The following is a 114,739-nucleotide window of genomic DNA, read 5'->3' as shown; positions in this document are numbered from 1 at the left end:
CCGAGCCTCCAGCGCCTCGACCAGCGCACGGAGGTCATTGGCATGACGCGCGTCCCGCTCCGATTGCCGCTGGGCCAGAGACTCGATCTCGATCGCCATGGCCTGCTGGAGGCGCTTCGTCATGCGGGCCTCGTCAAGATCCGGCGCAGAGGAAGGCACCCCCTCCCGCACCGTCAATGCCTTGCGCAGCGACTCTTCATGCTCCTGCAGGCGCCCAATCAACTCGCGCCGAAGGCGCTGCATGAGAATCCTCGCGCAGACCGCGCCGAACAGTCCCCTGCCGATGCATCCCAGCAGGATACCGGCGACCAGATAGATGAGCGGCGGCGTCATACCGGCGCTCCCAGCGATGCGCCCTCCCCTTCCTCCAACTCCCACTTGCGCAGCAGGTCCAGAGGGATCGAATCCGCCACCTGCGAGAAGCGCTTGCCCACCATGCGCTCGGCCTGCTTGAGCAGCACAGCCACGGGGCTGCTCGGCTCATGGGTCTCGAACCATTCGCGTGCGGCTCGGATGGTTGCCAGAACATCCTCTCGCGCGCTTCCGCCGGCGACGGGACGAAAAGCATGCACCTCTTCAGGCGTGACTGGAGATTGTTCGTTCGTCATCTGGACTACCGGTTCGATCTGCGAGGCCTCGCGCGCCACAAAGAGATTCAGCAAGCGCAGAAGTCCTTCCAGCGCAGGCGCATCGCCAGCGAGCTGACGCCTCGCCCATTCATCGATCGCACGCGCATGACCGGCGGCATGCGCGAGCAGATGCACCGGCGCCTCGGCGTCGGTGGCCGCGCGCAGCGCCTCGATCTGCCGGTGCACGGATTCGGGGCTCAGTGCGTCGACAGGGCGAGGCACGGCAAGGGCCCGCTCCACGTCGCGCACGGTCAAACGCATGGCGGTGCTCGAAGCCACCAATATCTCGCGCACGTCACCGAGCAGTCCCTCCGGGTCCGCAAGGCCTGCGAGCGCATTCGCCCTCACTTCGGGCTCGAACTGGCCTTCGATGACCAACTGCGGATGAACGGCGTCGGGCCAGGTCTGCAGCACGGTCGCCAGCATCGAGAGAGACTGCGCGAGCCCCGCTGCCTGCGCGAGCCGCGTGCGGGCGCGGCAGAGCCAGACCAGGAGATGGATGTCCTTCGTGCGCAACAGCAACCGGCGGCAATCGCGCTCGATCTCCGCCCAGCTGGGTGCTTCGGCCGTGCCGACGAAATCGCCGTACTGCGCCTCGCCGCGCGGCGTCATGCGCGACAAAAGGACGGCGTACTCGGCGTCGTATTCGAGGCTGGCGCCGCACGGCGCCTCGTCGCTGATCGGCATGAGCCAGTCAGGCTTCTGTGAACGAGTGGAAGGTGTGCTCTGGGACATGAAATGGAACGAAGCTGCTCAATGGGCTGCTGCGCGGTCGCGCACGCCGATGTACTGCTCGGGCTCGAATACAAGGCCGACCGCATAGTTCTTGGCCGCCGCGGTCCGCTGGCTGCCGGCCGCGAAGCGCGCCCCGGTTCCTTCGGAGCCGCCGAGCCATGTCGACCAGCCGAGCTTCTCCTTGTCTTCGAGACGCGCAGGCGGCGTGCTGTCGTTTCGGACCCGCAATTCGACTTCCCACACGAACTCGTGGCCGATGAAGCCGCGCACCCACTCCATGAGCAACGGCAGATCCTTGCCTTGCGGGGTGAAGCGCAGGTATTGCTCCAGGCTCAGTGGGCCGAGCACGAGTCGAAACTTGTTCTGCCGGTCGGCCACCACCTCGCCCGCGATCGCGCCCATGCCCATCACGCTCGATGTGCGCGGCTCGCCAAGGTGCGTCTGGTCCTCTTCGTCGATGCGAATCCAGTGCATCACGAACTCCTGAAGCTGCACCGGCACCGCAAAGAAGCGCGCCAGCGTGCAGGCCAGGCCATCGGGATTGCGTGCCTCGCGGGTCAGGTGGGTCGAGGCGGCCAGTCGTGCATGCGAAGGCAGCACCGAATCGCGGATCTCCAACGGATCGTGCCCCGTGAGGCGCGCGACGTAGCGGCTGAAGGTCTCGTCATCCGGCCGGTCGAGGCCTGCTGCTGATTGGCTCTGTGCCCACGCACGGTACATGTGCGTGAGGTAGCGGTGATGAAAGATGTCGAGAAAGTCGGCGAGCGTGCCGTCGTTGTAGTTTTCGGCACGGTCGCGGACCCATTCCGTGTAATGCAGCGGCAGCGGACCATTGGGGCCGAGCAAACCGAGGCCGTAGAGCCGCACCGTCGGCACCGCCGGGTTGTTGCCCTTGCGCGCATTTGGAGTGCCCACGCCGGACGACACCTCGTCATCGAGGGGCAATGCCACTTCGGCGATCTCGCGCGGCGCAAAGGTCAGCGCGGCCGTCTGCGCGAGCCGGAAAGGCTCCTGCTGCGGCCGGCTCGCCAGCCCGATGCGCGGCTGGTTCGAATGAACGGCGCCGAATCGGCGCATGAGCGTGGTGAAGCCGAACCTCCACGGCTCGCGGCGCAAGCGCGCCAGCAGCTCCTGCAGGCCGAGGGCCAGAGGATCTCGATCCCGACGCATCAGACGATCCCCCTTCCGCCCATGCGCACCGGCCAGCTCGCGACGGCGCCGCGCTGCATGGATTCGAGCACGGTCTGCGTGAACACGTTGATGCTCACGTGGCGCGCGAGGTAGTGCTCCAGCACCAGCCCGAACAGATAGGGGCTCGTCCCCGAGAAGCCTTCCTCGTCCACGCTCAGGGTGCAGCGCACGCCGCGCCCGTAGATCAAAGGCCCCGCACCCGGCAAACGACGCGTCACCGGCTCGATGCGCGAACCCACGAGGCTTTCGATCTGCCGGCGCTGCACTTCGTTGTCGGTCGTCACGAACAGCCGCAGCATGTCGCGCAGCGCCTGCGCGCCCTCGCGGTGCGGCATGTCCGCGAGCGGCAGATGGTTGAAGCCCAGCTGGCGAATCAGTCGCCATGCCATCGCGCGCTGCGCGAAGGGCGACTTGGGCGTGCTCGGCGGGCGGATGAGGCCGACGCCCCTCACCGGAATCGAGTCGGCCAGGACCAGGTCGTTCTCGCCGTTGCGCGGAACCAGACACGGCAGGTCGCGATTGGTCAGCAGCGCGGTGACCGACAGATGGCGGATCGACTCCGGATAAGGCGCCTCGTTCTGGTCCACCAGCGAAATGAAGACCTCCGTGCCGATGTAGGGCGTGCGCGTGCCGTACTTGCGCGAGGTGTCGGACGCCAGACGCGGCTCGCGCCGTACCGAGAAGTAGCGTCCGTGGTTGCCCTCGTCCTCGTTGAGCGTCTGGTACATCGGCCGGAAATCCATCGCCGCCGTCGTCTGCGCCTGTTGACCGCGGATGTGCCTGACCGAATACACCTCGAAGTCCATCGGTCGGGACCGGTCGGGCACCAGATGGAACTCGGGCTGCGCCGGATCGATCTCGATGCGGTCGGTGCGGCGCTCGAACAGGTTGACGACCGGCGTGCAGAACAGCGCGAACTGCCCCGCATCGACCAGGCCATCGAGCCAACCCGGCGGCCGCGTCAGCAGCACCAGGATCTCGGCCTCCTTCCCTGTCACGCGCGAAAGACCCGGCGCCAGTTGCGTGAGCGTGAAGAAATAGAAGCGCTCCGGGCAAGCGAAATACTCGTGCAGCAGGTTGTGGCCGTGGAAGGTGTTCCACTCCAGCGGCAGCAATCCCTGCCCCGGCTCCAGCCCTTCGTGCACGAGCGCGCCTTCGGTCACCACGTGCGGACGCTGCATCAGCTTGCCCGGCTCGCCCGTGAAAGTCGCCACCGCCGAGGTGTGAAGCAGCTCGAACAGGTGCGAGGCCACCTGCTCGTTGCCGCTCAGGTACACCGGCAGCCGGTCGAGCCCCACCAGTTCATCGAAATCGAGTTCACCCAGCACGCGCAGCCGCAGGCGCAACGCACCCGTCACCTGCACATGCGGCGGCACGTAGCGCTCCAGCGCCGGAATGTCGGGCGGCGCGCCGGTCAGCTTCACGTCCACGATCTCGATCGGCCACAGCGTGACATCCTGGCTCGAGCGGAACTCGCACGGCGTCTGCTCGCCGGACGGCACCCGTGCATGGAAGGCCGTGTCGCGCGGCACCACGAAGCCGCGCGTGAAATCGCCTTCTTTCACGCTCGGCGCGAGCCGCGCCACCGCCATCGACGGCGTCGGGCTCAGGTAGTCGGGGTAGAGCACCTCCAGCAGCCGCTGCGTGAAACGCGGAAATTCCGCATCGAGCTTGATCTGCATGCGCGCCGACAGAAAGCTGAACGACTCGATGAGCCGCTCCACGTACGGGTCGTGCACCTCCACGCCATGCATGCCCAGCCGGCGCGCGATCTTCGGGTGCGAGGCGGCGAACTCGCCCGCCATCTCGCGCATGTAGATCAGTTCCTTGTTGTAGTAGTCGAGAAGTTGGGGGTCCATCAGATACCTCGAGGAAGAAATGGCATGCGCCTCACAGCAACGCCCGCTTCGGACTACGCGATGCGCTCGTCATGCTCATGCGATTGGTTTCGAGGTCCACCGAACTCTGGACCGAGAGTTCGAGCGGATAGGGCTTGAGATTGATCATGGCCCGGATCTCGAACAGCAGCACGTTGTACTGGTCGCGCATGCCCTCTTTCATCAAGGGCAGCACCGTCACCGTTTCAGGCAACAGCCGCGGCTCATAGTCCTGGATGGCGCGGCGGATGATGCGTTCGATGTCCTCCCACTTGCGCTCCGACAGATAGCTGCCGGCGAGCGGCGGCACGCCGAAGTTCACGGCGGACGACGCGGCTTCCGGATAGCGCTCGCGATCGATCAGGTCCTCGGCATTCGTGGCGTTGAGCAGCAAGGCGAGATCGCGCTGCACGATCTCGCGCATGCGGCTGGGCGACACGGCGTACTCCGAAGCCGATTCCACGGCGCGGCTGGGTGCCTCGTCCCGGAGCCGGTCGAACAGCGTGGGCATCAGCTGGGCATTGGCGCGCGCGACGCGTTCGTCGGCCGGCCGAGGCGAGCGCACACCCGGATGGAACGGATGCACGGGATTCAGACCGCTCACGGGCTCGCGGCGCCGGGCCGTCAGCACGTCTTCCGGTAGGGCTTCATCCAGCGGCATGGCTGCCCCCTTCCGCGGCCTCTCCGGGCGACGGCTGTTCGTTGTTGGCGAACCTGCAGTCCCGCAAGTCCAGCAGCGCCACGTCGCCCGCATCGGTTGCCCACATCTTCTGCCCGCGCGCGACGACGCCGGTCCGGCCGACGTCGGTCCACACCGTTTCGCGCGCCATCAGCAGCGCGTCACGGTCGCCCGCATGCACCGGGTAGCGCATCGGCATATAGCCCTTGAGCGCGGTGCCGTCGCGCAGCACCAGATCGACCTGCGCCCAGACCAGATCGAGCAGATGCGCCGGCGCCGCCTTGCTGATCGAAGCAAGGTCGGAAAAGGCCAGCCAGCGGTAGGCACCGGCCAGGAGGACCTCGCACACCGGTCCCAGCCGCGTATCGGTATCGGTCACCCACGCGAAGGACATCAGATTGCTCCCACCGGCCGTCTCCGGCGCCTGCGCCAATGCGGCCTCGCGCGCAAGATCGGCTGCCTCCAGTGCGGCAGCGCCGCCCGCGGCGGCCTGCGTGAGCGCTTCACCCAGGCCGGCCATCCACGCGGCCGCCGATGTGCCGCTGGCCGTCAGCGTGGCGGGTTCGGCACGGCCCCCGAACAGTTCCGCACGCCGATGCTCGGCACGGATGAGACCGCGCATCACATGCGCGGTGCTCTCGTTGTCGCGAGACGAGCCGGCCCACGCCTGCAACTGCTTGAGCGCGCGCTCCCACTGACCCAGCACGCAAAGCAGCTCGAACAGCAGCCAGCGGGCACGCGCCTCCTGCGGCTTGGCACGCACGCCGGCTTCCGCTCGCGAAAGGGCTTCGGACAAGGGCCTGGCGTGCAACCACTCCCGGAATGATTGGGATGGGTTGGCGACTCCGCCTGCCGGATTGGATGTCGTCATCGAATACTCGGGTGAAATATGAAAGGAACCACCTCGGCGTGCCGGTCTACGCGGACTGCTTGCCGCCCTGCCCCACCCGCTCGATGGGCATCGGACTGTCGGGCGACAGCGCGTGGTGCTCGCGACGCGTGAGGCTGGGAATCGAGGCCTGGATGCCGTGCGCGACCTCGGGCGCAAACAGCCGCAGCACCTCGTCGGGCTCATCGGCATCGAACACCAACGATCGGCCCATCGTGTCGAAGCCCGTGAGGGTTTGGTCGATGGTGAATGGCTTCTCCAGCACGTCGCGCACCAGCGGATACGCCTCCACCGCGTCGCGCGTCATCTCTTCCAGCGTCTGCAGCGCAGCCTCGCCGGTGAGCGCATCGCCGCTCTCCCAGATCGCGTTCCCGGCCGCCCGGGCCGGGTCGCGCACCGTGCGGACGAATTCCGCGTGCAGGTCGTCGAACAGGGCATCGGCCGGGTCGGCGTGCGATCGACCGGCGTGCGAAGCCATCTCCGCCACGGGCTGCATCGCAGGCGGCACTGGCTGCCGGTGCGCGGTCGGCAACTCGCCGAGCAACTCGGCCAGCGGATCAGACGCGGCCTGCGGCCTCGCTCCGTCGATGTCGAGCGCACCGAACAGGTCATCGAAGGCTTGCGCCGGCGTCGAGCGCGAGCCGTGCGCAGGCATCGCAAGGTCGCGCAGATCGAAGGCCGCCGCCTCTGCATCATCCGCTGCCAACTCCACGACGAAGCGAAGCAATCCGATCTCGAGCGCGTCGCCGTGGGCGACGGGCCTCTCCGATCCTGCCGGCACCCGCTCTCCGTTCAGGGAGCATGCAAGCGAATGGCTGTCGTTCGCCATGCGCCAGGACCGGCCTTGCAGATCGATCCGGCACAGATCGGCCTCCCTGCGTTGCGCGTCGTCCAGCCTCTGTCCATCCAGTTCGAGCGCATCGGCAAGGCCCACGCCCCATGCCGGCACGGACAGCACCGCGTCCATGGGATTGCCATGGCTGCGCACGAGGCGCAATCGCAGAGAGGACCGGCCCGCGCTCACCGTCCGGTCTGAGGGTGTGTTGTCGTTCATGACTCGGTTCTCCAAATATCCGCCAGGCGGGTCCCCGCATTGACGAAACCACCGGCCGCGTCCTGCTGCCAGAAGACACTCTGCGCGTGCGCGCCATGCAAGCGCGCAGGCCAGCCGGCCCACGGCAGGTGGCGCACACCGCTGAGATCGCCGGCCGCATCGTCAACAGTCGCAAGCCCGGCAAGGCGGTCCAGCAGCACCTGCGAGCGCGCGTCCTTGGTGCCCGCCGTTTCGGCGGCAGGCGCCGCGCGGCCGAGCCGGCTCAAAGCGGGCCTATGCAATTGCCACAAGGCATGCACCGTCCGCTCCAGTACCTGAAGCTCCCCCGTTGCACCTGCGGCGCCGTGCCGCCCCACTGCTCGCGCCAGCCAGAACAGCCAGTCGCGCGGATGATCGGCCTGGGCCTCGAAGTGCCGCCGGACCCAACGCGCATGCGCCCGCTGATAGACCAGCAGCGCGTGACGGCGCCCCGTCCGGTCCGCAGAGGGCACGACGACCCCCAGCACGAAGTACCCGGGCGCGAACGCGAGCGACCCGGGCGGCAGCACGAGGGCGGCAGGCAGCAACGCGGCACCTTTCACCGCGTCGAGGGCCGCATGCGCCGCGAGCCAGGACTGCCACCCTTCGCCTTCGCCATGCCGCACGCCGCTGCGTACGAAGTCGGCATGGCCCGATAGCTTGCCCCAGATGGCAGGCGGCGAAATCAGGCGATGCGAGATCAAGGCTTGCAGCATGAATCCGACTCAGGCAAATCGACCCGGACAACGAAAGCCCCTGAGCACGTCGCTGTTGAGCGGGTTCGGCTGGCTGCCGGTGTTGATGTCGATCAGGGCCTTGCGCCCATCGAACTGGAACTCCACGCTCACGCGCCCCGGCGTGGCGGTGTTGACGATGCGCCCCTTGTCGATCAAGCGGAACAGCGCCCACGGGCCGTTGGTCAGAGCCGTCGATGTCGGCCCCGAAATACGCGGATTGGCCGTCAGTTCCGCCGTCGATCCGCCACGCGGCCCCGGCCAGGCCACTGGGAAGGGCTGCACCGGGCCGTGAGCATAGCGCATCCCCTGCCCATCGACGTCGATGATGAGGTCCGTGATGCTCGGCTCCAGCTCCATCACCTTGAGCTCCAGCTTCCAGCCGAACTTCTTTCCCGCTGCATCGCGGAAGAAGACGTTACGGATCTGGCGCGCGCGATAGAACGCATCCAGATTCGGTCCGCTCTGCGGCAGCAGCTTCAGCAGTTCGCCCACCAGCGTCGGCCCCGTGGTGGCGGGCTGCGGCGCAATATCGCTGGCCACCCCTTCGGCCCCGACCATGGCGTTCGCTATATCGGGACTCTTGTAGCGCCACGGCCGCACGCTCGTGTCCACGAAAGGCGCGAGGTACTTCGTGAAGAACTCGTCCGCGGCACCGCCCGCGGCAAAGACCTGCGTGAAGTCCTCGATCGATGCATCCTCCGCCACGGCGGCGAGCGGATAACGACCCTCCACGCCTCGCCGGCAAGGCTCGCTCACCTGCATGGCCATCAGGCCCATGATCCGGTCGAGCTGGGCTTGGGCCTGCTTGCGCAGGATGTCGGACGATCCCTGCGCCACCTTCTCGCCGCCGCTGTCGGCCAGCGCGGTCAGCACTTCGCGAAAGGGCGCCGGCAACTTGCCGGCCTCCAGCTTCAAACGCGCACCCACTTCCGCGCCGCCCGGCGGCAGGCTCCCCGAGGCGAGCGCCGTGTCGGCCACCACGAGGAGGGTGTAGAACTCATTGATCAGGCCCGAGATGTTCTCCAGGCCCGGCTTGGCCGTGCTGGCGCCACTGTTCGAACTCAACGCGATGTCGGGCTGCCCCGTGACCACCTCGCGCAGGGCCGCGAAGCGGTTGTCGACGATCTCCTTTTCCATCCGCTCCTCGGGACGGATGCCGAGGTTCTTCCCGATCTCCCGGGTCTGCTTGTTCAGCTCGTCGGTGGCCTTGTCGAAGAAGCTGCGATCTTCCTGCGCGCGCGTGACCAAGGGCCGCGACAGCGTGGTTTCGCGCGCTGCCTCACGCGCCAGCCGCGATAGCGGCGAATCCGGCGCCGCCAACTGGCGCAACACGCTCAGGTCGAAGCCCAGGCTCGTGCTCATCGCGTCGCCCGCCCCCACTGTGCGGATCGAGTCGAGGAACTCTTCCCAATGCGCGGCGTACTCCGTCAGGTATTGACGGCGGATATCGTCCAGCAGCGGGTTGCTCTTCAGTGCATCTTCCGCATCGCCCCAAGCGCTCTTCTTCGAAGCACCGGCGCCGCCGCGCCCCATGACCCAGGCATCGTCCTCCAGCGCGCGCCCCACGAACTCGGGCAGGCGCTTGCTGAAAAGGTCGTGGTAGCCGTCGTACGTGAACAGCCCCGGCACGCCCTTTTCCAGCGGCAGACCCTCCACCCGCGAGAACACCGTGCCCGCCTGCGGCCCGACGGCGCGGATCAGCGTGAACTCCTGTGGTGCCTGCGGCGCCATCACCGCCTTGGCCCGCTCGTACACGCGCTGCGTCGAGGTGTTGGCATTCAGGAACTCCTGCACCCGATGCACCAGCGCTTCGTTCGGCAGCGAGGCCGACTGCACCGGCCGCTTGCCCGAGAACAGCGCTTGCACATGCCCCACCATCGACGCGCGTCCACCGAAGTCCGCAGCGCTGCCGGTGTTCTCCCAATCCCGCAGCACCCAGTCGCGCACATCGCGCGCGCCGCCGCTCGTGTAGCGCTCGCGATCGTGCAGGAGCTTGTAGACCCGCAGCGTCTCGTAGGCGAGCTTCGGGTCGTCGTCCCTCACGCTCTGGGCGAGCACCGCTTCCATGCGCCGCAGGATCGCCGGCAGCAGCGTGTGGTCCTGCAACTGTGCATAGGTGTCCGACGCAGCGTCCAGCACCGGCGGCGCGCTGTAGAGCCCATAGAGAAAGCTCCCCGGCGGGTCGTACACGTCCAGCCCCGAATAGCCCGGCAACTCGCGCGCCGCATTGAGCACGTCCGGCACGCCGGCCGGCTTGAATGCAGCGAACAGCGTGCGCACCTGCGTTCCCAATGCCTCCACGCGCCGATGGACCGTCTCCAGGTACTTGCGGTTGTTGCCGAAGCTCAGCACCAGCGCACCCGCCAGCCACAGGAAGACCACCACCGCCAACGCGTGCCCCATCAGGCGCAGCAGACGGAAGCGGAACTCCCAACGTAGATTGGGCCGCACCAGGTGCGCCTCGGGAATGATCACCTTGGTCAGCACGTCCTGCAGGAAGAACCCGAGCCTGCCGCGCTCGGCATCGGTGACGAGCCGTGCGTCCAGTGGCGCCTTGGCGGGCGGCTTGGGTGTAGCAGGCGCACTCGCCGGCGCATCGGATTTCGCATCGGCCGTCTGCTTGTCAGCGGACTTAGCCTCGGACCTTCCATCGGACTTGTCATCGACGTCGCCGCCAGTGGGCCCGACCTTCAGGTCTTCCTTGGGCTCGGCTGGGGGCGCCTTCGGCTCCACCTGCACGACAACAGGCTTGGGCGCTGGAGCCAGGCTGCGCCACAGGCGCTGCATCAGCGTGCCCGAATCGGCCGGTACCGGCACCATCGCCTGCGCACCGCTCGTGAAGTACACGCCCCGCAGCGCGTTGTGATATTGGGTGTTGTCGAAGCGCGAATCCAGGAAGATCTCGTCGAGCACCTGCACCAGCGGCTCGATCAGCGCCTGCATTTCCTGCGGCAATCCGAGCAGCCGATGACGGCGCTCGAGGTCGTACTCCTCGTTCAGCCGTGTCCGCAGCCCCATGTCCAGGCGGCTCTTGAGCAGCCCGAACTCCGTGCGCAGCCGGGTGCGCAGCACCTCCTGCCGTTCGGCGATGGCCGCCGCCGAAGTCCGCGGCTTGCTGTTCAGCCCCTCGTAGGGCAGCGTGAAACCCCAGGGCTGCGCACGCCCCTCGCTCGTGAGCGACTGGAAATACTCCGAGAAGCCACCCAGCAAGTCCGCCTTCGTCACGATCACATACACCGGGAAACGGATGCCCAGTTCCTGCCGCAACTCCGCCAGCCGGTCGCGCACCATGCCCGCGTGGCGCATGCGCTCACTGCCGTCCAGGCGAAGCAGCTCGGCCGTGTTCAGCGCCACGAACGCGCCGTTGATCGGCGCACGCGGCCGATGCTTGCGCAGCAGGCCCAGAAAGCCGTGCCACTCCGTCGCATCGTTGCCCGCGTGACTGTCGCGCGTGGTGTAGCGGCCGGCCGTATCGATCAGCACGGCTTCGTTGCTCAGCCACCAGTTGCAGTGCACGGTCCCGCCGTCGGCGCCGAACGCCGCACTCCCCGAAGGACCGCCCATCCTTCGCGCCAGCGGAAACTGCAGGCCCGAATTCAGCAGCGCGGTGGTCTTGCCCGCCGAGGGACTGCCCACGATCATGAACCACGGCAGGTCGTACAGATAGCGCTTGCCCTCGAAGATCCGACGCAGGCCACCCGTGCCCCGCAGGCTCTTGAGCTGCGCCACCGCCTGTTGCACGATGCCCGTCACGCTCTTGATCTTTTCCTTCGCTTCATCGCGCGCCTTCTCGCTTTCGGACCGGGCAGTGAAGTACTTCGTGATCGCCTCCGGGTCTTCCCGCAGCAGACGCCAGAGCTTGAACAGCCACCAGGCGGCGCAGATCAGCACGATGAGGCCGATCGCCGTCGCACGCACCCACTCCGGCTGTAACGGCCGCGCCGCGCCCAGCGACAGCAGCGGCCCCGCATGCCATATCAGCAGGCACAACGCCGCCACGCCGGCAAGGCTCACCGGCCCGAAAGCGAGCCACAGGATCGCAAAGGCCAGGAACAGCACGATCAGGCTGATCCGCACGCCGACCGAAGCCAGCGGACGCAATCCGTCCACCGCGAGCAGCGGGCCCACGAACCAGATCACCAGCGCCAGCACCACCAGCCCGATGAAGGCCAGCGTCGCGCGGGAGAAGACGAGATCTCGAATTGACTTGAGGAATTGCATGAAAACTTTCCTGGCGCGCGTCAACCCGCCGTCTTGCCGATCGAGCCGATCAGCACCGAGCCGCACTCCGTGCGATGTCCTTCGAGCGCCACCGGTCTGCCGCCGATGTCGTAGCTCGCTTCGCCCTCGATGATCTTGTTGACCCCGTGCAGCGGGCAGTCCACTTCATCAAGCAGTCGCGCAATGGGTCTGTCGTGCACTGTGTTGTTGGCGGCGCCGGAGATCACCTTGCCGCCATGGGTGGTGGTGTCGCCCACCAGAATCACTCGTCTGCTCATGCGTTCCTCATCAATCGATATGGGTTGCCGTGGGGCGGTTCGCTGGCGCGGGCGGCGCGTCGCCCTGCGTCACCACGATGTCCACGCGCCGGTTGCGCGCACGCCCCGGCGGCGTGGCGTTGTCGGCCACCGGCTGCGCGTCGCCCTTGCCCTCCACCACCAGACGCTCCGGCGCGACCCCGCTGCTCTTGAGCACCTCCGCCACGGCGGCGGCGCGCTTCTCGCTCAAGGCCTGGTTGTCGGGGAACTGCCGCGTCCTGATCGGCCGGTTGTCCGAGTGCCCGGTGACCCGCACCGTACCCGAGACCTCGTTGATCTCGCTCGCCACCTTGGCGATGGTCGGCAGCAGCTTCGCGTTCACCTGTGCCCGCCCGGCCACGAACATGTCGTCGCCCTTGAAGCTCACGGCGCTGTGCTCGTCGTCCTCTTCCACACTCACCGTGCCGCGCGCGATCTCGGGCGCGAGCAGCTCCTTAAGGCGCAGCGACTTGCGCACCGGCGCCGGCGGCGGTCGCAGCGCGCCGATGGCGCGGATGTCTGCTTCCACCCCGGCGCTCTTCTGCACTAGCTGGTACTTGTACCAAGCGTATTGACCCAGCAAGGCCAGGGACAAAAGCGACGCCGTCACCCACACCGGGACCGTGCGCAGAAAGCGCAGCTTGGCCGCGCCCTCGCCCCGCCAGTGAGGCGACAGCTCGCGCGGCACCTCGCCGCGCACCCGCAAGACCATGTCATGGAGCCGGTGCCGGATCATCTCCAGCTGGCGACGGCCCTGGGGCTTCGAGCGGTACTCGCCTTCGAAACCCAGCGCCAAGATGAAGAACAGCAGATCGATCAGATCGACGTGCTCCTGCGGCGATGCGGCCAGGCGGCCGATCAGCAGAAAGACCTTGTGGCCGCCTTTGGTGTCCTCGTGGAACTCATGAGCCAATGACTTGGCAGCCCAGACACCCGTTTCCCCCCCCTCGCCTCCACCCCAGCGCTTGCGCTGAACCGCCTCGTCGATCGCGGTGCACAGCGCATAGCTTGCCGCGACCATGCGCTCGTGGCGGATCTGTGCACTGGTGCAGATCGCGCGGAAATTGCTCACCTCCCGCAACAGCAGGCGTCGGAGCACATCGACCTGCACCGGTTCCAAATCCTTCGGCATGTCGCACAACGCACGCAGCAAAGGTTGCGCGGCTTCGAGCAAGGGATTCACCGCCGCCTTGACGGCAGCGAGGCGGGCTTCTTGCGAGGGCTCAGCTACGAAGGAAATCGTCTTGGCCTGCTCGCCCTGCGTTTCACCACGCCACGGCTCTTTGCGCTCGCCCGCAGGCGTTTGGGTTCTGTTTGCGTCTGCGCCTTGAGGGGACGTAGCGGAGGTATTTGATTTGGTCTGATCAGGCATGGGAATGGCAATCGCATCGGCAGAGAAAAGCCGTCAGTTCATCGTGTGGCGGTGGCTCGGGAGTCGTCGTCTTTGCAAACTCAGTTGATAAGCGCATTGGTGAGCTGCATGGCTTCAAATTGGCTCCCAGTGAAGTCGACGTATTTGCCTTGCAAGTCGCCGCCCGTGATCTGCTGGCCTCTGCACTCCAGCAAGCTCACTCTCGACCAGTGGCTCGCGTCGAAATTCAGGCCCATCCAGTCGCACTTTTCGAAAGTGCAATCGCGAAATGTGCTTGCCTTGAACTGCGATTGCGAGAAAGTGCAATTGATGAAGGTGCACTCCGTGATCTTTATGCTCATCATGTCGCACTGGCTGAAGGAGCACCCGCTGAAGCGGCACGAGGTCCAGGCCGCATCCAGGAACGTGGTCGAAGTGAAGCTGCTGCCGCTGAAGGTGCAGGAATCGAAGGTAATCAGGTTGAGGTCCAAACCGGCGTAGGCGTTGCCATCGCTTTCGCCAGCGGGGCCGGCCCGGGCGCCGCCAGTGCCTTTACGCCATTTGTCATGGTCAAGAATGGTTTCTTGTGCGCTCATGGCGTTCCTTTATTGGCATCTCACTGGCGATCGATTCACTCATTCCAGCCTCTACGGTCGGTGTTGAGGCGATCTGGTCAAGCATGAGATAGATAAACATTCGAAGGAGGACATGAAAGTCGGAACGAGGGGCAACTCCCGCCAGTCGGCCTAAAAGCCAATAGAGAGGTGGTTAATGAACCAGATGAGCCCGCCGATCGGGGCCAGCACCACTGCGAATGCCAGAAGACCTGCGATGAGCCTCCCTGGGGTTCCCGGCTGGTGCGTGATAGCTGCCGACAGAAGGAGCCCGAACGCGAAGATCTGTGTAAAAGCCAACACCAGAAGCCCAAACTCAACGTCGGGGGGTCGACCAAAAAGACGAAAGCCCAACCAAGAAGCGCGAGCAGCAGCCCGCCCCACATTGCGGCTTGCGCAGGGTAGTCCTCCGAAGGTTCGTCATGCTTCCCTTCGAAGGCTTGGGCTTCTTTCATTGGATACCGATCAATTTTTGGTTATTACTTCTTCGGCCGCGCCTAGCGCTTGCGCACCGAGGCGACCATTTCGTCCCACAGCTTCAGCACCTGTTCGTCGGAAAGGCTGGAGTTGTCCTGTGGGTGCCGCTCGCCCTTGGCGTCGTCGTATTCGTTGCCTGTGTCGAAGGCGATGCCGAAGAACGGGCGGTCCAGCGAGCGCGGCTGGTTGTCTCGGCGTTCGATGGAGAACAGATGTTGTGTGACCGGCCGCGTTGTCTTGACCAAGGATTCTTCCGCAGCCTCGCCGCCCAGTTGGGTCTTGCCTTCGCGAACCGTCGCAACCATCGTGCGAAACAGCGGCTGCGCCTTGTAGGAGTCTTGCACTCTCTCCAACAGGCCCTGACTCGGCTGGCCCGTCACGGCGTGGTAACTCACGCGCAGGTGGGTATCCGGCAAGTCGTCGGCATAGAAGTCAAAAAGCGCCGTCTCATCATCCTGCCCCACATCGAACAGCACGCCCTGCACGCAGAAGCCCGGCTTGGCGCGCTCCGCGTTCTCGTAGGGCAAGAGCTTGGAGGCAATCATCTTCAGGCGGGCCTCGGCGGGGGCTGGATCGGCGTTCTTGTGACTAACGTTGTTGTCATCGTTGCTGTATGACTCTTGCTCCAACATGACGTGACGCGGTCCCACCAGCACATGCACTTCGGTCTTGATCGACAGGCCGTAGTGCTCATCTCCCAAACGTCGCAACAGGGCTGAAGAATTGTTCAGTTGTTCGCCGTGCAACAGCATGGATGTCTTGGTTGCAGCGTTCGTTTTGCCGTCCAATTCAAAGCGCCGCTTGTTCACCTCTTTCCAGAACTCTTCATTCGTGTAGCGCCCCGGCTTGACCGTGGCGTAGACGCGCTCGAAGTTCTTGTCCAGGCCGTAGTACAGCTCGACGTCCCCCCAGCCTCCGGTAATGAGTTCAAAGTTGGACGGCAGCGTGATGAGGTAGCGGCCGATGCAGTGGGTGGTACGTTGTGTTGTAACAGTGGTCATGGTCTTGGGGGTGTAGCCAGGGGCGTAGATGAATGGGAGCCAGCCGCGCATCGACGCGGCGGCGACAAGCACGAGCAGGAACGCCAATGCAATCAACGCCCAGCGGCTGTAGGGGCGGCGCCGCTGGCCTGTGGGAGGATGATTCGTCATGCTCAGCTCTTGGCCTTGACCGCTCCACCCTGCGGCACCCTGGCCTCCAGCGCGATCTTGCTGATGGCGTAAAGCGTCACCTGCCGCGCGATGGGACTCTTGTTGCCATAGGCCGGCTCATGCTCCACGCCGCTCAGGCGGAACACCTGACGCACCTTGGCGCAGTCGACCGGGCTGCGGCCGGACTGCGCGGGCACGGTGCCGTCGCCTGTGCCGTCCGCCAGATCGGCACGCAGTTCCCAATGGCTTGATGCTTCGGTGCTGAATTCAACGCCGCCGTCCGGCTGGGGGGCGGCCTTGACGCTTAGTTTCCACCCCACGTACTCAGGGTTGGCGCCATCCATCTGCACCTGCTGCGCCGTCATGCCGTAAACATCGTTGGGCGTGGGTGCTTTGTCATCGGCCCTTTTCCCGCGCTTCATTTGCCAGACGATGCTCTCGAAGCTTTTGGTCTTTTCCTTACTGTCGGCTCCGTAGAAGGCGTAGGTGTTGGGGTGATAGGAGTTGGCGGCAAGAACTTGTTTATGGAACGCTTCCGCCATGCTGATGAACTTCACGTAGTCGTTCCATTTAATTGGTGCCCCATCTTTGGGGGCCAGCCATTCCTCCTTCACCAGCGCCCACCAACGGTCCCGCCGCTTGTAGATTTCGAAGTAGGGGTCGGACACCGGCAGAGGCTGCTGCACGGGCGTCTTCCCATCAGGCCCGCGCACTTCCAGCCAGCCTCCTTTGTAGCGCTGGGTGGGCAACAGTTCGAGTGCGCCAGGGGCCTGCGCAAAGACCGCGGTCACTTCCTGCCCCGTCTTGCCGATCACGACGCCGGTAGCGTAGTCCTCTTCCACCACGCCCAACTTGCAGCGGCGGTAAGCGACAGGTGCGCCATCTACTGGCATGACGCCGTGCACGATGCCGGCAATACTCGACTTCATGTCGTCCAGCTGTTGGCAGGCACGCGCGACCAGTCCGCCCATGCTGTGCGTGACGACAATGACTTGCTCGCAGCGCGAAGCGGCGTTGTTGTTTTCCGCAATCACCTTCTTGATGCGCTGCTGCAGGAACTTGGCGGCCACGGCGTTGTCCTGCAGCCAGTTGTAGCCGAACGCGTAGACCGGAAAGAACCACTTGCGCAGCTTGTGGAAGTCGTCCGGCGCACTCGCCACAAAGTCTTTCTGCGGGCGCCAGACCTGATCCGCAGGATCTGCGGCACGCGAAGCCATCAGCGCAGCGATCTTGGCTTCGACCTCGGTCGCCGGTTTACCCGCGCGATGCCCATTGAGGGTGTCTTCGAGCATGAGCAGAAAATCTCGGTAGCTGCTCTCTCCGACCTCGCCCCAGCGACGCGCACGATAGATGGCTTCAAGCTGCTTGGCGTTGTTCGAAAAGATCGACCCTGCCGGTTTGGTCGGTACGTTGCCGCCCGGATCGACTTCGGTGCGGTCGGGGTGCAAGAGCTTTTGGCGGTCGCCGGCGCCTTCCCGGAATTTCCCCAGCGCCAGCTTGGCCGGCACCTCGCCCACCGTGGGGATATAGAACGAGTTCAGTCGCCAAACCGGCGGCCCCTTCTTCTCGATGGATTTCAGGTTGCTGCCCATCACACCAGGCACGAAAACGATGGGCAGTGCGTTCACGATGTCCACGCGAAGTTGAACCAGATCGGTCCGGTCCTTCGAAGTGAGATTGTGTCGGTAGCACATGGTGCCGTCGGGCTGCGGCATGGGAAACAGGACGCGCGCGGCACGGGATGGGGAGATGTCGTCAGTCATGTCGGTCATGGTTGGTGTGGCCGGTGAAGCCGAGGCAGGTTCAATGGGCCGGGCATGTAGCACCGCGCTGGATGCCCCCTTTTCCACGAGCGGCCTCGTTCTCAAGGGCCGGCTCTTGTGGCAGCAGCTTCACATAGCATCCCCCGGTCCGCTTTGTCATGACTGCTGGGATCTCGCCCTTGGCATTGGTACAGCCATGGAACGTGCGCTCGCCCGCGCTGACTTCATAGGGCACGTAGGATGTGTGCATCGAATCATCGGCCCCCTTCAGAATAAAGGGGCCGCACTTGCATAGATCACCAATCAGCGATTTGCAGTCCGTACCGGCCGGTGCACTATCCAGCTTGAGCGCGGCCTGATCGACGTCGCCGAATGCGAATGCGAAATGGGGGGGGCGGTATTTGTCGACCTGCAACGTCCATTGGTACGAGGAGCGGCCTGGCCCTATCCGGCGTTTAGATGTCGCGTCGGTGTAACCAACCATGTCGTCGTCGATTTCGATCGTCACGGTCGCCTTGAAGGCCCTGACCAGCTTCGCCAGTTCCTTGCCGCCTTGGGTCTCGTCATGGAGCTTCTCTTGGAGAGCTTTCAAGGTACTCTTCAAAGAGTCCTGGTCTACTTGGAACCCGTTCGAGATCCCGGACATCTCAGTAAAGCGCAGTGGCGCCACGCTCCAATTCGTGCTTGAGCCTTGGTCGCGGATGAGCCAGGGCAATTCGTGCTCATTCAGATGGGTCTTCAGATGCCGCCGCACGAAATAGACATGCGGTTTGACCTCACGCACTTCAGCCACGTCGGGCGATACCGACAGCGCGTGCAGCGCGGCCCTTGAAACTTTTGCCGCGTCTGCTTTTTCGGGCTCATACACGGCTAGCCAGTCGGCGAGGTCGTGGAATGTCCCGCTGTATGTGATCGCGATGCTCCCATCGCGCTCGATGACGATATGCTCTTCGACGCTCTGCGGAACGACCTCATCGCAGCCTTGCAGCGAGAGCAGGAATGGCACGAAATAGACGACGCTCCGGCGTAGAAAGCCCAACGATGATGCGACCCCGCCGACGGCGTTCAGGGCCCATTTTCCGATCCTTTTTAACTTCATATTGTTTCTCGCTTTGAAATTCGGTTGATGGATTCGACGCCATGAACGCAGACGCCCGCGCCCCGCCAAGTTCCAGTCGACGGTTAGGGCTGGAGACCCAGCAGTTCGAGCGCCACGCTGTCGGGGCCGACGCCCTTTTGCAGCGCAATCTGTGCGTCGGGACCGGTGACGCCTTCCACCACGCCGCCATCCATGTGCGTCAGGCGGTATTTCATGTTGGCGACCGGTTCGCCGGCCTGGTCCGTGATGACGAAGCCATCGTTGAAGCTGGTCTGCGGGAAACGCGGCAGGTCCGTCGACAAGGTGCTCGGGCCTTGCAGGACCCAACTGGAGGTCTTCGCGATGAACTGGCCCTTCATGCCAACGACCACCTGCCCGTCGCCGATGCGCAGGTAGGTTCCGTCTTCCACCAAGAGCAAGATGCTTTTCTTGCCCCGCACGACGACGCCTTCTTCCGTGGAGGTGATCGTGACGTCTTTCTCGCCGGTGATCTCGACGCTGTTGTGTTGCGCCTGCTGGATGAGCTTGCCCTTGTTGGCGATGCTGCGGATGTCGCCGGCAACGGCGAATTGCTCGATGTCCTTGCCGGCGCTTTGCAGGATGGAGCGGCCTGCGTAGTGCTGCTGGTTTCGGCTGGCGACGGTGTCGATGTTCTGGCCCGCGTACTGGGTGTGGTCCCTGGGCGTGGCGCTGGCAATGCCGGCGGCGCCGCTGATCGCAAGCACCGGCTGCCCTCCCGGTGCCTTTCCCTTCGCGTCGGCCTCTGGGCCGGTTCCGTGACCCAGCGCATCGACGGCATCGCTGAGGTCTTGCTGCGGGGTGATCTCGCGGGCCGCGCCCTGGCAGTCCGCGGCCGTCTTGCCGAGGTCTTCGGCCAGTGCCAGCGCCTGCCGGAGACAACTCACCAGTTCGTCCCGGCTCAGGACGCCGCCGACCGCGTTGGAACGGCCATCGGTGGTGAGAAGCAAACCCTTGGCGGCGCGCATGGCACCGTGGCCATCGCTTCGTACCTCGACGCCTTCGCCTCTGGAATCCTTGCGTCCGGCGTTGTCCTCGATGCGGGTGATGTGACCCGCGCTGAAGGAACTGCTCAGGTGATCACTCTTGACCTGGACCTGGATCTTCTCGGCGGTGTCGTCGAGGACCAGGTGATTGGACCGACCTGCTGCCGAGTTGCCGCCTTCCTTGGTGAGTTCTCTACTTCGGAAACCACTCAATGCCGACTGGCCCGGCAAGCTCCACGGTGGCAGGTTGCTCTGGTTGTACACGCGCCCGGTGCAGATGGGCAGGTCGGGGTCGCCGTTCTCGAAGTCGACGATGACTTCCTGGCCGATGCGGGGAAGATGGGTGGCACCCAGCTGGTTGCCCGCCCACGCGGCGGAGACCCGGACCCAGCATGAACTGCTCTGGTTCTTCTGGCCGATGCGGTCCCAGGGGAACTGCACCTTTATGCGACCGAACTCGTCGGTCCAGAGGTTCTGGCCTTCGGGGCCGACGACCAGCGCGGTTTGCGGGCCGTGGGTGTGGGGCTTCTGCCGGGTCAGTGCGGGGCGAAGCGGCTCCTTGACGGGATGGGCAATGAAGTCGACCTCGACGCTCCATTGCTGCCCGCGTCCGGGCGCTGCATCGGCGATCTGGCTGTCCTGGGCCACGTCCTCGACCAGGAAGACGGTGTCCAGGATCAGGTACTCGGCGTTGGCTTGCTTGCGCGGGTGCTTGGCAAGCCAGAAGGTGCAGCCGGGCACCATGCCCCGCAGGTTGCCACTGGCCTTGGCGCGCGCGCCGTGGGTGCGCAGGGCCTGCATGCGCACCAGGCCAAGGAAGCGGCCTTCCTCATGCGGGTCGTTGGCGCCTGCGGTGCCGGCCTTGGGCTGGGCGTAGTGGCTGCCTCCTATGCCGGCGTGCCACTGGTAGACCTCGCCGTCGGCGTGCCCGGTCGATCTCGGGTCGCTTCGGGTCTGGGTGAGATCGGCGCGGGGGCGCGTGTAGTCGTAGTCGCGGGTGGTGTAGCGCCCGCTGGTGAGGTGATTGCGGGGGACGAAGCTGTGGATGTACTCGGCGTCCGGTTTCCAGCCCGGCGTGTGGTATTCAATCTTGCGGTACGCCTCGCTCGCGTTCTCCTTGAACGCCCCCATGTTGTCGATGAGCACCAGGCGATGCTTGCCTTCGGCGTGCTCGAAGAAGTAGCTGATGCCCCATTCCTGGCACAGGCGCTCGAAGAATTCGAAGTCGCTCTCGTTGTACTGGGTCTGGTAGTCGCGCTGGGGGGAGGTCTCGATGAGTCGCTTGTCGACGGCGAAGGGGTATTTCTCCAGAAGGCCGTCCAGGATGTCGACCACTGTCTTGTTCTGGAAGACCCTGCAGTCGGTGGTTTCGGTCGCCAGGTACAGCCAGGGGCGCAGCGTCAGGGTGTACAGGATGTGGCGGCCTTCTTCGCCCAGACAGGCGGCGTCGCTGATCAGGGCGTTGATCTGGCGCACGCCCGCGCCGATGTGGTCGACGCTCGGGCCCACCGCGCCGGGGAGGAATTGGCCGGAGCCGTCGAGCTGGATCGAGCAACTGATCTCGCGGCCGATGAAGTCGTCGAGGTTGAAGTCGGCCGCTTGGCTGGCGCCGAGGTTCAACGCATCGGGGGTCTTGAGCAGGAGCTCGTATTCGAACAGGCTGTTGAGGCCTTCGCGGCCCGAGAGCCGCACCGGCTCCAGCGCGGGTGCGCCAAGGTGCTGCGGAATCGCCGGCGATTCGACGGACAGGGTGCGCTTGCTTTGCATCTGATGACCTCCTTCACTTCGACCTGACTTATTTCTCTCTCACGCCCCACAGCTCCATGCGCAGGCCAGGGATCTCGCCGGCGATGTGCAGTGCAAGGCCGCCGTACTCGACGAGGTGCTCCCACAGCGGCCCGCGCGAATCGACCTGGAAGTAGACGAAGCCGGCGTTGAAGGGGATCTGTCTTGGCGGCACGGGCAGCGTCTGCAAGGGGATGCCAGGCAAGTGCGAGCGGATGAGTTCGGGCAGCCGGTCGCTGGGACCGACCTTGCAGCGCGCGGGGAACTGGCTGGCGAGCACGTCCGCTGGGGCGTGCGCCGCGACGGCGAAGACGAGGCTGGAGAAGCCTTGCAGTTCGCCGGGATCAACGTTGGCCACGCGCACGCCGTTGGCGCGATCGGTGAGCGGGATGCTCTGCGCGCTGCGCACCAGCACGTCGTTGAGCAGCGACTGCACATCGCCGACCAGTTCCTTGAAGGACAGGTACGGGTCGACGTGTTGATACGCCGGATGCTCCTCGGGTCTTCGTGTGCGGGCGCGCACGAAGGTGGCGAGTTCACCGCTCAGGGTGCGCAATGCGGTGTAGATCTCTTCGGGCGAGGTCTCGCGCACGCGCAGCCAGTGTTCGAGCAATGGTTCGTAGCGGTTGAGGATTTGCAGCAGCAGGAAGTCCGAGACTTCGGCCGCTTCGCTGGACTTGCCGTCGTTGCCGCTGAGGCGCGACGCCAGGGATTGCGCGCGCAGGCGGCACAGGCCATGGGTGTTGGCGATCCAGTCGGTCAGCAAGGCACTGGCGCCGTAGCCCGCGACGGGGGGGATGAGGTGCGTGTCGATCGCGATGCTGCCGTCCGAGCGCAAGGTGGCCACGCGGGTGAGCGGCAGGCCGATCCATGCGTCGGTCATCTCGCGCTGCGGCAGCAGGCGAAGACGCAGGCGCGAGAGTTGAACGGTCTTGGGGCCTTGGCCGATGGAGTTGGCGTCTCGGAGTTCGGTGTCGAACACGGAGAAGCGCGCCAGCGATCCGGTCGATCCGGCTGCGTCGTCGAAGGTGGTCTCTTCGCCGTTGGGGGTGCGGATGGGCACCGCCAGATAGATGATCTGCTCCAGATGCTCGGGCAGGATGGTGAGCGGCGCCGGAGGCGGCGTCTGGCCCGGCGTGTCGAAGGGGGTTCCATCCGAAAAGATGCCCGCCGCGCTGGCGAGCACGACCTTGCCCAGCGAGAGCGACTCGACGTCGATGGCGTAGTGGCTGAAGCCCCAGTAGAACGGGCTGAGCGCTGCCGCACGCTTGTGCGCGAGGTGTTCGAGGTAGCGCTCCTGCTGCTGGAAGAGTTGCGGACGCAAGAAGAGCCCCTCGCTCCAGGCGACCTTGTTGTACCAGTTCATGGTGTCGTTGTTTCCTTGGGTAGCGCTGTGGCTACTCGATGGTCGTGAGCCGGATGCCCTGGGACTCCAGCTGAATCTGCAGCTTGGCCTTGTTGGCGGGAATCACGGAGCGATACCACGACGCTTCGGGCGCGGGCGGGAGCGTGTGCACGACGCGCCAGGTGGCATTGGGCAGATCGCGATAGCCCGCAAGCACGCCGATGGCGGTGATGTCGGGATGGGACTTGCGGCGGATGCTCTTGACGTCGCCGGGCCGCAGGATGAATTCGTCGCGCGCGAGCAGGTCTGCGGCGAGCAAGGTCTTGTCGTTGTTGTGCAGAGAGAAGTAGTCGGCGGCTTCGAATGTGTTCTCGGACTTCAGCTCATAGAAGCGCACCATGATCGGCGCCGCTCTTTCCTTGTCGTCCGGATTGACGTCGTCGGCGGCGGTGATGGTGATGTCGAGTTGGGTCTGCTCCTTGGGGGCGTAGGGGGTCGGCGTGCTGCATGCAGCCAGCGCACATGCCAAGGTCAAAGACAGAACGAATGCGAGAACCGGACGCATCGCCTGGGCGGGCCACACGCAGCGCAGGACATCGAATCGGCGCGACTCGGAAGGAAGGAAGGCCATATTGAAATGCGGTCGACGAAGGGGCGGGCGCAAGAGGCCGGACCCCAGGGCATTGGCACGCGCAGTTGCGCACGCCTCTGACCCGGGGTCGCGTTTCTCGGAGGGCCTGGAAACCAGGCCCGCGAACATCAGGACTCCTTGTTGCCCTTGATGTCGTAGCCGGCCGTGATGGTGCCGGCGCTGCCGCCTTGCGCGTTCTGCACGGCGTACTCCTGCTTCACCCTGGAGAAGGCGAGACTCACCTGTTCATGAATGACTTCATCCGCGGCTTGCCCGCTCGGCTGCACCATGCTGACGATCACGTCGGACATGGTGATGGTCAGGTACTCCAGCGGGTTGCCGCCGGCCTTGCGGACCGTCAGCTTGGCCTCGGGGATGTGCTTGCCGGTGAGGCAGTACTTCATCAGATTGGGGCTGGACTTGTCGATGCGATGGGTGAAGGTGAGGTCTTCGACCGTCGCCTTGCCAGCGCCGCCACCGCTACCCGAGTGCATGGAGGAGTTCTGCGTGATCTTCCACGCCCAATCGAGAACTTCGATTTCGCTCTTGTGCTTCGCATCCTGGCTCTCGCCATCGATGCCATCGAGCTTCAGAAAAATATCCTGTGCCATTTTTTCTTCCCTTTTTGAATGATTGTTTGAAAAACGCCAACGACGATCGTCGGCCTACTCAGTCTTGCAACTGATCCCTTCGAAGGCGAAACCGCCTTTTGTCTTTCTGTACCGATCGACGCACTGAGTCACGTTGTCGGGCACTCTGGTCGCCATCGATACGGCCTGTTGGCCATAGTCGCACCGCATCCACACCCCGTCTTTGGAAGAAGCATCCGCCCCGAAGTCCCAGCGGCTTTGAATCACGCCCTTCTCCCTTGAAGCGACAGGCTCTGGCTTCAGTTCGGCTCGCTGACTTGGAGGCCCGGAGTAGAAGCGAACACCGAAAAGCTTCAGTTTTCCGTCCGAGGGCACAACGACCCAATGTTCCGGCACGCCAGTTAGTGTTGCCGATGCGATCCGCGTTGAAGGCGGGCAAATGAGCTGTTCTGCGCCACACGAAATACCCAACGCGCTCAGCAGGCCGCCGACGCAAAATTGCCTGATTCCCTTGTTCATCAGCGAGTCCTATTCGATGATTGACAAAGCATCGGCGTTGTTACTGGGATCGACGAAGGTCCCGTCCTTGTTCTTCCCTAGCGACTTGAGATAGCGCCTCTGCACCTTCAGCTTGGTCGTGTGTTTCCATTGATCCACAACCCAAATGCCGCCAGCGTTCTGACTGAGGTAGAAAGCAGCATGGTCACCCGTGCTTCTGTTGGGATACTTTCCATTGACGAAGGTCGCGATTGCGGTTCCCTTCGCGATACTGGCATTGCCATGCACCTTGCGCCCTTCGGTCCAACTGCTGGTGTGCGGTACTTTGGCGTAGTGCTGTAGTAGCACCACGCATTGGTGTGTGCCAACCAAGTCGGTATCGTCCAGGTCTTCAGCCTTTGAATGGACGTACGGCATGCTCAGGCCGCTTCCTTGAGCGAAGGCAGCTTGGCGACCAGCCGCAACGAGACGGTCAAACCTTCGAGCTGGAAGTGCGGGCGCAGGAAGAACTTGGCGCCGTAGTAGCCCGGATTGCCTTCGACGTCTTCCACCACGACTTCCGCCGCAGCCAGCGGGCGCCCGGCCTTGGTCTCCTGCGAGGAGTTGACGGGGTCGGCGTCGACGTAATTCATGATCCACTCGTTGAGCCAGCGCTGCATCTCGTCGCGCTCCTTGAAGGTGCCGATCTTGTCGCGCACGATGCACTTGAGGTAGTGCGCGAAGCGCGTGCTCGCGAAGAGGTACGGCAGGCGGGCCGAGAGGTTGGCATTGGCCGTTGCGTCCGGGTCCATGTACTCCTGCGGGCGCTGCAGCGACTGCGCGCCAATGAAGGCGGCATGGTCGGTGTTCTTGCGGTGCACCAGTGGGATGAGGCCGGCCTTGGCGAGTTCGGCTTCGCGGCGGTCGGAGATGGCGATCTCGGTCGGGCACTTCATGTCGAAGCCGCCGTCGTCGGTCGGGAAGGTGTGGCAAGGCAGGTTCTCGACAGTGCCGCCCGATTCGACGCCGCGGATCATGGTGCACCAGCCGTAGAGCTTGAAGCTGCGGTTGACGTTGACGGCCATGGCGTAGGCCGCGTTGTTCCACACGTACTTGCGGTGGTCGGCGCCTTCGGTTTCTTCCTCGAAGTCGAATTCGTCGACCGGGTTGGTCTTGGCGCCGTAAGGCAGACGCGCCAGGAAGCGCGGCATGGCGAGGCCGACGTAGCGCGAGTCCTCGGTGTCGCGCAGCGAGTTCCACGGCGCGTGTTCGAGGTTCGACGTGATCTTGGCGAGGTCGCGCGGGTTGGCGAGCTCTTGCCACGATTCCATGCCGAGCAGCGACGGCGCCGCGCCGGCGATGAAGGGCGCGTGCGACGCGGCCGAGATCTTGGCGAAGGCGCCGAGCATTTCGACGTCGGGCGGGGTGTGGTCGAAGTGGTAGTCGGCGACGAGGCAGCCGTAGGGCTCGCCACCGAGCTGGCCGTACTCTTCTTCGTAAATGCGCTTGAAGATGGGGCTTTGGTCCCAGGCAACGCCCTTGTGGCGGCGCATGGTGCGGCGCAGCTCGTCCTTGGACAGATCCATGAAGCGGATCTTGAGTTTCTCGTCGGTTTCGGTGTTGGAGACGAGGTGGTGCATGCCGCGCCATGCAGATTCGAGCTTCTGGAACTCTTCCTTGTGCAGCACGAGGTTGATCTGCTCGGATAGCTTGCGATCGATCTCGGCAATGATGGCTTCGATGCTCCCGTAGGCGTCGTCGCTGATGGTGGCGGCGTTGACGAGGGCCTGCTCGGCGAGCGTGCGAACGGCATCTTCGACGGCGTCGCGCGCTTCTTCGGTCTTGGGCTTGAATTCCTTGTCGAGCAAGGAGGAGAAGTCCGAGGCGTCAGCGAGCTTCGTGTGGGTGATGGCCTGATTGTTGTTTGGCTTCATTGTTCTTCCCTGATGTGAGACGAGTTGCGATCAGTGCAACGTTCAGACGATCTCTGCGGCTTCGGCGCCGCTTTCGTCACCGGCAGCCCTGGGCTTGGGCGCTGCAGCCAGCGACTTCATGAGCGCGGGGTCCTGCATGAGCTTGTTGATGAGGCTTTCGGCGCCGGCCTTGCCGTCCATGTAGGTCTGGAGGTTGGACAGCTGCGTGCGCGCATCGAGCAGCGCCTTGAGCGGCTCGACCTTGCGCGCGATGGCGGCCGGCGAGAAGTCGTCGATGCTCTCGAAGGTGATGTCGACCATGAGCTGGCCTTCACCCGACAGCGTGTTGGGCACGGCGAACGCGACGCGCGGCTGGATGGCCTTCATGCGCTCGTCGAAGTTGTCGATGTCGATGTCGAGGAACTTGCGCTCGCCGACGGGCGGCAGCGTCTCGACGGGCTTGCCCGAAAGGTCGGCGAGCACGCCCATGACGAAAGGCAGCTCGATCTTCTTTTCGGAGCCGTAGATTTCCACGTCGTACTCGATCTGCACGCGCGGCGCCCGGTTGCGGGCGATGAATTTCTGACTGTTGCTATTGGCCATGAAGGTCCTGACTGGTTGACATGAGATGGAATGACTCGTCGGCCGGCGAAGCCGGCGCACGGTACGGGGGGATCACGCAAACTCGATCTGGCAAGCGATGGCTTCTCCTCCTTTCGCCTCATGTTCGGATGACGGATCGGACGCGACGTCCACGGACATGCGGGCGATGGTCTGCCGGTCGTGCAAGGCGCAGAGCCAGTGGCGCGACAGCACGGGCAGCAGGTTCTGCTCGATGTAGCCGATAAGGCGGCGCGCGCCCGTCTCATGCGTGCCGCACTGCTCGATGATGTGTTTGACCAGCGCCGGCGAGTAACTCAACGCGATGTCGTGCCGTTCCTGCATGCGGGCGACCACGCGATCGAGGTGCAACGACACGATGTCGCCCAGCGCGCTCTCACCGAGCGGCAGATACGGCACGACGGAAAGCCGTCCGATGAACGCGGCCGGGAACACCTTTCGCAACTCGGGCAGCAGCGCTTCGCGCAACGCGGGCGCATCGGGGATGAGCGCGGGGTCTTCGCACAGGCTCGCGATGAGGTCTGAGCCGGTGTTGCTGGTGAGCAGGATGGTGCAGTTGCGGAAGTCGATGCGCCGCCCTTCCCCGTCTTCCATCCAGCCCTTGTCGAAGACCTGGAAGAAGATCTCGTGCACGTCGGGGTGCGCCTTCTCGACCTCGTCGAGCAGGATCACGCTGTACGGCTTGCGGCGCACGGCCTCGGTGAGCACGCCCCCTTCGCCGAAGCCCACATAACCCGGCGGCGCACCCTTGAGCGTGGAGACGGTGTGCGACTCCTGGAACTCGCTCATGTTGATGGTGATGAGGTTCTGCTCGCCACCATACATGGCCTCGGCCAGCGCCAGCGCGGTTTCGGTCTTGCCGACGCCGGACGGGCCGACGAGAAGGAAGACGCCCACGGGCTTGTTCGGATCGGTGAGCCGTCCGCGGGCGGTCTGCACGCGTTCGGTGATGACCCTGAGCGCCTCGCCCTGTCCGATGACGCGGCGGTCGAGCGTGGATTGGAGCTGGAACACGGCGGCCACGTCGTCGCGGATCATGCGGCCCACAGGGATGCCGGTCCAGTCGGCGACGATCGCGGCGACCACGTCCTCGCCGACCTGCGGGAAGATGAGCGGCGTATCTTGCTGGCGCTCGGCCAGCTCGGCTTCGAGCCTCGCGAGGTCGGCAGATGGCGCGCCGATGGCATCCGCGGCGTGCTCGGCACGCAGGGTCTGGATGTTGCGGACCATCGCGAGTTCGTGCTGCCAGCGCTTCTCCTGCGCGGACAGTTCTTCGGCCGTCGATGTCAGTTCTGTCTTGACGGCGGTCACGCGGCTTGACCGCGCTTCATGTCCGTGCGCGATCACGCCTTCTTTTTCGAGCAGATCGAGCTCGGTTTGCAAGGCGACGATGCGCTGGCGCAGATGATCGACCGCCGCCGGCGGCGTCTGCAATGACATCGCGACGCGTGCACAGGCGGTGTCGAGCAGGCTGATGGCCTTGTCGGGCAACTGGCGCGCGGGGATGTAGCGGTGCGACAGCATCACCGCCGCACGCACCGCCTCGTCGAGGATGGTGACGCCGTGATGGGCGACGAAGGTCGCGACGAGGCCGCGCACCATCTCGATGGCCGAGGCTTCATCGGGCTCGGCGACCTGGAGCACCTGGAAACGCCTCGTGAGCGCCGGGTCCTTCTCGATGTGGCGCTTGTATTCGCTCCACGTCGTCGCGCCGATAGTGCGCAGGGTGCCACGCGCCAGTGCGGGCTTGAGCAGGTTGGCTGCATCGCTGGTGCCGGCCTGTCCCCCTGCGCCAACGAGCGTGTGCACTTCGTCGACGAACAGGATGACGGGCTGCTGCGAGCGGCTCGCCTCTTCGAGCAAGCCCTTGAGTCGGGATTCGAATTCGCCGCGCATGCTCGCGCCGGCCAGCAATGCGCCGACGTCGAGGCTCAGCAGGCGCACTTCACACAGTGCGGCGGGCACTTCGGCACGCGCAATGGCGAGAGCCAGTCCCTCGACCACGGCGGTCTTGCCGACGCCGGCCTCGCCGGTCAGCAGCGGGTTGTTCTGGCGACGCCGCAGCAGGACGTCGACCATCGTGCGGATTTCATGCTCGCGGCCGATGACGGGATCGATCTCGCCCGCGCGTGCGCGCTGCGTCAGGTCGACGCAGTACTTCGCGAGCGCGGACTTTCCCTCCGCCACTTCCGCGACCGCGCCGCTGGCTTCGCCGGGCATCGCGGACGCGAGGCCCGAACCGTCGTGCGGGCCTTCGCGCTCCTCAGGCGAACCGGCGACGATGGATGTCGCCGACTCCATCAATGCGTCGACGGGAATCTTGCGGAATGCCGTCGAGATGCCGAGCAGCACGCTGCGAAGCTCCGGCGTTTGCAGCAGCGCGATGAGCAGCCACGCGCTGCGGATGCAACGATCGCCGTATTCGAGGCTGGAAACGATCCAGGCGCGCTCGACGGCGGCCCCGAGGTGATGCGAGAAATCGCTCAGCGACGAGGCGCCCGAGGGCAGCAACGCGAGTGCCGATGCGAGATCACGTTCGACGCCTTGCGGCTCGATCTGGTAGCGGCGACAGATCCGGTGAAGGTCGCTGTCGTTGAGTTGCCAGAGCTGATGCAGCCAGTGCGTCAGCTCAACGTAGGGATTACCGCGAAGCTTGGCGAACGCCGTGGCCGATTCGATGGCCCGGAACAGCGTCAGATCGAGCTTGCCAAACAGCGCTCGTCGTGAAACAGCCATCGCGAAGTTCAGCTCGCAATGGCATCGAAGAGGGAAATCCGTTGAGGGTCAAGGCTCGTCGCGTCTCGACGACAAGCACAAGGAGCGCTGCGCCAGCGCGTGAATGCCCACCAGGGCATGGCGATGTCTTGAGGCATATGTTCTTGTCCGGCTTCCTCTGCCGTCCTCTATTTATGTGCCGGCGAGCATACACCGATCAAGCGTAAATGAATGTCCTCAGAAGGATGGAGGCGCCGAATCCTGGATTGCTGCCGCATCGTTGCTCCTCGGCACGCCAGTTGAACCGAGCGCCCGCCCCATCGCCTGCAGCAACTGCGCCCCATCCACCGGCTTGTAGAGCACGGTGATCCCCGCCTCGCGCGCGGCCGCGATGCGGCGCGGTTCCGTTTCGCCCGTGATCATCAATCCAGGCGCAGCGCAGCCGCGCCGCTTCAGCGCCTTCCACGCGTCGAGTCCCGATGCGTTGTCGCGCAGCCGGAAGTCGATCAGCAGCACGTCGGGCGCAAAGCCCGCCTCGTGGATTTCCTCGGCTTCCTGCTGGTCACTGGCGGACCGTACCTCCCAGCCGAGGGTGGACAGCAATGCGGTCAACGATTCCCGGATCTCGGGCTCGTCGTCGATGAAGAGCACCCGCCTGCGCGCGCTGCCGGGCGCCGTTTCGCTGCCATCGGGAAGCAGTTCAGCGCCCGCGCCGCGCGGTGCCGGAATGCGCGGCATGCGCAGCTCGAACACCGCGCCCTGGCCGGGCTGGCTGGTGAGCGCGACGCTGATCTTCAAGAGGCCCGCGATGCGCCGGACGATCGCAAGCCCCAGGCCCAGGCCGCGGCTGCGATTGCGCTCGGGATTGCCGACCTGATAGAACTCCTCGAACACATGCTCCTGCAGTTCATGCGGGATGCCCGGTCCGGTGTCCGACACGCGGATGCACACGCAGTCCTTGCCGGTGCGGTCGTCGGCGAAAGCTTCGATCGACACATGGCCGTCGTGCGTGAACTTGATCGCGTTGCCCAGCAGGTTCTGGATGATCCGGCGCAGCAAGGCGAGGTCGGTGCGCACCCACAGGCCCTTGTGATGGCCGCCGAGGCAGCGCAGCTCCAGCCCCGCCGCGTTCGCGATCGGCGTGAATGATTCGGCGATGCGGCCCAGCAGCTTCATCACATCGACATCGCGCTCCTCCGCGCGCACCGCGCCGGCATCGAGCTTGGAGACTTCGAGCAGGCTGTCGAGCAGCGAGCTGCTTTCCGACAAGGCGCGTCGGATGCCCTGACCCACACGGTCGAGCATCTCGTCGCCGCTCAGGCGCGCGAGCTCCTGCACCGTCGCGGCGTTGTACGACAGCGCTGTGAGCGGCTGGCGCAGGTCATGGCTCGCGGCGGCGAAGAAGCGCGTCTTGGCCTCGCTCGCCTTCTCCGCGCGGTCGCGTTCGCGCCGTAGCGATTCGGACAGCGACACGAGCTGCACCAGCGTGCGCCCCTGGTCGCGCACATAGAAAGTGAGCACCACGAAGAGCATCAGCAGCAGCGTCGCGATGGCCGCGCCTTCGAGCGTGCCGCGCGCGATCCAGCCGACGCACAGTGCGCCGCCGACGATCGAGCTCCACCCCACGTAGCTGCGCAGATGGCCCGCGACCGGCGAGATCGCGCCGACCGCGCTACCGAAGGAGATCATCGTGAGCACGTAGTGGTATTCGCTGATCGGCCGTGTGAAGATCATCAGCACCATCGCGGAGCGCAGCACCGCAAGAACGGCCAGCGCGGCGGCCGATCGCGACAGCCATGTCGCCGGCGCCACGCGACCCGGCTCGCCGATGCGCAGGAGGTAGACCCAGCGCGCGGTGTGTGCGACGACCATGGCCGCGAACCAGACCGGCGCGATCGTCTGCAGCCCGACTTGCCAGGCCACCCAGGTGACGAAGGCATCGGCGAGGATCAGCGGCAACAGTAGCCGGCGCAGCTGCTGGACCGACAGCTGCACCTGCTCGGCCTCGACCAGGGGCCGCAGCTCCCGGGCGGACAGGCCGATGCTCGCGTCAGAGATCACCCGCACCCCTGACGCGAGCTTCGTGCGCTGCTTCTCCTCGCTTGTGCACACCGACGATCTGCAGGATGGCGCGGACATGGGTCTTCACCGTGGTGTCGGAGATGTCGAGTTCGCGCGCGATCTGCTTGTCCGAGCTGCCGCGCATCAGCGCCCGGAAGACTTCGGCCTGACGCGGGGTCAGGTCCGGGTAGAGGGTCTCGACGTCGACCGGCTGGGCGACGCCGCCCAAGGCACCTTCGCCGGGCTTGCCGTTCTGGCGCGGCGGCCGGCTCACCCCGCCGCGCAGTGCGACGCGCACCGCTTCGAGCAGCGCACCGGGGTCGGCGCTCTTGGGCACGTAGCCCGCGGCGCCAAGGGCGAGCGCACGGTCCATCACGACGTCGCGGTCGTCGCCCGAGACCACGATGATCGGCGTGTCCCGGCTCGCGTCGCGCAGCACCTTGATGGAGCGCTCGCCGTCATGCGTGCCCAGCCACCAGTCGAGCAGGACGAGCTCGTAGGGGAAGGTCTCCATGAGCCGCCGTGCGCTGTCGAGATCGCGGGCCTTGTCGAGCGAAGCATCGGGCATGATCAATTGAAGAAGAAGCTCGAAGGAGTCCCCCACGAGTTGGTGATCCTCGATCCATAGCGCGCGCATTTGCTGTTGGCTCTCCCGGGCTGCTCTTCAGGTCATGCACATGTTCCGGAGGTTGCGGCAGCCGGCGCGCAACACGGAATCTGGGTCGGGCGCAGCCTATCACTTCGCCAGCGCGAGCGATCTCCTTCTTTTGGATGACGCAGCCGGTGCCGGCCACGTGGATTCGGCTGCCGAGGGCGTCGGCTTGGCTACAGGCGCCCGCGTCCGCTCAGCGGCGCTTCCGGCGCAGTCGGCGCATCGGCATGGGCGGCAGGCCGCGGGATGTTGACCAAGAGCCCGTGCATCGTGAGCATGCGCAGCGCCTCGATGTGGGTGAATTCCTGGTCGGTCGCGACGAAGCGCATCTCGTAGGTGCCCAGGCGGATCGCGTCGCCGTCGACGAGCACCTGGGTCTCGATCTGGACGTCGTTGACGAAGGTGCCGTTGCGGCTGCCGAGGTCGGTGATGGTGACGAAGGCCTGTTCGACGTCGATCAGCGCATGGTCGCGGCTGGCCTGCGCGGAATCGACGATCACGTCGTTGGTCGGGCCGCGACCCACTCTGTTGCCCTGCGGGGCGAGTTGTACCTGCCGGGTGTCGCCGGTCGCGGTCATCATGAGGAGGGTTGGCATGGTTGGTGGTCCTGGCGCGCGGTCACGAGGCCTCCCGCGCACCCATCGTATATCGGCCTTGTCCCGCGATTGTGTAGGGCCCGTCTTCGGCAGGCAGGCGGGCGGCAGGCACGGCCTCTTCATGGCCAGCGCGCGGCCGATGGAATGCATCGGGGAGCATTGTGTGCGCAGGTGAAACCCTGCCCCGAAGTGTCGTAAGAATTGCGTAAGATTCTCGCCCGCGCCCCAAACAGTTCATTCATGCTCGATGTCGATTTGCCCACGCCCGCAGCAGCGGTTCGCAACCTTCTGGCCAGCGGCGGGATCGTCCCTGCGCTGGCCATGCTCAACGACCGGACGTCTTTCCGGTTCACGGCGATCTACAAGCTGAACGGCGACGTGATGCATGCGGCGCACGCCTTCGATCGCGCGTCCGAATACCGCACGTGGCTCAAGGTGGTGCCGCTCGGAAAGAGCTTCTGCCAGCACGCCGTCGAACACGGCGAATTCGTCACCAGCCATGCCTCCCAGGACCAGCGCCTGACCAACCGGCCCTACACCGGCATGGTCGAGTCGTACTACGGCCGCCTGCTCACCAAGGAATGCGGAAAGCCCTACGGGACCTTCATCCATTTCGACCTCGAGCCGCGCAGCATTCCCGCCGAGGAGATCCACTTCCTGCGGGAAGTGATTCCGCATTTCGTCGATTTCCTCGAGTAAGGGGCCCGGCGTCCGCCCGCCAAATCACGAAGCGGGCCGCAGCAGCGCCACGAACGCCGCCGCCGCGGGCGACAGGCTGTGGGCGCTGCGCGTGATGAGATAGATCGGCGGCACGCGGATCGGCAGCTTCACCGGCAAGGTGCGCAGCAGGCCGAGCCGCGCATAGTGTGCCGCCTGCGAGGCCGGCATCACCGCGCACATGTCCGAGTGCTCCAGCAGCGCGGTCATCGCGATCGGAGAGGCCGTCTCCGTGATACGCAGCCGCTCCTGGATGCCCGCCTCGTGCAAGGCCGCTTCGAATCGCCCGCGCTGCGGCGAGCCTGGCGGCTGCAAGAGCCACGGCCATTCGACCAACTCGCGCAGCGACACCGACCTTCGCCGCAGGAGCGGATGCGTCTTGCGCACCACCACCACCTGCGGCTCGCCGAGGAGCGGCACGCAATCGAAGGCCTCGGCGCTGTGGTCCTCGGTGAGACGGCCGAGCATCAGGTCGACCTCGCCGCGCGCGAGCAGGCGCAGCATCACGTCGCTGGTGTCGACTACGACGCTGACGGCCACGCGCTCGTGCTTCTGCTGATAGGCCACCAGCGTCGGCGCGAGCAGCTCCGGCACGGCGCCGGGCACGCTGCCCACGCGCAGCGAGCCGCTGAGGCCCGAGCGCAGCGCCTCGACCTCTTCGCACACCGCGCCGAAATCGGTGAGGACCCATCGTGCATGGCGCACCAGCGCCTCGCCATAGGGCGTGGGCGTCATGCCGCGCGCGATGCGGGTGAACAGCGGCACCGCGAAGGTTTCTTCGAGTTGCTGCAGCAGCTTCGTCGCCGCCGGCTGGCTGACGTTCATCGCCGCCGCGGCACGGCCGAGGTTGCGGTGCTGGTCGAGCAGCGCGAGCAGCACCCACTGCCGCGTGCGAAGTCGCAGCAGCAGGCGCCATGGCGGGATTTCGGAGGACGGACGACTCATATACGCGCGTATATGAATTCTTCAGAAATCGCGATTGGATTGGAATGGCGAACATCCCTAAGCTGCATGCGTCGGATTTCAAGAAAACTCGGAGACACGCCCCATGCCATTCCAGCCCCTGCTGCGCGGCGCCGCTGTCCGCGGACTCGCCGCCCTGCTGCTGATCGCCGCGCCGCTCGCGGCCGCCGCGCAGAGCGCCTACCCCGACAAGCCCGTGCGGATCATGGTCGGCGCCTCGGCGGGCGGCGGCACCGACATCCTCGCGCGCCTGCTCGCGGACAAGTTCGCGGTCGCCCTGAAGCAGCCGGTCGTCGTCGAGAACAGGCCCGGCGCCTCGAACACCATCGCGGCCGAGCTCACGGCACGCGCCGCGAATGACGGCAGCACGCTGCTGCTCGCGACCAACACCGGCCAGGCCGTTGCGCCGCATTTGCTGAAGCTCAAGTACGACCCGCTCAAGGACCTGCAGCCCGTGGGCCTGGTGGCGGTGATGCCCAACGTGCTGGTGGTGCCGCAGGCCTCGCCTTACCAGAGCGTGGGCGAACTGGTGGCCGCGATGCGCGCGAAGCCCGGCGCCTTCAGGTACGCCTCATCGGGCATCGGCAGCACGCAGCACGTGGGCGGCGAGGCCTTCGCGCTGGCCACCGGGACGAAGGCCATCCACGTGCCCTACCGGGGCAGCTCGCAGGCGCATATCGACATCATCGGCGGGCAGGTCGAGATGATGTTCGACAGCACCTCCTCGGCCATGCAGCAGATCAAGGCGGGCAAGCTGCGGCCGCTCGCGGTCGCGGCGGCGAAGCGCACGCCCGAGCTGCCCGACGTGCCGACGCTCGCGGAATCCGGCGTCACTGGCGCGGACGTCAACACCTGGTACGGCCTCTTCGTGACCGCCGGCACGCCGCGCGCCGCCGTCGAGCGCCTCAACGTCGAGCTCACGCAGAGCCTGCGCATGGCCGACGTGCAGGAACGCATCAAGGCGCTCGGCGGCGAGATCACGCCGATGGACATCGCCACCTTCGCGGAGATGAACCGCAGCGAGTTCGAGCGCTACGGCAAGCTGGTCCGGGACACCGGCATGCGCGCCGAGTGACACACCACCTGAGGAAAGAATGTCGATGAAACCCAGAATCGCAGTGCTGCCCGGCGACCCGAGCGGCATCGGCCCCGAGATGACGGCCAGGCTGCTCGCGCGCGCACGCAACATCGAGGCGGCGGACCTGCTGCTCATCGCCGATCCGCTGGTGCTCGAAAGCGGCTGGCGCATCGCAGGCGTCGCCACGCCCGAACCATTGCGGCTGCGTGACCTCGACGCGCTGCGCTTCGAAGCGGGCCGCCCCAGCCTGCTCGTGCAGGACACGATGGGCGGACGCGCGCCGGTGCTCGGCGAGTCGAATGCGCATTCCGGCAAGGCCTCCTTCGAGGCGATGCAGCTCGCCACCGAGGCCGTGCGCCGAGGCCTGGTCGACGGCATCGTCTTCGCACCGCTCAACAAGCATTCGTTGCGCCTGGGCGGACTGCAGCACGAGGACGAGTTGCGCTACATGCAGGAACGCTTCGACGTGCCGGGCTTCGTCTGCGAGTTCAACATCACCGGCGAGCTGTGGACCTCGCGCGTGACATCGCACGTACCGCTCAAGGATGTCGCGGCCCTCATCACCGGCGACGCGGTGCAGGACGCGGTGCGGATCATCCACGGCACCCTCGTGCGCGCTGGTGTCGAGGCGCCGCGCATCGCGGTCTCGGGCCTCAATCCGCATGCGGGCGACGGCGGTTCCATCGGCTCCGAGGAGATCGAGGTCATTGCGCCGGCCGTGCGTACGCTGCAGGCGCAAGGCATCGATGCGCGCGGGCCCTACTCGCCCGATACGGTCTTCATCGGCGCGCGGCGCGGCGACTTCGACGCGGTCGTGTCGATGTACCACGACCAGGGCCAGATCGCGATGAAGCTCATGGGCTTCGAGCAGGGCGTGACGCTGCACGGCGGCCTGCCGGTGCCGGTGGCGACCTCGGCGAGCGGCAGCGCCTTCGACATCGCTGGCCAGGGCGTTGCGAAGATCGAGGGCCTTCAGCATGCCTTCGACCTGTGCGTGCGCATGGCGCGCGAAACAGCAGGGGCACGAGCGGCGCAGGCAGCCGGCTGAGCGCGCGCCGGCCGGCCCTACTTCTTCACCACGACGACGCGGCCAGCGTCCCGGTAGATGACGCGCATCGGCAGCCCGCGCTGCTGCAGCTCGGTCCAGATCACCGGATTGATGTAAGCCGCCGCCTGTGGGAGCGCCTGCCAGCGCGTGACGAACTCGTCGACGGTCTTGAGCCACTTGTCGGGCTCCTGGACTTCGCCGAGAGCGAATTCGTCCATGTAGGCCACCAAGGTCACGTCGCGGCCGAGATAGAAAGGCAATGTCTGGTCGTACGCGGCGACGGCGAACACCGGCGTGCCCGGATGCAGTTCCGCGCGCAGCGCCGCGGCAAAAGGCGCCGCACTCTTGAGCTGTCCATACGCGTCGTGCGATCGAAGGACCACCGTGGTCGCGATCAGATGGCCGAATGCCACGCACAGGATCGCGACCGTCACGTTCCGGCGGGCGAGGCTGAACCAGCCGAGACCGGCACAGACCAGGAAGACGACCGCGCCGACACGCAGGGCCTGCGCCATCGGCGCGAACACCTCGGCAGGCGCCGCAGCCGATGCGAACCGGGCCGCATTCGTCGAGATGACGAAAGCCGCCGCCCAGACCAGCGTCGGCAGCAGCAGATGCCAGCGCAAGGTGCCTGGTTGCATGTCGCGCAGCGCCCGCGCGGCCAGCAGCGCGAGCGCGGGGAACATCGGCAGGATGTAGGACGGCAGCTTGGAGCCCGAGGCGCTGAAGAACAGGAACACGAAGGCGCACCAGACGACGAGCAGGTCGCGCGCCTGGCCATCGCGGCGTCCGACCTCCTGCGCGCCCGACCGTCCCAGCCAGGGCAAGGCGCTGGTCCACGGCAGCATGCCGCCCAGCAGCAGCGGCACGTAATACCACCACGCGCCCTGCCGCTGGTGCACGGTGGTCAGGTAGCGCGCGAAGTGCTCGTGCACGAAGAAGAACTGGGCGAAGATGGGATTACGCATCGACACCAGGACAAACCATGGCGTCGCGAGCGCGAAGAGGACCAGCAGCCCGGACCACCAGTGCATGCCGCGGATCAGCGAAGCATCGCGGCGCCACAGGCTGGCGACGAACAGCACGCCGGCCGGGATGGCCACGCCCACCAGTCCCTTGCTCAGCACCGCGCCAGCCATTGCCGCCCAGGCGAGCCAGATCCAGCGGCGCCGCATCACCGCGTCCGACGCAGCGCCTTCGGCCAGGAGGACTGCGCAGAGCACGACGGTCAGGAAGAAGGTCAGCCCTGCATCGAGCGTGAGGAAGTGGCTGTTGCCGACCACCCACGTCATGGAGGCCGCGATCGCCAGCGCACGGATGCCGCTCTCGCGCCCCCAAAGCCGGGCGGCGGTGTAGCCCACCATCAGCAGCGTGAGGAAGCCCGAAAGCGCGGGCCACAGGCGTGCCGAGAATTCGGAGACGCCGAAGCCGAGGAAGGCGAGCGCGCCTATCCAGTACTGCATGACCGGCTTCTCGAAATAGATCAGCCCGTTCAGGCGCGGCGTGATCCAGTCGCCGCTGCGTGCCATCTCGAGCGCGATCGAGGCATAGCGGCCCTCGTCCGGACTGATCAGCGACCGCGAGCCGAGATCGGCGAACCACAGCACGCCCAGCAGCACGAGCATCAGAACGAGAACGAGCGGCCCGATCGCCACAGGCTTGCCGATGCTTCCCGCGCCGGAAGGGGTCAGCCAGCTGTCAGCGTCGGCGGGCGCGGCGCCGCTGCCGGGAAGATCGCTCTTCTTGGGTGTGCGTAGTCGGATTGCAGGAAACACGAGAGGTAGGGGGTCGCCAGATTGAACCGGCCGAGGTTGCTACGCGGGAATGAATCTCAGGTTAATGCACCTGAACGGCGTCTGAATGCGATGCAGGATACCGGGCGGCCGGAGGGCCGTAACCAATCGGCCTCATCGCGCGAACTATCGACCGAGGGCGCCCGCATGCAGCACGACGATGTTCAAAGGAGCAACACCATGCAGATCGATGAAGACAAGCTCGATGCCCTCCTCGGCAGATTGGTCGAAGAATTCGGCGCGCTGGCCAGCGCGCCGCTCGCGATTCTGGGCGACCGGCTCGGCTTGTACAAGGCGATGGCAGGCGCCGGTCCGATGACCGCCGAACAACTCGGCGAGAAGACCCATCTGCGATTGCGCTATGCGATCGAATGGCTCAATGCACAGGCCGCGAGCGGCTTCGTCGAGTACGACCCGCGAGCGCAGACCTACATGCTGTCGCCCGAGGCGCGCTGGTGCTGGCCGACGACGACAGCCCCGCCTTCATGGGCGGCGGGTTCGAGTGCCTGATGTCGATGTTCCTCGACCTCGACAAGGTGCAGAAAGCCTTCCGCGACGGTACGGGCCTTGCCTGGCACGAGCACCATCCGAGCCTGTTCTCGGGCACCGAGCGCTTCTTCCGCGCGGGCTACAACGCGAACCTGGAGCCGAGCTGGATCCCCGCGCTCGACGGCATGCGCGAGAGGCTGCATGACGGCGCGCGCGTTGCCGACGTGGGCTGCGGCTTCGGCGCTTCGACGATCGTGCTGGCCTAGGCCTACCCTGCGTCGACCTTCGTCGGCTACGACTATCACGAACCTTCGATCGCTGCCGCGCGCGAACGCGCGAAGGCCGCGGGCGTTGCCGATCGCGTGAGCTTCGAGCTCGCAGGCGCCAAGACCTATCCGGGCCGCGGCTTCGACCTGGTCGCATTCTTCGACTGCCTGCACGACATGGGCGATCCGGTCGGCGCGGCGCGGCACGTGCGCGAGACGCTCGCGCCCGACGGCCTCTGGATGATCGTCGAGCCCTTCGCGAACGACCGGCTCGAGGACAACCTCAATCCGGTCGGTCGCATCTACTACTCGGCCTCGACCATGATCTGCACGCCCTGTTCGCTGTCGCAGGAGATCGGTTTCGGGCTGGGCGCGCAGGCCGGCGAACAGCGACTGCGCGACGTCGCAAGCCAAGGTGGCTTCGGCCGCTTCCGGCGTGCCGCGCAGACGCCGTTCAACCTCGTGTTCGAAGCACGGCCCTGAGGTGCCGTGGGCGGACTTCACATCGCCGGGCGGAACCCCCGCATGTCCTTGATCCTTCGCCGCAGCGCATCGATGAAGGCGGTCACGCGCGCCGGCCGGTGCAGGCCCGGCGGCAGCGCCACGTGGATGCCCACCGGTTCGAGCCACAGGCGCGGCAGCACGCGCTTGAGGCGGCCCGATTCCAGGTCGGCCTGGCACATCCAGGGCGCGGCGGCGCCGATGCCGTCGCCGTTGAGGATCGCGCGATAGCTCGACAGCAGGCTGTCGGTGCGCAGGGGCGTGTCGATCGACACCGTCTGCGAGCGCCCGGCCTTGTCGAGCAGTCGGACCGCGTCGACGAAGTACGGCACGAGGCCCACGCACGGCAGCGTCGACAGGTTGCCCGGCGTGACGCTGCCGATGCGGCGCAGCAGCGCCGGGTGGGCGACCAGGATGCGCTCCATGTCGCCCAGGTGCCGGCTCACCAGGCCCGGGTCGCGCACCTCGCCGACGCAGACCCAGCACTCGGCGCCGGTCGCGACGAGGTCGACCACGCGATCGGTCAGCGTGAGCTCCACGCGCAGTTGCGGCCAGGCGGCGCGCAGGTCCGTCACTGCATCCGTCAGGAAACCCGTGCCGTATCCCGACGGGCCGATGACCCGCAAGGTGCCCTCGGGCCGGCTGCGGCCGCCGGAGATCCGCTCGGACAGGCTCGCCCAGCGATCGGACAGCGCCCGCGCCTCGACCATCAGCAGCCGCCCCTCGTCGGTCAGCGAGAAGCTGGCGGTGGTCCGCAGCGCGAGCCTGCAGCCGAGCAGCCGCTCCAGTTCGAGCAGGCGCCGGCTGGCGGTCGGCTGGGTGATGCCCAGCAGGCGCGCGGCCTTGCTGAGCGATCCGGTCTCGGCGATGCGCAGGAAAGTCGCCAGCAGGTCGATGCGGTCATGTACGAGCCTCATGCGCCTAGCGTATAGGACTTCATCCTTCCATGCTGCTTCTTCCGGAGGCCCGATCTCCGTATCGTTGCGACATGAATCAACCTGCTGCCCGTCCTTCCGCGCCCTCCACCCCGCCGCGCCTCTTGGGCGACACGCCGCATGGCGGCTCGGTCCTCGCCTTCTACAGCCCCAAGGGCTCGCCGCGCCCCCCGCGCGTGGGACGCGGCGAAGGCGTCTACCTGTGGGATGCGGACGGGCAGCGCTACCTGGATGCAACCGCCGGCGCCGTGGTGGCCAACATAGGGCACGGCAATCCGCACGTGCTGGCGGCCATGCAGGAACAGGCCTCGCGGGTGAGCTTCGCGTACCCCCGGTTCTTCGAGAGCGAGCACAACATCGCGCTGGCCGACCGCGTCTGCTCGCTGGCTGGCGAGGGCTTCGACCGCGCCTTCTTCGTCTCCGGCGGATCGGAGGCGAACGAGTCCGCGATCAAGCTCGCGCGCCACTACGCGGTGGTGAGCGGCCAGGGCAGCCGCTGGAAGGTGATCTCGCGCAACCCCAGCTACCACGGATCCACGCTCGGCGCGCTGGCGGTGACCGGAGATGAGCACACGCAGTCGATCTACGGCGCGATGATCAAGCCGATGCCCAAAGTGCCGGCACCACTGTCCTACCGGCTGCCCGAAGGCCACACCGAGGAAAGCTACGCCATGGCCTGTGCCGAGGACCTGGCCCGGACCATCGAGCGCGAAGGACCGGAGACGGTGCTGGCCTTCATCCTGGAGCCGATCGGGGGCCTGTCCACCGGGGCGGTGGTGTCGCCCGCGGCCTACTTCGAGCGGGTGCGCCAGACCTGCGACCAGTACGGCGTGCTGCTGATCTACGACGAGATCATGAGCGGCGCCGGCCGCACCGGCGAATTCCTCGCCGCCCACCACTGGCAGGCCGCCCGGCCCGACCTGGTGACGCTGGCCAAGGGCCTCGCAGCCGGCTACACGCCGCTGGGCTGCCTGCTCGCGCCTGACCGCATCGTCGATGCGGTGGCGGGCAGCGGCGGCTTCGTGCATGGGCACACCTACTTCACCAACCCGCTGTCGTGCGCAGTCGCCAATGCGGTGATGGATGAGGTCGAACGCCAGGGCCTCGTGGCCCGCGCCCGCGAACGCGGCCTCGGCCTGCGACGCCGCCTGGAGGCGCTCGCGGAGCGCTCGCCGCTGGTGGGCGACGTTCGCGGCCTGGGCCTGCTCAGCGCGATCGAGATCGTGGCCGACAAGGGCTCGCGCCGCGCATTGCCGCCGGAATTCAATGCGCCCGCGAAGCTCACCGTGCATGGTTTGCGGCACGGCATCGCGCTCTACAACCGCCGGGCCAACCTCGGCGCTTTCGGCGACTTCCAGATGATCACGCCGCCGCTGACGATCAGCGAATCCGAGCTCGACGAGCTGGTCGAGCGGCTGGAGCGCGCGCTGGCCGACCTCGCCGACGAAGTCACCCGGCTCAAGCTGATCTGAGCATCCGCACGCGACAGGCGGAACGGCCCGAGCCGTTCCGCACCGCCCGTTTTCCGATCTCTCCCATTCCACCGAACCTTCCCGAAGGATGACCCCATGACGCTGCCCGCCCTGCTTCGCTTCTCGCTCGCCTGCACGAGCATCGCCTTCGCCTGCGCGGCCTCCGCGCAGGTGCCCACGGGCAAGGGGCCGCTGCGGCTGATCGTCGGCTATCCGGCGGGCGGCTCCGCCGATGTGCAGGCGCGCACGCTGGCCGACAAGCTGTCGTCGGAACTCGGCACGACGGTCGTGGTGGAGAACCGCACCGGCGCGGGCGGCCAGATCGCCGCCGACTTCGTGCGCGCCGCGCAGCCCGACGGCCTCACCGTGCTGCTGGCCAACATGCACATGATGGTGATGCTGCCGCTGACCTCGAAGTCGGTGCGCTACGACCCGGCCAGGGACTTCCAGGCGGTCGGCCGCATCGCGACGTTCTACGAGGGCATCGCGGTGCCGACAGCGGTGCCGGTGCGCAACGTGAACGAATGGCTGATGCTGGCCCGGAACGACAAGTCGAAGTCCGGCTATGGCGTGCCGGCGGCCGGCAGCGTGGCGCAGTTCATGGGCTATCGACTGGGCCACGACGCGAAGATCGAGCTCACGGCCGTCCCCTATCGCGGCGCGGCACCGCTGGTCCAGGATCTGCTGGGCAACCAGGTGGTCGCCGGCATCACCCCGATCGCGGATCTCGTGCAGTACCAGCAGAGCGGCAAGCTCAGGGTTCTGGCCGTGAACGGCGTCAAGCGCACACCGCTGCTGCCCGACGTGCCGACACTGAAGGAACTGGGACAGCCGAATTTCGACAATCTCGAATGGACCGGCCTCTTCGTGCCCGCCGGCACGCCGCGCGCGACCGTCACGCAATTGCATGCCGCGCTCGGCAAGGCACTCGCGCTGCCCGAGGTGCAGGAACGGTTCGCCAAGCTCAGCAGCGACGCGAACCCGAGCACGCCCGAGGAACTCTCGGCGCTGATCGTCGACGACCTCAAGCGCTGGGGGCCGGTGGTCAAGGCCTCGGGCTTCACCACGGAATGACCCGGCCGATTCCGCCGCACCGCCCGCTGTCCGTGCCGGGCGTGCATGGCTACGCCAGCGCGAAGAGCGTGCACGCCGGCCAGCGCATCGACTTTCACATCAGCAGCGACCGCCCCTACGGCATGACGGTGTGCCGCCTGGGCCACGACGCGGACAGCCGGCAGGGCGACATCGAAATCGCCGACCTCGGCGCGTCGGCGGCCCGCGTGCAGCCGATCCATCCCGGCTCCTACGTGCATGTCGCGAAGGGCTTGCCGGCGGCGCTGCCGCTGGCCGGGCTCACGCTCGAATGCTGGGTCATGCCGTGGCGCTGCACCGGTGCGCGACAGGCGCTGATCACGCAGTTCGACGCGCCCGCGCATTGCGGCTTCGGCCTCTACATCGAGCCGGATGGCGAACTCTCGCTGTACCTGGGCGACGGTGGTGCGCAGCGTGATGCGGCCCTGCACATCGGCAGCCGGCTCGTCGCACGGCGCTGGCAGCACGTGGCCGCGACGTGGGACGGCCAATGGGCGACCTTGTGGATCGACGGCGCGCGCGCCGGCCGCTGGCCTTCGGCAGCACCCGTGTGCCCCGGTCCGGCGCCCTTGCGGCTCGGCGCGGCCGGCGAGCCGCATGGCGCCGATGCGCTCGCCGATGTCGACCTTGCGATGCTGGCCATCCACGAACGTGCCCTCTCTGCCGACGAAATCGCCGCGCGCGTGGCCTTGCGTGCGCGGCAGATTCCGGCCGACCCCGCGTTGCGCGCCTGCTGGCCGCTGCGCGAAGGCCGCGGCGATCGCGTGGCCGATGCCAGCGGCCACCAGCACGACGGTCGCATCGTCAATCACGGAACGTGGATGATCCGCGGCCCCGCCTTCGATGAAGAAGCGGCCGAGGCGGTGCAGGACCCCTTCGCCGCGCCGGGCCAGCGGCAAGGGCTGCGTCTGGCCAGCGACGATCTCTACGACTGCCGGTGGACGGCGAGCCATAGCTTCACGCTACCCACCGATGCGCGTCCCGGCCTGCACGTGGCGCGACTGCGCTTCGACTGGGAAGGACGCGAGGCGGTCTACGACATCACCTTCCTCGTGAAACGCGCCGTCGACGCACCGCCCGCGCCGCTGCTGGTGCTGTGCGCGATGAGCAGCTGGCTGGCCTATGCCGCCACGCCCTTCGCGCGCAACCAGGTGGACGACCCGGTCTGGCCGCGCCGGTCCACCGGCCTGCCCAACAGCCATCCGCAGGCCCCCGCCTTCTGCAGCTACACCTACCACCACGCAGGGCAGCCCAGCTACTTCACCGGGCTGCGCATGCCCTGGCCCAATGCGAGCCCGGCCGCGCTCTACGACCCGGCCGGCAGCGGCTTCTCGCAATGGACGCGACTGGAGCGCCGCCTGCATGCCTGGCTCGAACGCGAAGGCTACGAATTCGACCTGCTCGCCGACCTGGACGTGCACGCCGATCCGGACCTGCTCGCACGCTATCGCACGGTCGTGGTCAACGGGCACAGCGAGTACTGGTCCACGCCCGTGGTCGATGGCTTCGATGCCCTGCTCAGGCGCGGCGGAAACGCGCTGGTCCTCTCGGGCAACACCATGTATCTGCGCGTGAGCTTCGACGACGACATGGGCGTGATGGAACAGCGCAAGAACGACGAGCGCGGCGCCGATCCCGCCGATGCCGAACTGCGCCCGCCCGCCGGACCCTTCGGCGAGGAATTCCACAGCCAGGACTGGGCGCGCGGCGGCCAACTGCGTGCGGTGGGCCGTGCGGCGGCGAGCATCATCGGCCTGGAGACCGCGGGCTGGGGCTTCGCGGACGCAGAGGACTTCGGCGTCTATCACGTCGCAGAGCCCGGGCATGCGCTGTTCAACCATCCGCACCGGCTCGGCCTCGAACGTGGCCGGACCTTCGGCCATGCGCCCGGCGGCGGCCTCCCGCGCGCCATCGGTCACGAGTGGGACCTCAGCACCGCGACGCTGCTGACCATGACGCATGGCGGGCCGCCGGGCGCCTCGCTGCCCGAGCTGCCGGCCGGCCTCACCGTGATCGCGCAAGGCATCCGCCGCGTGCCCGGCGCGATGGACACCTACCTGGACTGGCACTCGCGCGTGACCGATTCGCTGGACGGACTGTCGGCGGAGATGATCTACTGGGAGCGCCCCCAGGGCGGCCGCGTGTTCCACGCCGGCGCCGTCGGCGCCGCATGGGTGGTCGGCAGCGATCCGGTGTTCGACGGCCTGCTGCGCAACGTGCTGCATCGCTTCGGCTGCGAACCCATGTAAAAACGATCTCTTCCGAGATCACGATCGAGACATCCCCGATGCAACCCCAGTCCCTCCCCGAAGGCCACGGCGAACTGCTGTGGTCGCCCTCGCCCGGGCAAGTGCAGGCGAGCCGCCTGTATCACTACCAGCAGTGGCTCGCCACCCGGCGCGGCGTGCAGGCCAGGACCTGCGAGGACTACGAAGACCTGTGGCAGTGGTCCATCGACGACCTGGAGGGCTTCTGGCAGTCGATCTGGGACTATTTCGACGTGGTCGGCGACGGCGAACGCACGCCCGCCCTGGCGGACCGGCAGATGCCGGGTGCGCGCTGGTTTCCGCACATGCGGCTGAACTACGCGGAAAACCTCCTGCGCAACGCCACGACGGAACACCCCGCGATCATCGCCCGCACCGAGAACGCCCCGCTGCGCGAAGTCAGCTGGGCCCAACTGGAGCGCGACACCGCGGCGCTGGCCGCGCGCATGCGTGGCTGGGGCGTTCGCCCGGGCGACCGCGTGGCGGCCTACCTGCCCAACCGCCCCGAGACGGTGGTCGCCTTTCTCGCCTGCGCGAGCATCGGCGCGATCTGGTCCAGTTGCGCGCCGGACATGGGCCCTTCGGTCGTGCTCGACCGCCTGCGCCAGATCGAACCCTGCCTGCTGCTCGCGTCCGACAGCTACAGCTACAACGGCAAGCGGCACGACCGCGCCTCGCAGGTCGACGAACTGCTGGCCCAGCTGCCCAGCGTGCGGCGCGTGGTGCATGTACCCGGCCCGATGGCAGGCGAGCGCGCCGTCGGCTGGCGCGATCGCGTGGACTGGACCGAGGCCATCGCGGAACCCGCACCGCCGCGCTACGAGCGGCTGCCCTTCGACCATCCGCTGTGGATCGTCTATTCATCCGGCACCACCGGGCTGCCCAAGGCCATGGTGCACAGCCACGGCGGCATCGTGCTCACGCACCTGAAGACCATGGCGCTGCAGCACGACCTGCGCGCCCGCGACCGGCTGATGTTCCTCGGCAGCACCGGCTGGATCGTTTGGAACCTGCAGGTCGGCGCCCTCCTCACGGGGGCGAGCATTGTGCTCTTCGACGGCAATCCGGCATGGCCGGACGGCGACTCGCTCTGGCGCTTCATCGACGCGCAGGGCGTCACGCTGTTCGGCTGCGGCGCGGCCTACCTGATCAACTGCATGAAGGACGGCCTGCGTCCGCGCGACCAGGTGCCGCTCGCGAAGCTGCGCGCCATCAATGCCACCGGCTCGCCGCTGCCCATCGACGCCTACCGCTGGGTCTACGACGCGGTCAAGCCGGACCTCTGGCTTGCCTCGATCAGCGGCGGCACCGACATCGCCTCGGGCTTCGTCGCCTGCGCACCGACGCTGCCGGTGCATGCGGGCGAGATCCAGTGCCCCGAACTCGGCGTCGCGGCCTTTGCGTACGACGAGTCCGGCCAGCCGGTCGTCGACGAAGTCGGCGAACTCGTGATCACGCAGCCGATGCCCTCGATGCCGGTCTTCTTCTGGAACGACCCGGGCAACAAGCGCTACCTCGAAAGCTACTTCGACACCTTCCCCGGCGTGTGGCGCCACGGCGACTGGATCCGCTTCACGCCGCGCCGCAGCTCGGTGATCTATGGGCGCTCGGACAGCACCATCAACCGCTTCGGCATCCGCATGGGCACGGCCGAGATCTATCGCGTGGTCGAAGAGCTGCCGGAAGTGCGAGACAGCCTGGTGGTGGACCTCGAGTACCTGGGCCGCCCGTCGTTCATGCCGCTGTTCGTCGTGCTCCAGCCGGGCGCAACGCTGGACGATGCGCTCAAGGAGCGGATCTGCACGCAGATCCGCACGAAGGCCTCTGCCCGCCATGTACCGAACGAAGTGGTGCAGGTCGACGAGATCCCGCGCACGCTGAGCGGCAAGAAGATGGAAGTGCCCGTGCGCAAGCTGCTGCTCGGCGCCGCGGCCGACAAGGTCGCGAGCCCCGATGCAATGTCGAATCCGAACAGCCTGCGCTTCTTCGTCGACTATGCGCGGCACGTCGGGCAGCTTCTCGGGCGAGGCTAAGGATCGAGCCGCCGGGGCCGCGTCGCCGGCGGGCGCTACAGGAAGCGGCTTGCCAGATAGGGCGAAGGATCGACGAACGGTGTCGCGCCCTCGATCAGGTCCGCCATCAGGCGGCCGCTGGCCGGCCCCAGCGTGAACCCCTGGTGCGCATGGCCGAAGTTGAACCAGAGCCCCGGATGGTTCGGCGCCGGGCCGATGACCGGCTTCATGTCCGCGGTGCAGGGGCGGTTGCCGATCCACGGCTCGGCTTCGACCGGGTCCGGCAGATCGAGCATCTCGCGCGCTGCGGCTTCCGCCTTGGTGAGCTGCACCGGCGTGGCCGGCGCCCCGATGCGGGCGAATTCCGCGCCGGTCGTGAGCCGGACGCCCTGCGCCATCGGCGCCAGCACGAGGCCCCGCTCGGCATCGAGCATCGGCAACCGCAGGCCGGGACCGCCACGGTAGTGCCGGTGGTAGCCGCGCTTGACGAACAAGGGCAGCCGATAGCCGAGCGGCGTGATCAGCGCATCCGCCCAGGGACCGAGGGCGACGACCGCGTGGCGCGCCGCGAGCGGGCCGGCGGCAGTGCGGACCTGCCACCCGCTGCCCGTGGCCTGCAAAGTGGCTGCATCGCCCTCGACCAGTTGGCCGCCCAGCGCCTGGAAGCGCTCTGCGTAGCGGGCCACCAGCGCGCCCGGATCGCTCACGGACCACGGGTCGAGCCAGTGCAGCGCACCGGCCATGCGCCGGCGCAGGCCCGGTTCGGCCCGCGACAACGCGTCGCCGTCTTCCAGCGCATGGCGCACGCCATAGTCGGCCGCGAGCCGGGCCGCGCGCGTCGCCGCCTCTTCCATCGCAGCCGGCGTGCGAAAGACGAAGCGATAGCCTTCCTTGCGCACGAGGTCGCTCGCACCGGACTCGGCCATCAGCGCTTCGTGCTCCGTCAGGCAATGCGCGATCAGGCGGCTGTAGGCTTGGGCGATGGGCGCATAGCGGTCGGGCGCCGAGGCGTGCCAGTAACGCGCCAGCCGCGGCAGCACTTCCGGCAGCGCGCTCAGGTGGTAGTTGACGTCGATGCCGCGCTTGAACGCGACATCGAACACCGCCTGCCACTCGCGCGGAAAGGCATAGGGCTCGACCGCCTCGCGCTGGATGATCCCGGCGTTGCCGTAGGAGGTCTCGCGCCCGGGTGCCCGGCGGTCGACCAATGCAACGGCGTGCCCGCGCCGCGCGAGTTGCAGTGCGGTGCAGGTGCCGACCATGCCGGCTCCGAGGACGAGGACATCGGTGGACGTGCGCGCGTTCATTGCGGGTCAGTCGCGCTGTGCCGCCGTCACGGTGACCTCGAGTCGGGCGCCGGGCGCCAGCAGGCTCGCAACGACGGTGGTGCGCACCGGAAGCGGATCGTTGAAATGCTTGCGGTACTCGGCATTGAAGGCCGCGAAATCTGCGCCGTCTACCAGATGGACCGCCACTTGCACGACGTCATCGAGGCCGAGGCCCACGGCGCCCAGCGTGGCGCCGATGCGCTGCAGCACCAGCGCGGTCTGCGCCGCGATGCCGTCGGGAATGCTGCCGTCTTCCGAAAACGGCATCTCGCCGGACAGGAAGGCCAGGCCCCTGGCGAGGCGGATCTTGGAAAAAGGGAGTGCGGGTGCTTGGGTCATGAAGGAAACGTCCTTGCGGTGGACGTGTGATTGTGGAATGCGGCGATTGTCTAGGCTTGGCAATCTGTTGAAGATATCGTTGCGATTTTCGCAATCAGCCTTCCCTGCGCACCGCTTCCCGCAGGTGATCGAGGAAGGCGCGGCAGGCGCCGGGCAAGGTGCGCCCGGCCATGGTCTGGATCTCGAAGTGGCGCTCGTTCATCTCGCGGTCGCGCAGCGGCACGGCCACGAGGTTGCCGGTTTTCAAACGGTTGCGCAACGCGGCCTCGCCGCTGAGCGCGATGCCGCCGCCGGCCGCGGCGAACGAGATCGAGGCATCGAGCCGATTGCTCAGCAGCGCCGGCTCGCACTGCAGGCCCTGGCGGCTGCAACTGATGTCGAACAGCTGGCGCAGCGTCGAGTACGGCCCCGGCATCGCCATCGGGTAGCCGACCAGCTGCGCGAGCGCGAGCTGTCGCCGCGAGGCGAGCGGATGGTCCTTCGCCATGATCGCGAGGATGGGCGACGGATGGCGCAGCTCGACGTTGATCTGGCGCTCGGAGCTGGTGCTGAGCGTGACGCCGATGTCGACTTCCCCGTCGCGCACCAGCTGGGGAATCTCGGCCTGCATGTGGACGTTCAGCGCGAAGCGGATCCCGGTGTACTCGCGCTGGAACTCGGCGATCAGGTTGGGAAGGAACTCGGAGGCGAAGCCCTCGGTGCTCGCGATCCGCACGAGCCCCGTCTGCAGGCCGCGCAGCGCCTGGATGTCGTCGGTCACGCGCTCGATGTCCTGCCAGGCGCGCTTGGCGTGCGCAGCCAGCAGTTCGCCGGCTGCGTTGGGCACCATGCCGCGCGCCCGGCGCTCGAACAGAAGCGTGTCGAGCTCGCTCTCGAGGTGCGCGATGTGGCGGCTGACGGCGGAGGGCGCGACGCTCAGGCGCTCGGCCGCGGCCGTGACGGAACCGGTGCGCACGACCTCCAGGAAGTGGCGCAGTGCGGTGTCCTGCAGGACGCGTCGGTTGATGTTCTTGACCACGGGTTGACCCTGATGTGAATTGCGATTATCGCAACAATACGTTCAGATCATGGCTGTTGCTGCGAATGGTCGGCGTTCCTACGATGAGGTCTCGCCCCTTCATCCCACCCCTCTACGCACCCGCCGCCGCCATGCACACCCCGCTCCTGCGCACATTCGGGCTCGCCGCCCTCGGCATCTTCAGCGCCCTCGGATTCCATGCCGCTGCCCTGGCAGCCGAGGACAGCTTCCCCTCACGGCCGATCACGATCGTCGTGCCCTTTCCTCCGGGCGGCGGCGGCGACGTGCAGACGCGCCTGGTGGCCCAGAAGATGAGCGAGAAGCTCGGCCAGACCGTGATCGTCGACAACAAGCCCGGCGCGGGCACCGCGATCGGCGCGGCCTTCGTCGCCAACGCGAAGCCCGACGGCTACACGCTGCTGATGAGTTCCGCCTCCACCTACACGCTGAACCCGGCCATCCGCAAGTCGCTGCCCTATGACCCGGTCAAGAGCTTCGAGCCGATCGGCATCATCAGCCGGGTCGGACTCGTGCTGCTGGCCAATCCCAAGGTGCCGGTGAGCAACCTGAAGGAGCTGGTCGCCGCCGCCAAGCCGGCACCGGACAAGTACAGCTATGCCTCGTTCGGCGCGGGCACGAGCTCGCACTTCGCGGCCGAGATGGCGCTGCAGGCCATGGGCATCCGGCTGATGCACGTCCCGTACAAGGGAAGCGGTCCCGCCATGACCGACCTGATCGGGGGACAGGTGCCCTTCTCCTTCGACACCGTGACCGCCGCGCTGCCGCAGATCAAGGCGGGCAAGGTCAAGGCGCTCGCGATCACGACGGCCAGGCGCTCGCCCTTGCTGCCCGACGTGCCCACCTTCGCGGAGTCGGGCTATCCGGCTGCGGTGCTCGACAGCTGGGGCATGGTGGCAGCGCCGCGCGGCCTGCCGCCGGCGGTGCACGCCAAGCTCGAAAAGGCGTTGGCGGAAACGATCTCCGATCCGGGGGTTCGCAAGGGCTTCGCCGAGCAGGGCGTGGAGGCCAACTTCGTCGACTCGGCCAAGGCCGCCGCCCATCTCGAAGCCGAACTGCCCCTGATGCGCGCGGTCGCGGCGCGCGCCAACATCCAACCGGAATGAACAGCATGCCCCAGCCATCGAATGCCACGCCTCTGGTCGAGCACAGCGCGGTCGAACTGCGCCGGTTGATCGCGAGCCGCGAGGTCTCGCCGGTCGAACTGATGGAGGCCTGCATCGAACGCATCGAGGCGGTCAATCCCTTCGTCAACGCGGTCACGGCGACCTGCTTCGAGCGGGCGCGCGACGAGGCGCGCTCTGCCGAGAAAGCGGTGCTGCGCGGCGAACCGCTGGGCCTGCTGCACGGTCTTCCCATGGGCATCAAGGACCTGGAGCCCACCGCCGGCCTGCTGACCACCTTCGGCTCGCCCGTCTTTCGCGCGAACGTGCCCGACCGGGACATCGAGCTGGTGGCCCGCCTGCGCCGCGCCGGCGGCATCGTCGCGGGCAAGACCAATGTGCCCGAGATGGGCGCGGGCGCCAATTCGCGCAATCCCGTCTGGGGCGCGACCGGAAACCCGTTCGATCCGCGCCTGAATGCCGGCGGATCCTCGGGCGGCTCGGCCGCTGCGCTGGCCTGCGACATGCTGCCCGTGTGCACCGGCTCCGACACCGGCGGCTCGCTGCGCATCCCGGCTTCGAAATGCGGCGTGGTCGGCTTCCGCCCGTCGCCCGGCGTGGTGCCCAGCGTGCGCAAGCTGCTGGGCTGGACGCCGATCTCGGTCGTCGGCCCCATGGGCCGCACGGTCGCGGATGCCTGCCTGCAACTCGCGGCCACGGCCGGCATGCATGCGGGCGACCCGCTCAGTTATCCGCTCGATCCGCTGGCCTTTCTCGCACCGCGTGCGGCCGACCTGGGTGGCCTGCGCGTGGCCTACACCACCGACTTCGGCTGTTGCGACGTCGACCCGGACATCCGCGCGACCTTCACCGCGAAGATCGCAGCCATGCGCCACTTGTTCGCACGCTGCGACGAGGTGCGCTTCGACTTGGGCGAGGTGCACCGCTGCTTCGACGTGCTGCGCGCCGAAGCCTTCGTGGCCGGCATGCGCGAGGCCTACGAGAAGGACCCCGCGAGCCTCGGCGAGAACCCCCGCGCCAACTACGAAATGGGCGCACGCATGAGCCTGCTCGACAGCGCCTGGGCGCAGGCCGAGCAGACCCGCATCCTCGGGCGCTTCCAGGCCACCTTCGCCGACTACGACCTCGTGCTCGCGCCGACCACGCCGGTCTCGCCCTTCCCGTGGACCGAGCCCTACGCCCGCGTGGTCGACGGCAAGCCGCAGGCCAACTACTACCGCTGGCTCGCGCTGACCTACGTCACCACGCTCACCACCCACCCCGCGCTGTCGCTGCCCTGCGGCACGGACGCGAAGGGCATGCCTTTCGGACTTCAGATCGTGGGGCCGTTCCGGGGCGACCTGCAGGTCCTGTCGGCCGCGCTGGCGATGGAGCAGGCTTTCGCCTCCGACCCGTCGCTGCGCCGTCCGCGCCCCGACCTGTCCGCCCTGCGCATGCCGGAGCCCGCGCTCGATTCGATCGTCACCGCACCGCCGCCGGCGAACTGGCGCGATGCAGGCAATGCCGGTGCCGCGACCCAGTCGGTCGTATAGGCTCGACCCACCACGACGCACGACAACCATGGCTGCCGTTACCACCACCGCGCTTCCCGCACTCGACCCCGCCCTCGCCGATCTGCAGGAGCGCTTCGTCGCCGCGAACCCCGCCAGCCGCGAGCGCTTCGAGGCGCACGCGCGCTTCATGCCCGGCGCCAACAGCCGGTCGGTCCTTTTCTACCCGCCGTTTCCGCTCACCATGGCGCGCGGCGAAGGCGCCTTCCTCTGGGACCTCGACGGACACCGCTACGACGACTTCATCGCCGAGTACACCGCCGGCGTGTACGGCCACTCGGCGCCGGAGATCCGCGAGGCGGTGCTCGACGCCATGGAAGGCGGCATCAACCTCACCGGCCACAACCTGCGCGAGGGTCGGCTCGCGCAGCTGATCTGCGAGCGCTTTCCGCAGATCGAGCGCGTGCGCTTCACGAATTCGGGCACCGAGGCCAACCTGATGGCGATCACCGCGGCGCTGCGCTTCACCGGGCGTTCGCGCATCGTCGTGTTCTCGGGCGGCTACCACGGCGGCGTGCTGGGCTTCGGTGCACAGCCCGTGCCCACCACCGTGCCGTTCGACTTCCTCGTGCTGCCCTACAACGACGAGGCGAGCGTGCGCGAGGCTTTCGCGCGCGAGGGGCAGGACATCGCCGCCGTGCTGGTGGAGCCCATGCTGGGTGCCAGCGGCTGCATCCCGGGCCGGCCCGGTTTCCTGCAGGCGCTGCGCACGCTGACCACCGAAGCCGGCGCGCTGCTGATCATCGACGAGGTGATGACCTCGCGCCTCGCGGGCCACGGACTCGCTGCGCAGCACGGCATCACGCCGGACCTGTGCACCCTTGGCAAGTACATCGGCGGCGGCATGCCGTTCGGCGCCTTCGGCGGCCGTGCGGACGTCATGGCGCTGTTCGACCCGCGCAGCGGTCCGCTCGCGCATTCGGGCACCTTCAACAACAACGTGGTCACGATGGCCGCGGGCCATGCCGGCCTGACGCGCCTGTTCACGCCGGCCGCGGCCGATGCACTGGCAGCTCGCGGAAGCGGCATGCGCGAGCGCCTCAACGCCCGTTGCGCCGAAGCCGGCGTCGCGCTGCAGTTCACCGGCGTCGGCTCGGTGATGAACGCGCATTTCGTGGGCGGAGAGATCCTGCGGCCCGAGGACCACGCGGCAGTCGACGCGCGCCTGCGGCAGCTCTTCTTCTTCCATCTGCTGGCGCGCGGCATCTATGCTTCGCCGCGCGGCTTCATCGTGCTGTCGCTGCCGCTGGGCGACGATGCCATCGCCCGCTTCGAGGAAGCCGTGGCCGACTTCCTTGCGCGCTATGGCCACCTGCTGGCCGCGCGCGCCCCAGCCTGACGCAGCCGAGGCCAGAAACCCCGCGGAACCGGCTTCGCCGGGCCGCAGGGGTTGCCCCCGGAGAGGGGGTGCAGAGCCACACGAAGTGGGCGAGGCTGGGGGAGAACCTGGTGCGGCACTTCCGCCGGACCGTTCGACGGGCGGCGCGGCTTGGGGATCAGCAACAGCAGCGGAATCGACAGCGCGGTCATCGCCATCATGATCCTTGGGATCGTCGGCTTGGGCCCACGCCGGCGCGGACAGCACCGCCCCACCAGCGGCCAGGCCCATACGGCGGCGCGTCACGCCGTTCTTCAAGACCATGCTCATGCCTGTCTTCCTTGTCTCTTTGCCTGCGTGCCGGCCGCATCGGGCGCCTTGGCTGCTTGCTGCAGCGGAGCGCACATGTCCTCGATCTCTCCGATGCGCGCACCCATCTCGATGGCGAGATCGACCGAAAGATTCCAGACGTAGTTGGTGGGGAACCGCGAGTTAACCCTGAAAGCGCCTCAGCCCAGTTCCACCGGCCGCGACAAGGCCGAGAACGCCGACTCGCCGGGCTCGACCTTCAGCGCGAGCGAGATGCACGTACCGCCCTCCGCGGGCTGGTCGATATGGAACTTCGCCCCGATCGCCCGCGCCCGCGAGCGCATGTTGTCGAGGCCGCGTCCGCCGCGGCGCCGGCCCGCGCCTGCCGCCGCCGGATTCCCGCGCAGGCCGACGCCGTTGTCGGCGATCTGCAGCGTCGCGGCCGATCCGTCGTCGGCCAGCCGTGCGCGCACGATGATGCGCGTTGCTCGCGCGTGCTTCAGCACATTGGTGAAGGCTTCGAGCACGATGCGCTGCACATGCATGACCATGTTGGGCGACAGCTCCCGCAGTTCCGGCAGCTCCGCAACGTCCCACACGACGCCGATGCCCGCGGCCTCCAGCCTCGACTGCAGGCGGTAGCGCAGCGTCGCGAGCACGGTGGCGAGATCGTCGTTGGCGGGCTGGAGCGAATCGACCGACATGCGCATCTCGTCCAGCGCCAGTTGCACATGCTCGCGCAGCGCCTGCGGCTGTGCGTCGGGTCGCGCCACCATGTTCAGGAGCGCAACCAGCTGCGAGCCGACACCGTCGTGGATCTCCCGCATGATCCGCTGGCGCTCGTTCGAGATGGCCTGGTGGTGCTGCTGTTCGCGCAGCGCGTCGAAGGCGGCCCGGAGCTGCTGTTCGCGTTCGTCCACGCGGCGCGAGAGGTCGGCGTTGAGCTCGTGGAAGTTCGCGGCGGTGCGGCTGTAGCGCTCCGCGATCAGCCAGCCCATGATCGGCACGAACGCGAACATCGCGTGCTGTAGATAGGTCGATCTCAGCCCGCTCGCGTTGGACAGGCGGACGAGCACGAGATCGTGCAATCCCGCTGCGATGGATGCCACGAGCGCCGCCGCGAGAAGCCACGCACCGGCACCGCCACCCGCCCAGGCGCGCCTCGCGACCGTCCACAGGCACGCAAGGGCCATCGGCACGATCGTGCAGATCCCGAGGGTCAGGAGCAGCGGCTTGCGAAGCGCGAATGAAAGCACGGTGAGCACCGAACTGGCCACGATGGCGACGTCGACCGAGCGGTCGACGGCCCGCGGCGCCGCGCCGGTGGCGAGCACCGAGAAGCGGCACATCAGCGCCATGTGCGTCATGTAGCAGATCGCCGCCAGCGCGCCGAGCCAGGGCCATGGCACGGGCACATCCGCCCAGGCCCGGTCGATGATGCGCAGCATGCCCAAAAGCGCGCCCAGGCTGAACCACCCGTACATCGGCAGGCGCTGCCGCACCCAGAGCACGCCGGTGAAGACGCCCATGCCCAGCAGCCCGACCGCGAACACGAGCATGGCGATCTCTCGCCAGCGGCGGTTGGTGTCGTACATGGCCTCGATCGCGTCCTTCGGTCCATAGCGCAGCACCGACAGGCCACCGAGCCGCTGCGGCTGGATCGTCACATTGACGCGCAGCTCGTTCGCGCGATCGGGATGCAGCAGCGCGGCCGGGACCACGGCCATCACCGGATGCTTGGCGGCATCGAAGAGCGGATCGCCCAGCGTCCCCCAATGCTGGACGACCCCGCCGTTGACGAGGACCTCGACCTGGCTGCCGACGCGGGAGAACAGAAGCGCCATAGGCACGTCGCCGTCGCGGGGCGGCAGCATGATGCGGTAGCTCGCGCGGCCGCCCTGCCCCGGGAAATCGCGGTCCCAGCGGCGCGCGAGATCGACCGGCCCTTCGATGGGCGCCATTCCATCGGGCTCGAGGAGGGCATCCGCCGAACCGAAAGTCCGGATCGTCCCCTCGGGTTCCGCAGGGGGCGCGATGGCCGCCTTCATGCCGAGGACGAGCGCGATCACCGCCGCGCAGACCAGGAGCCATCGCAGGGCATTGGGCGCTGGGTTCGATGAACGAATGGCCATGCGCCCGTCCGCCGGTCAGCTCAGGATGCCGAGCTGCCGCGCTTCGAACAGTGCTTCGGCCTTGTTGTGCACGTCGAGCTTGCCGTAGATGTTGCGCACGTGGCTCTGCACCGTCGACAGGAATATGTCCATCCGGGCGGCCACTTCGGCATACGTGAACCCGCGTGCGATCAGGCTCAGCACTTCCATCTCGCGCGGCGAAAGCGCATCGCTGGAAGGCACCGCCGCGGGTTGCGCCGGACTGCGCCCCCGCCAGCGCACGAGCAGCTGCCGCGCGATGGTGGGCGACATCGGCGAGCCGCCCGCGTGCAGGCTCAGGATGTGCGCCGCGAGGTCGGCTTCGGTGCCGTCCTTCAGCAGATAGCCGCTCGCGCCCGCCTCGAAGGCGCTGAGCATGTTGACCTCGTCGCCGAAGATCGTCAGCACCATCGTCGCGCACTGCGGCTGCAGTTCGCGGCAGCGCCGGATCACCTCGAGGCCCGGCTGGTCCGGAAGGCCGAGGTCCACCAGCAGCACATCGATCGGATGGGACTCGAACCACGCGAGCAGTTCGGCGGCGGTGGAAGCACCGAAGGCGAAGCGCAGGCTGGGTTCGGCGCGGATCACGCGCTCCAGGGCCTCGCGCATGGCCGGATCGTCTTCGACAAGGGCGACGCTGACGGAGGCTAGATTCGGCATGTGGGCGGAGGGTGGTCGGGGCGTGAATATTCTCACGTCCCGACAGACTTTTCTCTGTGACCCCGCCCCATGAACTAGGGATGTGGGGTGCGCAGGCCATCGGTAGCCTCTCTTCGTCGGCCGTCGCTCGATGGGAGTGACGGCGAGAACAACAACCTGCAAAGAACGAAAGAGAGTTCGATGAAATCAGCAAAGCGTTGGGCAATTCATGGTGCCGTGCTCGCACTGGCAGGCTCGCTGGCCGCGTGCGGCGGCGGCGGTGGGGGCAGCAGCGGTCTTGCCGCGCTCGGAACCGGAACCGGAACCAGCACCAGCACGGCCAGCAGCGGCTCCGATGGCAACGGAACGCAGACGAGCGCCAAGATCAGTGGCGTCGCCGCGGTGGGCGCGCCGCTCATCGGCACCGTCACTGTCAAGGACGCACTGGGCGCGACCCGGAGCGCGCCGATCGGCACCAACGGCAGCTATTCGATCGATGTGAGCGGCATGACCGCGCCGTTCGTGTTCCGCGCCGAGGGCTCGGCCAATGGCGTGCGTGCGATCGTCCATTCGGTCGCCACGCAGGCCGATCTCAATGGCCGCATCAACATCACGCAGCTCACCGACCTGATCGTCTCCAACATCGCGGGGCAACTCGCGCAGAACTATTTCGACAACTTCGACCAGAGCGGCAACAGCAGCCTGGCGGACAAGGCGCTGGTCGATGCCGAAGTCGTCAAGCTCAAGGAGAAGCTGCTGCCGGTGCTGACCGCGCTCGGCGTGGACGCCGCCATCGATCTTCTGCACAGCTCGTTCACGCCGCTGTCCGACCCGATCGACAAGGCGCTCGACGTGATCCGCGTGAGCTACGACACCGCGGCGAACACCGCGACCATCTCCAACGTGCTCAACACCATCGCGGTGGTGGACGCGCTCGCGGTCAAGGCCGCGGCGGAAACCTCGCCCGCGACGCTGAGCGACGCCAACGTGGCGTCCGGCGCGACCGACCAGGATCTCGTGCGGCAGGTGCTCAAGGACTTCACCGCGAAGTTCACGAACGGATCGCCCAGGAGCGCGGACCTGACGCCGCTGATGACCAGCGGCTTCCTCTGGAGCGACTCGGACCGCGCGACCGCGGTGGCCGAGTTCACCTCGAACACGGCGCTCGTCGGCGTCACGTTCACCGACATCGAGTTCCGCCAGATCGACTACGACAACCCGAACGGCGTGACCGCGCACCTGTCGTTCTCCGTGAGGACGGGCAGCGGCGTGGAGCTCGGCCGCTTCGACAACTGGAAGGTGCGCAAGAGCCCGACGGACGGCCTCTGGCGGCTGCACGGCGACCAGCGCTCGCTCGACCTCGAGTGGTTCGCGGTCACGACGCAGCACCATGGACTGCCGGGCAGCGCGGACTGCGTGAAGACGGGCCTGGAGTTCAACATCGAGGATCCCGTGAAGACCAACGACGGCAGCACCCCCATCAAGTACATCATCGTGCAGGGCCCGGGCCTGCCGTCGGGGGGTGTGCGCTATGAGGAGCCTGCGCTCGGCGGTCGCTGGCTGATCAACGGCATCGGCACCGAGACCTACCTGCTGGCCACCACCTGCGCCAACACCATCGCTGCCGGGATGAGCGATGCGCAGATCGCCGCCATCCCCGACAACGCGCAGTACACGCTGACCCCGTACGACAGCAGCGACACGCTGGTGAAGTCGCCGAGCGCACCGAGCGACGGCATCTATCGCTTCAAGATCGAACGGCGCCCGCTCACGCTGGCGGAGGCTGGCGCGTCGGGTGTCTTCCCGGTGATCGATGCGTCGACGATCGGCGCGTTCAACGCCTTCCCCACCACCGGCGGCACGATCCCGTTCGGCGCGAGCAATCTCTACCCGCTGTCGCAGGCGTACGTGCAGATGAAGCGCTCGGACGCGGGCTACGCCACGATCGACAACGTCGAGCAGTCCGCGCTGCCGAACGCCTCGGGCGCCATCTCGACCACCCTCTCCTTCGGGAACGCCCCCTTGGTCGCATCGCAGATGATGTGGGTCGAATCGCCCGACCAGAACCGCCGCAGCATCCAGACCTACTATCACAAGTAGAGATCGCGGGCACCGGCGCGGGTCGCGGGAGGCGGCCCGCGCGGATTCGATTGCTTCGGGTGGGTCACGCATCTACCATCCAGACCTCGCACTGCCCGGGGGAACCACCATGCAGCAAGCCGACACCCTCCGCAATTCCTGGCCCGTCCTCGACTACGCGCAGTGGCGGGAGACCTTGCAGACCCTGCACCTGTGGACACAGATCGTCGGCAAGGTCCGCCTGACCTTGTCGCCCTGGCTCAACCATGGATGGCAGGTGCCGCTGTACGTCACTGCGCGCGGACTCGGCACCTCGGCCATCCATGCCGGGGGCGGCATGGTCGAGGTCGAGTTCGACTTCGTCGACCACCGGCTGGTCGTGCGAAGCTCCGAAGGAACCGATGGCGGCTTCGATCTGGCGCCGATGTCGGTCGCCTCCTTCTACCGTCGCCTGATGCGCGAGCTGCAGACGGCGGGGTTCCCCGTCACGATCAACGTCGTGCCCAACGAGCTGCCCTCGCCGATCCGCTTTCCCGATGACGAGATGCACGCGTCCTACGACGCGGAAGCGGTGCATCGCTTCTGGCGTGCGCTGGTGCAGGTCGATCGCCTGTTCAAGATTTTCCGCACCAGCTTCCTCGGCAAGTGCAGCCCGGTGCACTTCTTCTGGGGCAGCTTCGATCTGGCGGTCACGCGCTTCTCGGGCCGTGCGGCGCCGGTGCATCCGGGCGGTTTTCCGGGACTGCCCGATCCGGTGACGCGTGAAGCCTATTCGCACGAGGTCAGCAGTGCCGGCTTCTGGCCCGGCAACGACGCGTATCCGAATGCGGCGTTCTTTTCCTATGCCTATCCGACCCCGGCAGGGTTCGGGCAGGCGAACGTCGGTCCCGGCGAGGCGATCTGGAGCGATGCGATGGGCGAGTGGCTGTTGCCCTACGACGCCGTGCGGAAGGCGGCGGATCCCGATGCGGCGCTGCTGGAATTCCTGTCCTCCAGCTATGGCGCGGCCGCCGATCTCGCCGGCTGGGATCGCAGCCTGGCCTGCGGCGTCGGCGTGCCGGGCAGGCCGAGGCCGGTTCACGGCTAGGAAGGGACCCTAGAACACGGCTTTCGCCGTACGCCGGCAAGGGACAAGATAGGAAGCTAAACTTCGTAGTCTTCCTGTCCAATGCCGCCGCTCGTCCGGCAGCGGAGGACCGCATGCACGCCCAAGGAGCAATGCGCTTGTCCACCGACCTTGCCAACCACCAAACCGACACCGCCCACGCCCTCGCGGTGGAACTGCGCATGCTCGCCGGGCAGCTGCGCCGCCGCCTGCGGCAGGAAGCCTCCGTCGCCGACTGGACCGAATCGCAGCGCGCGGTGCTCCTGCGGCTGGAGCGCCAGGACGGCGCCACGGTGACCGAACTCGCGCAGGCAGAGGGCGTGCGATCGCAGTCCATGGGCGCCACCGTGTCCACGCTGATGGAGGCCGGCTGGGTCAAGGGTGCGCCGGACCCGGTCGATGGCCGCCGCACGCTGCTGTCGATCACGCCGCAGACGCGCAAGATGTTCCGGCAGGTCCGCGCCGCGCGCGAGGACTGGCTGCAGCGCACCATCTCCGCACGCTATTCCGCGACTGAGCAGAAACAGCTCGCCGGCGCCGTTCGCCTGCTGCAGCGGCTGCTGGAGGCGTGATGGGCAACACGTTCCGTTCCCTCGGCATTCGCAACTATCGTCTCTGGGCAGCCGGTGCGCTGGTGTCCAACATCGGCACCTGGATGCAGCGCACCGCGCAGGACTGGCTGGTGCTGACGCACCTGACGAACCACAACGCGACCGCCGTCGGCATCGTGATGGCGCTGCAGTTCGGCCCGCAACTCGTGCTGCTGCCCTTCACCGGACTCGCAGCCGACCGGCTGAACCGCCGCAAGCTGCTGATCGCCACGCAAGCCTCGATGGGCCTGCTGGCGCTCGGACTGGGCCTGCTCACGGTCAGCGGCATGGCGCAGCTCTGGCACGTCTACGTATTCGCGCTGCTGCTGGGCTGCGTCGCGGCCTTCGATGCGCCGGCGCGCCAGACCTTCGTGGCCGAGCTGGTGTCGGATGCCGAACTGGCCAACGCCGTGGCGCTCAACTCCACCTCATTCAATGCCGCACGCATGGTGGGGCCCGCGGTGGCCGGGCTGGTGATCGCGGCCACCGGCCCCGGCGAGGCTTTCCTGCTCAACGCGCTCTCCTTCGTGGCGGTGCTGATTTCGCTGGCCTGTCTGCGCCGGGGCGAACTGTTCAAGCGGCACGACGCGGCGGGACGGAAGAAGGCCGGCCTGATGGACGGCTTCCGCTACGTCTGGAACCGCCCCGATCTGCGCGCCCTCCTCGCCATGCTGTTCCTCGTGGCGACGTTCGGCCTGAACTTCCCGATCTTCATCTCGACGATGTCGGTCGGCGCCTTCCACGGCGGCCCCAGCCAGTACGGCCTGCTCTCGTCGACGATGGCGATCGGCTCGGTCACGGGCGCGCTGCTGGCCGCGCGTCGGGCCAAGCCGCGCTTCGGATTGCTGATCGTGGGCTCGGCGGTGTTCGGCCTGAGCTGCACAGCGGCGGCGCTGATGCCGAACGTCATCGGCTTCGGCATCGCCCTGATCGTGACCGGCGTGGCCGCGCAGACGATCACCACGTCGACCAACAGCCTGGTGCAGCTCTCCACCGAGCCGGCCTTGCGCGGGCGTGTCATCGCCATCCTGCTGGCGACCCTGCTGGGCAGCACGCCGATCGGCGCGCCGGTGGTGGGCTGGGTGGCCGATACCTTCGGCCCGCGCTGGGCGATGGGGGTGGCGGCTGCGGCTGGCCTCTGCTCCGCGGCGATCGGGCTGCGCCATCTCGTCAAGTACCACGGGCTGCGGCTGTGGGTCGATGGTTATCGGCTGCGCATCGGGTCTCATCCTGCGGCTGGGGAGCCGAGCGGCGAAATTTCTCGGACGATTTAATTCAACGGTATAAGCAGTTAGGTTACATTTTGATGTAACATTAAGTCTTACACCTGAAGCTACGGAATTGAGTCCACGCCCATGTCGCGCTTGCTCCTGATGCGAAAGAACAGTGCCCCGAAACAAATCGAACTGTCTGGCGAACGGACCCTCGTCGGACGCGATGCGAGCAACGACCTGCGGATCGACCATCCCCAGGTGAGCCGGCACCATGTGGAGTTCCGCGTCGAAGGGGCCACCACCTGGCTCATCGATCTGGCGAGCCGAAACGGGACGCTGCTCAACGGCCGACCGGTGAAGCACTGCGCACTGCAGCACGGGGATGTGATCGGCATCGGTGATTGCAGCCTCCGCTTCCTGACACGCCACACCCACTTCGAGCTCCCGAAGGATCTGGCGCTCTCGAACTGAGTCCATCGCCGGGCGTTCACGGCGCGCCCGTGCGCTGCTTGACATGCAGGTATTTGCCTGCATATTATTCGCCCACGCAAGAACGCAACGGATGGACGCTGACAAGGTATTCAAGGCGCTGGGCGACCCGACGCGCAGAAAGCTGCTCGACCTGCTCTACGAGAGCAACGGGCAGACGCTCGGCGAACTCTGCGAGCACCTCGACATGGCGCGGCAGTCGGTGACGCAGCACCTCGGCCTGCTCGAGGACGCGAATCTGGTGAGCATCGTCTGGCGCGGCCGCGAGAAGCTGCATTTCATCAACCCGGTGCCGCTGCACGCGGTCTACGAGCGGTGGGTGCGCAAGTTCGAACGCCGGCGGCTCGGCCTGCTGCACGACCTGAAGAAGGAACTCGAAGGAGAGTGACATGACCATGAGCAAAGAGAAGACCCGCTTCGTCTACGTGACCTACATCCGCTCGACGCCCGAGAAGGTATTCGAGGCCCTCACCAAGCCGGAGATGACGCGGCGCTACTGGGGCCACGAGAACGTGTCCGACTGGAAGCCCGGATCCACGTGGGAGCATGTGCGCGCCAACGAGCAGCGCACGGTCAACATCGTCGGCAAGGTGGTCGAGGCTTCGCCGCCGTCGCGGCTCGTCATCAGTTGGGCGAGTCCGTCGGAGGCCGCCGATCCCGACAGCTACAGCCGCGTGACCTTCGAGGTCGAGCCCTGGGAGGACACGGTGCGGCTGACCGTCACGCACGACGAACTCGAGACCGGCAGCGCCATGGCCAAGGGCGTCACGCAGGGATGGCCGATCGTTCTCTCGAGCCTCAAGTCCTTGCTCGAAACCGGGCAAGGCATCGACGTGTTCGCCAGGCCCAAGCCGGTTTGAAAAGGGAGCCGCCCATGACCCAGCCCTACACCGGCGGATGCGCGTGCGGCGCGATCCGCTACGCGACGAATCACGCACCGATCTTCCAGAACCATTGCCAGTGCCGCGACTGCCAGCGGAGAAGCGGCACCGGGCACGGTTCCTACCTGACCTTTCCCGCGCGTGCCGAGATGACGATCACCGGCGAGGCCACGCAATGGGAAGTCGCCGGCGACAGCGGCAACATCAAGATCCACGCCTTCTGCCCGGTCTGCGGAACGCCGGTGTACCTGCGCTTTGCCGCGATGCCGGACCTGATCGCAGTCGCTGCGGCCAGCCTGGACGAACCGGACCGCTTCGCGCCGCAGGTGCTGACGTACAGCCTGCGCGGGCTGACGTGGGATGCCATCGATCCCTCGCTGAAGGCCTTCGAGCGGATGCCGACCGCCTGAGCACATCGGCGCAACGGCGGTTTGCCCCTTATCACGATCTGTGATAACACCGGCGCATGGAACTCACAGAGCTTGATCTCAACCACCTCGTCCTTTTCCATCAGCTGACGGTCGAACGCAGCGTTTCCCGGGTGGCCGAGACCCTCGGCGTGTCACAGCCCGCAGTCAGCAACTCGCTCGCCAAGCTCCGGCGGCAGCTTGGCGACGCCCTCTTCGTCCGCACCGGCGCCGGCATGGTCCCCACGCCCTTCGCGGAGCAACTGGCCGAGCCGGTCGGCAAGGCGCTGGGCCTGATCCACGGCGGCCTGAACCTGCAGCCGCAGTTCGATCCGGCGAGTGCCAAGCGCCTTCTCACGATCGGAATGACCGACATCGGCGAGGTCGTGTTCCTGCCGGCGCTCTTGAAGCGGCTTCGCGAAGTCGCTCCCGGCGTGCGCCTGAACACGGTGCGCAACTCGGTCGCCAATCTTCGCGACGACATGGAGTCCGGCAAGGTCGACCTCGCGATCGGCCCGCTGCCGCAACTCCGGGGCGGCTTCTTCCAGCGAAAGCTCTTCCGCCAGCGCTATGTGTGCGTGTTCCGGCGCGGGCATCGGCTCGACCGCAAGCGCATCACGATGGCGGACTTCAAGGCCGCCGAACATCTTGCGATCGTTTCGGCGGGGACGGGTCATGGCAAGGTCGACGATCTGCTGCGCCGCGCGGGCGTGGATCGAAACATCATCCTTTCGGTGCCGCATTTCGTGAGCGTCGGCCACATCCTTCGCGAGACCGACCTCGTCGCGACGGTGACCGAGACGCTGGCCGCGAGCCTCGTGGAACCCTTCCAACTGAGCTATCGCCCGCATCCCGCCGCGCTGCCCGAGGTCGCCATCAACGTGTTCTGGCATGCGAAGGTGCATCGCTCCCCGATCCATCAATGGCTCAGGGAGCTGGTGTTCGAGCTCTTCGGGCAGGACAGCGGCCGGGTCGGCGCGATCTCGACCTGACGCTTCTTCTACGCGCCCACTTCGCCGATCTGCATCCGGTGGGCGTGCAGTGCCTCGAAGATCGGCGCATCGCCGAACCGGAACAGGTCCAGGCCCGGCACGTCGCGCGACGCGCGGGCCGTGAAGGGCGCCCAGGAAGGCACCACGAACATGTCGCCGCGAGCCACTTCCCACTCGCGTTCACCGACCGTCACGGTTCCCGTGCCGTCGAACACCTGGAACACCGACGAGCCCACCTCCCGCCGAACGCGCGATTCGGCGCCGGCGCGGAGGCGATGCATCTCGCAGCGGATGGTCGGCATCACGTCGCCGCCGGTACTCGGATTGGTGAAGCGCACCGCTGCATGCCCGGGACTCAGCGTGACCTGGTGGCCTTCCTGCTCCAGCGCGAGCTGGTCCGCGAGCGCCCTGTCGGTGTCGACCCAGCGATAAGCCAGCAAGGGCGTCGCCGACGGCGAATCGGGCTGAGACAGCGGGCGCAGGCCCGGATGACCCCACAGGCGCTCCGATCGCGAGCGCTCCGGCGTGCTCTTTTCGGCGGCGCCGATGCGTTCGCGCCCGACCTCGAAGAACTGGCTTTCGGTGTAGTACGAGAACGGAATATCGAGCCCGTCGATCCACGCCATCGGCTCGGTGGCAGCGTTGTGATGCGCGTGCCAGTTCCAGCCGGCCTGCGGCAGGAAGTCGCCCCGCGACATGCGCACCGGATCGCCGTTGACGACAGTCCACACGCCCTCGCCTTCGACGACGAAGCGGAAGGCATGCTGCGTGTGCCTGTGCTCCGGCGCATCTTCGCCGGGCATCAGGTACTGGATCGCGGCCCAGAGCGTCGGCGTGGCGAACGGCCTGCCGCCCAGCGAGGGGTTCGCGAGCGCGATCGCACGCCGCTCGCCGCCGCGGCCGACCGGCACGATGCGGCCCGCTTCAGACGCGAGTTCGACGAGGCGGTCCCAGCGCCACAGGTGCGGACTGGCCTTCGACCTCGGATGACGCGGCATGAGATCGCCGATCTCCGTCCACAGAGGCACCAGCAACTCGCGCTCGAATCCGCGATAGAGGCGTTCGAGCGCTTCGGAGGGCTCCGGCTGCCCGGGACCATGGACCGCACTGAGCCTCACGGGCGACGGCGGCGGAGCGTTCGGGTTGGCGGCGGTCATGCCTGCTCCGGCCCGACGTTCAGCGCGATGGAGCCGACGCCGGCCACGCGGCCTTCGATGCGGTCGCCCGGCTTCACCGGTCCGACGCCCGCGGGCGTGCCGGTGTAGATCAGGTCGCCCGGCTGCAGGTGGTAGTACTTCGAGAGATCGGCGATCAGCTCGGGGATCGACCAGATGAGCCGCGACAGGTCGGACTTCTGGCGGACCTCGCCATTCACCGTCATCACGAGTTCGCCGCTGCCCTGCACCACGCCGGGGGCCGGCACGATCTCGGAGACCACGGACGAATCCTCCACGTCCTTGCCCAGATCCCATGGGCGGCCCTTCTCGCGCGCCACCAGTTGCAGGTCGCGGCGGGTCATGTCGAGGCCGCAGGCATAGCCGTAGATCAGCGAAGCGGCCTGCTCTTCGCTCACGCGAAAGCCGGGCGCGCCGATCGCGACGACGAGTTCCATCTCGTGCTGGTAGTCGCGCGTGCCCGGCGGATAAGCGACCGTCGCGCCCGAGGCGACCAGCGTCGACGGGCTCTTCGTGAAATAGAACGGCACCTCGACCGACTTGTCGACCGGCCGCCCCATCTCGATCGCATGTGCGTGGTAGTTGCGGCCGACGAAGAAGAGCCGGTTGACCGGGTAGCGTTCGCTGCGCCCTTGCACGGCGATCGACGGAACCGGCGGTGGGTTCCAGAGGTAGGTGGGTGGGTTCATGTCTTGTCCTTTCTTCAGGTGGGTTCCGGGCTCGCGCGCCGCCGCGGTGCGCGTGTGGCTTCGGCACGATGCGACGCCGACTTGTCGTGATCGATCAGCAGCACGGCCACCATGCCGACGAGCGCCGGCAATGCGATGGCGAGGAAGTTCTGCTCGAGCGGCAGGTTCATGCCGACCAGCAGGCCGATGAGGATCGGCGCGATGATCGCCCCGCTGCGGCCGATGCCGAGTGCCCAGCCGAGACCGGTCGAGCGGACCGCCATCGGATAGAACTGGCCGGTGTAGGCATTGGCCACGATCTGCGTGCCGATGGTCGAAGCACCTGCAAGCGCAACCAGCACGTAGAGCGCCGCGGTCGGCATCCTGAAGCCCAGCAGCGTGACCGACACAGCCGCGAGCGCGTACATCCCGGCGAGCACGACCTTGATGTGGAAGCGGTCCGCGAGCCAGCCGCCGCCAACCGAGCCGACGATCGCGCCGACGTTCAGCACGAGCACGAAGGTGAGCGCCGAACCGAGGCTGTAGCCCGCGTTGGCCATGAGCTTGGTGAGCCACGAACTCAGCGCGTACACCATGAACAGGCACATGAAGAACGCGACCCAGAACATCACGGTGCTGAAGCCGCGGCCTTCGGCGAACAGATGCCGGATCGGCGCGTTGTCGGCCTTGTCCTCGCGCGGCACCACGAACTCGTCGCCGCCTTGCGGGCGGTAGCCCGGGTCAAGGCGCCCGGCGATGGATTTCAATTCGTCCACCCTGCCCCTGGCAAGCAGGAAGGGCATCGACTCGGGCATCAGCCGGAGCATCGGCGGGATGAGCACGACCGGAAGCGCAGCGGCGAAGAACACCGATTGCCATCCGTAGGTCTCGATGAGCCCCCTGCCGAGCACGGCCGCGACGATGCCGCCGACCGCATAGCCGCTGAACATCAGTGTCACGAGCGTTGCCCGCATGCGCCGGGGCGAATACTCGGTCATCTGCGCCACCACGTTCGGCATGACGCCGCCGATGCCGACGCCTGCGAAGAAGCGCGCGATGCCGAAGACGAGCGGGTCCCGTGTCAGGCCCGCCGCCGCCGTGAACAGGCTGAACAGCAGGATGCAGATCGCGATCGTCCAGCGGCGACCGATGCGATCGGCGACCGTACCGAAGACGATCGCCCCGAACATCATTCCGAACAGGGCCGAGCTCACCATGAAGCCGGCGTGGGTCGGGTCCACGTGAAGGTCCTTCATGATCGAAGGCAGCGCCGCGCCCACGACGGCGAGGTCGTAGCCGTCGAAGATGATGATGAGCGCGCAGATGATGAGGACCCGCAGGTGGAATCCGTTGAAGCGGGCCTCGTCGGCCAGCGCGTGAATGTTGATCTTTCGCATGAAGCGTTGTCTCCGTGGTCGTTCTCGAGTCGTGTGTCAGATCCTGGCCATCGCCACGTCGTGGTCGGCCAGCCGCGCCGCGTCGACCGCCTTGCGCTGCTCGATCAGGCGGCGCGCGAATCGCAGGTCGCGCGCGGCATTGATGCCGATCGCTGCCTTGACCACCTCGCCATCGAGGTAGAAAAGCAGGAAGCTGCCCGCATCCGCTTGGCCTCGCATCACGACGCGATCCGTCGCCGCAGGCATGCCGTAGATCTGCAGGTTCATGTCGTACTGGTCGGACCAGAACCACGGCAGCGGCTGATGGTCCACGTCTTGCCCGAGCGCCGAGCGCGCGGCGGCCATGCCCTGCTCCTGCGCGTTCTGCCAGGACTCCAGGCGCAGGCGGCGACCGGCCCAGCGGTTGGGCGTCACCGCGACATCGCCGGCCGCGAGGATGTCCGGATCGGAACTCACGCAGCGCGTGTCGACGAGCACGCCGCCGTCGCATTCGAGGCCTGCCTCGCGGGCCAGCTCGTCGTTCGGGATCAGGCCGACGCCGGCGAAGAGCGCATCGGCGCGCAATGTCTCGCCGTCGCCGAGTTCGACCGTCGAGCGGCCATCGTCATCGATGCCCAAGGCCTTGACCTTCGCGTCGAGCACGACTCGCGTACCGTGCGCGCGATGGAGCGCCAGCAGGTGCGCCGACACCTGCGCCGGAACGCTGCGCTCGCAGAGGCGGAATTGCGATTCGAGCACCACCACGTCGAGGCCCTTCTTGCGCGCCGTCGCGGCCACTTCGAGGCCGATCCATCCGCCGCCGATCACCACGAGACTGCGCGCGCTGCCGAGCGCGGAACCCAGTCGCTCTGCATCGCCGATGGTGCGCAGCGTGTGAATGCGCGCCGTATCGGCGCCCGGCACCGCCAGCGGGCGGGCGCGTCCGCCGGAACAGAGGATCAGCTTGTCGTAGGCGAGCGGTTCGCCATCGGCCAGTTCGATCCGCTTGCCTGCACGGTCGATGCGCGCGACGCGCGTTGCGGGCCGCCAGTCGAGATCGAGCGCGGCGAACGCGGCTTCCTTGAAGAGCCAGGTGCTCTCCGCTGCGGCCTCGCCCGCGAGCAGCGCCTTCGACAGTGGCGGCCGCTCGTGCGGCACATGCGCCTCGTCGCCGAGGAGCACGATGCGCCCGCCGAAGCCTTCGGTGCGCAAGGTCTGCGCCGCCCAGCCGCCGGCCTGTCCCGCACCGACGATCACGATGGTCGCGTCCGGGCGAACGCCGGCCGCGACACCCATTGCCATGGTGTCCATGTAGACCTCGGAAAAGTGGAGAAGAACTACTCGATCGCGAGCCAGATCCGGCCGCCTTCGACCTTCACCGGATAGCTGCGGATCGCTTCGGTGACCGGCGCGCAGTTCGGCTTGCCGGTGCGCACATCGAACTTGCCCTGGTGCAGCGGGCACTCGATCTCGTGGCCTTCGAGGAAGCCGTCGCACAGGCGTGCGTGGCCATGCGAGCAGATGTTGTCGGTGGCGAACACCTCGCCTTCGACGCTGTAGAGCGCGATGTCGCGTCCGGCCACCGCCAGACCGATCACGTCTTCCTGCGGCACCTCGTCGTGTGCGGCCGCGTCAACCCAGTTGATCGTCATGGAGTGCCTCTCTTCAGATGGGGTAGATGATCGAGTTCGGGATCATTTCGCTGTCGTAGACCACGACACGCGATGCGAACCGGAGCCCCTCGGGGGTGCGCACGACCTCGTCGATCGTTCGCCCCACGTTGAAGACCGTGCTTTCCTTGGACAGCCGCGTCCGGAACACCGCGTAGTTGGCCTCGCAATGGATGCGCCCATCCGCATCGGTCTTGCGCACGATCGGCGCGCCGACCACATGGCGCTGGTAGTACGGGTCGTGGAACAGCGTCTCGCGGATGCCGTAGACGCGGTCCTTGAGCATGCCCTTGCTGTCGAAGGCGAGGGTCGCGAGCGGAAAGCCCCGCTCATGGTTCTCGCGCGGCTGCAGCTTGTAGACGCAGTCGTCGGTGAAGAATTCGGGCCATGCATCCCAGTCGGCCCGGTCGAGCGCCGAGGCGTACTCGGCATAGAGCTGCGTGAGTTCGAAGTAGTCCTGGAATTCCATCATCAGGCCTCCATCGCCTTGCGCCAGTACTCGTACATGCCGCGGATCAGGGTCTCGGTCACCATGTGATCCGTGTCGCCCACCTCGCGCCCGCCGAGTTCCGCGACGGTGCGATGGAAGGGCTTGGTCTCGAAACCTTCCTGCGACCACTCGATGACCTCGCCGTCGTCCGCCGACACGAAGCCGGCCGGGCCGAAGAGGTTCGCCTGGCGCAGCCGCCGCTGGGTCATCTCCTCGGTGTCGTCCTCGAAGCCGAAGTGCGTCCAGACGAAATCGAAGGCGCCATGGCCGTCAGGCTGGATGTGCCGCGTCGACACGCTGTTGACCTGCTGCTGGAAGATCACGCTCGGGAAGATCGTGGTCATCACCGCGGTCGGCCCGTCCCACCAGGGCTCCTGCACGATGTCGAGGAAGCGCGCATCGTGCAGCTGCATGCTGTCCTTGAAGCTCGACACCTGCGTCACCTGATCGGCCTTCCCGGCCGCGCCGCGCGTCGACACCATCGCCGCGTGGCGGTGGCGCTCGTCCATCAGCAGCTGCGACTTGTTGTCCGCACGCCAGAGCCCGAAGGTCACGAACCAGGTGTGGAGCAGCCCGGGGTGGTACGGGTCCTTGATGTTCTCCTGCATCAGCTTCCAGTTGCCCGGAATGCGCTGGCGGTTGTAGCCGAGGATCTTGAGCTTGCGGCCGTTGAAGAGGCGATCGAAGTAGCCGAGGATCACCGGGCCGAGGAAGTCCTCGAGCGATTCGACTTCATGGTCGAACGACGCGAACACGACGCCGCCGCGCGTGGCGACCTTGAGCTTGGTGAGCCCGTGGTCGTCAGGCTTGAAGTCCGCCGGCATGCCGCCGTGGACCTTGCCGTCCTGCTTCACACCGCGCCGGAAGGGCACGCCCTGCAGGTCGCCCGAGAGCGTGTAGTTCCACTGGTGGTAGGGGCAGGTGAAGCTCTCGCGATTGCCGTGCCGCTCGCGGCAGAAGGCCATGCCGCGATGCGCGCAGACGTTCTCCACCACATGGATCGATCCATCCTTGTCGCGCACCATGATGACCGAGCGCTCGCCGACCACGGTGCGCTTGAAGTCGCCGGCATTCGGGACTTCGGCTTCGAGGCCGACATAGCACCAGTGGTTTCGATAGAAGAAACGATCGAGTTCCTTCCTGTAGATCGCTTCGTCGGTGTAGGCCTGGAAGGGAATCCGGCTGGTTCCATCGCTTTCCCACTGGATGCGGGGCGGGAACACCGTGACGGGGCATTCGCTCATGGGGTCTCCTTGCTACGGGCAGCCACTGAAGGTCGCCTTGGCTTTGATGTTCGGCCGCACTACCCGGCGGCCTGGGACGAATCATTGATTTCGCGCAATATTCCGTCAATGCGGCGTACGTGATTCGCTACATCACAAAGAGAAATAGTGAGGATTCCCGATCAAGGCTCCCCCGCAGGCGCCGGCACGCAGCGGCTGTTCGGCTGGCGAGGTCGCAGGTAGAGGCTGACCCGATGGTCCGGGCTGGCGAAGAGCGGCTGCGAGGGCGCAGTCAGCAGGCGCAGGCCCTCCCCGAGCGCGCCTTCCTGCCGCCGTGGATCGCCGATCAGCAAGAGATAGTCCACGGGGATGCCCGAGGCCTTTTCGAAACCGGCGACGTCCACCGCATCGAAGGTCGTTCCCCGGTAGTGAGGCGGCCAGTGAAAGATCAGGCGCTGCGGCTCGACCTGCGGCAGGAAGCGCACCGGGTAGTTGGGCAGGCGCGCCAGGTAGTTGAACAGGACCAGCCGGTCATCGTGCGCCTCCAGCCGGCTCGCGTTCTGGAAGTACGGCATGCGCGTGGTCGCAATGGCGCCGCCGGTCGAATCGACCGGCCTGCTTTCCAGCACGACGGGCAGGACGGTGCAATGCGCGCCCACGAGCCGGTCGACCTGCCGCAACGGCTCCATCTGCGCGCGGACCAGCGCTTCGTTCTTCATCGTGCTTCCGAGCAGCGCGAAGGAGACCGCGCTCACGAATCCCAGCAGGCCCCAGGCCGCACGAGCGGAGAAGGATTGCTGGGCCAGCAGCAGAACAATCCAGAAATAAGGAAAGAGGATGAGCCGGTAGAAGTGCGTCCAGCCGCCGCCCATCGTGTCCGGGAAAGCGAACATCAGCACGACCGAGACCGCCAGAGCGGCCAGCGTGGCGACCATGGCGTCGACCGCGCGATCCGGCAGGCGGCTCCCCTGTCGGATGATCCGGACGACGGCCCAGGCGAGCGAGGCCGCAAGGCCCAGGCTCAGGGCCAGCGCAATGATCGAGTCGGCGCCCCCGGTCTGCCGCAGGATGCTCAGCCGGCCGGCGCTGATGGCGCGTTCCCACGGGCCCGGCCCGAACAGGACCGGCGTGCCGGCCGATTCGGACAGCGACATCCACAGCAGCGGCAGGGGAATCAGCATCGCGAGGATGGCGCGCCACTGCTGCATCAGGGCGGCGACCGGACCCGCCCGCTCGCGCCGCCATGCAAGCGCCACATGCCCCGCCGTGAGGGCACCCACGCCCGCCATCGCCGCCACGAAGCCGCCCGCATGGGTCGTCAGCTCGAGGCTCAGCAAGGCGCCAAGGCCCACGGACCACGCGAGCGATCGCGCTTCCTGCAGCTTCCAGAAGGCCGCCACGACGAGGAAGAACACGGCGGTCGACAGGCAGTAGTTGTACAGGCCCAGGAAGAACAACTGGTTCAGCGACAGCGGAAAGACGAAGATCGCGAGCCAGGCGTTGTCCCGCCGGATCGCGCGCAGCGCGCACCACGCCGCGATCGTCGGTGCCAGCAGGCACAGGAGCTGGACGATCGACTCCGCGATGCGCACCGAGCTGAGCTCGACCAGCCCGGCCATCAACAGGTACGGCAGCAGGTTGGGCGTGAGCCGCAGGTCGACCCGGTACGCCTCGCGCTGGAGCGCACGGCCCTGATCGTCGTGGAGGTGCGCGATCAGGTCCGCGAAGGCCAGGTGGACGGGCCCGTCGTTCGTCGCGAAAGGCTGCTGGGCCATGGCCATCGCCACCAGCAGCGCCAGAAGACCCAGGACCGCGCAGCCTGCCAGCGACACGGCTTTCATCATCCGCGGCATCGGGCGCCCTACCCCGCCACCCACAGCGCCATTGCGGCGATCGCCACGGCGAGGCGGCTGACCCAGTCGCGCGCCGCGAACACGACCGGATCGTCATGCAGCACGCCGCGCACCGCCTTGAGCCAGATGCGCACGATCCAGAACAGGAACACCGGCACCATGATCCAGAGGTAGACCGGGTTGCTGTAGCGTTCGAGCATCTGCTGGTCCTGCAGGTAGAGGCTCAGCACCAGCGCGGCCATCTGGCCGGCGGCCACGCCGGCGCACAACACCAGCGGCAGGTCGACCGGATGGTAGTTGCGGTCCTTCTCCATCTGGCTGACCTCGGCCTGCGATCCGTTCAGCTCGACGTAGCGCTTGGCGAGCGCAAGGCTCAGGAAGACGAAGAGCGAGAACGACAGGATCCAGAACGAGAGCGGAAGGCCGGTGGCGGCGGCACCGGCGGCCACCCGCACGGTGTACAGCGCGGCCAGCGAAAAGACATCGACGATGGCGCGCCGCTTCAGGAAGAAGGAGTAGCTCGTGGTCAGCACCAGGTAGGCGAGCAGGACCTCGACGAACCTGGCCGGCAGCAGGAGCAGCGACAGCAGCAGCGACGCACCGCACAGGGCCGCGGACATGGCCAGCCCCGTCGATGCGCGGATCTCGCCCGAGGCGAACGGCCTGAGCCGCTTGCGCCTGTGCCGGCGATCCGAATCCAGGTCGAGCAGGTCGTTGATGATGTAGATCCCCGAAGCCATGAAGCCGAATGCGATAAAGGCCAGCGCGGCGTCGGAGACGATGCGCCAGGAAAGCTCGTGCAGCACCGGCATCAACGGCAGGAAGACGAGCACGTTCTTGAGCCACTGATGCAGGCGTATCGCATACAGATAGCGCGCCAGCGAGGTGGACCCCGGCTTGATGTGTGCGTCGATACGCGTCTCGCGTGCCGCGCGCCGGACCAGCGACGCGGACCGGCTGACCACCACCGCGCTGTCGGCGCCGCGCCAGACCTCCAGGTCGACCGCCCGGTCGCCCAGATAGCAGAAGCTGCCGCCCGCCGCATCGACCTGCATGGCGGCCAGCTTGCGGTGGCCGCCCAGGTTGCGCTCCCCGTCGGAAGCGAGCACCGCATCGAACATCTTCAGGTGCTCGGCGATCCGCCGGGCGAACTTGAAGTCGCTCGCCGTGGTCAGCACGATGCGCCAGCCGGCGGCCCGTGCGTCGCGGACGAACTGGAGCACCTCGGGGCGATACGGCAGCGTCGTCACGTCGATGTCGACGCGCGACGCCACCTGGCGCTTGAGGAAGGCCTTGCCGTGCATCCACCAGGCCGGAAGGTTCAGCACCGCGAGCGGCGAGGCGCGCAGCAGCTTCAGCAGCGATTCGTGCAGCAGGTCGGTGGCGATCAGCGAACCGTCGAGGTCGACGTAGAGGGTGCTGGTGGCGTTCAAGGGAGCATCTCCCGGGCTCTCGGCAGTGGCCGGGTTCAGCCGCGGGCCAGAACCAGCACGCCGGCAAGGATGATGACGATGCCGAACAGCCGCGTCGACGTGAGCTGCTCGCCGAAGATCTGCCATGCGAGCACCGCCGCGATGACGTAGCCGAGCGACAGCAGCGGATACGCGACCGTGACGTCGACCCGCGTCAGGGCCACGATCCACAGGCCGGCGCTCACGAAGTAACACGCGAGTCCCAGCGCGATCCAGGGCTGCGTGCTCGCCCCGAACACGGCCGACGCCAGCGATGCGCCGCTCGTCAGCGACACCGGGCCGATCGCCCTGGCCCCGGCCTTGAGAAGCAACTGAGCGACCGAATTGAGAAGAACACCGGAGAGGATGATGGAGAACGTGCCGAGGGTCATGTGCGGAGAGCGGCGCGCACGGCGAGCCGGAAGTGGATATCGAACGGGGACACGCCATGCATCGAGTTCATGGCATCCGGCGATGGTTCCGACGGGTGCGGCAAGGGCACGTAGGACGATGGACGACGAACGCCCCGGTGGCGTCTGACGCAGAGGGGTCCTCGGTGAAGAGAGGAGCGCTCGGCTCCTTGCGCCGGATCCGGCCTCGAAGGGAAAATCTCGTCAACTCAGCACACGGAGGGCCGCCGCCATGCCCGACGAAAACGCGAAGTTCGACAAGGGTGCCCTGTCCCTGATCGAGTCTCTCAAGGGACGGCGCAAGCCCGCCAAGCGCGCGCCCCGGAAGGACGCGGCGGCGCCGGCCGAGAAACCGCCGGCCAAGACGGCGGTCCAGCGGCGCGCTACAGGGCGGTTCTAGCCTGCCGCCCGCTCCCAGGCGGCATGGCGTTCAAGGTGCGAGGACCAGTTTTCCGAGCGTCGATCCGGCGTCGAGCAATTCGTGCACGCGGCGCGCATCGGCCAGCGGATGCACCTGAGTCGGCGGCGCCTTGACCGCGCCGCTGCGCATCAGTGCGATGGCGCTCTCCATCAGGCCCCGCCGCTGCGAGCGATCCTGGTCGAAGGTGTGGATCGAGAAGGTCCGCACCGCGAGGCTCTTGCTGAGCAGCGAGCGCAGTTCCATGAACACGTCGCGCGAAGGCGGCCCGCCGGCGATGTTGTAGGAGATCGCGGTGCCCAGCGGCGCGAGGGAGCGGATGCAGGCGATCAGCAACTCGCCGCCCACGTGATCGAAGGCCAGGTCCACGCCGCGACCGCCGGTGGCTTCGAGCACACGGGCCGGAAGACCCGTCGGCTCGCCGTCGACCAGCGTGGTCACGCCGTGGGCCAGCGCATGCGCCTGCTTGGCCGGCGTGGAAGCGGTGCCGATCACGGTCATTCCGTGATGGCGCGCGAGTTGCACCAGCGCGGTCGCGACGCCGCCTGCGGCCCCGAGCACCAGGATCGAGCGCACCGGCAGGCCGCCGTTGGTGCCCAGCAGCATGGCCTGGGCCAGTTGCAGGTTGCCGAGGCTGCAGGCGTCGGTATCGCTGATTTCGTCCGGCAGCGCGAACGGCGCGTCGGCCGGCACCGCGATGTATTGCGCGTAGCAACCGCCTCGCTCGGGCAGCTCGCGCGAACTGACGAACACGCGCTCGCCAACGCGCGCGGGATCGACGCCGCTGCCGACGGCCACGACGGTGCCGGCCATCTCGTTGCCCGGAATCGCAGGCAACGGCGGCATCCATTTGTAGGTGCCGTTGCGGATCAGGACGTCCGGGCCGCCGGCGCCGATCGCGGCGGCGCGGACCAGCACCTGGCCGGGTCCGCACTGCGGCACCGGCAGCTCGACCTGCTCGAGCGCGTCGGGTCCGCCCGGCACCCGCACCTGAATGGCTTGCATCGTCTGCATGCTCTCTGTTCCTCGGCGCGTTCAGCGCTGGCCGTCGTGCACGGAGACCTTCTCCTTGGTCAGGCCACCGAGGCGGGCATGCACGCGGCCACCGGTGCCCATGAGCAGCGCGAACAGGATCTCGTTGGGGCGCGGCGCATCCTGGATACCGATCTCCATCGAGTTGTAGTGGCTGCGCACGTAAGCCGCGTGGATGTAGTGCAGCGGCACCATCAGCCGGTAGCCGGCCGATGCGACGGCCTTGGACGAAGGCACGATGGCCTTGGGCTCGCCGAGCACCTCTCGCATCGCCCAGCCGCCGGCCTCGTGCCAGACCGCGCCGTGCTCGAGTTCGCCGTTCACGCCGACGATCGCGGCCTTGCTGTAGACCTCGACCTTGTCGCGACCCAGCAGCTCGACCAGCTCGGTCGCGAGCAAGGTGCCGAGCGTGCGCAGCTCGGCCATGAACGGCATCAGGTCGGGCTCGTAGCGGCCCGCATAGGGGTTGCGGACGACCGCGCAGGCGGCGGCCAGCTTCAGCGGCGTCGGGGCCGGCGGACCGCCTTCGTGGTAGATGGTCTCGACGTTCAGGCTGCGTTTGCGGATCTCGATCAGGGACATCGGGGGAACCTCACTGTTTGGGAATGTGTGCGTCATTGACGATGGTCGTCCATTTCTGGAGTTCCGTGCTCACCATCGCGGTCATTTGCTCGGGCGTGCTGCCGCGTGCCTCGCCGCCCATGTCCTCCAGCCGGGCGCGCACATCGGGCACCTGCAGCGCCTTGAGTGCCGCGCCGCGAAGTTGCTCGACGATCGGCCGCGGCGTGCCCGCGGGCGCCATCAGGCCGGCCCACGAGGTGACCTCGTAGCCTGCCACACCCTGCTCCGCCACCGTGGGCAGCTCGGGCATCGCGCTCCAGCGCTGCGCGCCCGTGGTGGCGAGCGCGCGCAGCTTGCCGGCCTTGATGTTGGTCATCACCGCGGTCGGCGGCGCGATGATCATCGGCACCTCGCCGCCCAGCAGCGCCGTGACCGAGGCGGCGTCGCCGCGGTACGGCACGTGCAGGATCTCGGCCTTGGCGCTGCGCACGAGCAGTTCGCCCGCCAGGTGGTGCGTCGAGCCGACGCCGGCCGAGCCGTAGGACACGCCCTTGGCGTCGGCGCGGGCGGCCCCAAGCAATTGCGAGAGGCTCTGATAGGGCGAATCCGCGCGCACCACGATCAGGAAGGGGAAATAGGTGACCGTGGAGATCATCTGGAAGTCGCTGACGGTCTGATAGGCGAGCTTGTTGTAGAGCGCGCCGGCGACCGCATGGCCTCCGGTCGCCAGCAGCAGCGTGTAGCCGTCGGGCCTGGCGCGTGCGACCGTGGTCGCGGCAATGGTGCCGCCGGCGCCGGTCTGTGCCTCGATCACGAAAGGCTGGCCGAGGGTCCTGGTCATCTCGGCGCCGACGACGCGCGCGATGGTGTCGGCGTTGCCGCCGGCCGCGAAGCCTTGATAGATCCGGATCGGCCGATCCGGGTAAGCCTGTGACCAGGCGGGAACCGTCGAAACTGTGCAGGCAAGGCCGAGGCCTGCAGCGAGAAATGCTCTGCGCCGCATGGTGTGTCTCCGTTCTTGTTTCTATCGATGGATCGCGCCGCGCCGCCTGCGCGTGCCGCGTGCCCCGGCACCCCGCCGGGGACTTCGGACGCGAGGCTCAGGCCTGCTGCACGATCGGATTGCGCAGGACGCCGATGCCTTCGATCTCGACTTCGCACACGTCGCCGGGCTTCATGAAGCGCGGCGGCTTCTTGCTCCAGCCCACGCCCGCCGGGGTGCCGGTCGCGATCACGTCGCCGGGCACGAGCGTGAAGATCGTGGAGGCATAGCTGATCAGCTTCGGGATGCTGAAGATCATGTGGCCGGTGTGGCTGCTCTGCACCACTTCGCCGTTGAGCCGCGTTTCGAGCTTGAGTTCGCGCCCCGGCGCGATCTCGTCGGCGGTGACCATCCACGGCCCGAAGCCGCCGGTGGATTCGAAGTTCTTGCCCGAGGCGATCTGTTTGGCGTGGAACTGCCACTCGCGCACGCTGCCGTCGTTGTAGCAGGCGTAGCCGGCCACGTGGTCGAAGGCGTCGGCCTCCGCGATGTCGCGGCCACCACGGCCGATGATCACCGCAAGCTCCCCCTCCCAGTCGAGCGACTCCGACACGCGCGGACGCACGATCGGCTGCTCGTGCGCGCACTGCGAGCGCCACACGCGCAGGAAGATCGGCGGCTGCTCCGACAGCTCCCGCTGCATGCCGGCCGCGAGCACTTCCTGGTGATGGTCCATGTAGTTGCGCACCGCGCAGACGATCTTCTCGGGCCGCGGGATCACGGGCAGGTAGGTGATGTCGGCGAGCTTCGCGACCGGCGCGAGGCCTTCCACATGCTGCGCGGCCTGCTTGTGGCCGTCCGCCGCGATGTAGTCGGCCAGGCTCGCATGCTGCGGGAACGCGCGGCCCAGATCGACGACGCTGTCGCCGACGACGGCGCCCCAGGTCTCGCGGCCCTGGTGGACAAAGGAAAGTAGCTTCATGGTTGAGGGACTCCGGTGGATGAAGGCGAAAAGTGAATGGGGGGATGTCCGATCAGTTCGGCGCGGGCGACTGGCGGGCGAACTGCGCCTGCCACTGCGCGAGCGGCATGAAGCTCGGGTCGCGGCGGCAGATGGCCTCGGTCTCGCGCATCAGCGTCTCGTCGTCCTTGGAGAGATCGAGCGGGTCGCCATGCGGCTGCGAGACGTAGAACGGGGTATCGACGTAGACCTCGACCGTGTTGCCCTCGGGGTCGAGCATGTAGACCGACAGCGCATTGCCGTGGTTGAGCCCGCGGACCTCGGTGGCGCCGCGTGCCGCCGCGCGCGCCGAGATGTCGCGCAGGTGCTGGATGCTCGGCACCACGAAGGAGATCTGCATCACGGTGCTGAAGGTGGCCTCCTTCGGGCGGCCCGACGCGATCACGAGCTGGTGGTGCTGGTCGGCGCTCGCGCTCGTGAACACCAGCGTGTTCTTGAAGGTGCGCCCTTCCCCGCGGTCGGTGATCGTGAGATCGAAGGTCTCGGTATAGAACGCCACCATGCGTTCGAGATCGGTCACGTAGATCCCGAAATGCGAGGGCGTGGGTCGGCTGACCTTGAGCATGCAGTCTCCAGTTGTGGTGGTTGTGGCGAAACGCGGCTCTGCGCCGCTTGCGCGTGAAAAGTGCCGCGGCCTACCGTTCGGCGCCTTCGGCATGCCGCAGCGCGGCGAGCACGTTGCGCTGCGTGCTCAGGATGTGCTCCTCGAGCAATGCGCAGGCCGTGTCGGCGTCGCGCCGCAGCGCCGCATCCATCAGCTTGCGATGCTCGTTCGACTTGCGCCGCGCGCTTCGGCGAAAGCGTGCCGAGTAGCGTCGGTAGCGCTCGGCCTGATCGAACAGGCTGGCGCCCCAGGCGCGCTGACGCTCCGAGGGACAGGCCTCGACCAGCGCGAGATGGAAGGCCCGGTGAAGCCCGCTCCATTCCTCGTCGAGCACCACGGGGCCGTCACTCAGCCGCGACTCGACCTTTTCGAGCCGGTGAAACGCGGCGATCACGGTCGCCTCCCAGGCATCGTCGCCGTGCGCGATGGATTCGCGCAACGCCGGCACGTCGAGCATCACGCGCATGTGCGTGATGTCGGCCAGGTCCTCGGCGGAGATCGGTGCGACACGGAAGCCGCGCCGCTCGTCGGCGCGCACCAGGCCCTCTTGCGAAAGCCGGCTCAGCGCCTCGCGCAGCGGGCTGCTCGAATAGCCGTAGAGGCCCTGCAACTCGTCGAGCTTGAGCTTCGCGCCCGCGGCAAAGGCGCCCGCGAGCACGTCGGCGCGCAGGCGCGTGAAAGCCTGCTCGACCAGCGGCGGCGGGTTCGAAATGGGGTCTGCGTTTTGCATGGATCTGATTTTATGCACAAAACAAGATTGCTTGCACAATATTTTCTGGGCTTGCGGATCATCGTCTGCGCCACGACTTCGGCGGCGAGCCGAAGATCTGGACCGTGGCGCTCAGCGGCTGGGCGCAGGCATCGGACCGGGATCACACGAAAGCAGCGTCCTTCGACGACCACCTGGCCAAGCCGCCCGGGGTTGCCGAGTTGCGGGCGGTCTTGTCGATGGCGCGACAGTCGAGGCATGTCGCTCGTTAGCCGGATTCCCGCGCCCGCTGCACGATGGTTCGAGCGTTGAACGGAATGCTCGAACTTCCTGCTCGCTCAACCCGTCGATCATGGCGCCAGACATTCGCGCGAGTGCCAGCGCCCCGACCGCTGCGCGAGGGGAAGCGCGACTTGGCTGCCGTCGAAGAGTATGTCGATGCGTTGGTGAATTCCACGAATGCAAGGGTAGCCCTGTCCCAAACGGGTGAGCCGCTTTAACCAAGGCGCTCTCAACCCGCGGGGAAAGCTTCTTTTCACGGCCCGCAGCAATGCGGGGCCCGAAGAACAGGACGGGCCGGAAACGAGGCGCTGCCATCAGATTGCTTGCGGAAGACCCCGCGTGGCAAGATTCGCTTTCGGCAACCCCGCTGCCCGGCATGAACGACGCCCACTCGAAGGCCAGTTCCCTGGTCGCCAACTGGCGACCGAAGCCAATTCTCGCAATCCATGAGGCGCGCACCATGGAGGATGAGTTCTTCAGGCTGACCTTTCCTGGGCCTTACCTGGTCGCCGTCTCCTTCTATCACGTGGACGGCCGTCCCGACCTCATGCGGGTGCGCTCTGCCAACTGGCGCACGCAGGACGAGCCCAACGGAATCTTTCGGATCGAGGACTGCCGCGAGTTCTATGGACGACTGAGAAGGGCCGGATTCGAATGAAGAGAAAGGCGGCACCGCGCGTGTCCGTCTTCGGAAAGGAGTTCCGATGTTTGCTGGTCACATGGGTGTCGGCCTGGCCCTGCAGCGCGCCGAGCGGCGTGTGAATGTGGGCGTGTTCGTCGCAGCCGGGCTGTTGCTCGACATGGTGTTGTGGCTCTTCGTGTTGCTGGGCTGGGAGACCGTCACGCTGCCTGCGGACTTCACCAGGACGCATCAGCCGGAATTCACGTTCCCCTACTCGCATGGGTTGCTGGCCGCCATCGGCTGGTCCGCGCTGGCGGGAGCGACGGCGTTCGCCGCGTACGGTCGCCTCGGACCTTCGAGGAAGCGCGTCGCCGCACTGGTCGCCGCCGCCGTCTTCTCGCACTGGCTTCTGGATGCGCTGGTTCACAGGCCCGAGCTGCCACTGGCCGGCTTCGGCTCGCCCCGCGTGGGCCTCGGCCTGTGGCAGAACATGTCGGTTGCATTGGCCGTCGAGGCCGCGATCGTGGTCTTCGGCCTTTGTCTTTTTCTCCCCGGATGCCACCTGTCCCGGGGCAGGCGGGCCGCACTCGCCATCCTGACGCTGGTCGTTCTTGGCTTCACGGTCGTCGGCATGACAAGTGCCCAACCTCCGCCGTCGCCGAAGGCCATGGCATTCAGCTCGCTGGCCGCCGTTCTCCTGGTCTGTGCGCTGGCGGGCTGGCTTGCGAAGCTGCCATCCATGCGGCGCTGATGCGGTGGCATCGGTGCTCCACAATCCCGGGCATGGCAAGAACGAGCGCCTCCCTTCGGAACCGACTGCTGTCGATGGCCATCGGCGCCATCCTGCCGGTGGCGCTCATGTCCGCGCTTGCGTTGGGTGCCATGCTGCAGAACCAGAGAGACGAGATCTCGCAGAGCACGCTTCGACTGGCCCGCGCGATCGCGACTGCCATCGACAACGAGCTGCGACTCACGGCAGCAGCCCTACAGGCCTTGGCGCTCGTCGACCAGATGCGTGAAGTGGAGGCAGGCCCGGGAAACCTCCGCTTTGCCCATGAACTCGCGAAGTCGGTGCGCGACTCGCATCCGGAATGGCGAGGCGTGGTCCTGGCAAAGCCGAACGGCGACGTTCTCTTCGGGACCGAGAGCCAGCTCGGATCAGTCAAATGGAGCGTCATGGAGCCGGACAGTTTCCGGGAGGCCGTGCGCCTTGACACGCCGGTCGTCGGCCCGGTCACCCGTGGTCCGCGAGGCACTCAGGGCTTCACCGTGCGCGTTCCGGTCAAGCGCGGCGGAGAGCTCGCCTATGTCCTGACTGCGATCGTCAGCCCGGACGCGATCCATCGGGTCATCGAGCGTCAGGAGGTACCCGAAGGATGGGTGGTTTCGGCCTTCGATTCGAACAACGTGCGGGTGGCGAGATCGCATCGCAACGAGGAATCGTTCGGCACCAGACCGGGCCCTACGCTCGAAGCGCTCCTCGCAGGCATGGGCACGTCGAACGAAGCCACGGGCTTCACGTCGACCGTGGAGGGACAGAAGGTGCGCTCCGCAGTCGTTCGCATCCCTTGGGCGGGGTGGACCATCGCGCTGGGGGCGCCCACCTCTGCGTTGAACCGGTCCCTGTGGAGCTCCGGTTCTGCCTATGGCGGGGGGCTGGCGATCTCGCTTCTGCTGGCAGCTCTCGCAGCATGGCAGATCGCCAGGAGCATCGCTCGGCCGGTGGCAGCCTTGCGGGACGACGCCAAGGCCCTGGGCCAGGGCCTGCCCATCACCGGTGCGAGCACCGGCATCGGCGAGATCGACGAAGTCTCGGAAGCGCTCGTCGAGGCCGCGACGCTGCGCGGGCGGCAAGAGGCCGAGCGGGAAGAGCTGCTTACCAAGACGCTGGCTGCACGGGGCGCGGCAGTGGCAGCGCAGCGGCGGCTGCAAATCCTGGCCAACGCGAGCGACCAGTTGTCGCATTCTCTCGAGGAGTCGGCCGTCCTGGAGAGCATCGGATCGATCGTCGTGCCTCAGATCGCCGATTTCTGTCGCATCGACCTGATGGACGAGCGCGGCGTGCTGCAACGGAAGCTCACGCACCATTCAGACCCCCTGCGCGCGGAGACGATCAGGGAGTTCGTGGCGAATCGGACATCGTCCGCCGAGACACCAGGCTCGTTTCCGTACGTCGTGAAGACAGGCGACATGTACACGCGGAATCTCGAACCGGGAGATCTCGCGGAATTCAACGACCCGAGCTTCCGGCACTTCGCCGAGCTCGTGGGACTGCGGGCCGTTTGTGCCGTCCCGCTGATCGCGCGTGGTCGCACGATCGGCGCCATGGCCGCGCTCCAGGCAGAGTCCGGTCGCCACTTCGCCGCGGAAGATGCTGCGCTGATCGCCGAACTGGCGCACCGCACCGCACTGGCGTTGGACAACGTCCGGATGTTCAGCGAGTCCGAAGTGGCACTGAAGCACGCGCAGGTCGCCAACCGGGCCAAGGACGAGTTCCTCGCCATGCTGGGGCACGAGCTGCGCAACCCGCTCGCGCCGATCATCATGGCCCTGGAACTCATGAAGCGCAGGGACCCGACCGCCTTTGCCCGCGAGCGCGAGATGATCGACCGCCAGGCCAGGCATCTCGTGCGCATGGTGGACGACCTCCTGGACGTCTCGCGTATCGCGGCGGGCAAGATCAAGCTGAACTTCGAGAACGTGGACCTGGAGCAGGTGATCGGTCGCGCGCTGGAACTCTGCGCGCCGGCGTTCGAGAAGCGCGACCCGCCTCGGGTCGTCCTGCCCGCGAAGACCGTTCATGTGCGCGGCGATGCACTGCGGCTCACTCAGGTGCTGTGCAATCTCCTGACGAACGCGTCGAAGTTCACCCCGCGCGACAAGGGCATCGTGGTCGAGTTGAGTCCCGACGGGAGCGAGGCTTTGCTGACTGTCACCGACGAAGGCCAGGGGATCTCGTCGGCCCTTCTGCCTCACGTCTTCGAACAGTTCGTGCAGGGCGAGCAAGGCCTCTCGCGCAGCAGCGGCGGACTGGGGCTCGGCCTTGCCATCGCCAAGAACGTCGTCGAGCAGCACGGCGGGACGATTCGGGCAGACAGCGCCGGCCCCGGACAAGGAAGCTGCTTCACCATTCGTCTGCCCGCGCTGCGCGTGAACGAGCCCATGCCATCGCGGCCTCTGGACGGAGCCGCGTCCTTGGCCGCTGCCGCAAGGCCCCGACGGATTCTCGTCGTCGACGACAACGCGGATGCGGCCGAGAGTCTGGCTGGCATGCTCGTGAGCGAAGGCCACGAGGTACGCACGGCCTCCTCGGCGGTGCAGGCTCTGGAGGTCTTGCGGAACTTCGACGCCGAAGCGGCGCTGATCGACATCGGATTGCCGGGCATGAACGGCTATGAACTCGCTCGCGCGCTGCGAGCCGATGTCGGAACCCGCGCAATGAAGCTCATCGCGCTGACCGGATTCGGGCAGGAGTCGGACAGGCGGCAAGCCATCGATGCAGGCTACGACACGCACCTGGTCAAGCCGGCTCGGCCTGAGGACATAGCGAAGTCCCTTGGCGTGGAATAGGTCTGCAGCTTTCGGGAGCCGAGCCAAGCCTGGCTGATGCCCAGGATGCATCAATAGGACCAAATCTTGCAATTCTCTTGAAGAAACGAGGATTGCAAACTTCGTCTCCAGAACGGATGCCAATTTTGGGCATTCGACCAAGGAGACGACATTGGAAGCACAGCAAGACCAGCTGCAATCGTGGATCGGACGGAGCGAAAGGGTCGAAGACACGATCAATCCCACCCCGGTGGTTGCACTCACCGCGACCCTGGACCATCCGGCGATGGCGGTCGAATCGGGCACGCCGCTCCCGCCCCTGTGGCATTGGCTTTACTTCCTGCCGATGCACCGGCAAAGCGAGATCGGGGCAGACGGCCACGCCAGGCGCGGCGGCTTCCTTCCACCCGTTCCGCTGCCCCGGCGTATGTGGGCCGGCAGCCAGTTCGAGTTCCGCTCGCCGATCCGAGTGGGTGATCGAGTCACGCGAACCTCGACCATCGACAACGTCACGACCAAGGAAGGCCGCACCGGCAAGCTCGTGTTCGTGAAGGTGCGCCACGAGGTGCGGTGCAACGAGGCCCGCGAGCCGGCGCTGGTCGAGTTCCATGACATCGTCTACCGCGAGGCCCAGGGACCGAGCGACGTCGCACCGCCACCCCAGACCGCGCCGGTCGAGGCCGCGTGGCGCCGCCAGGTCGTGCCGGACGACGTGCTGCTGTTCCGTTACTCGGCCTTGACTTTCAATGGCCACCGCATCCACTACGACCGCCGCTACGTGACCGAGGTCGAAGGCTATCCGGGCCTGATCGTGCACGGTCCGCTGATCGCGACGCTCCTGATGGACCTGCTGCGCCGCCAGATGCCGGACGCGGACGTGGCGAGCTTCCGCTTCAAGGCGGTCCGTCCGACCTTCGACCTGAATCCCTTCCACGTCAGCGGCCAACCGCAGGCCGACGGCAAGACGATCCATCTCTGGGCCTCGGACCACGAGGGCTGGCTGACCATGGACGCCACCGCGGTGCTGCGCTGACCCCGACCACGACATCAGAAGAGACAGAACCATGCAGCCACTCAAGGGCATCACCGTCGTCACGCTGGAGCACGCGATCGCCGCGCCCTTCGCCACTCGCCAGCTCGCAGACCTCGGGGCGCGCGTCATCAAGATCGAGCGCCCGGGTTCGGGCGATTTCGCCCGCGGCTACGACGAGCGCGTTCGCGGCCTCGCGTCGCACTTCGTCTGGACCAATCGCTCCAAGGAAAGCCTGACGCTGGACGTGAAGCACCCCGAGGCGGCCGCCATCCTGGAGCGCCTCGTCATGGAGAAGGCCGACGTCGTCGTGCAGAACCTGGCGCCGGGCGCCGCCACGCGCCTCGGGCTGGGCTACGACAAGCTTTCGGCCGCGAAGCCGGGCCTGATCGTCTGCGACATCTCCGGCTATGGCGACGACCTGCACAACCCCGGGCCCTACCGTGACAAGAAAGCCTACGACCTCCTGATCCAGAGCGAGGCCGGCTTCGTCTCCGTGACCGGCACGCCGGAAGAGCCCTGCAAGGCAGGCCCCTCGATCGCTGACATCGCCGCCGGCATGTACGCCTACAGCAGCATCCTCGCGGCGCTGCTGCAGCGCGGCCAGACCGGCAAGGGCCAGCGCATCGACATCTCCATGCTGGAGTCGCTCGCCGAATGGACGAGCTACCCGCTCTACTACGCTTTCGAAGGCGCCGAGCCGCCTCCGCGCACCGGCGCCAGCCACGCGACGATCTACCCCTACGGGCCCTTCCCCGCCGGCGACGGCACGACCGTGATGCTGGGCCTGCAGAACGAACGCGAATGGGTCAGCTTCTGCGAGAAGGTGCTCCAGCAGCCCGATCTCGCGAAGGACCCACGGTTCACCGCCAATTTCAAGCGCGTCGCCGAGCGGACCGCGCTGCGCCAGATCATCGTGGACGCCTTCGAGCCGCTGACCGGTGCGCAGGTGGTCGAGCGGCTCGAGCGAGCGCAGATCGCCAATGCCCAGGTCAACACCATGAGGGACGTCTGGGCGCACCCGCAACTGAAGGCGCGTGGCCGCTGGACCGAGGTCGGGACAGCCGTCGGACCGGTGCCCGCCATGCTGCCGCCCGGCACCTGGGACACCGGCCCGCGCATGGACCCGGTGCCCGCGCTCGGCGAACACACCGACGCGATCCTGGCCGAACTCGGCTGGGGCCCGACCGAGATCGCAGGGCTGCACGCAGCCAAGGCCGTCTGAGGTGACCGTGATGTCCGCCGAATCGCTGCCCAACGCGCGCACCTACCTTTTCGTGCCCGGAATGCGCCCGGAACGCTTCAGCAAGGCACTGGCCAGTGGCGCCGACCGGATCGTCCTCGACCTCGAGGACGCCGTGGCCATCGACGACAAGGCCAGTGCACGCGACCTCGTCGCGGCATGGCTGCAGCATGCGACGCCCGCAGACCGGTCGCGCGTCGTCGTGCGAATCAACGACGCCAGCTCGCCCTGGTTCGACGCCGACGTCGCGGCATTGCGCGATGCGGACGGCATCGGCGTGCTCCTGCCGAAGGCCGAGTCGGCCGCGCAGATCGCGCAGACCCGTGCGGCGCTGCCCGGCGCAGGCGTCCTCGCGCTCATCGAAAGCGCCCGGGGCGTGTCGGAAGTGAACCGCATCGCGACCGCCGGCGCGCAGCGGCTGGTCTTCGGCACGCTCGACTTCGCGCTCGATCTGGACATGGACATCTCCACGGACGGCTCGGGCCTCGCCTATGCGGCCAGCCGCATCGCGATCGCCTCGCGCCTGGCGGGCCTTCCGGCACCGATCGCAGGCGTGACGCCCCAGCTCGACGACGAGGCCCGCCTGCTGTCGGACCTTGGCGAGGCGCGACGGTTCGGCTTCGGCGCGAAGCTGTGTATCCACCCGCGCCAGGTGCAGCCCATTCATGACGCGCTGCGACCGAGCGCAGAGGCTCTGGACTGGGCCCGACGCGTCCTCGACGCGGATGCGGCCTCGCCCGGCGCCGCCCGGCTCGACGGCCGCATGGTCGATCGCCCGGTCGTCTTGCAGGCACAACGCACGCTGGCGCTGGCCCGTGCCTGACCGCCCTTCCCGAGTTCATCCACCTCCATCCAAACCGAAAGAGACAAGCACCATGGCCTCCACCATCATCGATTCACGCATCTTCGGCGACATGTTCACGGACGCGCGCATGCGCGACGTCTGGTCCGACGAGAACCGCACCGCCAAGTACCTGGACATCGAGCGCGCCCTCGCCAAGGTGCAGGGAGAACTCGGCATCATCCCGAAGGAAGCGGCCGACGAGATCGTGCGCAACTGCAACCTGTCGCAGATCGACTGGGCCAAGCTGAAGGCCAAGACGGAGCAGATCGGCTATCCGATCATCGCCGTGGTCAACCAGATCAACGCGAACTGCCGCGACAAGCTCGGCGAGTTCTGCCACTGGGGCGCCACCACGCAGGACATCACCGACACGGCCGCCGTGCTCCAGATGCGCGAAGGCCTCGCGCTCGTGGAGCAGGATCTGGACGAGATCGGCGACGCGCTCGCCGCATTGGCAAAGAAGTACCGCGACACGCCCATCATCGGACGCTCCAACCTGCAGCAGGCCACGCCGATCACCTTCGGCTACAAGATGGCGAGCATCCTGGCCGGCATCGATCGTCATCGCGAGCGCCTGCAGCAGCTCAAGCCGCGCGTCCTGATGGGCGAGTTCGGCGGCGCGTCGGGCACGCTGTCCTCGCTCGAAAAGGGCGCCATGGAAACCCAGGCCGGGCTGATGAAGGAACTGGGACTGGCACAGCCACTGATCTCCTGGCACACGGTTCGCGACACCATCGCGGAGGTCGGCGCCTTCCTCGGGCTGGTCGGCGGCTCGCTGGGCAAGATCGCGATGGACGTCAAGCTGATGATGCAGACCGAAGTGGCCGAGGTCTTCGAGCCCTTCGCGCCCGGTCGAGGCTCCTCGTCGACCATGCCCCAGAAACGCAACCCCATCTCCTGCCTCTACATCCACGCCAACATCTCGGTGGCGCGCCAGCATGCGGCCGCGCTGATGGATGCGATGGTCGCCGACCACGAGCGCTCGACCGGCCCGTGGGAGATCGAATGGGTGTCGCTCCCGGAGATCTTCTGCCTGATGTCGGGCGCCCTGAAGCAGACCAAGTTCATTCTCAAGGGCCTGGAAGTCGACGCCACGCGGATGCGCGCCAACATCGACATCACCAACGGACTCGTGATGTCCGAGGCCGTGATGATGGGCCTGGGCCCCTACATCGGCCGCGAGTATGCGCACGACCTCGTCTATGACCTGTGTCGCCAGGCACTGGCCGACAACCGGCCTTTGATCGAGATCCTGGTCGACCACCCGGAAATCAAGAAGCACGTCACGCGAGGCCAGCTCGAAGCGATGTGCGATCCGGCAAACAACATCGGGCAGGCGGGCGTGATGGTCGATCGCGTCCTCGCGGCCCGTCGCTGAGCCAGCCACCGGACCTTCCGCCACAGGACCGAGCCGGCGAAGACCGGCATGCATCCCCGCACCCTCACTCTGGAGACAACGTCGTGAACATCCGAAAGCTGTTGAAGCTGCTCTACATACAGGTCCTGATCGGCCTCGTCCTCGGCATCGCCGTGGGCCACTACTGGCCCGAGTTCGGCGCCGCGCTCAAGCCGCTCGGCGACGGGTTCGTCAAGCTCGTGAAGATGATGATCGCGCCGGTGGTGTTCTGCACCATCGTGAGCGGCATCACCTCGCTGGGTGACTCCAGGGAGATCGGCAAGACCCTGCTCAAGGCGATGGGTCTCTTCTACGCACTGACGCTCCTGGCGCTCGCCACGGGCCTGGTCGCCGTCCTGCTGCTCCAGCCGGGCGCCGGCATGCACATCGACCCGAAGAACCTCGACGCCTCCGTGGCGACCCGCTTCGCGAATCAGGTGCACATCCACGGCTTCACCGACTTCGTCATGCACATCATTCCGAACGCGTTCTTCGGCGCGTTCGCCGAAGGCGAGGTGTTGCCGGTACTGCTTCTCGCCGTGATCTGCGGATTCGGGCTGACCAAGATCGGCACCAACGCCAAGCCGGTGCTCGAAGGCATCGACGGGTTCTCGCACATGCTCTTCGCGGCCTTCGGGATCATCATGCGGCTCGCGCCGATCGGTGCGTTCGGTGCCATGGCATTCACCGTCGGTCGCTACGGCATCAAGTCGATTGGCTCGCTGGGACTGCTGATCGGCACTTTCTATGTGGCCTGCATCTTCTTCGTCGCGGTGGTGCTGGGCGTGCTGTCGCGCCTGCACGGATTCAAGCTGTGGCAGTTGATGCGCTACATCAAGGAAGAGTTGCTGGTCGTCCTCGGCACCTCCTCCAGCGAGCCGGTGCTTCCTCGTCTCCTGCTCAAGCTCGAAAGGCTTGGCTGCAAGAAGGGCGTGGTGGGACTGGTGCTGCCGACCGGCTACTCGTTCAATCTCGACGGCACGGCCATCTACCTGACACTGGCTTCGATGTTCATCGCCCAGGCCTGCGACATCCATCTGTCGTGGCTCCAGATCGGCTCGATGCTGGGCATCATGCTGCTCACATCCAAGGGAGCCGCGGGCGTGACGGGCAGTGGCTTCGTCGCCCTGGTCGCGACGCTCACGGTCATGCCCGATCTTCCGGTGGCCGGCGTGGCGCTGATCGTCGGCATCGATCGCTTCATGTCCGAAGCGCGCGCGCTCACCAGCACCATCAGCAATGCGGTGGCCTGCATCGTTGTCTCGATCTGGGAGAACGCGTGCGACCGGGACGTGCTGCGGCGCGAACTGGCGGCGAACTACGCCAACACCGAACACGAGCTCGAAGAGGGTTCCGGGGACTTGCAGTTGCCGGTCGGCCAGCCCGGCACGGCACACTGAATTTGGGGGCGGGCATCGGCTATCGCCCTGCTCAGGCTAACTCACAGCGCGGCGGCCGGCGGGCTTGCCGCGCTTTGCTTTCATCTCCGAAAAGAAAGCATAGAGCTGCTGTGCAGCCGGGGACAAGGTCCGGCCCTTGCGGCGGATGAGCCCGATCTTGCGCGTGATCACCGGGTCGTAGAGTGGCACGCTCACGAGCAGGGGGTGATCCGCGTCCGGCATGGCGCTCGAAGGCACCGCCGCCACGCCGAGACCCGCTTCGACCAGGCCCAGCATCGTCGTGACGTGCTGGGTCTCGTAAATGCTCTGCGGCCGGCCCGGAAGGCCCGACAGAGCCTGGTCCAGCAGCAGCCGGTTGCCCGACGCCTTGCTGACCGAGATGTAGTCGTACTGTCCCAGTTCAGTCCAGTTCACCCGGCGCTTGCTCGCCAGAGGATGGTCGCGCCTGCAAGCCGCGACGAATCGCTCCTCCAGCAAGGGCTTGAACTCGATGTCCGGTTCCTTGGCCCCGACGAAGTTGAGTCCGAAGTCGGCTTCCCCGCGCGACACCGCCGAGAGCACCTCGTTGGCGCTGGCGTCGAACACCTTGACGCGGATCTTCGGATAGCGCTCGTGGTAGCGCGAGATCACCTGCGACAGGAAGTAGTAGACCGTCGACGGCACGCAGGCGATCGTGACCTCGCCCATGCGCGTGGCCGCCACGCCGCGGATACCCAGCAGCGTGTGGTCCAGGTCGTCCAGCAGTTGTTGCACCGCGCGATCGAAGTCGCGCCCCACCGAAGTCAGGCTCACGCGTCGCGTGGTGCGGTCGAGCAGCCGCACGCCCAGGGCTTCCTCGAGCTTCTCGATGCGCCGGCTGAACGCGGGCTGCGAGACATGCAGCGCCTCGGCCGCCTTGCGGAAGTTCTTCAGTTCGGCGACGGCCCGGAAAGCCTGCAGATCGTTGAGATTGAAGTTGATGGCCATGGCGCATGCGCTCCGGATGCAATGTCACTGATCGACAGTGTGCATCAATCGATCCTAAACATGCAATTCACAGAAATCTCCGGGGAGCGGAACATTCCCCCGAAGACAAAACAGCAAGAAGCCCTCAGGTTTCCCTACCAGACATCCACCGGAGTAGACAAATTGAACGCCCAGAAACATCGCCTCGTTGCCGCGGTCGCACTCGTGGCCTCCCTCGCCTGCGCAAATGCGGCCGCTGCCTATCCTGAGAAGACGATCACGCTCGTGGTCCCGACGGCCGCAGGCGGCGCGAACGACGCGATGGCACGCGTCATCGGACAGGGCATGTCGGCCATCCTGAAGCAGCCCGTCATCGTCGAGAACAAGGCGGGCGCCAACGGCGCCATCGCCAGCGAGTACGTCATGCGCGCCGCGCCGGACGGCTACACGATCATGCTGGGCTACATCGCAACGCACGCGATGAACCCGGCGCTGCAGAAGCTTCGCTACGACCCGGTCAAGGATTTCGAGCCCGTCGGAATGGTCGGATCATCGGCAACGCTGATGGTGCTCAACCCGGCGGTCAAGGCCAATAGCGCGAAGGAAGTCGTGGCGATGCTCAAGGCCGCGCCGGACAAGACCAGCTACGCCTCGGCAGGCAATGGCACGGCGCCGCACTTCGCCGCCGAGCTGTTCAAGCTTTCGACCGGGACCAGCATGCTGCACGTGCCGTACAAGGGTTCCGCGCCCGCCATCACGGACACCATCGCCGGCCAGACGCAGGTGATGTTCCCCAGCCTGTTCACGGCCATGCCCTACGTCAAGGGCGGCAAGCTGAAAGCGGTCGGCGTGGCGGGCTCGAAACGTTCTGCGCTCATGCCGGACGTGCCGACGCTGCAGGAACAGGGGATCGCCGACGTCGACGTCTCGCAGTGGTACGGCATCTTCGCTCCGGCGAAAACGCCCAAGCCGGTGATCGAGCAGCTCAACAAGGTGCTCAACGAGGTGCTGGCCGACAAGACCGTCATCAAGCGCCTCGAAGAACACGGTGCCGAGGTGTCGCCCATGACGACCGAGCAGATGCGCACCTACGTCGCGCAAGAGCAGGTCAAGTGGAAGAAGGTCGTTCAGGCGGCCAAGATCACCGCGGAATGACATGAACAGGACCATCCCTTGCGTGCTCATGCGCGCCGGCACGTCGCGCGGGCCCTTCTTCCTGCGCGATTGGCTGCCCGAAGACGACGAGGCGCGCGACCAGGCGCTCATCGGCGCCATCGGTGCGTCAGACCCGCTGCAGCTCGACGGCGTCGGCGGCGGCAGCACGCTCAACAGCAAGGTCGCGATCGTGTCGCGATCGTCGCGCCCGGATTGCGACATCGACTACCTCTTCGCGCAGGTGGGTGTCGGCCACCAGTCGGTCGACACGCGCCCGAATTGCGGGAACATGCTTTCCGGCGTTGCGCCTTTCGCGATCGAGCAGGGGTTGGTTCCGGCCGCGAACGGAACAACCGACGTTCGCGTCTACAACGTCAACACCGGGTCGCGCATCGACGTCACCGTGCGAACGCCAGGCGGCCGCGTGACCTACGAGGGCGATGCGCGCATCGATGGTGTTGCCGGCACGGCCGCGCCCATCCTGCTGAACTTCCTCGATGCCTGGGGTGCGGTCACGGGGAAAGTCTTTCCCACAGGAAAGCGGATCGACTCCATCGACGGCATACAGGTGACCTGCATCGACGCCGCCATGCCGCTGATGATCGTGCGCGCCGGCGACCTCGGCGTCACGGGCCGCGAGAAGCCAGCCGCGCTCGATGCGAACACCGCGCTGCTCGAGCGGCTGGAGCGGCTTCGCCTCGAGGCGGGCCGCATGATGGATCTGGGCGACGTGTCCGACAGCGTCATTCCGAAACCCGTGCTGGTCAGCGCGGGGGATTCGAGCGACTCCATCACCTCGCGCTACTTCACGCCGCGCAAGTGCCATGCGTCGCATGCGGTGACGGGAGCGATCGGCGTCGCAAGCGCGTTCGCCTTGCCGGGGACGGTCGCGAGCGGGATCGCGCGCGAACCGGGACGCCACAGCCTGGTCGTCTTGCACCCCGCCGGCCGGATCGATGTCGAAGTGGAGTTGAAGGGCAGCTCGGACGCCGCGACGGTGGAGCGCGCCGCACTGGTGCGAACTGCGCGAAAGATCATGCAAGGCGAACTGCATCTGCCCGAGTACGTCTTCTCGCGCCCCGAGCCGGAGGGTGCGGCACCCTCGACCGTTCCGGCCAAGCCGTTGACCATCATCGTGCCGACGCGCGCCGGTGGCGGCAACGACACGATGGCTCGCATCCTCGCCGCCAAGCTGGGCCCGCTGCTCGGGCAGGAGGTGGTGGTCGACAACCGCGCGGGGGCGAACGGCGCGATCGCCAGCGAGTACGTGGCGCGCTCCGCACCGGACGGGAACACCTTGATGTTCGGCTATGTCGGTACGCACGCGATGAATCCCGCCCTGCAAAAGCTGGGGTACGACCCCGTCGAGGACTTTGCTCCCATCGGCCTGGTGGGTTCGTCATCGACATTGATGGTCACTCATCCGCACAAGGGCGCGCCCGATCTGCGCTCGCTGATCGCGCGGCTGAAGGAAGCGCCTCGCTGCTTCAACTACGCGTCGGCCGGCGATGGGACGCCTCCGCACTTTGCGGCCGAACTGTTCCAGCTCAGCAGCGGCACCTCGATGTCGCATTCGAGTTTCGAAGGGGCCGCACCGGCCATTGCCGACACCGCAGCCGGCCGCTCCCAGGTGATGTTCCCGAGCCTGTTCACCGCCTACCCGTTCATTCGCGCCGGGCAATTGCGCGCCTTGGCAGTGGCGGGGCCGAAGCGGCTCGAGGCCCTGCCCGAGGTGCCTACGCTCGCGGAACAGGGGGTTGCGGGATTGGATGTCGAGCAATGGTATGGGCTGTTCGCGCCGAGTGGCACGCACCCCCGCACCATCGAGCGTCTCAATCGGGCGCTCAATCAGGTCCTGGGCGATCCCGAAGTCGTCGAACGTTTCGAGAGCCATGGCGCGCGAGCCGAGCCGGGGACGGCCGAGGCGCTCGCGCAAAGGATGCAGGGAGATCTGGAGCGCTGGCGCAAAGTCGTGGCTCAGGCCGGGATCGCACCGAAAGAGCCACGCCAACTCGCGCTGGATTGAGACGCGAGCTTCCCGGTTCAAGGCTCTTGCGGCTTGCCCTGGCCTGAACTCGCGGTCGCGGTCGCCACCAGGTGGTGCGCCAATGCCTCGTACAGGGGGCGACTGATCATGCGCGACACCAGGCTTGCCAACATGGCGCACGCCATCAGGCTCAGCACCATCGAATGTCCGTCCACCATTTCCATGACGATGATGAATGCCGTCAGCGGCGCCTGCGTCACGGCAGCGAGGAAGCCTGCCATCCCCATTGCAATGAGCGCGGGGCCCATGTCGGGCGTGGCGAACCGGGCCACCGTCTCGCCGATGCCCGCGCCGATGGACAGCGATGGTGCAAAGATGCCGCCCGGCACGCCGCACCAGGCGGTGATCCACGTGGCGATGAACTTGAGCAGCGTGAAGAGCGGCGTCAGCTCGTCGTGCCCTGCCAGCATCTGCTTCACTGCTTCGGAACCGGCACCGAAAGTCACGCCGCCGCTCACCAGCCCGAGCACCGCCACCACGAGCCCGCCGACGGCCGCGAATCGAACGGGCCAGCGGGCCCGCAGGGTATTGAGACGTTGAGGCGAACCGGTCAGGGAGGCGATCATCAGGCGGGAGAACAGTCCGCCGGCCACCCCCGCTCCCAGGGCCACCGTCAAGCCCGGCCCCACCAGGTCCCACCCCAGGCGCGGCACCCTGATCACACCGAAATAGCTCAGGTTCCCGAAGGCCGACACCGCCACCAGGCCGGCCAGCACGATGGCGGTGAGGATGACCCCGCTGGCCCGCGCCTCGAGCCTGCCGGTGAGTTCTTCGATGGCGAACACCACGCCCGCGAGCGGCGCATTGAACGCTGCAGCGATGCCGGCCGCGCCACCGGCGACCAGCAGGGCGCGCATGTCGACGCTCGACCCCGGGGACAGCCATCGCCGGGCATGCTGCATGACCCCCGCCGCCACTTGCACCGAGGGACCCTCGCGCCCGACCGAGAGGCCGGCGGCGAAGCTGGCCGCGCCCAGCGCCATCTTTGCCAGTGTCAACCGCAGCGACACCAGGCTGCCGCGCCGCCCCGCGGGAAACTCCGAATGCAGTGCAGCCTTGACCTGAGGAATGCCGGACCCGGCAGAGCCTGGGAACCATCGCCTCGTGGCCCAGACAATGCCCGCGGTCAGGACGGGGGTCCACACGAGCACGGCCCATGCGTGCCTCGAATAAAGAGCTTCGAACAGGCCGAAGGCCCAGTTCGCCGCCAGGGTGAAGGCCACGACGAAGAGTCCGGCGAGCAAGGCATAGCCAAGGACGATGGCGCGATCGACCCAGAGGCGCCAACTCGACAACTCGGTGCGCAGGTTGGCCAGGAAGTCCGGTTCAGCGTTCATCTCCTTGGGATTGTGCCAAGGCAGTGGTGCGCTTCACGCAGGAGGGGCAGTCGACGGCGCCCCGGTCAGGCCGGTTCTCCTGCGCCCGGTGACGACCTGCGGCCTCGCCGACTGGGTTCGCATCAGCATCGGCACGCCGGCGGAGATCGACAGGCTTCTCGCCGCGCTATAGGGCCTGTCGGCCCTTCAGCGCCCGCGAGGCATCCCCGGCCGCCGTGCGCAGGCATTCGACGAACAGCCGCGCCACAGGCGTCAATGCCTGCCCGTCGGGCACCAGCAGCGTGATCCGCAGCATGGCGAGGGGGCCCGGCAGAGGGAGCTGCACCAGCCCGTGCGTGTTAAATCGCCCGCCCAGGGGATTGCCGACCACGAACGCCAGCGCATCGGTGTGGTGAAGCAGGGTCATCGCCAACTGCGAGGACTGGCAGGAGATGACGTCGGTGGGCGGCGGCTGGCCCTGGGCGGCGAAGAGGCGCTGCAGCAAGGCCCGCCCATAGCCGGGGACCAGCCAGGTGCACTGCTCCAGCAGCCGCAGCGAGCGCGCGTTGGCCTGGGGATGGCTCGGGCGCGCACGCACGACCAGCGGCTGCTCGAGCAGGAGTTCCCGTTCGAGGCCATCGCTCGCTTCATCCAGCTCGCTGATCAATGCAAAGTCGCAGTCGCCGTTACGCCAGTACTCGTCGGTACTGGGCAGGCTGAGTTCGCGCAGATCGAGCTCGACGCCGGGTCGCCGGCGGCGGAATTCGACGAGAGCCTCCGGCAGCAGTTGCGCAGCGGCCCCGCTGAAGGCCACGCACAGCCGCCCTCCGGTCCCGTCGCGCAGTTGCGCGATCTCGTCCTTCGTGCGCCGGACCTCGTTGAAGAGCAGGCGCGTGCGGCGCAGCAGGGCCGCGCCGATGACGGTGGGCACCACGCCCTTGACGTCGCGCGCAAACAGCGTCGAACCCAGGCTGCGCTCGAGTTCACGCATGGCGTGAGTGACCGCGGACTGGGTGAGGTGCACCTGGCGCGAGGCCGAACGGATGCTGCCGGACTCCGCCACCGCACGAAAGATCTGGAGTTGACGCAAGGTTAGGTGCGGCCCGCCGAGAGGAATTTCTTCTATCAATTCAATCGATCACTAACAAAAAGATTCTGTCTTTTGCTTGCCGGGCACTGTTTCTACATTAGCTCTGCCTTTCCCTACAAGCCTCAAGGAGAACCTGATGATGAACAGTGCCCCCATGAACGACCGGTCGGTGCGCGCCTGCTTCTCGGCCGACTACGCCGAAGCGCGCGCGAAGTTCATTGCCGCTGCCCAGCTGGCCGGTGCCAGTCTTGAGCACCACGTCCTCTACGACCGGCTCGGCGCCCAGGGCGAGACGCTGGCCACCGACGTGGCCCTGTTCGCGGCGGCCGGCGACGCATCGCTGCTCGTGCTCAGCTCGGGCGTGCATGGGGTCGAGGGCTTCTGCGGCTCGGGCTGCCAATTGGCGCTGCTGCAAGACACGCAGTTGCTTCAGAAGGCGCGCGAACGCGGCGTCGCCGTGCTCCTGATCCATGCGATCAACCCGTATGGCTTCTCGCACCTGCGTCGCACCAACGAGCACAACATCGACCTCAACCGCAACTTCATCGACTTCGCGCAGCCCAGGCGCAACCCCGCCTATGCGGAGGTGCAAGCGCTGATGCTTCCCGCCGAGTGGCCGCCCACCACAGCCAACGCCCAGGCCATGAAGGACTACGTGGCAGTCCATGGTGAGAACGCATTCCGTGAAGCACTCGTCATGGGGCAATCCGAGTTTGCCGACGGATTGTTCTACGCCGGCACGGCGCCGAGCTGGAGCAATCGCACGCTGCGCGCGATCCTGCGCCGCCATGGCGAGGGCCAGCGGCGCATTGCCTGGATCGACGTGCACACCGGCCTGGGCCCGTGCGGCCACGGCGAGAAGATTCACAACGGATTGCCCGGCATGACGGACAACCTGCGCCAGGCGCGCGCCGTCTGGGGCGCCGACGTGGTCGCCGCCTGGGAAGGCGACTCGGCCTCGCCCCAGGTGGTGGGTCATGCGGCCACCGCCGTGGTGGCTGAATGCCCGCAGGCCGAGAGCCTGGGCATCACGCTCGAGTACGGCACGCACGAGACGCCGGCCCTGGAGGCGTTGCGGGCCGAGCAATGGCTGTACCGCCACCCGCACGCGGCCAGCGACGCGCAGCGCGCCGAGATCAAGCAGCAGCTGCGCGACGCCTTCTACGTGGACCACGACGAATGGCGAGGGATGGTCGCCGGCCAATGCCGGGTCGCGCTGCTGCAGGCCTGCCTGGCGCTCGGCCGCTGAAGCGCTGTTTTCACTGACTGGTGCGCGCATCACCGGCAGGTGCTGTCAGCCTGCCGCGCCGCCCATTCGAGGCTGCGGCCGCTCCGGCCGCGTAAGGGAGACATATCCAATGAAAAGAACTCTGTCCGCCGTGGCAGGCCTGGCTGTTGCCGGCGTTGCTTCGGCTCAATCGTCTGTCACGCTGTTCGGTGTGTTCGACGTGTCGATCAGTGGCTACGTGAACAAGGCCGAAGACCGGCAATTCCCGACCCAAGGCAGCGCCACCACCCGCCGCACCGTCCTGACCAACTCCGCCTACCACTCCAGCCGTCTGGGCTTCCGTGGCACGGAAGACCTCGGCGGCGGCCTGGCCGCCGGCTTTTGGCTCGAAGGCGCGGTGAACAACGACGACGGGTCCGGCCGGGCGATCGGCGGCGGCATGAACTGGCAGCGTCGTTCGACGGTCAGCCTGTCCGGCTTCTTCGGGGAGCTTCGTCTCGGCCGCGACTTCACGCCGACGTCCTACAACGACGGCGTGTTCGATCCGTTCGGCAACAATGGGGTGGGGGCCAGCGCGGTCGGACAGGCCAACGGCAAGCGCAGTCCAGGCCGCTTCCAGAACGGCTTCGCAGAAAATCGCACGCACATTCGGGCCAGCAACTCGGTCAGCTACTTCCTGCCGCCGAACCTGGGAGGCGCCTATGGACACTTCATGTACGCCTTCAATGAAGCGGAGAAATACAAGCCCGCGATCCCAGGGGCGACCGACGGTGACGGCGCCCTGTTGATCAGGCCCGACAGCCAACGCACCGGCCGCTACATCGGTGCTCGCGGCGGCTACGCCAATGGCCCGCTGGACGTCGCTCTCGCCTACGGCGAAAGCACGATTGCGGACGACTTCTTCGACGGCACGACCACCGTGCTCAAGCTGTGGAACCTGGGCGCCTCGTACGACCTGGGCACGGTCAAGCTCATGGGCGAATACTCGAACGCCAAGGCAGTGACGGATCGCGCGCATCCGCTGCACCGCCTTGCCCACATGCCCAATCCCGGTGCGAAGGGGTGGGTGCTCGGTGCCACGCTGCCGGTCGGCCCTGGAATCATTCGTGCGTCCTATTCGAGGATCGAATACACGCGCCTGCTGGGTGCAACGCCGGAGCCGAAAGCCAGCCAGTTCGCGCTCGGATATGTGCACAACCTGTCCAAGCGCACGGCCATGTACGCCACGGTGGCGCGCCTGAGCAACAGAAATGGCGCAGAAGAGAGGGTCGGCGGCCCGGAGCACCTGAGTTCCATGAACGGCAGGACGCTAACCCCGACGACCTCGACCGGCTACGACCTCGGCATTCGCCACGCATTCTGATTCGCCTTGCAGCGCGCGCCGTCCTTGGGGCCACGCCGGTGAAAGGCGCAACCAGGCGGCGGGGAGCTTCTGTCAATCGGGATTCGTAGGTGGCCACCAAATCAAGCAGTAGGCACCACCGTGTATGAGTCCCCCTTGGCACGCTTCGGCTCCGGTTTCCTGACGGTCAAGGCTGCTGCCCCGTCATGGCGCGCAACTCCTCCAGAAGCTTGATCGAAGGACCGGGCAGCATGCCGGCCCTTCGGCGGAAGGCAGTCAGCGTTCTCTTGTCGCTCGCGCCCGGGATCTCCAGGGCGTCGATGAGGCCGGCCTTTCGCTCGGCGTCATACATGGGCTCGGGCATCCAGCCAAGAAAGCCCGAGTGGCCGATCAAGCTCTTGAGTGCGGTCACCGAGCGTGTCTCGACCACGACGTTGGGCAGTGCCAGGTTGTGTCGCATAAAAACCTTCTTCATGTGCTCGAAAGGCCCGGTTCCCTTCGGAAGTATGGCCCAACGCTCCTGCAGCGTATCAGCGAGCTTGAGCCTTGCCTTCTTGCGCAGCGGATGGCGCCGGCCCGCGACCACGTAGCTGGTGTCCTCCCAACGGCAATCCTTGACGGCCACGATCTCGTCCGTGTCCTCGATGTCGACCCCCAGCGCCAGGTCGATCTCGCGCGTGACGAGCGCATCGGCAAGGCGATCCCAGACTCCCTCGATGACCTGGACCTGGAGATTCGGCCACTTCTTGCACGTGCGACCGATCGCCAATGGAAGCACCAGGCAGGCGATGCTGCCGACTGCCCCGACGCGAATGGTGCCTTTGGCCAGGCCGAGCATCGCCTTGATGTCCTCGTTCGCGTGCTCTGACTCGCGTTGCAGGAGGATCGCGTGCGGTTGCAACGCCCTCCCGACATCCGTCAACTGCATTCCCTTGGAGTGACGCTCGAACAAAGGGGCGCCCACCTCGTCCTCGAGCCTGCGAATGGTGCGACTGAGCGCCGGTTGCGTCACGTTCATGGCCTCGGCCGCTCGCCCGAGGCTTCCCGACGAAACGATGGCGTTGAAGGCGATCAGAGATCGGAGATCGAAAGTCATGCCAAACGCTAATGACTTTCTCTCAAAAAAGCAATTTTCATGAAGGCGACGAACTTTCACACTGGCGCCATCGAGACAAGCGCCGCGACGCATCCGGCGCACCACAGAGGAAATGCACGAAATGACCGGACCTGTGCCGCGCGCCGCCATCGAGACGGCCAAGCAACCCACCACCGTCACCGTTCGCGACGCCGTCGTCGACCTCATGCGCCGCTTCGGCATGACGTCGGTGTTCGCGAATCCGGGCTCGACGGAACTGCCGATGTTCCGGGACTTTCCCGGCGACTTCCGCTATGTGCTGGGTTTGCAGGAGGCCACCGTGGTCGGCATGGCGGATGGCTTCGCCCAGGCGACACGCAACGCTTCGTTCGTGAACCTGCATTCGGCAGCAGGCGTGGGCAATGCGATGGGCAACATCTTCACCGCGCACAAGAATCGCACGCCGATGGTCATCACGGCGGGCCAGCAGGCGCGCTCCATCCTCCCTTTCGACCCGTTCCTGTCTTCCGCCCAGGCCACCGAGCTGCCCAAGCCGTATGTGAAATGGAGCATCGAGCCGGCGCGCGCCCAGGATGTGCCCCAGGCCATCGCGCGCGCGTACTACATCGCGATGATGCCGCCGCGTGGCCCCGTGCTCGTGTCGGTGCCGGTAGACGACTGGGACCAACCGGCAGAGTACGTGCCGGCAAGGATCGTCAGTGCGGAACTTCGCCCGCAGCCCGCCGTTCTGGCACAGATCGGCGAAGCCCTGGATGCAAGCGATCGACCGGCGATCGTCGCGGGTGCCGCGATCGATCGGGACAACGCGTGGAACGAGGTCGTTGCTCTGGCCGAGGCGCACAACGCCCGCGTGTGGGCAGCGCCGATGTCGGGCCGTTGCAGCTTTCCTGAAGATCATCGGTTGTTCGCCGGCTTCCTGCCCGCGATGCGCGAGCGGATCGTCGAACTGCTCGCTGGCCATGACCTGATCCTCGCGATTGGCGCGCCCGCGTTCGCCTACCACGTCGAAGGCGCAGGACCACACATCCCGACCGGTGCCACCTTGTGCCAGCTCACCGAGGACCCGGACACCGCGGCCTGGACGCCGGTCGGAACATCGGCAGTCGGCAGCATTCGCCTGGGAGTTCTCGATCTCCTCGCCCGCCCGACGCCGAAAGCCCGGGCTGTTCCGCCGGCCAGGACCCAGGCACCAAGGGCAGAGCCTTCGCCGTTGATGTCGGTCGCCTATGTCCTTCAGACGCTGGCCGAAGTGAAAGCGCCCGAGGACATCGTGGTCGAGGAAGCGCCAAGCGCGCGACCGGTGATGCAGGCTTATCTGCCGATCACCCGCAGCGAGACCTTCTACACGATGGACAGCGGCGGACTCGGCTACGGCATGCCTGCAGCAGTCGGTGTCGCGCTCGGCAAACCGGGCACGCGCGTCATCTGCCTCATGGGCGACGGCTCCAGCATGTACTCGATCCAGGCCCTCTGGAGTGCCGCACAGCTCAAGCTGCCGATCACCTTCGTGATCCTGAACAACCGCCGCTACGCTGCGCTACAGGACTTCGCGCCCGTGTTCGGGTTCTCTGCGACCGACGTCGTGCAGGGAACCGAACTGCCCGACATCGACTTCCTGTCGCTGGCCAAGGGCATGGGGTGCGATGCCACCCTCGTCAGCAATTCCGGCGGCCTGAGGGGTGTGCTCGATCGCGCCCTTGCCAGCACGGCGCCCAGCGTCGTAGAGGTTCAGGTCGCCTGATCCACACCGCGCGCTGCGCACTCCCGCTTCCATTCAAAACCCTACGGAGACAAATCAGATGAAGATTTCGATGTTGATCAATGGCGAGCGAACCCAGGCTCGCAACGGCGCCACTTTCGAGCGGCGCAATCCGCTCGACGGCAGTGTGGCCACTGTCGCACCCGCAGCAAGCGCGGAAGACGCCGTCGCGGCGGTCGATGCTGCCGCGGAGGCGTTCAAGACCTGGTCGCGCACCGGCCCGAGCGAGCGCCGCATGATGCTGATGAAGGCGTCCCAGGCGCTCGAAGCAAAAGGCGAGGCATTCGCAGCTGCCGTCGCGTCGGAAACGGGTGCGTCGGCGATCTGGGCGGGTTTCAACGTTCACCTCGCGGCGGGCATGCTGCTGGAGGCCGCGTCGTTGACGACGCAGATCAGCGGCGAAATCATCCCCTCCGACGTCCCGGGCAACCTCGCCATGGGGGTGCGGCAGCCGGCAGGCGTCGTTCTGGGCATTGCACCCTGGAATGCGCCCGTGATCCTGGCCGTGCGAGCCATCGCGACGCCGTTGGCATGCGGCAATACGGTGGTTCTGAAGGGCAGCGAAATCTGTCCGGCGACGCACGGCCTGATCATCGAAGCGTTGCAGGAGGCCGGCCTGCCCAAGGGCGTGGTGAATTTCGTCACCAACGCGCCTGCCGACGCAGCTGCCGTGGTCGAAGCCATGATTTCGCACCCGGCCGTACGACGTGTGAACTTCACGGGCTCCACCCACGTGGGCAAGCTCATTGCCGCTACCTGTGCGAAGTACCTGAAGCCCGTGATCCTCGAACTCGGCGGCAAGGCGCCGCTCGTCGTCCTCGACGACGCCGATGTCGACGCCGCCGTCGATGCGGCCGTGTTCGGTGCGTTCGCCAATTCGGGACAGATCTGCATGTCGACAGAACGGATCGTCGTCGATTCGTCCGTCGCCGATGCATTCGTCGCCAAGTTGAGCGCACGTGCATCGAGTCTTCCGCTCGGCGATCCGCGCCTCGGCCCGGTGGTCCTCGGCTCCGTCGTGGACATGAGCACGGCAAGACGCTGCAATGAACTGATCGACGATGCGCTCGCCAAAGGCGCGAAGCTCGTGGCTGGCGGCAAGGCCAAGGACACGCTGATGCCCGCGACGCTGCTCGACCACGTGACTTCGGACATGCGCATCTTCCGCGAGGAGGCCTTCGGCCCCGTGAAGGGCATCGTCCGTGTCAGTGGCGTCGAAGAGGCGGTCGTTTGCGCCAACGACAACGAGTACGGGTTGGCAGCCGCGGTCTTCGGCCGTGACGTGGCGCGCGCCATTCAGGTCGCGGGACGTATCGAGTCCGGCATCTGTCACGTGAATGGGCCGACGGTGCACGACGAAGCGCAGATGCCATTTGGCGGCGTCAAGGGCAGCGGCATCGGGCACTTCGGAGGAAAGGCCGGTGTCGATGCCTTCACCGACCTGCGATGGGTGAGCGTTCAAACGAGCCCGCGTCACTACCCCTTCTGAGGATCGGCAAGACATGATCGAACCAATCCCGTCACGTGATGGCACGCAATCCCTGCCATCGCGCAGCCAGGTCCTGCGCATGCTTTCCACAATCTTCAATCCGGGAGTACGCGCATGAGCCCCCAAGCGATTCCATTCAAGGGCAATGCCGACATCGGTCGTTTGCTCGACGAAGGCGCCTACACGACCATGCAGAAGGTGGTGGTCTTCCTGGCAGCCTTGTCCATCGTGATGGACGGCTTCGATGGCCAGCTCATCGGCTTCGCGATTCCGTTGATGATCAAGGAGTGGAACATCACGCGAAGCGCCTTCGCACCGGCCGTCGCCGCCGGCCTTATCGGCATGGGGATCGGCAGCGCCTGCGCAGGCCTGTTCGCGGACCGCTTCGGCCGCCGGATGGCGGTCATCGCAAGCGTCTTCGTCTTCGGCACGGCGACCTGCGCCATCGGCCTTGCGCCCGACGTCCTGACCGTGGCCGCACTCCGGTTTGTCGCCGGTCTGGGCATCGGTGGCGCTCTGCCTAGTTCGACCACGGTCACGGCCGAATTCACGCCGGCGCGCCGCAGGACGCTCGCAGTGACCGCGACGATCGTCTGTGTGCCGCTCGGCGGCATGCTGGCGGGCTTCTTCGCGGGCGAAATCCTGCCGGCATTCGGTTGGCGCGGACTGTTCTTCATCGGTGGCACCTTTCCCATCGTGCTGGCCACCATTCTTCTGTTTACCTTGCCTGAGTCGCCTCGATTCCTTGCGCGCCATCCGGCACGCTGGGATGAACTGGGCAAGCTGCTGGGGCGTATGGGCCGTCCGATGCCTGCCAACGTGACGTACACCGACATGGCGGAACAGGTCGTGGAGAAGCGGGCCGGCTTCGGCGCCCTCTTCTCGGACGGTCTGGCGCGCGATACGCTGGCCACCTGGGCGGCCTTCTTCATGTGTCTTACCGCCGTCTACAGTGCCTTCAGCTGGCTGCCGACGATGCTGGCATCCGAAGGATTGTCGATGGCCGTCGCTGGCTCGGGGTTGACCGCCTACAACCTCGGAGGCGTGATCGGGGCCTTGGTCTGTGCTGTCGCGATCACGCGATTCGGGTCGCGTTGGCCATTGGTGCTGTGCTGCGCCGGTGCGGCCGCAAGTGCATTCGCGATGCAGACCCTGAACGTCGGGCGCGACACGAATCTGTTGATCTTCGGTTTCGGCGTGCACGGCATGTTCGTGAATGCGGTGCAGTCCACCATGTACGCGCTGTGCGCGTTCATGTACCCCACCAGCGTCAGAGCGACCGGCACCGCGTCCGCGCTGGCCTTCGGACGACTGGGTGCGATCCTCAGTGCCTTCGCCGGGGCAGCGGTCATCACGGCCGGTGGCGCGATGGCTTATCTCGCGCTACTTGGCACGGCGATGGTCTTCGCGATGCTCGCGCTTCTTGTCGTCAGGCGCCACATCCCGAAGCACGCGGTTCTGCCGAAGCCGAGGTCCGTGGCGGCGGTCACCGGCTGAACTTCTCGAGGCCAATATGAAAATTGCGATCGTCGGCGCGGGCGCCATGGGCTCAATGTTTGGCGGCCTGCTAGCTGAATGCGGCAATGACGTCACTCTGATCGACATCAACGATGCACACATCGGCGCGATCCGGTCGAACGGCTTGCGATTGGTCACGGACAGCAGCGATCGGTATGTAAAGGCGCTCAAGGTTTGCCGACCTGAGGAAGCTCGGGAACAGCCCGAGTTGCTCGTGGTCTTTACCAAAACCCTGCACACTGGCGCCGCGCTGCAAGGCGTCAGGCACCTGATCGGTCCGGATGTCCATGTCCTGTCCCTGCAGAACGGCTTGGGCAACGTCGAGAAGATCAGCGAGTTCGCCGTGGCAGAGCGCATCCTCATCGGCGTGACCACCTGGCCGGCCGATATGGTTGCACCGGGCCACGTGCACTCACATGGCAAGGGCGTCGTCAGACTCATGGCCGCCGACGGCAACGTCCGATCGATCGTCTCCGTGGTCTCCGAGACGCTCTCGGCAGCCGGTCTCCAGTGCAGTTCGGACGCCACCGTATGGGCTGCGATCTGGGAGAAGGTCGCGTTCAACGCCGCTCTCAACAGCATCTGCGCCGTATCCGGGTGCACGGTCGATCAACTCGGTCTCACGACTGAAGGCAGCCGCCTCGCAGAGCAAGTCGTCGTCGAGGTTCTGTCGGTCGCACAGAGGCTAGGCATCGAAGTGGATCCCGCCAAGTGCAAAGCCAATGTCGCAGGGGCCATTGCCCAGCACAAGGGCCACAAGCCATCGATGTTGCAGGACGTTCAGGCCGGACGTCGCACCGAGATCGAAGCGATCAATGGAGCAGCGGTCACCACGGCCGAGCGCTTCAACATGAAGCTACCCACAACCGAAACGCTGCTGTCGCTCGTGCGCCTGGTCGAAGCGCGGGCAATGGCCTGACCACCTCTTCCAACAGGCACATGCTCCTCAATACCGAAGACTTCCGCGGCCGGGCGCGAAAGAACCTTCCGCGCTTCGTCTTCGACTACATCGAAGGAGCCGCCGACGACGGCCATTGCCTTCGTCGCAACCTGCGCGATCTGGCGGCCGTGGAACTTACGCCACGCGTGTTGCGCGACACCACGACCGTCGACACTTCGGTCGAGGTGTTCGGGCGCAAGTGGGCGCTGCCATTCGGCATTGCGCCGACCGGCTTGAATGGCCTGGTTCGGCCACGGGGCGACGGTCTGCTGGCCACCGCTGCTTCGCGCAGCGGAATTCCCTTCGCGCTCTCGACTGCGTCCAATATGCGTCTGGAAGACGTGCGTGCTGCAGTTCCCGAGGGCGTGCAATGGATGCAGCTCTACGTGATGCATCGTGAGATGGCAGGACAGATCGTGGAGCGCGCGGCGCGCGCGAAGTATGAGGCCTTGATCCTGACGGTCGATGTTCCGGTCAGCGGCAATCGGGAAGCGGACTTGCGAAACGGCTTTCGCATCCCCTTCAAGCCGACCGCAAGGCTGGCCTGGGATGTGATCACGCACCCGCGTTGGTCGATGCGCATGTTGCCAGGTGGCGCGCCGGATTTTGCCAACCTGACAGCGACGGACGGCAACGCCGGTTCGGCGAATATGCAGGCTGCGCTCCTCGCAAGAGCGATGGATCGCTCACTCGTGTGGGAAACGCTGGCGTGGTTGCGCGGGCTTTGGAAGGGCCCACTCTTGCTGAAAGGCATTCTTCACCCGGACGATGCACGGCTGGCGGTCGACCACGGCGTCGACGGCTTGATCGTTTCCAATCACGGCGGGCGTCAGAACGACGCTTCGCCTTCAGCCATTTCGGCATTGCCTCGCGTGGTCGCGGCAATCGGCGGTCGGATCCCGGTCTTCATGGATGGAGGAATCCGGCGCGGCGGCGACATTGCCAAAGCCCTGGCGCTGGGCGCGACGGCGGCATTCGTCGGTCGTCCAGCGCTCTACGGCTTGGCGGCCGACGGCGCTGAGGGCGCCGAGGCCGTGATCGGATTGCTTGCAGCCGAACTGGTGCGCAGCATGACCTTGCTTGGCGCGACCTCGGCATCTGCGCTGCCCGACGCTCTCGAGAGTGCGAGCTGCTCTCTTGCCTAGCCCTCATGCGACCCGCTACGCGGCGCCTCCGAGGCGATAGGCGCGCGGCGACATCTCGAACCTTTGGCGAAACGCACGGCTGAAGTGGCTCAGGTCATTGAAGCCGTGAGCCATCGCTACCGCCGAAATGCCCACGGACTGACGCGCGGGATCGCGCAGGTCGATCGCGGCACGCTCCAGCCGCCGCCGCCAGATGTAGCGCGCAAGGGATGTGTTCTCCGCCTCGAACAGCTTGTTGATGTATCGCGGCGAGAGGTTGAGCGCAGTGCTGACCATGGTCGCATCCAACTCGCAAGCGTCCAGGTTGCGTTCCAGAAAATCTTTCACCCGGACCAGTGCTGTGGCACGGTACTCGGACAGAGGCAAAGGTGAACTGAGAATCGCCTCGTCGAGCGCCGACGCTAGCAACTCCGTGAAATTGCGCGCGATCTTCTCGGAAGCAACAACGTCGAGGGAGGGCAATTGCCTGTTCAGACCCACGAGGTAGCCAAACAAGATCGGGCACATCTGGCCTGCTTCCGTCAGGCTCCGTGCAGTGATGCGGTGAACGCCAGCAGAACGATGAGACAGCGAGACAAGCGGTACTTTGACGGTGATCAGCTTGAACGCGTCGTCAAAGCGCAACGTGTAGGGTCGCTGGGCGTCGCATACGGCACCGTCGCCCGCTTTCAGCACAACGGACCGGCCGTCTTGCTCGGCCAGTGCCACGCCTGAAAGGATGAAGTTGAAAATCAGAGATTCGTCACCGGCGCGCGAGATCCCGGCAGGCAACCGCGCGACGCGGTGCGGGGATGCCTCGATGCACGCGACGCTAAGCGCGCTGAGTCGCGTCCCGCTGACAGAAGCTTCGAACGGGTTCTTCCCATCGGGCCGGCATTCAAGGTCGACGAGCGCCTTGCGCACCACCTCTTGCCAGAACCCGAACTTGTCGCGCGGGTTCAGGCCGGCGGTGGAAGCGTCGATGACTCGCGAGAGAGGTTCCGCTGTAAGAGGTTGCATGGCACACGATCAAGGCGCTGGCTTGCCCGTGGACGGTGACGAAGCCAGATCAAGACCGATCAAAGCTGGAAGCTCTGATGATTTTCGTCATTTCAACGCAAGGTTGATGCCAAAAAAACCCTCGGATCAGCACCGCCCGTCACGCTTCGACGCGGTCGACAGGGCCGTTTCAATCAAGTTTCCAGGCTGATCCAGCAAAGTTTGTCGACGCCTGAAACCGGACCATTGCTCCCAGGGCCTCGAGGAGGCCTCCACCTCAAACGGAGAGCAATGTGACCACTGCAAACGAGATTCAAACGACCTTGGATTCGAGCCTCGGGTCGAGCCGGCGCGGCCTCCTGCGCGGCGCTGCCGCGCTGACGGCCTTCACGGCGCTGGGAAGAGCCAGCCTGGCATGGGCAGCCGACAAGGACACGATCAAGATCGGCTATATCAGCCCGAAGACAGGACCGTTTTCGCCCTTTGCCGAAGCGGACGATTTCATCCTCGACCAGGTCCGCAAGACCGTCTCCGACGGCCTGGTTGTCGGCGGCAAGAAATACAAGGTCGAGATCCTTGCGCGAGACGACCAAAGCAGCCCGGACCGGCAATCCAACCTGGCGGCGGAGCTCATCAACAAGGAGAACATCGACCTGATGCTGGCACAGGTCGCGATCGGACCGAATGCCTCCCAGCAGTGCGAGCTCAATGGCGTGCCGTGCCTTTCCACGGTCGGTCCCTGGCAGGCATGGATGTTTCCGTTGAAAGGCGATCCCGCCAAGGGGTTCAAGAGCGTCTTCCATTTCTTCTGGGGTCTGGAAGACATCGCCGACGTGTACCTGGACATCTGGCAAGGCGTGCCCTCGAACAAGGTGATCGGCTCCACATTCAGCAACGACGTGCCGGGCAACGCCATGGGCGACATGAAGCTCGGCATGCCTGCCGCCTTTGCGAAGGCTGGCTACAAGATCGTCGACATCGGGCGGTTCCCGGTCGGCGCCGATGACTTCTCGTCGTACATCCAGGCTTTCAAGAAGGACAACGTCGAGATCGTGACGGGCCTGTTCAATCCTCCCGAATGGGCTTCGTTCGTCAAGCAGTCTGCCCAGATGGGATTCAGGCCGAAGGCGGCCACGGTTGCCAAGGCGCTGCTGTTTCCAGGTGGCGTCGCTGCCTTGGGTCCGCGTGCCGATGGCATGTCTACCGAGATCTGGTGGACCCCGGCCTATCCTTTCAAGTCGAGCCTGACCGGCCAGACGGCGAAGCAGTTTGCCGACGCCTATACGGCCGCCACGAAGCGCGATTGGACTCAGCCCATGGGGGTCGTGCACGCGCTGTTCGAGGCGGGTATCCAGGCTCTCAAGGCAAGCGGGGACCCCAAGGATCCCGTGAAAGTTGCCAACGCCTTGCGCGTGATGAAGCACGACACGATCATCGGCAAGCTCGACTTCACGTCCAGCGGAATCAAGAACGTCTCGAAGATGCGTGTCGTCGGCGGCCAGTGGCGCATCCTCGATGGTGCCAAGCCCGAACTCTTCATCACCAACAACAAGACGGCACCGGAAATCCCGGTCCAGCGCAAGTTCGAGTTGCTGTCGCTCGCCTGACAGGTTCCGACATGCTGCTCGAACTGCGTGACACCACCAAGCGCTATGGCGACATGGTGGTCATCCCCAAGCTGTCGTTGTCCGTGGAGGACGGGGAATTCATCGGCGTCATCGGCCCGAACGGGGCCGGAAAAAGCACCATGTTCGGCCTGATCTCCGGCAGCGCGCGATGCGACAGTGGAAGCGTCTTCCTGGATGGGACGGACGTCACCACCTACGACGCCGCCGAGCGATGCAGAGCCGGCATCGGTCGCACCTTCCAGATTCCGCAGCCCTTCGATGGCATGACGGCTTACGAGAACGTGCTCGTAGCGGCCACCTTCGGCAGCGGATTGCATGGGCAAGCGGCGCAGCAGGCCGCGGTCGACGCGATCGGGCGCTGCGGGCTCGACGCGGCGGCGGACAAGCTGGCAGGCACCCTGACGCTGCTACAGCGCAAACGGCTTGAATTGGCAAGAGCGATCGCCACGCGTCCGCGCCTGTTGCTGCTCGACGAAGTGGCGGGAGGGTTGACCGATGCCGAAATGCAGCAGCTTCTTCGACTGATCGTGACGATCCACCAAGGCGGAGTGACCGTCTTGTGGATCGAACATCTCGTCCACGCCCTCGTATCCGCCGCCGATCGGCTCGTCGTACTGGCAAGCGGCGCGGTGATCTGCGATGGCGATCCGAGGATGGTGATGGCCGATCGCACGGTGCGTGACACCTACCTGGGCTCGGACATCGAGGAGGAGCTGCACCATGCTGCGCACTGATCGACTGGATGCGTACTACGGCTTGTTCCAGGCGCTGTTCGGCTTGAGCTTTCAGATTGCGCCTGGCGAAACCGTGGCCCTCATCGGCTCCAACGGCGCGGGCAAATCCACGTTGCTGCGCTCGCTCGTCGGCTCGGTGCGGACACGACGCGACGGCGTGCTTCTGGACGATCAGGCCATCGGCGGTGACTCCGAGCGCAGGCAGCTGAACCGCGGCATCGCGCTCGTGCCCGAAGGTCGACGACTGTTTGCGAGCCTGACGGTCTTGGAGAATCTGCAGCTCGCGGCGCGCAATGGCCGCCCCGGACCGTGGTCCGTCGAGCGCCTCATGCGGGAGCTCCCGGTCATGCAAGCGTTCCAGCATCGTCCCGCAACAGCGCTGTCGGGCGGCCAGCAGCAGCTGGTTGCGCTTTCGCGCGCGCTGGTGTGCAACCCGAAGTACCTGCTGTGCGACGAGATCTCGCTGGGCCTCTCGCCGGTGGCAGTCAACGAGGTCTACGACCTGTTGGGCCGTGCCCGCAACGACGGGCTCGCCGTGGTGCTGGTCGAACAGAACGTCAAGCGTGCGCTGGCCGAGTCCGATCGCTACTACTGCATTCAAAAAGGCCGGGTGGTCCTCGAAGGGGCATCCGAATCGGCCGACCAGGCGCAAGTCGCGCAAGCCTACTTCGGGATCTGAGATGAAAGCCCACCCCTGTATCGGCTCACTTCGTGTAGCCGGGTACCCCCTCAAGGGGGCGACACCAGCGGCCTGGCAAAGCCAGTTCCGCGGTGTCTCCCACCTCGGTTGTGCCGGTTTCATGCGTCGCGTGTGGCGCGAATGCGCAATGGAGAACTGACATGGAAACACTCATTGAAACGCTGCTGGGCGGTCTGATGCTCGGCGCGCTGTATGCGCTGTTCGGGCTTGGCCTGAGCCTGAGCCTCGGTGTGATGAAGATGATCAACATCGCGCATGGCGACCTCATCGTCCTTGGCGCCTATCTGTGCTCGACGGTGATGCAACTGGCTGGCGTCGGACCCTTCGTGTCACTCGTTGCAGTGGTGCCGTTGATGTTCGTCATCGGCTATGTCCTCCAGCGGGCGCTTCTCAATCGTGTCGTTGGCAAGGGCGCGCTGACGCCGCTTCTTCTCACTTTCGGACTGTCCATCGTGCTGCAGAACGGGCTCCAGGAGACCTTCACCGCGGATACCCGCAGCCTCCAGGCGGGCGATCTCTCCCTTCGTGGCTTCGACATCGCGGGGGTCTCGGTCGGACTCCTGCCGCTGGTCTCGACGCTGATCAGCGCAGTGATCTTTGCCGGCACCAGTTGGCTGATCGGCCATTCGCATCTTGGCCGCCAAGCGCGCGCAGTGGCGGACGATCCCGGCACGGCACGCCTCGTCGGGGTCAACGACGGCAACTTCTTCGCGCTCGTCAGCGGGTTCGTGCTGGCCGTGATTGCACTGGCGGCCGTCATGTACGGAATCCGCACGCCTTTCTCTCCGACATCCGGCCCGGAGCGCTTGCTTTACTCGTTCGAGGCAGTCGTTCTCGGAGGGCTCGGCAATGTCTGGGGCACCTTCGTTGGCGGATTGGTCATCGGCGTCGCCCAGCTCTTTGGCGCCAAGGTTTCCTCGGGCCTCGGACCATTCTTCGGCCACCTCGTCTTCCTGGTCGCGCTGCTCGGGCGACCGCAAGGCTTGCTTGGAAAGGCACAGCGATGAACACCGTCACCACCTTGCGAGCTCCTGTTTCAATGCGCGCAAAAGGCAAAGGACTGGCAGTTGCCACTGCATTGCTGTTGTGCGGCGTCCTCGCCGCCGTGCCTTGGTTCACCAGTTTCGGGACGCAGCGCCTGATGGTTGAGATCTTCACCGTGTTCGCCATCGCCCTCGCGTGGAACCTGTTGGCGGGTTACGGCGGTCTCGTCGTGGTTGGCCACCAGATGTTCGTCGGCGCGGGGGCCTACGCGCTGTTCGCACTGTCGAACAGGCTGGAACTCAATCCCTGGCTGATGCTGCCCGTGGCCGCCATCGCAACCGGCCTTTTCGCCGTGGTCAGCGCTTATCCGATGTTCCGCCTTCGCGGCGCGCACTTCGCCGTCGGGACCTGGGTGCTTGCCGAGATGCTGAGGATTCTGACGTTGAACAACGAATGGCTCGGTGCTGGCGGCGGCATGCCTCTGGAGGCACTGGGCAGCTTCGACCGGTGGACGCGCAACGCAGGTGTGTACTGGGCTGCCCTTGCAGTGGGCGTTGGAACGCTCGTCGTTGCCCGCACGATCCTGCGAGGCAGGCTCGGCCTGGCGCTCATGAGCGTGCGCGACTCGGAGGCGGCTGCGGAAGCTTCGGGCGTGTCGATCCGCAGAGCGAAGCTGATGCTGTGGGTCATTGCGGGTTCGCTGACCGGACTGGCTGGGGCAGTGGCCTACATGAACACGCTGCAGGTCACACCAGATGCCACCTTTTCGTTGAACTGGTCGGCGGCAGCGATCTTCATCGCCGTGCTCGGCGGCATCGGGACGCTGGAAGGGCCGATCCTCGGCACGCTTGTCTACTTCCTGCTGCGCGAGAGCTTCGCTTCCTACGGCTCCTGGTATTTCATCGGCCTTGGTTCGCTTGCCATCGTCACGATGGTCTTCGCGCCTGGCGGCGCTTGGAGCCTGATCACGCGCAGATGGCCGGTGGATCCATTCGGCGTGCGACGCGAGATGCCGCGCCAGTAGTCCCGCTCACATCACCCAAGGAAAACTCATGTCTGAAACTGCCTTCAAGATCGCGGTCGTGCAGGCTGCCCCCGTCTTCATGGATGCCGCAGCCTCCACACAAAAGGCCATTCGCCTGATTTCCGAAGCGGGCGTGAACGGAGCCAGGCTCCTGGCGTTCCCGGAAGTGTTCATTCCCGGCTACCCCTGGTGGCTCTGGCTCGGCACGCCGGCCTGGGGCATGCAATTCGTGTCGCGCTACCACGCCAATTCGTTGCG

The 114,739-nt window shown here is 66.6% G+C and carries 99 protein-coding genes and 1 pseudogene (2 of these 100 only partly in view); 44 read left to right on the top strand and 56 right to left on the bottom strand.

What is annotated here, in order from left to right; all coding sequences use genetic code 11:
• From WKW77_RS06505 to WKW77_RS06375, 27 genes are all read right to left on the bottom strand, one after another.
• On the bottom strand, positions 1-333 hold the 5' portion of the coding sequence (locus WKW77_RS06505; protein WP_340356023.1) for a hypothetical protein. The gene continues 255 nt to the left of window position 1, outside the view; 333 of the gene's 588 nt are visible here — the first part of the coding sequence; the start codon lies at positions 331-333; its stop codon lies beyond the left edge, outside the window.
• On the bottom strand, positions 330-1,316 hold the full coding sequence (locus WKW77_RS06500) for a type VI secretion system protein TssA (RefSeq protein ID WP_340356022.1): 987 nt from the start codon (positions 1,314-1,316) through the stop codon (positions 330-332). Before WKW77_RS06500 ends, WKW77_RS06505 begins: the two co-directional genes overlap by 4 nt.
• Before the next feature lie 66 nt (positions 1,317-1,382).
• Complete coding sequence (gene tssG / locus WKW77_RS06495; protein ID WP_340356021.1) at positions 1,383-2,534, bottom strand: type VI secretion system baseplate subunit TssG; 1,152 nt, start codon at positions 2,532-2,534, stop codon at positions 1,383-1,385.
• Complete coding sequence (gene tssF / locus WKW77_RS06490; protein WP_340356020.1) at positions 2,534-4,414, bottom strand: type VI secretion system baseplate subunit TssF; 1,881 nt, start codon at positions 4,412-4,414, stop codon at positions 2,534-2,536. Before tssF ends, tssG begins: the two co-directional genes overlap by 1 nt.
• A gap of 31 nt (positions 4,415-4,445) precedes the next feature.
• A complete protein-coding gene (gene tssE, locus WKW77_RS06485; protein ID WP_340356203.1) occupies positions 4,446-4,943 on the bottom strand; it encodes a type VI secretion system baseplate subunit TssE in 498 nt (165 codons plus the stop codon).
• Positions 4,944-5,079: 136 nt separating this feature from the next.
• The gene (locus WKW77_RS06480) at positions 5,080-5,907 is read right to left on the bottom strand and encodes a type VI secretion system accessory protein TagJ (RefSeq protein WP_340356019.1); all 828 of its coding nucleotides are present in this window, start codon (positions 5,905-5,907) and stop codon (positions 5,080-5,082) included.
• Positions 5,908-6,028: 121 nt separating this feature from the next.
• Positions 6,029-7,054, bottom strand: coding sequence for a TagK domain-containing protein (locus WKW77_RS06475; protein ID WP_340356018.1), 1,026 nt, complete (start codon positions 7,052-7,054; stop codon positions 6,029-6,031).
• Positions 7,051-7,788 (bottom strand): type VI secretion system-associated protein TagF, encoded by a 738-nt coding sequence (tagF, locus tag WKW77_RS06470; protein ID WP_340356017.1) that lies wholly within the window; start codon positions 7,786-7,788, stop codon positions 7,051-7,053. Before tagF ends, WKW77_RS06475 begins: the two co-directional genes overlap by 4 nt.
• A gap of 9 nt (positions 7,789-7,797) precedes the next feature.
• Positions 7,798-12,030 carry a type VI secretion system membrane subunit TssM gene (tssM, locus tag WKW77_RS06465; protein WP_340356016.1) on the bottom strand — a complete coding sequence of 1,411 codons (4,233 nt, stop codon included), beginning with the start codon at positions 12,028-12,030 and terminating at the stop codon, positions 7,798-7,800.
• A gap of 20 nt (positions 12,031-12,050) precedes the next feature.
• A complete protein-coding gene (locus WKW77_RS06460) occupies positions 12,051-12,308 on the bottom strand; it encodes a PAAR domain-containing protein (RefSeq protein WP_340356015.1) in 258 nt (85 codons plus the stop codon).
• A gap of 10 nt (positions 12,309-12,318) precedes the next feature.
• A complete protein-coding gene (gene tssL, locus WKW77_RS06455) occupies positions 12,319-13,698 on the bottom strand; it encodes a type VI secretion system protein TssL, long form (RefSeq protein WP_340356014.1) in 1,380 nt (459 codons plus the stop codon).
• An 80-nt stretch (positions 13,699-13,778) separates the two neighbouring features.
• Positions 13,779-14,273: a pentapeptide repeat-containing protein gene (locus WKW77_RS06450; protein ID WP_340356013.1), complete on the bottom strand. Its 495-nt coding sequence runs from the start codon at positions 14,271-14,273 to the stop codon at positions 13,779-13,781.
• 515 nt (positions 14,274-14,788) lie between these two features.
• Positions 14,789-15,919, bottom strand: a complete 1,131-nt coding sequence (locus WKW77_RS06445) for a T6SS immunity protein Tli4 family protein (protein WP_340356012.1) — start codon at positions 15,917-15,919, stop codon at positions 14,789-14,791.
• Between the two features lie 2 nt (positions 15,920-15,921).
• Positions 15,922-17,691: an esterase/lipase family protein gene (locus tag WKW77_RS06440; RefSeq protein ID WP_340356011.1), complete on the bottom strand. Its 1,770-nt coding sequence runs from the start codon at positions 17,689-17,691 to the stop codon at positions 15,922-15,924.
• Between the two features lie 31 nt (positions 17,692-17,722).
• Entirely contained in the window at positions 17,723-18,781 is a 1,059-nt protein-coding gene (locus WKW77_RS06435) for a hypothetical protein (protein WP_340356010.1), read from the bottom strand.
• An 83-nt stretch (positions 18,782-18,864) separates the two neighbouring features.
• Positions 18,865-21,552 carry a type VI secretion system Vgr family protein gene (locus WKW77_RS06430; RefSeq protein ID WP_340356009.1) on the bottom strand — a complete coding sequence of 896 codons (2,688 nt, stop codon included), beginning with the start codon at positions 21,550-21,552 and terminating at the stop codon, positions 18,865-18,867.
• Positions 21,553-21,580: 28 nt separating this feature from the next.
• The gene (gene tssK, locus WKW77_RS06425) at positions 21,581-22,936 is read right to left on the bottom strand and encodes a type VI secretion system baseplate subunit TssK (RefSeq protein ID WP_340356008.1); all 1,356 of its coding nucleotides are present in this window, start codon (positions 22,934-22,936) and stop codon (positions 21,581-21,583) included.
• Positions 22,937-22,967: 31 nt separating this feature from the next.
• Positions 22,968-23,480: a type VI secretion system lipoprotein TssJ gene (tssJ, locus tag WKW77_RS06420; protein ID WP_340356202.1), complete on the bottom strand. Its 513-nt coding sequence runs from the start codon at positions 23,478-23,480 to the stop codon at positions 22,968-22,970.
• Positions 23,481-23,674: 194 nt separating this feature from the next.
• Positions 23,675-24,157 (bottom strand): Hcp family type VI secretion system effector, encoded by a 483-nt coding sequence (locus WKW77_RS06415; protein ID WP_340356007.1) that lies wholly within the window; start codon positions 24,155-24,157, stop codon positions 23,675-23,677.
• Between the two features lie 54 nt (positions 24,158-24,211).
• Entirely contained in the window at positions 24,212-24,655 is a 444-nt protein-coding gene (locus tag WKW77_RS06410; RefSeq protein ID WP_340356006.1) for an STY0301 family protein, read from the bottom strand.
• 9 nt (positions 24,656-24,664) lie between these two features.
• Positions 24,665-25,051, bottom strand: coding sequence for a BPSL0067 family protein (locus tag WKW77_RS06405; RefSeq protein WP_340356005.1), 387 nt, complete (start codon positions 25,049-25,051; stop codon positions 24,665-24,667).
• 2 nt (positions 25,052-25,053) lie between these two features.
• Positions 25,054-26,547, bottom strand: a complete 1,494-nt coding sequence (gene tssC, locus WKW77_RS06400) for a type VI secretion system contractile sheath large subunit (RefSeq protein ID WP_340356004.1) — start codon at positions 26,545-26,547, stop codon at positions 25,054-25,056.
• Between the two features lie 42 nt (positions 26,548-26,589).
• Positions 26,590-27,129, bottom strand: a complete 540-nt coding sequence (tssB, locus tag WKW77_RS06395) for a type VI secretion system contractile sheath small subunit (RefSeq protein ID WP_340356003.1) — start codon at positions 27,127-27,129, stop codon at positions 26,590-26,592.
• Positions 27,130-27,201: 72 nt separating this feature from the next.
• A complete protein-coding gene (gene tssH, locus WKW77_RS06390; RefSeq protein ID WP_340356002.1) occupies positions 27,202-29,883 on the bottom strand; it encodes a type VI secretion system ATPase TssH in 2,682 nt (893 codons plus the stop codon).
• A gap of 216 nt (positions 29,884-30,099) precedes the next feature.
• Positions 30,100-31,923 carry an ATP-binding response regulator gene (locus tag WKW77_RS06385; RefSeq protein WP_340356001.1) on the bottom strand — a complete coding sequence of 608 codons (1,824 nt, stop codon included), beginning with the start codon at positions 31,921-31,923 and terminating at the stop codon, positions 30,100-30,102.
• Entirely contained in the window at positions 31,913-32,560 is a 648-nt protein-coding gene (locus tag WKW77_RS06380) for a response regulator (protein WP_340356000.1), read from the bottom strand. Before WKW77_RS06380 ends, WKW77_RS06385 begins: the two co-directional genes overlap by 11 nt.
• 188 nt (positions 32,561-32,748) lie before the next feature.
• On the bottom strand, positions 32,749-33,171 hold the full coding sequence (locus WKW77_RS06375) for an FHA domain-containing protein (protein ID WP_340355999.1): 423 nt from the start codon (positions 33,169-33,171) through the stop codon (positions 32,749-32,751).
• A 240-nt stretch (positions 33,172-33,411) separates the two neighbouring features.
• Between WKW77_RS06375 and WKW77_RS06370 the strand changes: the two genes are divergently transcribed.
• A complete protein-coding gene (locus WKW77_RS06370) occupies positions 33,412-33,870 on the top strand; it encodes a hypothetical protein (protein ID WP_340355998.1) in 459 nt (152 codons plus the stop codon).
• A 24-nt stretch (positions 33,871-33,894) separates the two neighbouring features.
• Here WKW77_RS06370 and WKW77_RS06365 read toward each other — a convergent pair whose 3' ends face one another.
• Positions 33,895-34,833 carry a LysR family transcriptional regulator gene (locus tag WKW77_RS06365; protein WP_340355997.1) on the bottom strand — a complete coding sequence of 313 codons (939 nt, stop codon included), beginning with the start codon at positions 34,831-34,833 and terminating at the stop codon, positions 33,895-33,897.
• 103 nt (positions 34,834-34,936) lie between these two features.
• Between WKW77_RS06365 and WKW77_RS06360 the strand changes: the two genes are divergently transcribed.
• Both WKW77_RS06360 and WKW77_RS06355 read left to right on the top strand, forming a co-directional pair.
• Positions 34,937-35,926: a Bug family tripartite tricarboxylate transporter substrate binding protein gene (locus tag WKW77_RS06360; RefSeq protein WP_340355996.1), complete on the top strand. Its 990-nt coding sequence runs from the start codon at positions 34,937-34,939 to the stop codon at positions 35,924-35,926.
• Positions 35,927-35,951: 25 nt separating this feature from the next.
• Positions 35,952-36,977 carry a 4-hydroxythreonine-4-phosphate dehydrogenase PdxA gene (locus tag WKW77_RS06355; protein ID WP_340355995.1) on the top strand — a complete coding sequence of 342 codons (1,026 nt, stop codon included), beginning with the start codon at positions 35,952-35,954 and terminating at the stop codon, positions 36,975-36,977.
• A gap of 17 nt (positions 36,978-36,994) precedes the next feature.
• Here the strand turns inward: WKW77_RS06355 and WKW77_RS06350 are convergent, their stop codons facing one another.
• On the bottom strand, positions 36,995-38,752 hold the full coding sequence (locus WKW77_RS06350; protein WP_340355994.1) for a phospholipid carrier-dependent glycosyltransferase: 1,758 nt from the start codon (positions 38,750-38,752) through the stop codon (positions 36,995-36,997).
• Between the two features lie 198 nt (positions 38,753-38,950).
• On the opposite strand from WKW77_RS06350, the pseudogene WKW77_RS06345 reads away from it, so the two are divergent.
• A pseudogene (locus WKW77_RS06345) lies at positions 38,951-40,008 on the top strand (class I SAM-dependent methyltransferase).
• A 17-nt stretch (positions 40,009-40,025) separates the two neighbouring features.
• On the opposite strand, the gene WKW77_RS06340 reads toward WKW77_RS06345, so the two are convergent.
• Positions 40,026-40,943 (bottom strand): LysR family transcriptional regulator, encoded by a 918-nt coding sequence (locus tag WKW77_RS06340; protein ID WP_340355993.1) that lies wholly within the window; start codon positions 40,941-40,943, stop codon positions 40,026-40,028.
• Positions 40,944-41,014: 71 nt separating this feature from the next.
• Here WKW77_RS06340 and WKW77_RS06335 point away from each other — a divergent pair, with 71 nt between their 5' ends.
• From WKW77_RS06335 to WKW77_RS06320, 4 genes are all read left to right on the top strand, one after another.
• A complete protein-coding gene (locus WKW77_RS06335; protein ID WP_340355992.1) occupies positions 41,015-42,433 on the top strand; it encodes an aminotransferase family protein in 1,419 nt (472 codons plus the stop codon).
• A gap of 96 nt (positions 42,434-42,529) precedes the next feature.
• Positions 42,530-43,507 (top strand): Bug family tripartite tricarboxylate transporter substrate binding protein, encoded by a 978-nt coding sequence (locus WKW77_RS06330; RefSeq protein WP_340355991.1) that lies wholly within the window; start codon positions 42,530-42,532, stop codon positions 43,505-43,507.
• The gene (locus tag WKW77_RS06325; RefSeq protein ID WP_340355990.1) at positions 43,504-45,774 is read left to right on the top strand and encodes a N,N-dimethylformamidase beta subunit family domain-containing protein; all 2,271 of its coding nucleotides are present in this window, start codon (positions 43,504-43,506) and stop codon (positions 45,772-45,774) included. The genes WKW77_RS06330 and WKW77_RS06325 overlap by 4 nt, the downstream gene beginning before the upstream one ends.
• Before the next feature lie 38 nt (positions 45,775-45,812).
• Positions 45,813-47,825 carry an acetoacetate--CoA ligase gene (locus tag WKW77_RS06320; protein ID WP_340355989.1) on the top strand — a complete coding sequence of 671 codons (2,013 nt, stop codon included), beginning with the start codon at positions 45,813-45,815 and terminating at the stop codon, positions 47,823-47,825.
• Between the two features lie 35 nt (positions 47,826-47,860).
• Here the strand turns inward: WKW77_RS06320 and WKW77_RS06315 are convergent, their stop codons facing one another.
• The 3 genes from WKW77_RS06315 to WKW77_RS06305 all read right to left on the bottom strand — a co-directional run bounded on the left by WKW77_RS06315 (position 47,861) and on the right by WKW77_RS06305 (position 50,489).
• Entirely contained in the window at positions 47,861-49,111 is a 1,251-nt protein-coding gene (locus WKW77_RS06315; protein ID WP_340355988.1) for an NAD(P)/FAD-dependent oxidoreductase, read from the bottom strand.
• Between the two features lie 6 nt (positions 49,112-49,117).
• On the bottom strand, positions 49,118-49,471 hold the full coding sequence (locus WKW77_RS06310; RefSeq protein WP_340355987.1) for a RidA family protein: 354 nt from the start codon (positions 49,469-49,471) through the stop codon (positions 49,118-49,120).
• A 94-nt stretch (positions 49,472-49,565) separates the two neighbouring features.
• The gene (locus tag WKW77_RS06305) at positions 49,566-50,489 is read right to left on the bottom strand and encodes a LysR family transcriptional regulator (protein ID WP_340355986.1); all 924 of its coding nucleotides are present in this window, start codon (positions 50,487-50,489) and stop codon (positions 49,566-49,568) included.
• A 131-nt stretch (positions 50,490-50,620) separates the two neighbouring features.
• Here WKW77_RS06305 and WKW77_RS06300 point away from each other — a divergent pair, with 131 nt between their 5' ends.
• From WKW77_RS06300 to WKW77_RS06290, 3 genes are read left to right on the top strand one after another with little or no spacing between them, the layout of a single operon-like run.
• Positions 50,621-51,613, top strand: a complete 993-nt coding sequence (locus WKW77_RS06300) for a Bug family tripartite tricarboxylate transporter substrate binding protein (protein WP_340355985.1) — start codon at positions 50,621-50,623, stop codon at positions 51,611-51,613.
• Positions 51,614-51,618: 5 nt separating this feature from the next.
• On the top strand, positions 51,619-53,163 hold the full coding sequence (locus tag WKW77_RS06295; protein WP_340355984.1) for an amidase: 1,545 nt from the start codon (positions 51,619-51,621) through the stop codon (positions 53,161-53,163).
• Between the two features lie 28 nt (positions 53,164-53,191).
• Positions 53,192-54,520, top strand: coding sequence for an aspartate aminotransferase family protein (locus WKW77_RS06290; RefSeq protein WP_340355983.1), 1,329 nt, complete (start codon positions 53,192-53,194; stop codon positions 54,518-54,520).
• A gap of 488 nt (positions 54,521-55,008) precedes the next feature.
• On the opposite strand, the gene WKW77_RS06280 is transcribed toward WKW77_RS06290, so the two are convergent.
• Together WKW77_RS06280 and WKW77_RS06275 are read right to left on the bottom strand one after the other, a co-directional pair.
• On the bottom strand, positions 55,009-56,940 hold the full coding sequence (locus WKW77_RS06280; RefSeq protein ID WP_340355982.1) for a sensor histidine kinase: 1,932 nt from the start codon (positions 56,938-56,940) through the stop codon (positions 55,009-55,011).
• A gap of 15 nt (positions 56,941-56,955) precedes the next feature.
• Positions 56,956-57,618, bottom strand: a complete 663-nt coding sequence (locus WKW77_RS06275) for a response regulator (protein ID WP_340355981.1) — start codon at positions 57,616-57,618, stop codon at positions 56,956-56,958.
• A gap of 180 nt (positions 57,619-57,798) precedes the next feature.
• Between WKW77_RS06275 and WKW77_RS06270 the strand changes: the two genes are divergently transcribed.
• The 9 genes from WKW77_RS06270 (at position 57,799) to WKW77_RS06230 (ending at position 65,354) form a co-directional block, all read left to right on the top strand.
• Positions 57,799-59,697, top strand: coding sequence for a hypothetical protein (locus WKW77_RS06270; RefSeq protein ID WP_340355980.1), 1,899 nt, complete (start codon positions 57,799-57,801; stop codon positions 59,695-59,697).
• Positions 59,698-59,806: 109 nt separating this feature from the next.
• Positions 59,807-60,763 carry a DUF5996 family protein gene (locus tag WKW77_RS06265; protein ID WP_340355979.1) on the top strand — a complete coding sequence of 319 codons (957 nt, stop codon included), beginning with the start codon at positions 59,807-59,809 and terminating at the stop codon, positions 60,761-60,763.
• 137 nt (positions 60,764-60,900) lie between these two features.
• The gene (locus WKW77_RS06260) at positions 60,901-61,353 is read left to right on the top strand and encodes a MarR family winged helix-turn-helix transcriptional regulator (RefSeq protein WP_340355978.1); all 453 of its coding nucleotides are present in this window, start codon (positions 60,901-60,903) and stop codon (positions 61,351-61,353) included.
• Positions 61,353-62,645: an MFS transporter gene (locus WKW77_RS06255; protein WP_340355977.1), complete on the top strand. Its 1,293-nt coding sequence runs from the start codon at positions 61,353-61,355 to the stop codon at positions 62,643-62,645. The genes WKW77_RS06260 and WKW77_RS06255 overlap by 1 nt, the downstream gene beginning before the upstream one ends.
• 81 nt (positions 62,646-62,726) lie before the next feature.
• Positions 62,727-63,056, top strand: a complete 330-nt coding sequence (locus tag WKW77_RS06250) for an FHA domain-containing protein (RefSeq protein WP_340355976.1) — start codon at positions 62,727-62,729, stop codon at positions 63,054-63,056.
• 91 nt (positions 63,057-63,147) lie between these two features.
• A complete protein-coding gene (locus WKW77_RS06245) occupies positions 63,148-63,462 on the top strand; it encodes an ArsR/SmtB family transcription factor (protein ID WP_340355975.1) in 315 nt (104 codons plus the stop codon).
• A gap of 1 nt (position 63,463) precedes the next feature.
• Positions 63,464-63,934 carry an SRPBCC domain-containing protein gene (locus WKW77_RS06240; RefSeq protein WP_340355974.1) on the top strand — a complete coding sequence of 157 codons (471 nt, stop codon included), beginning with the start codon at positions 63,464-63,466 and terminating at the stop codon, positions 63,932-63,934.
• A gap of 14 nt (positions 63,935-63,948) precedes the next feature.
• Positions 63,949-64,365: a GFA family protein gene (locus tag WKW77_RS06235; RefSeq protein ID WP_340355973.1), complete on the top strand. Its 417-nt coding sequence runs from the start codon at positions 63,949-63,951 to the stop codon at positions 64,363-64,365.
• A 56-nt stretch (positions 64,366-64,421) separates the two neighbouring features.
• Entirely contained in the window at positions 64,422-65,354 is a 933-nt protein-coding gene (locus WKW77_RS06230; protein ID WP_340355972.1) for a LysR family transcriptional regulator, read from the top strand.
• A gap of 8 nt (positions 65,355-65,362) precedes the next feature.
• On the opposite strand, the gene WKW77_RS06225 is transcribed toward WKW77_RS06230, so the two are convergent.
• The 10 genes from WKW77_RS06225 to WKW77_RS06180 form a co-directional block, all read right to left on the bottom strand.
• Positions 65,363-66,511 (bottom strand): cupin domain-containing protein, encoded by a 1,149-nt coding sequence (locus WKW77_RS06225; protein ID WP_340355971.1) that lies wholly within the window; start codon positions 66,509-66,511, stop codon positions 65,363-65,365.
• On the bottom strand, positions 66,508-67,218 hold the full coding sequence (locus WKW77_RS06220; protein WP_340355970.1) for a fumarylacetoacetate hydrolase family protein: 711 nt from the start codon (positions 67,216-67,218) through the stop codon (positions 66,508-66,510). Before WKW77_RS06220 ends, WKW77_RS06225 begins: the two co-directional genes overlap by 4 nt.
• Positions 67,219-67,232: 14 nt before the next feature.
• Entirely contained in the window at positions 67,233-68,594 is a 1,362-nt protein-coding gene (locus WKW77_RS06215; protein ID WP_340355969.1) for an MFS transporter, read from the bottom strand.
• Between the two features lie 36 nt (positions 68,595-68,630).
• Positions 68,631-69,884 (bottom strand): NAD(P)/FAD-dependent oxidoreductase, encoded by a 1,254-nt coding sequence (locus WKW77_RS06210; protein WP_340355968.1) that lies wholly within the window; start codon positions 69,882-69,884, stop codon positions 68,631-68,633.
• 26 nt (positions 69,885-69,910) lie between these two features.
• A complete protein-coding gene (locus WKW77_RS06205; protein WP_340355967.1) occupies positions 69,911-70,225 on the bottom strand; it encodes a non-heme iron oxygenase ferredoxin subunit in 315 nt (104 codons plus the stop codon).
• 13 nt (positions 70,226-70,238) lie between these two features.
• Positions 70,239-70,712, bottom strand: a complete 474-nt coding sequence (locus WKW77_RS06200) for an aromatic-ring-hydroxylating dioxygenase subunit beta (protein ID WP_340356201.1) — start codon at positions 70,710-70,712, stop codon at positions 70,239-70,241.
• Between the two features lie 2 nt (positions 70,713-70,714).
• On the bottom strand, positions 70,715-71,977 hold the full coding sequence (locus WKW77_RS06195; RefSeq protein ID WP_340355966.1) for an aromatic ring-hydroxylating dioxygenase subunit alpha: 1,263 nt from the start codon (positions 71,975-71,977) through the stop codon (positions 70,715-70,717).
• 161 nt (positions 71,978-72,138) lie between these two features.
• The gene (locus tag WKW77_RS06190) at positions 72,139-73,800 is read right to left on the bottom strand and encodes a glycosyltransferase family protein (RefSeq protein ID WP_340355965.1); all 1,662 of its coding nucleotides are present in this window, start codon (positions 73,798-73,800) and stop codon (positions 72,139-72,141) included.
• 17 nt (positions 73,801-73,817) lie between these two features.
• Positions 73,818-75,242, bottom strand: a complete 1,425-nt coding sequence (locus WKW77_RS06185) for a UbiA family prenyltransferase (protein WP_340355964.1) — start codon at positions 75,240-75,242, stop codon at positions 73,818-73,820.
• A 35-nt stretch (positions 75,243-75,277) separates the two neighbouring features.
• Positions 75,278-75,652, bottom strand: coding sequence for an SMR family transporter (locus WKW77_RS06180; protein ID WP_340355963.1), 375 nt, complete (start codon positions 75,650-75,652; stop codon positions 75,278-75,280).
• 250 nt (positions 75,653-75,902) lie between these two features.
• Between WKW77_RS06180 and WKW77_RS06175 the strand changes: the two genes are divergently transcribed.
• Complete coding sequence (locus WKW77_RS06175) at positions 75,903-76,070, top strand: hypothetical protein (protein ID WP_340355962.1); 168 nt, start codon at positions 75,903-75,905, stop codon at positions 76,068-76,070.
• A gap of 30 nt (positions 76,071-76,100) precedes the next feature.
• On the opposite strand, the gene WKW77_RS06170 is transcribed toward WKW77_RS06175, so the two are convergent.
• The 6 genes from WKW77_RS06170 to WKW77_RS06145 all read right to left on the bottom strand — a co-directional run bounded on the left by WKW77_RS06170 (position 76,101) and on the right by WKW77_RS06145 (position 81,036).
• Positions 76,101-77,102, bottom strand: coding sequence for a zinc-dependent alcohol dehydrogenase family protein (locus tag WKW77_RS06170; RefSeq protein WP_340355961.1), 1,002 nt, complete (start codon positions 77,100-77,102; stop codon positions 76,101-76,103).
• Positions 77,103-77,123: 21 nt separating this feature from the next.
• Positions 77,124-77,702: an amino acid synthesis family protein gene (locus WKW77_RS06165; protein WP_340355960.1), complete on the bottom strand. Its 579-nt coding sequence runs from the start codon at positions 77,700-77,702 to the stop codon at positions 77,124-77,126.
• A gap of 10 nt (positions 77,703-77,712) precedes the next feature.
• Positions 77,713-78,684 carry a Bug family tripartite tricarboxylate transporter substrate binding protein gene (locus tag WKW77_RS06160; protein ID WP_340355959.1) on the bottom strand — a complete coding sequence of 324 codons (972 nt, stop codon included), beginning with the start codon at positions 78,682-78,684 and terminating at the stop codon, positions 77,713-77,715.
• 97 nt (positions 78,685-78,781) lie between these two features.
• Positions 78,782-79,645, bottom strand: coding sequence for a fumarylacetoacetate hydrolase family protein (locus WKW77_RS06155; protein ID WP_340355958.1), 864 nt, complete (start codon positions 79,643-79,645; stop codon positions 78,782-78,784).
• Positions 79,646-79,697: 52 nt separating this feature from the next.
• Entirely contained in the window at positions 79,698-80,249 is a 552-nt protein-coding gene (locus WKW77_RS06150; RefSeq protein WP_340355957.1) for a VOC family protein, read from the bottom strand.
• A gap of 70 nt (positions 80,250-80,319) precedes the next feature.
• Positions 80,320-81,036 (bottom strand): GntR family transcriptional regulator, encoded by a 717-nt coding sequence (locus WKW77_RS06145; protein ID WP_422823131.1) that lies wholly within the window; start codon positions 81,034-81,036, stop codon positions 80,320-80,322.
• Between the two features lie 562 nt (positions 81,037-81,598).
• Between WKW77_RS06145 and WKW77_RS06140 the strand changes: the two genes are divergently transcribed.
• The 8 genes from WKW77_RS06140 (at position 81,599) to dctA (ending at position 91,363) form a co-directional block, all read left to right on the top strand.
• On the top strand, positions 81,599-81,937 hold the full coding sequence (locus tag WKW77_RS06140; RefSeq protein ID WP_340355955.1) for a hypothetical protein: 339 nt from the start codon (positions 81,599-81,601) through the stop codon (positions 81,935-81,937).
• 46 nt (positions 81,938-81,983) lie between these two features.
• Positions 81,984-82,652 (top strand): hypothetical protein, encoded by a 669-nt coding sequence (locus WKW77_RS06135; RefSeq protein ID WP_340355954.1) that lies wholly within the window; start codon positions 81,984-81,986, stop codon positions 82,650-82,652.
• Between the two features lie 32 nt (positions 82,653-82,684).
• Positions 82,685-85,471: a hybrid sensor histidine kinase/response regulator gene (locus WKW77_RS06130; protein ID WP_340355953.1), complete on the top strand. Its 2,787-nt coding sequence runs from the start codon at positions 82,685-82,687 to the stop codon at positions 85,469-85,471.
• A 151-nt stretch (positions 85,472-85,622) separates the two neighbouring features.
• Positions 85,623-86,483 carry an HTD2 family dehydratase gene (locus WKW77_RS06125; RefSeq protein ID WP_340355952.1) on the top strand — a complete coding sequence of 287 codons (861 nt, stop codon included), beginning with the start codon at positions 85,623-85,625 and terminating at the stop codon, positions 86,481-86,483.
• 31 nt (positions 86,484-86,514) lie between these two features.
• Positions 86,515-87,705 carry a CaiB/BaiF CoA transferase family protein gene (locus WKW77_RS06120; RefSeq protein WP_340355951.1) on the top strand — a complete coding sequence of 397 codons (1,191 nt, stop codon included), beginning with the start codon at positions 86,515-86,517 and terminating at the stop codon, positions 87,703-87,705.
• 10 nt (positions 87,706-87,715) lie between these two features.
• Complete coding sequence (locus WKW77_RS06115; RefSeq protein ID WP_340355950.1) at positions 87,716-88,546, top strand: HpcH/HpaI aldolase/citrate lyase family protein; 831 nt, start codon at positions 87,716-87,718, stop codon at positions 88,544-88,546.
• Between the two features lie 52 nt (positions 88,547-88,598).
• Positions 88,599-89,945 (top strand): class-II fumarase/aspartase family protein, encoded by a 1,347-nt coding sequence (locus tag WKW77_RS06110; RefSeq protein ID WP_340355949.1) that lies wholly within the window; start codon positions 88,599-88,601, stop codon positions 89,943-89,945.
• 83 nt (positions 89,946-90,028) lie between these two features.
• Complete coding sequence (dctA, locus tag WKW77_RS06105; RefSeq protein WP_340355948.1) at positions 90,029-91,363, top strand: C4-dicarboxylate transporter DctA; 1,335 nt, start codon at positions 90,029-90,031, stop codon at positions 91,361-91,363.
• Positions 91,364-91,399: 36 nt separating this feature from the next.
• Here dctA and WKW77_RS06100 read toward each other — a convergent pair whose 3' ends face one another.
• Positions 91,400-92,329: a LysR family transcriptional regulator gene (locus tag WKW77_RS06100; protein ID WP_340355947.1), complete on the bottom strand. Its 930-nt coding sequence runs from the start codon at positions 92,327-92,329 to the stop codon at positions 91,400-91,402.
• Positions 92,330-92,491: 162 nt separating this feature from the next.
• Here WKW77_RS06100 and WKW77_RS06095 point away from each other — a divergent pair, with 162 nt between their 5' ends.
• Both WKW77_RS06095 and WKW77_RS06090 read left to right on the top strand, forming a co-directional pair.
• On the top strand, positions 92,492-93,463 hold the full coding sequence (locus WKW77_RS06095; protein WP_340355946.1) for a Bug family tripartite tricarboxylate transporter substrate binding protein: 972 nt from the start codon (positions 92,492-92,494) through the stop codon (positions 93,461-93,463).
• A 1-nt stretch (position 93,464) separates the two neighbouring features.
• A complete protein-coding gene (locus WKW77_RS06090) occupies positions 93,465-95,489 on the top strand; it encodes a 4-oxalomesaconate tautomerase (protein WP_340355945.1) in 2,025 nt (674 codons plus the stop codon).
• A 17-nt stretch (positions 95,490-95,506) separates the two neighbouring features.
• Here WKW77_RS06090 and WKW77_RS06085 read toward each other — a convergent pair whose 3' ends face one another.
• On the bottom strand, positions 95,507-96,847 hold the full coding sequence (locus tag WKW77_RS06085) for a chloride channel protein (protein ID WP_340355944.1): 1,341 nt from the start codon (positions 96,845-96,847) through the stop codon (positions 95,507-95,509).
• A gap of 166 nt (positions 96,848-97,013) precedes the next feature.
• Positions 97,014-97,916, bottom strand: a complete 903-nt coding sequence (locus WKW77_RS06080; protein WP_340355943.1) for a LysR family transcriptional regulator — start codon at positions 97,914-97,916, stop codon at positions 97,014-97,016.
• Between the two features lie 139 nt (positions 97,917-98,055).
• Between WKW77_RS06080 and WKW77_RS06075 the strand changes: the two genes are divergently transcribed.
• Both WKW77_RS06075 and WKW77_RS06070 read left to right on the top strand, forming a co-directional pair.
• Positions 98,056-99,165, top strand: coding sequence for a M14 family metallopeptidase (locus WKW77_RS06075; RefSeq protein WP_340355942.1), 1,110 nt, complete (start codon positions 98,056-98,058; stop codon positions 99,163-99,165).
• A 109-nt stretch (positions 99,166-99,274) separates the two neighbouring features.
• Positions 99,275-100,507, top strand: coding sequence for a porin (locus WKW77_RS06070; protein ID WP_340355941.1), 1,233 nt, complete (start codon positions 99,275-99,277; stop codon positions 100,505-100,507).
• A gap of 166 nt (positions 100,508-100,673) precedes the next feature.
• Here the strand turns inward: WKW77_RS06070 and WKW77_RS06065 are convergent, their stop codons facing one another.
• The gene (locus WKW77_RS06065) at positions 100,674-101,582 is read right to left on the bottom strand and encodes a LysR family transcriptional regulator (RefSeq protein ID WP_340356200.1); all 909 of its coding nucleotides are present in this window, start codon (positions 101,580-101,582) and stop codon (positions 100,674-100,676) included.
• Between the two features lie 121 nt (positions 101,583-101,703).
• On the opposite strand from WKW77_RS06065, the gene mdlC reads away from it, so the two are divergent.
• The 5 genes from mdlC to WKW77_RS06040 all read left to right on the top strand — a co-directional run bounded on the left by mdlC (position 101,704) and on the right by WKW77_RS06040 (position 108,433).
• Positions 101,704-103,323, top strand: a complete 1,620-nt coding sequence (gene mdlC / locus WKW77_RS06060; RefSeq protein WP_340355940.1) for a benzoylformate decarboxylase — start codon at positions 101,704-101,706, stop codon at positions 103,321-103,323.
• Between the two features lie 58 nt (positions 103,324-103,381).
• Complete coding sequence (locus tag WKW77_RS06055; protein ID WP_340355939.1) at positions 103,382-104,830, top strand: aldehyde dehydrogenase; 1,449 nt, start codon at positions 103,382-103,384, stop codon at positions 104,828-104,830.
• A gap of 114 nt (positions 104,831-104,944) precedes the next feature.
• Entirely contained in the window at positions 104,945-106,327 is a 1,383-nt protein-coding gene (locus tag WKW77_RS06050) for an MFS transporter (RefSeq protein ID WP_340355938.1), read from the top strand.
• Between the two features lie 16 nt (positions 106,328-106,343).
• A complete protein-coding gene (locus WKW77_RS06045; RefSeq protein ID WP_340355936.1) occupies positions 106,344-107,267 on the top strand; it encodes a ketopantoate reductase family protein in 924 nt (307 codons plus the stop codon).
• Positions 107,268-107,287: 20 nt separating this feature from the next.
• Positions 107,288-108,433, top strand: coding sequence for an alpha-hydroxy acid oxidase (locus WKW77_RS06040; RefSeq protein WP_340355935.1), 1,146 nt, complete (start codon positions 107,288-107,290; stop codon positions 108,431-108,433).
• Between the two features lie 15 nt (positions 108,434-108,448).
• On the opposite strand, the gene WKW77_RS06035 is transcribed toward WKW77_RS06040, so the two are convergent.
• Positions 108,449-109,432, bottom strand: a complete 984-nt coding sequence (locus tag WKW77_RS06035; protein ID WP_340355934.1) for an AraC-like ligand-binding domain-containing protein — start codon at positions 109,430-109,432, stop codon at positions 108,449-108,451.
• 272 nt (positions 109,433-109,704) lie between these two features.
• On the opposite strand from WKW77_RS06035, the gene WKW77_RS06030 reads away from it, so the two are divergent.
• The 6 genes from WKW77_RS06030 to WKW77_RS06005 all read left to right on the top strand — a co-directional run.
• Positions 109,705-111,018: an ABC transporter substrate-binding protein gene (locus tag WKW77_RS06030; RefSeq protein ID WP_340355933.1), complete on the top strand. Its 1,314-nt coding sequence runs from the start codon at positions 109,705-109,707 to the stop codon at positions 111,016-111,018.
• 11 nt (positions 111,019-111,029) lie between these two features.
• Positions 111,030-111,773, top strand: a complete 744-nt coding sequence (locus WKW77_RS06025) for an ABC transporter ATP-binding protein (RefSeq protein ID WP_340355932.1) — start codon at positions 111,030-111,032, stop codon at positions 111,771-111,773.
• Positions 111,760-112,452, top strand: coding sequence for an ABC transporter ATP-binding protein (locus tag WKW77_RS06020; protein ID WP_340355931.1), 693 nt, complete (start codon positions 111,760-111,762; stop codon positions 112,450-112,452). The genes WKW77_RS06025 and WKW77_RS06020 overlap by 14 nt, the downstream gene beginning before the upstream one ends.
• Positions 112,453-112,613: 161 nt before the next feature.
• The gene (locus WKW77_RS06015) at positions 112,614-113,480 is read left to right on the top strand and encodes a branched-chain amino acid ABC transporter permease (RefSeq protein ID WP_340355930.1); all 867 of its coding nucleotides are present in this window, start codon (positions 112,614-112,616) and stop codon (positions 113,478-113,480) included.
• Complete coding sequence (locus WKW77_RS06010) at positions 113,477-114,481, top strand: branched-chain amino acid ABC transporter permease (RefSeq protein ID WP_340355929.1); 1,005 nt, start codon at positions 113,477-113,479, stop codon at positions 114,479-114,481. The genes WKW77_RS06015 and WKW77_RS06010 overlap by 4 nt, the downstream gene beginning before the upstream one ends.
• Before the next feature lie 28 nt (positions 114,482-114,509).
• On the top strand, positions 114,510-114,739 hold the 5' portion of the coding sequence (locus WKW77_RS06005; RefSeq protein WP_340355928.1) for a nitrilase. 784 nt of this gene lie beyond the right edge of the window; only the first 230 of its 1,014 coding nucleotides appear in the window; it begins with the start codon at positions 114,510-114,512; its stop codon lies beyond the right edge, outside the window.

It is taken from the genome of Variovorax ureilyticus (genome assembly GCF_037889935.1).
In the GTDB taxonomy this organism is placed as follows: Bacteria; Pseudomonadota; Gammaproteobacteria; order Burkholderiales; family Burkholderiaceae_C; genus Variovorax; species Variovorax ureilyticus.
Note: the sequence above shows the minus strand (reverse complement) of the source record. Positions and strands in the feature narration are given on the sequence as shown.

What these genes read in the sequence shown, in the direction of transcription:
- WKW77_RS06500 (WP_340356022.1), bottom strand. Translation starts at nt 1,316, where the DNA reads ATGCCGATCAGCGACGAGGCGCCGTGCGGCGCCAGCCTCGAATACGAC.
- tssG (WP_340356021.1), bottom strand. Translation starts at nt 2,534, where the DNA reads ATGCGTCGGGATCGAGATCCTCTGGCCCTCGGCCTGCAGGAGCTGCTG.
- tssF (WP_340356020.1), bottom strand. Translation starts at nt 4,414, where the DNA reads ATGGACCCCCAACTTCTCGACTACTACAACAAGGAACTGATCTACATG.
- tssE (WP_340356203.1), bottom strand. Translation starts at nt 4,943, where the DNA reads ATGCCCACGCTGTTCGACCGGCTCCGGGACGAGGCACCCAGCCGCGCC.
- WKW77_RS06475 (WP_340356018.1), bottom strand. Translation starts at nt 7,054, where the DNA reads ATGAACGACAACACACCCTCAGACCGGACGGTGAGCGCGGGCCGGTCC.
- tagF (WP_340356017.1), bottom strand. Translation starts at nt 7,788, where the DNA reads ATGCTGCAAGCCTTGATCTCGCATCGCCTGATTTCGCCGCCTGCCATC.
- tssM (WP_340356016.1), bottom strand. Translation starts at nt 12,030, where the DNA reads ATGCAATTCCTCAAGTCAATTCGAGATCTCGTCTTCTCCCGCGCGACG.
- WKW77_RS06460 (WP_340356015.1), bottom strand. Translation starts at nt 12,308, where the DNA reads ATGAGCAGACGAGTGATTCTGGTGGGCGACACCACCACCCATGGCGGC.
- tssL (WP_340356014.1), bottom strand. Translation starts at nt 13,698, where the DNA reads ATGCCTGATCAGACCAAATCAAATACCTCCGCTACGTCCCCTCAAGGC.
- WKW77_RS06450 (WP_340356013.1), bottom strand. Translation starts at nt 14,273, where the DNA reads ATGAGCGCACAAGAAACCATTCTTGACCATGACAAATGGCGTAAAGGC.
- WKW77_RS06445 (WP_340356012.1), bottom strand. Translation starts at nt 15,919, where the DNA reads ATGACGAATCATCCTCCCACAGGCCAGCGGCGCCGCCCCTACAGCCGC.
- WKW77_RS06440 (WP_340356011.1), bottom strand. Translation starts at nt 17,691, where the DNA reads ATGACCGACATGACTGACGACATCTCCCCATCCCGTGCCGCGCGCGTC.
- WKW77_RS06435 (WP_340356010.1), bottom strand. Translation starts at nt 18,781, where the DNA reads ATGAAGTTAAAAAGGATCGGAAAATGGGCCCTGAACGCCGTCGGCGGG.
- WKW77_RS06430 (WP_340356009.1), bottom strand. Translation starts at nt 21,552, where the DNA reads ATGCAAAGCAAGCGCACCCTGTCCGTCGAATCGCCGGCGATTCCGCAG.
- tssK (WP_340356008.1), bottom strand. Translation starts at nt 22,936, where the DNA reads ATGAACTGGTACAACAAGGTCGCCTGGAGCGAGGGGCTCTTCTTGCGT.
- tssJ (WP_340356202.1), bottom strand. Translation starts at nt 23,480, where the DNA reads ATGCGTCCGGTTCTCGCATTCGTTCTGTCTTTGACCTTGGCATGTGCG.
- WKW77_RS06415 (WP_340356007.1), bottom strand. Translation starts at nt 24,157, where the DNA reads ATGGCACAGGATATTTTTCTGAAGCTCGATGGCATCGATGGCGAGAGC.
- WKW77_RS06410 (WP_340356006.1), bottom strand. Translation starts at nt 24,655, where the DNA reads ATGAACAAGGGAATCAGGCAATTTTGCGTCGGCGGCCTGCTGAGCGCG.
- WKW77_RS06405 (WP_340356005.1), bottom strand. Translation starts at nt 25,051, where the DNA reads ATGCCGTACGTCCATTCAAAGGCTGAAGACCTGGACGATACCGACTTG.
- tssC (WP_340356004.1), bottom strand. Translation starts at nt 26,547, where the DNA reads ATGAAGCCAAACAACAATCAGGCCATCACCCACACGAAGCTCGCTGAC.
- tssB (WP_340356003.1), bottom strand. Translation starts at nt 27,129, where the DNA reads ATGGCCAATAGCAACAGTCAGAAATTCATCGCCCGCAACCGGGCGCCG.
- tssH (WP_340356002.1), bottom strand. Translation starts at nt 29,883, where the DNA reads ATGGCTGTTTCACGACGAGCGCTGTTTGGCAAGCTCGATCTGACGCTG.
- WKW77_RS06380 (WP_340356000.1), bottom strand. Translation starts at nt 32,560, where the DNA reads ATGCGCGCGCTATGGATCGAGGATCACCAACTCGTGGGGGACTCCTTC.
- WKW77_RS06375 (WP_340355999.1), bottom strand. Translation starts at nt 33,171, where the DNA reads ATGCCAACCCTCCTCATGATGACCGCGACCGGCGACACCCGGCAGGTA.
- WKW77_RS06370 (WP_340355998.1), top strand. Translation starts at nt 33,412, where the DNA reads ATGCTCGATGTCGATTTGCCCACGCCCGCAGCAGCGGTTCGCAACCTT.
- WKW77_RS06365 (WP_340355997.1), bottom strand. Translation starts at nt 34,833, where the DNA reads ATGAGTCGTCCGTCCTCCGAAATCCCGCCATGGCGCCTGCTGCTGCGA.
- WKW77_RS06360 (WP_340355996.1), top strand. Translation starts at nt 34,937, where the DNA reads ATGCCATTCCAGCCCCTGCTGCGCGGCGCCGCTGTCCGCGGACTCGCC.
- WKW77_RS06355 (WP_340355995.1), top strand. Translation starts at nt 35,952, where the DNA reads ATGAAACCCAGAATCGCAGTGCTGCCCGGCGACCCGAGCGGCATCGGC.
- WKW77_RS06340 (WP_340355993.1), bottom strand. Translation starts at nt 40,943, where the DNA reads ATGAGGCTCGTACATGACCGCATCGACCTGCTGGCGACTTTCCTGCGC.
- WKW77_RS06335 (WP_340355992.1), top strand. Translation starts at nt 41,015, where the DNA reads ATGAATCAACCTGCTGCCCGTCCTTCCGCGCCCTCCACCCCGCCGCGC.
- WKW77_RS06330 (WP_340355991.1), top strand. Translation starts at nt 42,530, where the DNA reads ATGACGCTGCCCGCCCTGCTTCGCTTCTCGCTCGCCTGCACGAGCATC.
- WKW77_RS06325 (WP_340355990.1), top strand. Translation starts at nt 43,504, where the DNA reads ATGACCCGGCCGATTCCGCCGCACCGCCCGCTGTCCGTGCCGGGCGTG.
- WKW77_RS06320 (WP_340355989.1), top strand. Translation starts at nt 45,813, where the DNA reads ATGCAACCCCAGTCCCTCCCCGAAGGCCACGGCGAACTGCTGTGGTCG.
- WKW77_RS06315 (WP_340355988.1), bottom strand. Translation starts at nt 49,111, where the DNA reads ATGAACGCGCGCACGTCCACCGATGTCCTCGTCCTCGGAGCCGGCATG.
- WKW77_RS06310 (WP_340355987.1), bottom strand. Translation starts at nt 49,471, where the DNA reads ATGACCCAAGCACCCGCACTCCCTTTTTCCAAGATCCGCCTCGCCAGG.
- WKW77_RS06300 (WP_340355985.1), top strand. Translation starts at nt 50,621, where the DNA reads ATGCACACCCCGCTCCTGCGCACATTCGGGCTCGCCGCCCTCGGCATC.
- WKW77_RS06295 (WP_340355984.1), top strand. Translation starts at nt 51,619, where the DNA reads ATGCCCCAGCCATCGAATGCCACGCCTCTGGTCGAGCACAGCGCGGTC.
- WKW77_RS06290 (WP_340355983.1), top strand. Translation starts at nt 53,192, where the DNA reads ATGGCTGCCGTTACCACCACCGCGCTTCCCGCACTCGACCCCGCCCTC.
- WKW77_RS06280 (WP_340355982.1), bottom strand. Translation starts at nt 56,940, where the DNA reads ATGGCCATTCGTTCATCGAACCCAGCGCCCAATGCCCTGCGATGGCTC.
- WKW77_RS06275 (WP_340355981.1), bottom strand. Translation starts at nt 57,618, where the DNA reads ATGCCGAATCTAGCCTCCGTCAGCGTCGCCCTTGTCGAAGACGATCCG.
- WKW77_RS06270 (WP_340355980.1), top strand. Translation starts at nt 57,799, where the DNA reads ATGAAATCAGCAAAGCGTTGGGCAATTCATGGTGCCGTGCTCGCACTG.
- WKW77_RS06265 (WP_340355979.1), top strand. Translation starts at nt 59,807, where the DNA reads ATGCAGCAAGCCGACACCCTCCGCAATTCCTGGCCCGTCCTCGACTAC.
- WKW77_RS06255 (WP_340355977.1), top strand. Translation starts at nt 61,353, where the DNA reads ATGGGCAACACGTTCCGTTCCCTCGGCATTCGCAACTATCGTCTCTGG.
- WKW77_RS06250 (WP_340355976.1), top strand. Translation starts at nt 62,727, where the DNA reads ATGTCGCGCTTGCTCCTGATGCGAAAGAACAGTGCCCCGAAACAAATC.
- WKW77_RS06245 (WP_340355975.1), top strand. Translation starts at nt 63,148, where the DNA reads ATGGACGCTGACAAGGTATTCAAGGCGCTGGGCGACCCGACGCGCAGA.
- WKW77_RS06240 (WP_340355974.1), top strand. Translation starts at nt 63,464, where the DNA reads ATGACCATGAGCAAAGAGAAGACCCGCTTCGTCTACGTGACCTACATC.
- WKW77_RS06235 (WP_340355973.1), top strand. Translation starts at nt 63,949, where the DNA reads ATGACCCAGCCCTACACCGGCGGATGCGCGTGCGGCGCGATCCGCTAC.
- WKW77_RS06230 (WP_340355972.1), top strand. Translation starts at nt 64,422, where the DNA reads ATGGAACTCACAGAGCTTGATCTCAACCACCTCGTCCTTTTCCATCAG.
- WKW77_RS06225 (WP_340355971.1), bottom strand. Translation starts at nt 66,511, where the DNA reads ATGACCGCCGCCAACCCGAACGCTCCGCCGCCGTCGCCCGTGAGGCTC.
- WKW77_RS06220 (WP_340355970.1), bottom strand. Translation starts at nt 67,218, where the DNA reads ATGAACCCACCCACCTACCTCTGGAACCCACCGCCGGTTCCGTCGATC.
- WKW77_RS06215 (WP_340355969.1), bottom strand. Translation starts at nt 68,594, where the DNA reads ATGCGAAAGATCAACATTCACGCGCTGGCCGACGAGGCCCGCTTCAAC.
- WKW77_RS06210 (WP_340355968.1), bottom strand. Translation starts at nt 69,884, where the DNA reads ATGGACACCATGGCAATGGGTGTCGCGGCCGGCGTTCGCCCGGACGCG.
- WKW77_RS06205 (WP_340355967.1), bottom strand. Translation starts at nt 70,225, where the DNA reads ATGACGATCAACTGGGTTGACGCGGCCGCACACGACGAGGTGCCGCAG.
- WKW77_RS06200 (WP_340356201.1), bottom strand. Translation starts at nt 70,712, where the DNA reads ATGGAATTCCAGGACTACTTCGAACTCACGCAGCTCTATGCCGAGTAC.
- WKW77_RS06195 (WP_340355966.1), bottom strand. Translation starts at nt 71,977, where the DNA reads ATGAGCGAATGCCCCGTCACGGTGTTCCCGCCCCGCATCCAGTGGGAA.
- WKW77_RS06190 (WP_340355965.1), bottom strand. Translation starts at nt 73,800, where the DNA reads ATGATGAAAGCCGTGTCGCTGGCAGGCTGCGCGGTCCTGGGTCTTCTG.
- WKW77_RS06180 (WP_340355963.1), bottom strand. Translation starts at nt 75,652, where the DNA reads ATGACCCTCGGCACGTTCTCCATCATCCTCTCCGGTGTTCTTCTCAAT.
- WKW77_RS06175 (WP_340355962.1), top strand. Translation starts at nt 75,903, where the DNA reads ATGCCCGACGAAAACGCGAAGTTCGACAAGGGTGCCCTGTCCCTGATC.
- WKW77_RS06170 (WP_340355961.1), bottom strand. Translation starts at nt 77,102, where the DNA reads ATGCAGACGATGCAAGCCATTCAGGTGCGGGTGCCGGGCGGACCCGAC.
- WKW77_RS06165 (WP_340355960.1), bottom strand. Translation starts at nt 77,702, where the DNA reads ATGTCCCTGATCGAGATCCGCAAACGCAGCCTGAACGTCGAGACCATC.
- WKW77_RS06160 (WP_340355959.1), bottom strand. Translation starts at nt 78,684, where the DNA reads ATGCGGCGCAGAGCATTTCTCGCTGCAGGCCTCGGCCTTGCCTGCACA.
- WKW77_RS06155 (WP_340355958.1), bottom strand. Translation starts at nt 79,645, where the DNA reads ATGAAGCTACTTTCCTTTGTCCACCAGGGCCGCGAGACCTGGGGCGCC.
- WKW77_RS06150 (WP_340355957.1), bottom strand. Translation starts at nt 80,249, where the DNA reads ATGCTCAAGGTCAGCCGACCCACGCCCTCGCATTTCGGGATCTACGTG.
- WKW77_RS06135 (WP_340355954.1), top strand. Translation starts at nt 81,984, where the DNA reads ATGTTTGCTGGTCACATGGGTGTCGGCCTGGCCCTGCAGCGCGCCGAG.
- WKW77_RS06130 (WP_340355953.1), top strand. Translation starts at nt 82,685, where the DNA reads ATGGCAAGAACGAGCGCCTCCCTTCGGAACCGACTGCTGTCGATGGCC.
- WKW77_RS06120 (WP_340355951.1), top strand. Translation starts at nt 86,515, where the DNA reads ATGCAGCCACTCAAGGGCATCACCGTCGTCACGCTGGAGCACGCGATC.
- WKW77_RS06115 (WP_340355950.1), top strand. Translation starts at nt 87,716, where the DNA reads ATGTCCGCCGAATCGCTGCCCAACGCGCGCACCTACCTTTTCGTGCCC.
- WKW77_RS06110 (WP_340355949.1), top strand. Translation starts at nt 88,599, where the DNA reads ATGGCCTCCACCATCATCGATTCACGCATCTTCGGCGACATGTTCACG.
- WKW77_RS06100 (WP_340355947.1), bottom strand. Translation starts at nt 92,329, where the DNA reads ATGGCCATCAACTTCAATCTCAACGATCTGCAGGCTTTCCGGGCCGTC.
- WKW77_RS06090 (WP_340355945.1), top strand. Translation starts at nt 93,465, where the DNA reads ATGAACAGGACCATCCCTTGCGTGCTCATGCGCGCCGGCACGTCGCGC.
- WKW77_RS06085 (WP_340355944.1), bottom strand. Translation starts at nt 96,847, where the DNA reads ATGAACGCTGAACCGGACTTCCTGGCCAACCTGCGCACCGAGTTGTCG.
- WKW77_RS06075 (WP_340355942.1), top strand. Translation starts at nt 98,056, where the DNA reads ATGAACAGTGCCCCCATGAACGACCGGTCGGTGCGCGCCTGCTTCTCG.
- WKW77_RS06070 (WP_340355941.1), top strand. Translation starts at nt 99,275, where the DNA reads ATGAAAAGAACTCTGTCCGCCGTGGCAGGCCTGGCTGTTGCCGGCGTT.
- WKW77_RS06065 (WP_340356200.1), bottom strand. Translation starts at nt 101,582, where the DNA reads ATGACTTTCGATCTCCGATCTCTGATCGCCTTCAACGCCATCGTTTCG.
- mdlC (WP_340355940.1), top strand. Translation starts at nt 101,704, where the DNA reads ATGACCGGACCTGTGCCGCGCGCCGCCATCGAGACGGCCAAGCAACCC.
- WKW77_RS06055 (WP_340355939.1), top strand. Translation starts at nt 103,382, where the DNA reads ATGAAGATTTCGATGTTGATCAATGGCGAGCGAACCCAGGCTCGCAAC.
- WKW77_RS06050 (WP_340355938.1), top strand. Translation starts at nt 104,945, where the DNA reads ATGAGCCCCCAAGCGATTCCATTCAAGGGCAATGCCGACATCGGTCGT.
- WKW77_RS06045 (WP_340355936.1), top strand. Translation starts at nt 106,344, where the DNA reads ATGAAAATTGCGATCGTCGGCGCGGGCGCCATGGGCTCAATGTTTGGC.
- WKW77_RS06040 (WP_340355935.1), top strand. Translation starts at nt 107,288, where the DNA reads ATGCTCCTCAATACCGAAGACTTCCGCGGCCGGGCGCGAAAGAACCTT.
- WKW77_RS06035 (WP_340355934.1), bottom strand. Translation starts at nt 109,432, where the DNA reads ATGCAACCTCTTACAGCGGAACCTCTCTCGCGAGTCATCGACGCTTCC.
- WKW77_RS06025 (WP_340355932.1), top strand. Translation starts at nt 111,030, where the DNA reads ATGCTGCTCGAACTGCGTGACACCACCAAGCGCTATGGCGACATGGTG.
- WKW77_RS06020 (WP_340355931.1), top strand. Translation starts at nt 111,760, where the DNA reads ATGCTGCGCACTGATCGACTGGATGCGTACTACGGCTTGTTCCAGGCG.
- WKW77_RS06015 (WP_340355930.1), top strand. Translation starts at nt 112,614, where the DNA reads ATGGAAACACTCATTGAAACGCTGCTGGGCGGTCTGATGCTCGGCGCG.
- WKW77_RS06010 (WP_340355929.1), top strand. Translation starts at nt 113,477, where the DNA reads ATGAACACCGTCACCACCTTGCGAGCTCCTGTTTCAATGCGCGCAAAA.